The organism is Streptomyces sp. NPDC001351, assembly GCF_042896045.1.
In the GTDB taxonomy this organism is placed as follows: Bacteria; Actinomycetota; Actinomycetes; order Streptomycetales; family Streptomycetaceae; genus Streptomyces.
Genome location: NZ_JBIAWS010000020.1, coordinates 89,973 through 179,919 on the forward strand (window position 1 = coordinate 89,973; position 89,947 = coordinate 179,919).

Sequence of the window (89,947 nt, forward strand, 5' to 3'; positions counted from 1 at the left end):
GACGCTCGGAACGTTGACGCTGCCGAGTCGTTGAGCACGGTTCCCGGTCTGCCTGTGTCTCGTGACGCCTGGCATGGCCCGGCCGACCCGGTAGGGCCGCGTCGGTTCTACGCTGAAGCCGGTCCGTCTTGGCGGTGTTCCCCAGTACCGCCGTGACGGCCCTGGTACGCCCCAGCTCATGCGATGCCGTCGCCCGAGAGCATCGTCGTGCGGGGACGCGACCGTGACATGTGGAAGATCCGAACAGTGAAAGGATTGCCGTGGTGACGGCGAAAACCGGTGACATCGAGAAGGCGGCCGGTGTGCTGCGCGCCGGAGGGCTCGTGGCCTTCCCGACCGAGACCGTCTACGGCCTGGGCGCCAACGCCGAGGACCCCGCCGCCGTCGCGCGCATCTTCCAGGTCAAGGGGCGCCCGCCCTCCCACCCGCTGATCGTCCACCTCGGCGACGCGCAGCACCTGGACGACTGGGTCCAGGACGTGCCCGCGACGGCCCGTCTGCTGGCCGAACGCTTCTGGCCCGGGCCCCTCACGCTGGTTCTGCGTCGTGGTCCCAGGGTGCCCCTCGAAGCGACCGGTGGCCTGGAGACGGTGGCCGTGCGCGTGCCCGACCACCCCGTCGCCCTCGCGCTGCTGTCAGCCTTCGGCGGCGGTGTCACGGCCCCGTCCGCCAACCGCTTCGGCCATGTCAGCCCCACCGCAGCGTCCCACGTCCGTGCGGAGCTCGGGGATGCCGTCGACTTCGTGCTGGACGGCGGCCCCTGCGAGGTCGGCGTCGAGTCGACCATCGTGGACGCCACCGGCGAGATGCCGAGCATCCTGCGGCCCGGCGGGGTGACCCGCGAGGACCTCGAAGCGGTGCTGGGGCGCCCGCCGGCGGTCCACTCGACGAGCCGTGTCCGGGTGCCCGGCCAGCATCCGTCCCACTACGCGCCGCGTGCCCGGGTCGTCCTCGTCGAGCCCGAGAAGGTCGTCGCCGAGGCGGAGACGGCGCAGGAGCTGGGGCACCAGGTCGGGGTCTTCCTCCCTCCCTCCATCGCCCATACTCCGGTGAAGGCGCACGCCGTGGTAGCCCTGCCCGCCTCGATGGCCGCCTACGCACGCGGCCTGTACGGGTTCCTGCGCGAACTCGACCAGCGGGGATGCGACCTCATCGTCGCCTCCTTGCCGGTGGAGGAGGGTCTGGGACTGGCGATCGCCAACCGGCTCCGCCGCGCCGCAGGACCCCGGACCACCGAGTGACCGGCAACGACGTCGGCGCCCATGGAGCATGGGTAGTGCCCGCCCGAGGGAACGGTCCTGATCCGGCTCACGGCCGCGGACCTCGAGCAGCTGCTCGGACGGCGACGCCGACGTCCTACGGGACGAGACGGGCGGGCGGCTCTACGGCTGCACGCCGCCGACGGCCATCGTCACTACCTGATGTGCCGTGACTGCGGCCGCAGCCGCCCGGTGGACTCCGAGGTCGTCGAGGAGTGGGCGGGCCGCATCGCCGCAGCGCGATGATCCGCAACTCGGTCTTCTCCCTGGCCTCGCGCACCGCGCGCTCGCGTGCGGAGAACTGCCGGGCGACGGCGGTGGCCGAGGAGACCTCGATGGCGGAGTCGAGGCCGACGCCGATCAGCGCGGTGAACGAGGTCAGGGCCCCGGCCGTCAGGGCGACGGCCGCCTCGACGACGCTGTCGCTGATCGTCGCGGCGACCAGCAGCCGTATCCGTCTGTCAAGCACGCCGCGCCTGGTCGGGTCAGATCCGGGGGACAGGGATATCTCTCCGCTCATGGGCAGCAGCACCCCTTGTCGTCGGCGTCGGCGCAGGTCCGGTCGCCGCCGACGGCGGCCACAGCGGTGCGCAGGTCGTCCAGGGCGCGGCCGAGGCGTTTGTCGGCAAGCTCGTAGCAGGTGCGGCGGCCGTCGGGGACGGCGACGACGAGACCGCAGTCACGCGGGCCGGAAACGACACGTCCCGCACGCGGACGGCTTCCGCGTGCGGGACCGAGTGCTCAGCTCGCGCCGGGCGGGCGGTCAGCTGGTCGTCAGGGCGGTGTCGTCCACGACGAAGCTGGTCTGGAGGGAGGAGTCCTCCACGCCGTTGAACTTCAGGGTGACCGTCTGGCCCGCCAGCGAGGACAGGTCGAAGGTCTTCTGTGCGTAGCCGGAGTTGTGGTTGAGGTTCGAGTATGTCGCCAGGGTGGTCGAACCGGCGGTCACCGTCAGCTTGTCGTAGGCGGTGCTGGTGGTGGTCTCCGAGGTGTCGATGTGCAGGTAGAAGGTGAGCGTGGCCTTGCAGCCGGCCGGGATCGTCACCGACTGGGACAGTGTGTCGGTGTGGGAGGAGCCGTAGCCGTCCAGCCAGGCGTAGTACGAGCCGCCGTGGGCCGCCTCACCTGAGTCGTTGGTGATGACACCGCTGGTGGCGCTCCACCCCGTACTGCCCGACTCGAAGCCGGGGTTGGACAGCAGCTGGGACGAGGTGCAGCCGCCGCCCCCGCCGGAGCCGACGGTCCAGGTGAAGGAGGTCGAGCCGGAGGCGCCGGTGGAGTCCTTCGCGGTGACGGTGACCTGGAAGGTGCCGGCGGTGGACGCCGTGCCGGAGATCAGGCCGGTCGAGCTGCTGATGGACAGGCCGGTCGGCAGACCGCTCGCGCTATAGGTGAGAGCCGCGCCCCCGCTGTCGGTGGCCTTGATCTGCAGGCTGACCGAGCTTCCGGTGGTGGTGGACTGGCTGCCCGGGTTGGTGACGGTCACCGTGTTGCCGGTGCTGGAGCCGGAGGTGAAGGCGGCGGTGCCGTTCGGAGTTCCCCAGCCGGTCGGGCCGTCGTAGCCGGTGCCCGCGGTGCAGAAGTACGACGGGGAGCAGCTGCCGTTGTTGCCGCTGGTCACGTCGTACAGGTTGCCGGTGTGGGAGTACGGGTACTTCGCCGGGTAGTCGCTCGCGCCCGGGGTGCCCGCGAGGGCGTAGACGGAGGCGATGATCGGCGAGCTGGCGCTGGTGCCGCCGTAGACCGCCCAGCCGGAGCCACCGTAGGTGTCGTAGACCGCCACACCGGTGGCCGGGTCGGCGACGGCGGAGACGTCGGCCTCCATGCGCTTGGAGCAACCGGTGTCGGTCTGCCAGCTCGGCTTGGGGTCGTAGGCGGAGCAGCCGGAGCCGGTGCCCTCGGTGGAGTTGGTGTGCCACACCGACTCGCTCCAGCCGCGGGAAGTGGAGGCGGTGGTGAGCGCGGTGCCGCCGACGGCGGTCACGTACTGCGAGGTCGCCGGGTATTCGGCGCCGTAGGCGGAGTCACCGGAGGAGACGGTGATCGCGACACCCGGGTGCTTGAAGTACGAGGTGTCGTCGCTGGTCTGGGAGGAGGACTCGGAGCCGCCCCAGCTGTTGGAGACGAACTTGGCGCCGAGTGACACGGCCTCGTTCTCGGCGGTGCCGAGGTCGGCCATGCTCGCGGAGTTGGCCTCGACGAGGATGATGCTGCAGTTCGGGCAGACCGCGCTGACCATGTCGATGTCGAGCATCTCTTCGCCGGCCCAGCCGGTGTCGTTGGTGGGCAGCGAGGTCGTGGAGCCGGTCTGGCTGACCTGCTTGAAGCAGCCGTTGGCCTTGGTGCAGGAGGACAGGCCGTACGTCGAGCGGTAAGTGCCCAGGTCCGACTCGGCGTTGGGGTCGTTGTAGGCGTCGACGATGCCGACGGTCATGCCCGAACCGGCCGTGGTGGGCAGGTTGTAGGCGCTGTGCAGGTTGGCCGGGGAGAGGCCGGAGGGAGCGGCGGCGGCGAGCGCCGAGGCGAGGCGCTGCTTGATGTCCGTGCGACGCTGGGCGAAACAGGACGCCTGACCGGGGGCGGCGGTGGCGCACAGGTGCTGGGTCGGCACCTTCTGGCCCGCCTTGCCGGTGGAGTGGTAGGTCTGCCGCTCGGGGGCGGTCAGCGCCTTGTTGTTCTGCGTGACCTTGGAGGTCTGAGGGTGGGTCGCGGCAGGCTGGGCGCCGGCCGTCGGTGCGGCGGTGAATCCGGCGACGGTCAGGGCGAAGGCGGGGAAGGCTACGGCGACGAGTCTTCGCAGACTCCGTCTCCGCCCGCTGGGATGTGACTCACGCATGGGTTACTGCCTCCGGTTTACGTGGGGTATCGCACTGGATGGGCAGGCCCGTGATTGCGCGTAGCGGCGACAACCGCGCAGTCATGAGCATGACATTCACGCCCACATGGTGAATGGGCGTGACATGACAGGTTGCGGGGAGGAACGTACGCCCAAAATGCGCGGACGGGGAGCGCCCGCAGAAATTTCTTTGCCTCTCCATAGGATTGGATTGGTCACTTCATTGGAGAGCAGCGAGTGGAGCATGCGCCTGCTCACAGGACTGAGTCCACGGCACGGCCGTTCCCGTACCCTGCCTCAGAGCCGTCGCTCATGACCGGCTTCGGAGGGGGCACGCACAACCGCGAGGGAGACGGCATGGGAGCCGCTGACCGGCAGAGCGCCGGGGACTGGAACCGGGTCGGCGACCAACCCCGGCACAGGGGCGATCGTACGAGCGAGTACGGCCGTGACTACGAGTACGGGAACCCTCCCGGGTCGATTCCTCACCCTGGCTACGGCCCCGACGCCGGCATGGTCCACATGCCCTCTCCGGCCGCAGGCCACGGGCACACCTCCGCGACGGGCGACGGGCACGCCACAGTCAATGGCTCCGGACATGGTCCCAGCCCCCGAGTGGACACGGACAGTCACGGACACCCCCACGCCCACGGGCACAGCCACAGCCATGGGCCCGCCGCGCCGGTCTCCCGTCACCTGCGCAAGGTCATCGCGGCCATCCTGATCCCCTTCACCATCGCGGTCGTGGTGGGGCTCGTCGTGCTGTGGCCGGGCGGCGCCCCGCCGCACAAGCGCACCGGAGTGGGATTCGACCGGCAGACACAGCAGGCGACGGTCACCCAGGTCGTCGCGGTGAGCTGCAAGTCGGTGAACGCCTCGGGCGAGACCCCGACCGGGGACACCTCCACCGCCGAAGGCAACTCGGCGCAGCAGGAGGCGAGCGGCAGCTGCCACAAGGCAACCATCCGGGTCGACACAGGCAAGGACAAGGGCCGTACCTTCACCGAGATCGTGCAGCCCGACCAGTCACGCCAACTGCACGAGGGCGAGAAGGTGGTCGCCGCCTACGAGCCCTCCGCGCCGAAGGACCTGCAGTACTCGGTCGCCGACGTCAACCGCCGCTTCCCGATGGGCCTGCTGGCCGGCATCTTCGCGCTCGCCGTCGTGGTGGTCGGCAGGCTGCGCGGCGTCATGGCACTCGTCGCGCTGGCCATCAGCTTCCTGGTGCTGAACTTCTTCATCCTGCCCGCGGTCCTGCAGGGCTCGAACCCGCTCATCGTGGCGGTGATCGGGTCGAGCGCCATCATGCTGATCGCCCTCTACATGTGCCACGGCCTGTCGGCCCGGACCTCCGTGGCGGTGCTCGGCACCCTGGTCTCGCTGGCGCTGATCGGCGTCCTGGGCTCGGGGTTCATCGGCTGGGCCGCATTGACCGGCAACACGGACGACAGCACCGGCCTGATCCATGGCCTGTATCCGAAACTCGACATGAGCGGCCTGCTCCTCGCGGGCGTCATCATCGGCTCCCTCGGCGTGCTCGACGACGTGACAGTGACCCAGACCTCGGCCGTCTGGGAGCTGCACGACGCAAACCCGACCATGGGCTGGCGGGGGCTGTACCGGGCGGGCATCCGCATCGGCCGCGACCACATCGCATCCGTCGTCAACACCCTCGTCCTCGCCTACGCCGGCGCCGCGCTGCCGCTCCTGCTCCTCTTCTCCATCGCACAGAGCGGCGTGGGCACGGTCGCCAACAGCGAACTGGTGGCGGAGGAGATCGTACGCACACTCGTGGGCTCGATCGGCCTGGTCGCCTCGGTGCCGGTCACGACGCTGCTCGCGGCACTGGTCGTCGCGGCCGACCGTCCCGGTACGCGCGCGCAAACGGCGGCAGCGGGCGCGGTGGCGGTTGGCGGAGCGGCTGCGGGCCGCGGCCGCGGCGGGCGCCGACGGAAGCGTTGAGGACGAACCCAGTCGCACCCTTCCGGCCCGCTCCCACGTGCCCAAGCCGCCTGCTCGTCAACCGCTCAAAGGCCCCTCCCGCGCCTCGAAGTCACCAGCGGGCCCTTGCGCGCCCTTGACTCCACCGCAGCCCCGGAGCGCATACGCCCAGGTCAGTAGCTGTCCGGCTACGCAAGCGCGCTCTCCAGTCCGCGGGCTGCGACGATCTGCGCGCTGCCGTCAGCCAGCCGGTAGCACAGGCCCACCACGGCGGCCCGGCCGGCGGCGACCTTCTCGGCCAGCGACCGGGAGCGGTCCAGCAGCAGGTCGACGGTGTGCCTTATGTGCTCCGCGAGGATCTCCTCCGGCTCCACCCGTCCGGCGGCCCGCGCCGCCAGCACGCTGGGAGTCACCCGCTCCACGACATCACGGACGTATCCGGCCGGTGTCATGCCGTCCTCCAGGGCGGCACACGCCGCGCCCACCGCGCCGCACGAGTCGTGACCGAGCACCACCACCAGCGGGCAACCAAGCACGTCCACCCCGTATTCGATGCTTCCCAGCACCTCCGCACCCACGACGTGGCCCGCGGTGCGCACCACGAACAGGTCGCCAAGGCCGCGGTCGAAGATGATCTCGGCGGCCAGCCGGGAGTCGGAACACCCGAACAGCACGGCGAAGGGCTGCTGGGAGGGGGCGATCTCGGCGCGGCGGGTGGCGTCCTGGTTCGGGTGCTCGGGGGCACCGGCGACGAAGCGCTGATTACCGGCCAGGAGCAGCTCGAAGGCGTCGCGGGGTGTCGGCGTCTTGATCTCGGTCATGACGGCAGCCTACGATCCGGCGCCACTCGTCGCGCCGCGCGGCCCCGCCCGAGCTCACCAGGCCGGGCCACACACGGTCGGTCATGGCCCTGCGGGGACGCCGTCGGCGAATTCGGCGACGGCCGCCGCGCGGCCTCGCCTCGGCGGATGACGGCCGGAACGGCGCGTGGACGCGAGCGTGAGGTGACCGGGATGACGTCAGGCCGGAAGCACGGGTCGCGGGCAGGCCAGCGCTGCCAGGCGGCCCAGCCGCAGCAGGCGTCGGTGGCCCTCCGGTGCCGAGGGGGCGGCCAGGACTTCGCCCAGCGGCGAGTCGCCGGTCAGCAGCAGGCCCATGCCGCGATCCTGCCGGCACACCCAGTACGAGCGGTCGCAGCGGCCGAGCCGACAGCGGCAACGAGCGTCAATCTCAGGGGACTTTCGACGGCCAGGCAACCTGAGTCCGCTTTTCAACCTTTTCACAGATGGCACACAAGAACCTCCTTTCGTGCCTGCAAGACGTGCACGACTCGTCCCGACCAGACGCAGAAAGAGCACTTCATGAACAGACACCACCCCACCGTCTTACGGCGTTCGGCGATCATCGCCGCCGCCGCCCTTACCGTCGGCGCCGCCGGAACTCTCGCCGCGCCCGGCGCGGGAGCGGCGACGCCGACGGGCACGCCGAAACTCCAACTGATCGCCGCCTCCCCCTCGGTGACCGTCGACCGCTACGAAGGCGAGCCGGGGGTCTACCTGGACCTCGGCACCTACATCACGGTCGACGGGGGACCGCTCGAGATGCGGGTGACGCGCACGTCCTACAACGACCCCGTCGTCGCGACACAGGTGATCCACTCCGGCGGCCGGACGGTGACCAGGACCCTGCCGGCCGGTCTGCTGAAGGACTTCTCGGGCCTGCCGGACTTCCTGAACGTCAGCATCAGCGACGCATCGGGCGCGAAGGTGGCCGACACCACGCAGGCGTTCTGCCCGAACACCCGGGCGGGCCGGATCCGGCCCGATGCCCCGGCCACTTCGAAGTATCCCGACGGCTGTTCCGAGAACCCGTTCACGCTCGGTGGGGTATGGGGTGTCGAGAAGGGCTGGGCGGCGGCCACGTCGCCAGGCTTCCGCGGGAACAACACCGTCGACCTGTCGGCCGGTGTCTACACCGCGAAGGTGTCGGTGGCGAAGAAGTACCGCGACCTGTTCGGAATGGCGGACACGACCCAGACCATCAAGGTGACGGTCCGCCAGAACTCCGGCGGGGGCCAGGGCCTGGCCGGCGTCAGGCGCGGGCAGAAGGACGCGTCGAAGGTCCTGAAGCCTGCCGCCCAACGCCCGGCCGGCAGGGCGACCGTTCCCGCCGACGTGCCCAAACCCGACCTGCGCGCCCTCCCCGCGTACGGCATCGCCATCACCGACGGTGGCGAGGGCGGAGCGGGCGCCGCCCCCGGCAAGGACTACCTCGCCTTCAGCGCCACCGTATGGAACGGTGGCCCCTCGCCGCTGGTCGTGGACGGGTTCCGCAAGCCGGGCGCGGAGAAGATGGACGCGTACCAGTACTTCTACGACGCCAAGGGCAAGCAGGTCGGGTACACGCCCACCGGCACCATGGAGTGGGACCCGCGGGAGGGCCACCAGCACTGGCACTTCAGCGACTTCGCCAGCTACCGGCTGCTCGGCGCGGACAAGAGGGAGATCGTGCGCAGCGGCAAGGAGGCGTTCTGCCTGGCCAACACCGACGCCATCGACTACACGGTGAAGAACGCCAACTGGCACCCGTACAACACCGACCTCGCCACCGCCTGCGGTGAGGAGACCGCCGTCTCGGTGCGCGAGGTGCTGGACGTCGGCAACGGCGACACCTACAGCCAGTACCGGCCCGGTCAGTCCTTCGACGTCTCGGACCTGCCGAACGGCACGTACTACATCCAGGTCATCGCCAACCCCGACAACCGGCTCAAGGAGCAGAGCACGGCCAACAACGTCACGTATCGCAAGGTCATCCTCGGCGGCACGCCGGGGGCTCGCACGGTGACCGTGCCGAAGTACGGCCTCGTCGACGCTCCCTGACCACCGGCGGGCGGAGGCACGCGCCTCCGCCGGTTGGCAGCAGCCCGAGCGGGGACAGGCAGCCGCGCGCGCTCGTGTTCGGCGCTCTGAGGCCATACGCCGGACGGTGGTCCCCGGCGGGCCGCCACGTGAACAGGTCCGCCTGAAAAGCGTTCGCCGCCCGTCGTCCGGCGGAGCTAGCCTCACTGATCATGGGAGAACGAGCGCAGTACGTGGTGGTCGAGAACGGCGCCTGGCAGCGGTACTACTCGCACTGGGCCGCCAGCCGGGTGGTCGACGATCTGCTGCCCGGTCCGGTCGCGGCGACACGCTGCTTCCGTGCCAACCGGGAGATCGACGAGTGGCTCGACGACGTGTGGTGCGAGGGCGCCGCACTCGTCGACCACGACCGCCGGATCCTGTTGTGGTTCGCCTTCGCCGACAGCTGGGCCGACCACATCGCCGCCCGCGCCGTACTGGCCCGGACATGGCCCGGCTGGGACGTCCGATTCGCACATGACGGCATGGGCGATCTCACCCACCACCTGGGCCTCGGCAGAGACCTGACCCGTGCACCGGGCTGGTTCGAGACCTTCGAGCCGACCGGGTTCACGGCCACCGAATACACCGAGCCCTGTGCCGTCGCCTCCCTGCGCCTGCCCGACGGAAGCGTTCGCGCCTGGGGCAGCGACTGGGAGCCCCTCGCGCACCTCGCCGGCGGACCCGGCCTGATCGACCTGCTCGTCCCTTCGCCGGCCTCACCTGCGCTCACCGACATGCCGTACGGCGGCGTCCATTTCGACCCGCGGGCCCGGACCGTCTCGCTGTGGGCCGTGCAGAGTGTGGCCGGCATCCACGACTGGCCGTTGCCGGGCTGGGAGGACTGGGTCCTGGACTTCCGCGGCGACGACCACACCCAGCAAGCCGCGCTGCTCCCCGCCGACTTCCCCTTCCCTCAGCCCCCACTCGCGCCCGCGCTGCGCAGACTAGGCAACGGCCTCAGCACCCCGCCGCCCGACCACGGCGCGCTCCTTGCCCGCGCCACGGCTGCGCCCGGTCCGGAGGGCACCGTCCCCGTGGTGAACCCGGCCGCGCTGGTGCCGCACGAACCGGCCGATCCCACCCCGGCCGAACTGGCCGCACTGTGCACGGTGCTTGATGCACTGGTCGCGGAAGCGGAGGCCGACTGACCAAGTCTCACTGGGGACTTCCCCCTTGCCCTGCGGCAGGGTTGGCGCCGGCCAGGGCTTCCACGGCTGCCGCGACCTCATGGGGGCTGGAGATCATGGTCAGGTGGCGGGCTCCAGGGATGAGGGTGGGCGGCGGGGCGCCGATGCGCCGGGCGGTCTGCTGCGGGGTCTGCCTGCTGAATACGTCGTCCTCGGCGCCGAACACGACCGACTTGGGGATGCCGACGGCCGCGAGTCGCGCCACCTGGCCCGCGGGGAGGCCGGGCACGCCCTCGCCGAGCATGCTCCACAGGGCGGCCTCCGCGCCCCGCACCCGCAGCGGCCGACGCCACTGATCCAGACCGGCGGCGTTGAGAGGTGGGCAGGCCGGTCCGCACTGGGCGTCGTAGAAGGAGCGGATCAGCCAGTCGGCCCCGAGACCAAGGCGCAACAGGCTGGTGCGGTAGGGATCGATCAGCAGGTGTCTGAAGGCCGGCGGTGGGCCGGCGCCGGTGTTCAGGGCATCCCCGTCGAGCAGCATCACGCTCCCGATCCGGCCCGGTGCGCGCAGTGCGGCCTCCGTGACGACTGCGGCTCCGCTGGAATGGCCCACCAGCAGGGGGCGCTCCCCCGGCCCATCGAGGTGCATGGCGCTGAGGAAGCCCAGCAGCTGCTCTGTGAAGTGGCTGACGGTGTACGGGCCCCGGCGTTCGCTGTAGCCGTCTCCTGTCAGGTCCAGTGCGTAGACCCGGTGGTCGCGCGCGAGGAGCGGTGCCAGTCGTGACCAGGTGTCCACCTGCTCGAAGGCTCCATGGACGAGCACAACAGGCGAACCGGTCGTGCCCCAGGTCTGGTAACGGGTACGGACATCGGCCGCCTGAACGTATCGCAGCCCTCTTGGCGGCGCGGCACGTCCTGCGGTGAAGGCGTTGTAGGCCAACGAGGCCGTGGTGACGACTGCGAGCAACACGGCGCAGGCGAGCGCCACACGTCTCAGCCACCGCCTGAGCCGCGGACGGCGCACCGCGGGCGTGCGCGGCGCGGCGTCGGAATCCGGCGGCGCGGGCTCGGTCCGCCCGGCCGGAGAGTCGGCGTCCACTCGAGTTCCCATTCTGTTTTCAGGCCGGCAACCCCGACGGCCGGCACGGTCACGGACGACGCGGACACGCCGAACAGGCAAAGGCCCATCGTCCTGCCCCACAGCATCGCCCTGCCCGGAACCGGGATCATCCACCGGGAGTCGTCATCGCGCGTACTCCCGTGGGTGTAAGAACCCGCCCGGGCGAGGCCCGGTGCCCCAGCCCGTTCCGGTTCCACTGGTGGAGACGTGGGAGGGCCGGTCCGGAACATCTGTTCCGGACCGGCCCTCCCACGCGGCGTCAGCTTGCGGCGGGGACGGGGTCGCGGGTGGGTGCGGGCGTCTCCTTCGCCCCGGGCTCGGCGGGCACCGCAGAAGGCGCGGGGGCAGGGGTATACGGGATCTCGCCGCGCAGGACGGCCTTGGCGCGGTCCTCGTCGAGCTCGCCCTCCCAGCGGGCGACGGCCAGGGTGGCGACGCCGTTGCCGACCAGGCTGGTCAGGGCGCGGGCTTCGGACATGAACCGGTCGATGCCGAAGATCAGCGCGAGGGCGGCTACCGGGACGTGCGGGACGGCGCTGAGGGTGGCGGCCAGGGCGATGAAGCCGGAGCCGGTGACGCCCGCGGCGCCCTTGGAGATGAGCAGCATGACGGCGAGCATGGTCAGCTGCTGGGTGAGGCTGAGGTCGATGCCGAGGGCCTGGGCGAGGAAGACCGAGCCCATGGTCAGGTAGATGGCGGTGCCGTCGAGGTTGAAGGAGTATCCGGCGGGCAGCGTGATGCCGACGACCGGTTTCGAGGCGCCCACGTGCTGGAGCTTGGCCATCATGCGCGGCAGGACGGGCTCGGTGGAGGAGGTGCCCAGGACGATCAGCAGCTCTTCCTTGATGTAGCGCAGGAAGGGCAGGAGCCGCAGTCCGTTCAGGCGCATCACCGTCCCGAGGACCACCAGGACGAAGAAGAGCGCGGTCAGCCAGAACGAGCCGACCAGCAGGGCCAGATGGCGCAGGGTGCCCAGACCGTAGTTGCCGATGGTGAAGGCCATGGAACCGAACGCGCCGACGGGGGCGAGCCGCATGATCCAGCGGATGAGGGTGAACAGGACCGTGGAGAACTTCTCGATGCCCCGGGCGATGCCCAGGCCGGCCTCGCCACTGGCGTGCAGCCCGAAGCCGAACAGTACGGACACCAGCAGCACCGGCAGGATCTCATTGCCGGTCAGGGCGCCGACCAGGGTGGCAGGGATGATAGCGAGGACGAACTCGGCGAAGCCCTCGTGGGCCGCGGTCGCCTCGGGTGGCAGCCCCTTGGCGGACAGGGTCGAGAGGTCGATGTGCAGACCGCTGCCCGGCTTGACGATGTTGACGACGACCAGGCCGGTCACCATGGCGACGGTGGTCAGCACCTCGAAGTAGACCAGAGCCTTCAGACTCACGCGGCCGACCGCGCGGGCGTTGCCCATGGAGGCGATGCCGTGGACGACCGTACAGAAGATGATGGGCGCGATGAGCATCTTCACCAGCGCGATGAAGCCGTCACCGAGCGGCTTGAGGTCAGCGCCGAGCGACGGCCACAGCCCGCCCACGGCGGCGCCGAGGAGGACGCCGATCAGGCACTGGACGTAGAGGTGGGACAGCATGCGGCGGATGCGGCCGGGTGGTGCGGTGACGGTACCCGGGGCAGCGTCGTTGCGGCTCATGCGGGGCGTCCTTCCAGGACGGGAACGAGGAGTTCGGCTCGGGCGATACGGCGGGCGGCGCGGTGCAGCAGCACCGTGGGGGACAGGCCATCCGGTGCGGGGACGGCTCGGGTGGTGACCACGCCGGCGGGGGTGCCCAGACGCAGCGTGCCGTCGGCGGTCTGCCGGGCGACGCGGTGGGCGAGGGTGCCGGGGGTGGCGGCGGCCGTGGCCAGAGCCACGGCGGAGGTCAGGCCGATCGCCGGGTGCGGCGCGTGCATGGAGACCATGCGCACGGCCAGGTCGTACTCGTCCTGGTTGACGAGTATTCCCTGTGTCGTGCGGTAGGGGGCGGGCCGGGCGACGATGCCCACCTTCGGCACCGCATGACTGACCGGGTCACCCTCGTGGGCCAGGCCCATGGCCAGCGCTGCCTGGCGGCGCAACAGGGTCAGAGCGGGTACGGCGGTGGCGAACGCGGTGAGGGATTCGGTGCCGTCCAGGCCGAACGCCTTGGCCTCGAACAGCGCGGCCGGCGCGCCTGCGTCCACGAGGGACGCCTCAACGGGGCCGTCCGGGCCGGTCAGTTCGTCCAGTGCCCGGCCGGTCGGCAGGGCACGTCCGGTCGTCGAGCCCGCCGGGTCCTGGAAACCGAGCAGGACCGGTACGCCCGGTGCCGAGGTACCCGGCACCCTGGCCGTGCCCTGCTCCGGGGCCACGCCCGCAGGGGTCGGGATGGTGCCCGTGAGGCGGGCCCCGGTGTTGACATTGAGCATGCGGACGGTGGTGCTGTCCGGCGCGATCGGCACGAGATCGTGGTGGACGGCGTACAGCGCCACGGCGGTGGCGCAGTTGCCGCAGTTGCTGGCCCACTCCACGCGCTCGTCGCCGATCCCGACCTGTGCGAAGGCGTACTCGACGTCCACGCCGGGCCGGTTCGACGCCTGTACGACGGCGGCCTTGGAGGTGGTGGAGGAGGCGCCGCCCACGCCGTCGATCTGGCGGGGGTCGGCGGCGTTGAAGGCGGCGAGCAGCACGGCATCGACGTCCACGCCCGTGGCGACCACGTCGCGGTGGTCGAAGATCCAGCACTTGCTGGTTCCTCCGCGGATCATCTCGCCCTGCAGACGCAGCACAACCGACTCCTCACAGACGTGGAAAGGGAAGTCCACCGACGGCCTCGCCGTGCGTGGTGTCCTCCACGGTGGGTTACGCCAGCGTGAAGTACAATCTCGGAAATCTGCATGGCTATTAAGCTGAAGTGAACGCTGGAGGTGACGACATGCTCGATGTCCGGCGCATCCTGCTGTTCACGGAGGTCGCCCGGCGCGGCTCGGTGACCGCGACGGCCCGCGCCCTCAACTACACACCGTCAGCGGTGTCGCAGCAGATCAGCCGCCTGGAAACGGAGGCAGGCCAGCCCCTGCTGGAACGACACGCCCGAGGTGTCACCCTCACCGACGCCGGACGGGCGCTGGCCGAAAGAGGGCAACGGATCGAACGCGAACTGCAAGCCGCGGAGAACGAACTCGCCGACTATGCGGGCCTGCGCGCAGGCACCCTGCGCATCGGCACCTTCCCCACCGTCGGCGCCTCGCTCCTCCCGCAGGCCGTGATCGCCTTCCGGGACGCCCACCCCGACGTACGGCTGACCGTCCGCAGCGCCCGCATCGCCGGACTCTGGACGATGCTGGAGAACCGGGAGATCGAGATGTCGCTGATGTGGGACTACGACTGGAGCCGAATCGACCGGGAGGACATCGTCGTCACCCCACTCCTCGATGACCCGCCGGCCCTTCTCGTCAGCGACGACCATCCACTCGCCGGCCGCGACGCCGCCTCACTCGCCGACTTCTCCGACGACCCCTGGATCACCCGCGCCGACCATCACCCGGTGGCCGAAGCCCTCGTCCGCGGCTGCCGCGCCGTCGGCTTCGAGCCGCACATCGCCTACGAGGCCCACGACTACCAGGAAGCCCAGGCCATGGTGGCCGCGGGCATCGGCGTCGCCCTCGCCCCCACCCTGGCCCTGGAGGGCATCCGACCCGGCGTCCACGTCCTGCCCCTCCAGCCGCCGGCCCCCATCCGCCGCATCCTCCTGGTCCGCATGGCCGACCACTCCCCCACCCCCGCAGCCCTGACCTTCGCCGAACTCCTCCGCGACGCCGCCGCGGCCCGGATCGTCTGACGCCGAACACCCGGTCCCGAGTCGGCCATGACGGTCGGCAAGCCGCGCATCAGACCTGATGTGCCGAACAAGGCCGCCGCGACCGACGCCCCGACGCCCGGCAGGCAGGAGCCTGACCGGGACGAAGCCTGGCCGCGGCTGGGCGAAGAAGCCCCGAGTCCCACCGGCCGAGCCTGGACTACGAGGAAGGCCCGGGGCCGCTGAGCGCTGTCACTTGTTCCCGGGGGCCCGATCCGCAGCAGCGGCGCCCCCTGCGGCCGCCGAGAGTGCCTCGGCCGTCGCCGCGTCGGCGGGCAGAAACGCCTCGAGCTTCAGCTCGGCAAGGGTGACGTCGACGGCGGTGGCAAAAGTGGTCACGGTCGTGATCAGGTGCAGCTCACCGTACGAAGACCGCAGATGGAGCGGAACTGCGAAACCCAGCAGCCCGGCGGACGGATCCAGATCAGGAACGTACGCGGCGAGTTCGACGCGCAGCTCCTCCAGGTGGCCGAGGCGGGCAAGGATGTGGCGCGCCCACTCGGCGAGATTGCCGATGCGGGGAGCGAGGCCGTCGGGGTGCAGCGCGAGGCGGTAGATGTTCGTGCCCGGGCCGACCAGCTCGGGGCAAACCCCCTCGGTGATCCGATCGAATGCGCTGTTCGCGGCGATCATGTCACCGCCGCGGTCCACCACCAGCGCCGGATACGGCAGATGCCCCCGCAGGATGTGATCGATCGCCGTGCGCACCGGAGCCAGCACCGGATCGTCGAGTGCGCTCTCCGGGTACGCGGGCGCGTACCCAGCGGCCAGCAACAGCTCGTTGCGCTCCCGCAGGGGCAGTTCCAGCGACTCGGCCAGACGTACGACCATTTTCCGGCCGGGGACGGACCTGCCCGATTCGATGAAACTGAGATGACGCTGCGTGGTGCCCGCCCGAAGCGCCAGGTCGAGTTGGCTGAGATGACGGCGGGTACGACATTCACGAAGCGCACGGGGGAAGTCCACGGGCCAGTTGTAACGGCGACGACGGGTCCCTGACCATTCCCCGCAGGGAATTGTCGCCTCTCACCCCGGTCGCCGAACATCGCCGCCATGGACATCGGCGTACTGCTTCCGACCGGAACCGCCCAGTGGGGCCCGGCCGACGACCCTCGCGAGCTCATCGCCTTCGGCCGCCAGGCCGAACGCCTGGGCTTCTCCTCGCTCTTCGTCAACGACTCCCTGATCAGCCCGCGCATCGAGGCGCTCACGATGTTGGCCGCGCTCGCCCCCACGACCGAGACCGTGACGCTGGGTACGGCTGCGCTGATGCCGTTCCTGCGGCGGCCGATCCAGGCCGCGCAGTCTCTTGGATCGATCGACGTACTGTCCGGTGGCCGGCTTACCGTGACCGTCGGCGCAGGCTTCCCCGGCCGCTTCGGACGGCCCCTCTACACGCTGTCCGAACTGCCGTGGGAAAGGCGCTTCGCCCGCCTGGACGAGACTGTCGCGCTGTGGCGGGCCCTGTGGGACGGCGCCGACTCCTTCCACGGCGAGATCCTCCGGTTCGATGACATCCCACCCACGACCAGACCGTCCCAGGCCGGTGGCCCGCCCCTCTGGCTCGGCGGCGCGACACCCGCAGCACTGTCCCGCACCGGACGGATGTACGACGGCTGGCTGCCCTACCCGCCCGATCCCGCCGACTATGCATCCGGTCTTCGCCATGTCCGCCAAGCAGCCGCCGACGCCGGACGCGCAGCCGGGGACATCACCCCCGCGTTGTTCGTCTCCATATGGATGGATGACCACACCGAGAAGGGCCGTCGAGCACTGGACGCCTACGCACGAGCCACATACGGCATGCCGCTCAACGAGTTGGAGAGGATCCAGGCCGTTGTCACCGGCTCCGCGCACCACGTGCTCGAGCGCCTGGGTCAATACGTCGCGGCCGGCGTCCGGCACATCGTCGCCCGACTCGGCGCGCTGGACCTGCACTCCCAGCGCGACCAACTGGAACAGCTCGCAGACCTGATCCCCGCCATCCGGAAGACAGCGGATCACGCAGCAGCCCCGGAAGCCTCCGAACCCGGGGTCCAAAGGCGTACTTGCCTTCGGACCCCAGGTTCCTACCCGCGCGGCTTCAGAGCATGATGAGCAGACGTGTCTTGGGCTTGAGCTTCCTGTTCACCGAACGGCTCTGCACATACACCTCCAGCTTGGGATTGTTCCCCGCCTTCACGGACACGGTCCCCTGGATATCCGTGCCGAACAGCAGGCTGCGCGCCGCCTCGCCCGTATAGGCGCGGTCGGTGTCCTTCTCGACCACGATGACTTCCTTGTTCAGCTGAACTTGAGCCCGGGCGCCCAACTGGTAGTAACACGAACCGCGTTCGTACGACACACCTGGATGCGAGTTGACGAACGGGCGGATCTCGACCTCCTGGTCGACCTTAAGGAGCCGGTATTTGTTCGCCGGAATCGGTTCGAGGTTCGCCCGGACCTCGTCCAGTGATATGTCCTGGCCCACGGCGAACAGGTTCTTCGTGCCGCGCACACCTTGCTCTCGCCCCCGAAGGAAACTGGTGGCGGCGGCGCGCACGGTTCCGATCGCCTCCTCGACACCCTTCTGGGAATCCGCGTCCCAGATGGCGATGTTCCCGGCCGGGAAACCGTAGTTCTGGGCGGTCCGCTTGGCCAGGGAGTTCGGAACGAGGATCGCGGACGTCCAGTGGCCTGGGAGCCCGCCCATCTTCGCCGTGATTTTGTCGAGCCAGGGGCCGAGAATGGTCATGTCGCCGTCGTGCCGCCTGTCGCCCCCGGAGGCGTTCTCCTCGCCGTCCGTCACCACGATCTGGAGGAAGCTGTGTTCGCCGTATTCCTCCCAGATATGACCCAGGTCGTCCAGGGACTTGAGCGAAGCCTCAATGAGAGCCGTAGCGCCATTGTTGACGCGGTACAACCCCCGCATGGACGGCAGATGCTTCACGTCCATGTCCCAGACCAGGTTCTCCACCTTGTGATCGAAGGAGTAAAGGCTGATCCGGGTCTCGTGGCCGAGGCTGTCCGATTCGGCTTTCAGTCCCGCCACGAACTCGTCCACGACGCGGATGAGTTGACTCTCGTGCGGACGCATGGAACCCGAACAGTCCACCACCAGCGCGACGTGGTTCACCTTGTGCTGGATCTTGTTTGCGGACATGCTTCTGCTCCCCCTCCGAGCTGCCCCGATTGATGTTTTCACTCTATGGGGAGGCACTGACAACGGCGTTTCACGCAGACCCGGGACCCCGGCACTCCTGTGCCGCAACGCGGCGGAGGGCGCGCCGGACTGACGGGGAGTCAGTCCAGTGATCGGACTGTCCAACAGGGCACCGCCGAAGGGAGCGGCCCCTTCGCCCGCGTGGCGGTCCCAGGCGCCGCCCTGTCGTTCATGGGCGTCCGCCTCGCCGTCACCACAGGTACGCACCCTTCGCCCCTGTCCCGGCGGCTTCCTGGTGGCATCCCATGACGGGTCGTCAGTACCGGTCAGGCGCTGCGAATTTCAGCCGTCACTGCCATCGCAACCGTGTGCTCCCGCCCCATTGTGTTGCGTCTTGCGTGGCTCTACTGTTCGACTTTGCCTGAGTCTGTTTGATGCTGATCGCTCAGGCGGTATGGAGGCCGCAGTGCGAAGTGATCGGTTCGGTTCAGAGGCTGCGAGACCCGGCCGCGGTCGGTGGTGGAGGGCGGTCCTTGCGACGGCCGCGACCATCGCCCTGGCAGCGGGCATGACCGCCCCCGCGGCGGCGCAGGACAGGGGTGGCCGGGCCCCCGCCGCCGCACCTGCCGCAAGTCCACCGACGCACACGGTGAAACTCGACGGCTATTCGTTCCTGGTCGACGGCAAGCGCACCTATCTCTGGTCCGGCGAGTTCCACTACTTCCGGCTCCCGAGTCCGGATCTGTGGCGCGACATCTTCCAGAAGATGAAGGCCGCCGGATTCAATTCCACCTCGCTGTACTTCGACTGGGGATACCACTCCCCGAAGCCGGGTGTGTACGACTTCAGTGGGGTGCGTGACGTCGACAAGCTGCTCGACATGGCGCAGGATGCCGGGCTCTACGTGATCGCTCGCCCGGCGCCGTACATCAACGCGGAGGTCGACAGCGGCGGGCTGCCCGGCTGGATGACCACCAAGGCCGGACACAACCGCAGTGACGACCCTCAGTTCCTGAAGTACGCGGACGAGTGGCTGACGCAGATCGACCGGATCATCGCCCGGCATCAACTCACCAACGGCACCGGGTCGGTCATCGCCTACCAGGTCGAGAACGAGTACTACAACGGCTCGGCCGCCGGCCGCTCCTACATGCAGCACCTGGAGGACAAGGCCCGCGCCGACGGCATCACCGTTCCGCTGACCGGCAACAACAACGGCACCTTCAACTCCGGTGCGGGAGCCCTGGACGTCGACGGCCCGGACTCGTACCCGCAGGGATTCAACTGCTCCAATCCCTCGAAGTGGAACGGCGTCCCCGACATCAGTTACGACCATCCGGACGGCAAGCCGCTGTACTCGCCCGAGTTCCAGGGCGGCGCCTTCGACCCCTGGGGCGGGCCGGGCTACGACAAGTGCGCCCAGCTGATCAACGACCAGTTCGCCAACGTGTTCTACAAGCAGAACATAGCCGTCGGCGCGACCGCCCAGAGCTTCTACATGACCTACGGCGGCACCAACTGGGGCTGGCTGGGCATGCCGGAGAACTACACGTCCTACGACTACGGCGCCGCGATCCGCGAGAACCGCCAGCTCGATCCGAAGTACTACGAGGACAAGCTCATCGGGTACTTCACGCAGTCGGTCGCCCCGCTGACCAAGACCGAGGCGATCAGGGCCACACCCCCGGACGACTCCGCGGTCGTCGACACGGCCCGGATGAACCCCGACACCAAGACGCAGTTCCACGTCCTGCGGCACGGCAGCTCGACGTCCACGGCGGTCGACAAGACCCACATCTCACTGGACTTCAACGCCCAGCCCTCCGCGGACACCACCTACACCTGGGACGATCCCGACTCCGCGCTGCAGTACAGCGGTTCGTGGTCGCACGTGGCCAACCAGAGCTATACCGGGGGCGACTACAAGCACACGGAGTCGTTCTCCAACAAGGCCGGCGACTCGCTCACCGTCCCCTTCGACGGCACCGCGATCCGCTGGATCGGCTCGAAGACCAACAACCACGGCAACGCCGACGTCTATCTCGACGGCACCAAGGTGGCGACGGTCGACGACTCCGGCGGCGAGAGCCAGGCGGTCATCTTCCAGAAGACCGGCCTGACCGCAGGGTCGCACACGCTGAAGATCGTCGTCGCCGGGAACCACAGCTCGGGATCCACGGACAACTACGTGGCCATCGACGCCATCGACGTGCCGACGGGTACCGCCGCCGCGGAACCGACCTACCCGGTCGTGCCCCAGCAGCCGGGCACCGCGATCACCCTCGACGGGCGCGACTCCCATGTGATCACGGCCAACTACCGGCTCGGCGACGCGCAGTTGCAGTACTCGACCTCGGAGATCATGACCAGCGCGGCCATCGGGAACCGGGATGTCGCCGTGCTCTACGGCGACCCGGGCAGCGACGGAGAGACCGTGCTGCGCTACTCCTCCGAGCCCACCGTGACCACCAGCGGCGGCACGGCCACCACCACCTGGGACAAGGACACCGGTGACCTGCGGCTGAACTACACGCACAAAGGGCTGCTCCGCATCAGCATCAGCGGCGGCGGACAGCCCCCGCTCCTGCTGCTCGTCGGCGACAAGGCCACCGCCCACACCTTCTGGCGTCAGGACACGGCGACCGGCCCGGTCCTCGTCCGCGGCACCCACCTGCTGCGCACGGCCACCAGCCTGGACGGCGGGCGCACCCTGGCGCTCACCGGCGACAACGCCGACGACAAGAACATCGAGGTGTTCACCGCTGCCGACCACGTCACCTGGAACGGCGGGACACTGAAGACCCAGGCCACCGGCACGGGCAGCCGCACCGGGACGATTCCCGTGGCCGCACCGGTACACCTGCCGGCCCTGACGAGCTGGAAGCACGCCGACGAGTCCCCCGAAGCGGCCGCCGCCTTCGACGACACCAGTTGGCAGGTGGCCGACAAGACCACCACCAACAGCGTCTCCGGCGTCAACTCGCTGCCGGTGCTCTACGCGGACGACTACGGCTTCCACACCGGAAACACCTGGTACCGCGGCCGCTTCCACGCGACCGGCAAGGAGACCGGCATCCACCTGGTCTCGGACTCCGGCGGAGACGCGCAGGCCTTCTCCGCCTGGCTGAACGGCACCTTCCTGAGCAGCTCCACCACAGGCAGCGCCGACTTCACCTTCCCCGCCGGTTCGGTGAAGTCGAAGGGCGACAACGTCATCTCCGTGCTCACCGTGAACATGGGACACGAGGAGGACTACAACTCGTCCAACGGCAACAAGACCGCGCGCGGACTGACCAGCGCCTCCCTCGTCGGGGCGCCGCTGACCTCCGTCACCTGGCGGCTGCAGGGCGTACGAGGCGGCGAAGACCTGCAGGACACCGTGCGCGGCCCGCTCTCGACGGGCGGCCTGTACGGCGAGCGCGCCGGCTGGTCCCTGCCCGGCTACCCGGACGACAAGTGGAACCGGGTGTCCCTGCCGACGACCGACACCCGTCCCGGGGTCTCCTGGTACCGGACCGACGCGACACTGGACCTACCGCGCGGGCAGGACACCTCGCTCGGGCTGACGTTCACCGACGACCCGTCCCGCAAGTACCGCGCCACGATCTTCGTGAACGGCTGGCAGGTCGGCAACTACGTCAACTACCTCGGCCCGCAGCACACTTTCCCGGTTCCCAACGGGATCCTCAACCCGACCGGCCGCAACAGCATCGCCATCGCCGTGTGGAACCTGGACGGCAGCACCGGCGGGCTGGGCAAGGTCTCGCTCACCGACTACGGCAGCTACGCCTCGTCCCTGCGCGTGGCGCAGAACGACAGCCCCCGTTACGACCCCAAGAAGTACGCCATGCCCGAGCGTCCGGGGGCGGATGTCGCCCTGGACGTGCCGGACACCGCTCAGCCGGGCCAGGCCTTCACGGCCGAGGCCACGGTGCGGGTGCCGAAGGACCGGCCGTCCGCCTCCCAGCTGACGGCCTCGCTCTCCGCACCCGACGGCTGGAGCGTGAGCTCCCCGAGCCCGGCCTCGGTCAAGCGCGTACCGCCCGGCGGATCGGCCACCTTCACCTGGAAGGTCCAGCCGCCGGCCGGGACGCTGCCGTCCGCCTCGGCGCTCACGGCGACGGTGCACTACCAGCAGAGCGGACGGCAGGCCGTGGGCGATGACGAGCGCATCGTTGGCGGAATCCCGCCCGCCCCGCCGGCCGGCAAGAGCGCGGTGAGCGATCTGCCGTTCCTGTCGTCCACCAACGGCTGGGGCCCGGTGGAGCGCGACAGCAGCGTCGGCGAACAGGCGGCCGGGGACGGCCGTCCGATCACCGTCGACGGGGTCCGCTACGCCAAGGGCCTGGGCACCAACTCGGTCAGCGATGTCCAGCTCTATCTCGCCGGACACTGCTCGCGGTTGACGGCGGACGTCGGCGTCGACGACGAGACAGGAGGTGCGGGAACGGTCACGTTCTCCGTGATCGCCGACGGCAAGACCTTGGTGAGCACTCCGACGATCCACGGCAAACAGGCCGCGGTGCCCGTCGACGTCGACGTCAGCGGTGCCCAAGTGATCGACCTCCAGGTCGGTGACGCCGGTGACGGAAACGGCAACGACCACGGCGACTGGGCTACGCCGACACTGACGTGCGGCTAGCGTAAAGGGCCGCTTCCCGGGCGGATGCCCGGGAAGCGGCCCTGCATCATGAGTGCCGTCAGGGCCCTTACTGGCCGAAGCCGTAGGCGAACAGGTGGTCGGCGCCCGTCGCACCCGTCACCGGCAGCGTGATCGACGCCACCTGCTTGGACGCATCAAGCGGGACCTTCGTGGCGAAGGCGTAGGTCTTGACGCTGTCCCGCCCTCCGCTCGCGGTGTTGCGGTACGACGTCGTGACGGCCGTCGTATCCCCCGCAATCGGCTTGCCGGCCCCGCCGTTCAGTGTCCAGTCCGAGAAGCCGACCGTCGCCTTCGAGGTGGTGCCGTCGGTGTAGGTGACGGTCACCGTTCCCGAGATGCCGTCGCTCGGCGCGTTGGTCGCCGCGCCGAGCAGGCCCAGCGACGCACCCGAGGTACCGGCCGGCATCGGGATCGTCTGGCCGGCCATCTCCAGGTTGTCCAGCTGACCGGATGTCACCGTCGGCCAGGTGTAGGAGATGCCGTCGACCGTGACGGTCGAGCCGCTCGTGGCACCCGCCGCCGACAGCGCGTTCTGCGAGAACGCCCAGCCGTCGTTGTCGAAGCCGCCCGAGAAGGTGGCGCCGTCGGGATAGATGCCCTCGTTGGTGTTGTACGGCCACAGCGCACCGGCCTTGGCCACGGCCACACGGAGGCTTGCGCCGCTCAGCGTCGCGCCGGTGCTGTGGTCGCTCAGCGCAAAGGTGACCGGGTAGGTCCCCTCGCTCGTCCCGGCCGTCACGTGGATCTTCGCCTCGGCGCTGCCCGAGGCGGGCACGGTCAGCGATCCGGACGTCGTGTCCAACGTGACGGCGGAGGGCGCCGTGGCCGTCCAGTCGACCGTGACGGCCTTGCTGCCGAGGTTGGTCAGGTCGAGGGTGCCGTCACCGGCCGCGCCGGGCTGGAGCACCAGGCCGTCGCTGGAGGGGCCGGTCGCGGCCAGCACCCGGCTGCCGCCCGTGGTGTCCGACGGCGGTGCCGCCGACGGGTCGGACGCCCAGGAGGTGTTGGGCTGGGTGGCGAGCGTGAAGTCGATGCTCCCCGCACCCTTGAACTGCCCGTACGTCAGCCAGGAGGTCTTCCATTCCTTGCCCTTGACGTCGAGCGACTGCACGTACGGCGCGTCGGGCGCGGCCTGCGGTGCGTTGATCCGCACCGTCCTGCCTCCGGCGAGGGTCGCCTGGGCCACGGGGAACGCCGGGCTGCCGAGCGCCAGGGTGTCCGTGCCCGGGGTCTCGGGGTACATGCCGAGTTCGGACCAGACGTACCAGGAGCTCATCGCGCCGAGGTCGTCGTTGCCGAACGAGCCCACCGGAGCGTTGAAGTACAGCTTCTGCTGGGCTTCGCGGACAGCCGCCTGGGTCTTCCACGGCTGGCCCGTGTAGTCGTACTCCCAGGGGATCTCCACGCTGGGCTCGTTGCTCAGGTCGGCGTTGGTGTTGCCGGGGTCGGTGATGTTGTCGAGGAGGCCGTCCAGGAACGACGAGTAGGCCTTGGCTCCGCCGCGAGCCTGGATGAGCTGCTGCAGGTTGAACGGGACCATGGGGGTGTACTGGGCGGAGGTGCCCTCCACGAAGCCGTTGGAGGTGCCGGGGGTGAAACCGCCCGCGAACTGGCCGTCCTTGTTCTTGGCCTGCAGGTAGCCGGTCTGCGGGTTGAAGACGTTCATCCAGTCCTGGGCCCGGGTGGCGAACTTCTGGTAGACGTCCGTCTTGCCCAGGGACTTCGCGAACGCGGCCAGCGCGTAGTCGGCGGAGTCGTACTCCAGCTGTGTGGAGACCGGGCCGTAGAAGTTGCAGCAGCCGTAGTCGTTCTCGTCCAGCGGAAGATAGCCCTTCGCGTCCCGTACGGCCTCGCCCGGGCGGTCGTTGTTGGGGACGGTGGCCTCGTGCTGGAGAGCGGCGAGCGCCTTGTCGGTGTCGAAGTTGGTCGCGCCGAAGGCGTACGCGTCGGTGATGATGCCGGCGGCCGGGTCGCCGACCATCACATAGCTCTCGCCGTTGTTCGAGGCCCACTTGGGCAGCAGGCCGGTCTGGTCGTAGCCGTTGAGCATCGAGGTGACGACGTCACTGGCGACCTTGGGCTCGACCATCGCCATCAGCTGGGTCTGGGAGCGGTAGGTGTCCCAGCCCGAGTAGTTGGCGTACTGGGCCCGCTGGCCCTTGGCCAGCCTGTGGACCTGGTTGTCCATGCCCATGTACTGGCCATTGGCGTCGGAGAAGACGTTCGGGTGCAGCAGCGCGTGGTAGAGCGCGGTGTAGAACTGCGTCTGCTGGTCGGTGGTGCCGCCGCCGATCTGGAGCTTGTTGAGCACCGCGTTCCAGGCCTGATGGTTGGCCTGCTCGACGGCGCCCAGGTCCCAGGTGTCGATCTCGGTGGCGAGGTTGTCCGCCGCGTTGGCGTCGTTCGTGTACGAGATGCCGACTTTCGCGCTCACCGTGGGGTCGATGGAGGTGTCGAATGTCAGGTACATGCCGTTCGCGCCGGTCGTGGGGGGCTGGGCCGCCCGGGTCGAGGCCGACGACCGGGGTGCGGTACCGGCGCTCGGTGCCGGGGACGGCGTGCCGGAGGCCTTGGCGCTGCTCCCGTGGATGGTGGGGGCCGGCTTCGCCGGGACGGTGAAGTGCCTCTCCTTCAGCGGGGCCGACGGGGAGGTCTGCGGGGTCTGCCGGACCTTGCCCGCCTTCAGCGATGTCGCGTCGGGGTTGATGGTGGAGCCGACCCAGGTGCCGCTCTCAGTGAACGGCTGGTCGAACTGGATGTCGAAGTGCAGCGTGTATCTGTTCTTGGCGCCGCAGAAGTGACCGCTGTCGATCGCGCCGCTGATCTCCCGGTCGTTCACCACCTGGACCCGGGTGCCGTCCACCTGCGTGGCGCCGCCGCTGAGCTTGAACAGGAGGTTCGCCTGTTGGCCCGCGGGGAAGGTGAAGCGGCCGAGGCCCGCGCGGGTGGTGTCGGTCAACTCCGTCTTGACGCCGTTCGCGTCGGTGACCTTGTAGGAGCCGATGCCCGCCTGCTCGTCGCTGTGGCTGAAGCCGACGGACGTATCGCCGAGGCTGCCCGACAGCACGCCGGTCACCGGCAGGATGGGCAGGTCGCCCGCCACGGGGCAGCCGGGGCCCGAGACGTGGGTGAGACTGAAGCCTGAGATCTTGGTGTCGTTGTACTCGTAGCCGCCCCCGTCGGGGCGGTGGGGCGTCGTGTCGGGGCCCCACTGCACCATGCCGGCCGGCATGTCGGGACCAGGGAAGGTGTCCACGGCACCGGAGGTGCCGATCAGGGGGTTGACCAGGGACGCGGGATCCTTCACGAAGGCCGGCGTCGCGGTGCTCGCGGCATCGGCGCTGCCCACTGCCGTGAGCGGCAGGGCGACCATGCCCAGCACGCAGACCGTCGCCAGGCGCTGACGACGTCTCTTTCGATCGCGTGGCGCAGCTGAACGTCGGGGTCTCACCATCGGTTGCCTCCGCAGCAGTTCGTGCTTCGCACTTCAGGTCCCGGCGCTCCGATTACGAGGCAGCGCCGACGGCAGATAACGTTGTCGGGCGCTTTCGGCGCGACCTGACAACGTTGCCATCCACGAGTGTCGAGTGAAACGCTTGAGCTAATGGGATGTCAACGAGGCCAACCGGACTTTCTGAGGGAGGAGTTCACTGATGGTCACGCCGCCGGGAGCGGCGTACACCCGGACTGTGCTTTGGCCCGCGGAGTCCGAACGCATCCGTGTCGGGCGGTTGCGCCGTCACCGTCATGCAGGCTTGGTGTCCACGGCGTAGACCTCCTTGACCTTCACCTCGGTGACACCGCGGCCCTCCGGGAAGACCGCGCGCCAGTCGCCGATGACGTGCAGCTCGTCGGTGCCCATCGCGCGGACCACCATCAGGCCCTGGTCGTAGGCGCGGTGAGCTTTCCACCACAGGTTCGCGAAGGCCTGCGAGCGGATGAGGTGCATCCAGTCGGTGCGGTACAGCTCCCGGTTGTAGTTCGACTCCCCCAGCGTCGAGACGAACTTCGAGTACATCGCCTTGACGTACTCCAGCGTCACGTCGTCGGCTTCGGCGATCGCCCGGTCCCGGGCGTCCTTGAGGGCGACACGGAACTTCTCCAGCAGGCCTTCGGTGGCCCCGGAGGTCCACGATTCGTGGATCTCCGGCGGGTCGCACAGCCCGTACTTCGGCCCCGAGATCCGCAGCAGGAGGCGCAGCGTCGGTTCGGTCACCCACAGCGGTCCCGGCTCGTCCCGGCTGCCGATCGGGTTGGGCAGGTGGGCGTCGTGGTCCCAGTCGGGCGGAGTGATCAGGTGGACGCCGGCGCGGCGCGGGTGGTGGTGGTTGCCGGTGGAGTGCTCCAGCTGGCCGAGCGGCAGATGGGTCTTGAGCGCGCTCAGATAGGCGCCGTTGACGTCGAGCGCGGTGACCTCGTGGACGCCCGGGGGCAGTTCGGGCCGCGCCCACTTGGGGCGGGCCTCCCAGATCTGGTCCGCGCCGCGGGCGGACTGCTTGCGCAGGACCTCGGGCAGCCACGGGTGCGCCACGATGTCGTAGCGGCCGCCCTTGCGGGTGTGGTCCAGCAGCGCCATCGCGTCCGGGATCGCCCGCTTCACCAGCGCCTTGGTCGCCGCTTCCACGTCACCGGAGTGCTCGGCGAGCGCGGCCGTGACCGCGGAGCCGATGAGGTCCGGGGCGTGGGTGGTCTGCATGCGGCGGCCGACAGGTACGACGCGGACACCGCGTCCCGCGTGCTCCTGCCGGCCCGGGGATTGTGCACGCGAGGATTCCATGCGCGCGGCAGGCATCCCCGCCGCCGCGGGCTCGTTCGTCTCCGGCGGCGCGGCGGCGTGGCACTCGGCGGGGTCCAGGTGCTGGGGGAAGCCCGCGACCTGGTGGCGGGCGGGCTGTCCGCACAGCACACACGGCTGGGGGGTGGTGAGCACATCGACGTCGTCGTCCTGGCCGGCTGCCTGCTCGGCATCCGCGCGAGCCTCGTCCTCCGGCTCCTGGAGCGGGACCTCCTCGGCCGCGCTGGTTGCCTCGGCGGCCAGTTTCGTCCTCGCTCCCTCGAGGAAGTACGCGTACTTCTCGCGCACTTCGCCGCTCGGATCCCGTCCGGACTCCCAGCCGCCCACCGTGGACGGGCTCACCCCCAGTGCCTGTGCGAGCTGGGCGCGCGAGACGTTCAGCTCCTCGCGCAGGCCACGGCGCTCCTCGACCGAAGGCAGCGCCACTTCCTTCCTGGCACCGGCGAGCAGCGCGTCGATCGCGCCGAAGTCCGTCATCACACGCCTCCTTCGACGGCTGCAGGACGTTGAGTGCCGGCCGGGCGGCCGGGAACGCGGCGGCGCGCGGCAGGCAGTGCCTCCGTGGCCCGGGTGGGTCCCGCCAGAAGTTCGAGGACGTCGATGCCGTAGTGCGCGGCGACCGCCTCGCAGTCGGTCAGACTCCAGGCGGCGGTGCCCGACTGACGCCGACTCACCTGGGCCTGACTCACGCCCAGCGCGGCGGCCAGCTCGGTCTGCGACTCACCGGCCGCGTGCAGAAGCGCCGCCACCGCCGATCGCACCCGATCTTCAAGGCTCATACCCATGATGCAGACTCTATCGCGCAGACCTCATGAAGCATACGCATATCGCATTACTGGAGTGTTCCGGCGCGCCTGAGGCATGGCCCGCCGCCAGGGCGACTTCTCGCGAGGGACGTATGACGAGCGGGCCCGCGGCATGGCGAGACGGCGCAGTAGGGCGGGTACGTGGGGCGGGCCGACGTCCGTATCTGGTCGAGTGTCGCGTCGCGGCCGCACTGGACGCGCCGACCTGATCAGTGGCAGGGGAGGGCAGGAGAACCGCGCCCATCGCGGATCCATGCGAACCTGCCGAAGTACGGCAACGCATCCGTCGGCTCACAGCGCCGCGAGCACGAAGGTCAGCAACGCCAGGGACCGGGTGGCGCTGCCGCGAGTGGAGTTGTGGCTACTGGGCTTCGGTAAGCCCCTCCAACAGGGTGCGGATGGTTTCGGCATCGCCCCCTGGCGGGATCGGGGCGGTGTATTCCGGGTTCACCTCGACCATGGCAACGGCGTCGGCGTCGGCCGGGAGCAGGCCGAGGAACCAGACGATGGTCTCAGCCCAGAACTCCGGATCCCCATCGCTGAGGATCAGGTTGCTGCGGTCGTAGTAGCTGGCGGTACGGGTCATGCCGTCCAGGTCCATCTGAAAGTCGAGGTAGTCCTCGTTGGAGACCGGGGCGTGGTGCGCGGAGATCTCGGCCTGCGGCCAACGCTCCGTCAGCCGAGCAGCGAACTGGTCCAGCGTCAGCGGCCACGTCCGGGGCTTGGGGGCGGCGACGAAGATGGTGGTCATCATCGGGGCTTCTCCTCGGTTCCCGCTACGGGAGGTAGCGGACATTGTTCGTGATGTGATGCGAGGCGCACAAGTACTGCCAGTACTTAGTGCCCGCACGCCCGCCGGCTTGTCGGACGTCGCCGGGGCGCAGGGTGGAGACGCGTCCGCTCAGCCGTCCCAGGTCCAGTCGGCGCTTCTCCAGGGGTGGCAGAGGCAGTTCACGCGACAGCAGGCCGCCATTGGCGTGGGGGTTGGCACCCAATCGGCGCCCGCCCTCGGGGATGCAGGCGAGAACCTCGTCACGCGGGGCGCCGTACTCGTCGAACAGCGTCTCCGGCCGGTAGGAGCGCATCCACTGCTCCAGCTGGCGCAGATGCTCGGGACTGTCCCGTACGGCGGACAGCGGAACCTGGTGGGCCCGCCATGTGCCCTCCACGGGCAGGCCGTCGACCGACGCCGGGCCGGTCCAGCCCTCGGGGGTGCGCAGCACGATCACCGGCCAGTGCGGCCGCTGCGCGACACCGTCCTCACGGGCGCTGCTCTGGATGAACGCGATGCGCTCCAACGCGTCGTCCATCGCGGCGGCCATCGCCCGGTGCACGGCCATCGGGTCGTCGCCGGTGACGTGAATGGGGGCGTGTCCGTAGCCGCGCAGCAGTTCATCGAGTTCGTGCTCGGGCAGGCGGGACAGCACGGTCGGGTTGGCGATCTTGTAGCCGTTGAGGTGCAGGATCGGCAGGACCGCGCCGTCGTTGACGGGGGCGAGGAACTTGTTGGAGTGCCAGGACGCGGCAAGCGGCCCGGTCTCCGCTTCACCGTCGCCGATCACACAGGCCACCAGCAGGTTCGGGTCGTCGAGGGCGGCACCGTAGGCGTGCGAAAGCGAGTAGCCAAGCTCGCCGCCTTCGTGGATGGAACCGGGGGTCTCAGGCGCGACATGGCTCGGCACCCCGCCGGGGAAGGAGAACTGCCTGAACAGCCGCTCCATACCGGCCGCGTCCCGCGTGATGTCCGGGTAGGTCTCGGTGTACGAGCCCTCCAGCCAGGAGTTGGCCAACACGGCCGGACCGCCGTGACCAGGGCCCCAGATGCACAAGGCGTCCAGGTTGCGGGCCTTGATGACGCGGTTGAGGTGAGTGTGGACCAGGTTCAGGCCGGGCGACGTGCCCCAGTGGCCCAGCCAGCCGCGGTTTGACGTACTCGGGGCGGAGCGGCTCGGTCAGCAGCGGGTTCGCCATGAGGTAGATCTGGCCGACGGACGGATAGTTCGCAGCGCGCCAGGTGGGCGTCCAACGACCCCAGCTCGTCCTACTCCAGCTGGGCGGGCGCCTGCTGCATGTCGACGGACATCGGGGATCCTCTCCGAGTCGGGGCAGGGGTTCGGGTTCCGTGCGGGCCGGACTACATGCCCCACCTTCTGCCGCGCTGCCTGATACTCAACAGGGCCGTTCGGGCCACCCCCTGCAGCTGGAGCCCTTCGTGACGATCAAGCCCCCACTGAGGCAGAAATGCTCGCTTGCCCCGGAGGAGGCCGAAAGGTGACGACGAAACGGACGCTGAGTGAAAGTACGGCGAAACGCTTGGGCCCTGGAGGGGGCCAAACAGCGCACACACTGGGAGAGTTGCGGACGGCCGCCGCCTGTAGTCGGCGATGGACGACGGCCTCCCGGACGCGAGGGGCTGCACTCTCCTCCTGGTGCGACTTCCCCGCGCGGGATCGTCCTCACGGCCTGGGACGTGCGGGAGTTCGTGCCGACTCGAAACCGCCGCAAGGACGAGGGCCGGGGCCTGCGGATCGTTCGCTGCGGGAGGCGAGCCTGGTTTTTCGGACGGGTCACCAGCGGCAGGAGGAGCAAACCTGGACCGCCTACCCATCCTCAACTGCGGTGGGACCGGCTACAAGTCAGGCCAGCGCGGCCTTGAGCACGCCGATGGCCGTCTTCGGGTCGGCGAGGGCGTGGTAGATGCCGGGGATGTCGTGGTCGAGTCCGAGGAGGCCGTAGACGGCGTGCATGGCGCCGCGGACGGAGTACTCGACCGTGAAGACGACGTCCTCGGGGATCTCCGTGAACTGGCCGAGGAAGGCGAAGTTCGCCGCGCCGCGTGGGATGACCAGCGGCCGGTCGTGGACCGTACGCGGAGCGAACTGGCTGGTGATGTACGGCAACATGACCGGGATCACGGTCGTCGTCGCCGCGACCTGCTCCTCGATGTCCCACAGGCCGAGGTGGTTGAGCAGTTCGGTGAGGATCTCCCGGCCGGTGGCTTCGGCCATCGTCTTGCCGACGAAGTCGCCCTCGTTGTCGACGAAGAGGCCGTAGCCCCAAAGGGTGTAGACGTCCTCGGGCTGTCCCTCGAAGTGTGGCGCGTGCGGTACGACGATGGACATGAGCCAGTTGGAGTCCTTGAACGTCATGAGCGCGCCGGTACCGGGGAGGTTGCCGGACATCTCCTCGATGCGGTGCAGAAGCAGCGGGCTGCGCATGGTGAGGGTGAAGGACTCCCACTTGGCCTCGTCCACGTTGCCGTAGAAGGCGGCCGGGCGCCCGAAGTCGTCCGCCTTGGCCGCGACGGTCTCCCACAGCCGCCAGCCGCCGTCGCGCTTGTCCCGGATCAGCTCGGGAGCGGTGTCGTCACTGCCATAGGCGGCGTCGGCGGTCATCGAGCCAAGGGTGAGGAACGCGTAGTCGGTGTCCTCGAGGTCGTACGCGTCCAGTTGTCCGGCGCGGTCGAGGTGGAGGCGTCGCACCCGCCGAGTCCCGTCCTTCTCGGTGGTGAAGTCGACGTCGGTGACCCGCACGCCGTGCTCGAAGCGCACGCCGCGCTCCTCCAGCCAGGTCTGCAGCGGGCGGATGATGGAGTCGTACTGGTTGAGCCGAGTGCGCCGCACGCCCGCCAAGGTGTGCATGCGCGGGAACTCCTGCATGAAGCGCAGGAAGTAGCGCCTGAGCTCGATGGCGCTGTGCCAGTTCTGGAAGGCGAACGTGGTGCGCCACATCGCCCAGAAGTTGGTCTCGAAGAAGTGCGGGGAGAAGAAGTCCTCGATCCGGCGCGCCCCGATCACCGCCTCCGGGAGCACAAGCAGCCGGGTCAGCTCCAGGCGGTCCCGAGTGTCGAGGCCGTAGTCGGAGGCGTCGAGGGTCTCTGCGCCCTTGCCGATCAGGCGGGCCTTGGCGTCGGTAGGCCATTTGGCGCTGAACTCACGGATCTCCTCGCGCACCGACACGGTCTCGTCGGTGAGGGTGGGGATCGTCTCCAGGAGGTTCCAGAGGCACGTGTACGCCTCATCCTCCAACATGCGGCCGCCCCGAGTGACGTATCCGGTGGGCTCACCGCTGCCGTCCATGGAGCCGCCTGCGAGCGGGAGTTCTTCAAGGATGTGGATGTTCTCGCCAGGGAAGGCGCCGTCGCGGATCAGGAAAGCGGCGGCTGCCAGCGAGGCAATGCCGCCACCGACGAGATAGGCCCGGGACTGCTGCGGAGCGTCGGTCATGACGTCCCTCCTTCTGCCGCCACCGTCACGGGCGGCCAACTGTGTTCAAGAGCTGTGCAGCGACGCGACGCCCGAGCCTTGGGCGGCAGCGGGGTGCGCACGGCACAGCGCCGGCGGAACGTGGCCGACGCCTGAAGCCGTCAGTCAACTCGTGGAGAACCCGTGCAAGCAGGGGCCGGATGTCCCTGTTCACTCGCCAACCGACCCTCGGGCTCGGCCGGCACCCTGCAGTACGAAGCGGTGTCCGCCGTGAAGGCCACGTGCCGGTCTGGTGTGTCAGACGGGTCGCGGACGGGACGATCGATGGCGGCGGATGGCTTCCGCGGAGCTCTGCAGCCCCTGGTGAGACGGTTGGGTGAGCGTCGTGAACGGTGTTCCCTGTGTCGAAGCGGCAGTGGCCGGCGATGGTTTCGGTTGCGCGGGTCGACGGGGCGATGGACTATCTCACGCAGCCCTGGCTCCGTGAACGGCTGCACGGAGTGATCGCGGACGCCGGCCGGTTCGTCATCTTGGAGCTGACCGAGGTGTCGTTCTGTGATTCAGCGGGGCTGAATGTGTTGCTCTGGGCCCGAAATGCAACCGAAGCCCACAACGTGGTGCTGGTATTGGCGTGCGTCCCGTCGTCTCTGCGGCGATATTGATCATGGTCGGCCCGCCTGCTCGCCGAGAAGGTCGCCGCCGGCCAGGCCGCGATGGTGGGCCTGTGCTACCGCCTGGCAGACGGCAGCGCGTAGCACGTCGCCTCTCACGACCTCGACGCAGCGGTCCCCGTTGCACCTCCACCGCGCCGAATATCGACCCACGCCTGACCCCTGTGAGCCGCAGCGCCGCCCTCGGTCTCGCAGATGACGCCGATGACCTTCTCTTCCTCGTCAACGACCGGCAGTCCGCTGATCCTGTGGTGAGCGAGCAGCCCGTGCTACTTCCTTGAAGGAGCTGCCGTACGAGGCGCGGACGACGTCCGTGGTCATCACGGAGCCGACCTTGTTGTGCTTCATTCCTGGTTCCTCCTCAGCGGAGCCGGCGCAGATAGGGGTCCTGAGGCGTGCGGGGCACCAGCCGCACCCGAGCGTCGAGCACGGAGACGTCGGCCGTGGTCGCGAGCACGGGGTTGAAGTCGACCTCGGCGAGCTGGGGCAGGTCGGCCGCCATGCGGGACAGGCGCGAAAGCAGCTGCTCCAGGCCTTCGAGGTCGGCCGCCCCGCTGCCTCGGGCGCCGAACAGCAGCGGGGCGCAGCGCGGAGCGGTGATCAGGTCGTGCACGTCGTGGTCGGTGAGTGGGGCAAGTCGTGCGGCGTGGTCGCCGAGGACTTCGGTGGCGGTGCCGCCGAGCCCGAAGAGCACGAGCGGGCCGAAGACCTCGTCCTGGACGACGCCTGCGAAGAGTTCGGTGCCGCGTGCGGCGAGCGGCTGTACGACCACCCCGTTCAGCAGCCCCGCGAACCGGATCTCGAAGTCCCGGAAAGCCGCCCGGACTTGGGCATCGCCCTGGAGGTCGAGGTGCACGGCATTCTGCTCGCTCTTGTGCACCAGACCCGGCCAATGGGCCTTCATCACCACCCGGCCGTCCGGACCGCGCAGCCGCTGGGCCGCAAGTACGGCCTCGTCCTCGGTCTCCGCCCACGCCCACGGGATCTGCGGGATGCCGTAGCAGGCCAGCAGGTCGGCGCAGGTACCCGGGTCGAGCCAGCCGCTGTCCGGATGCGCGGCCAGGAAGGTGTCGGTGACCTCCTGGGCACGGGCGGTGTCTACGCCGTCGAGCTCCGGAATGGTGCCTACGGGCCGGGCGAGCCAGGCCGCGCGGCGTGCGGCGTGGGCCAGCGCCCGTGCCGCCGCCTGCGGTTCGGCGTACGAGGGGATCGTGCCGGCGTCTGCGGCGGACAGCAGCTTGACCGGCAGGTCCTGTTCGAGGCGTACGGCGGCGATCGGCTTGGCCCGGTGTGCGGGGGCGTTGGTGAGGACCCGGATCAGGTCGTCGCCGGTTGCGGCGGCGACTGCCGTGGGCACAAGGGCCACAAGGACTGCGTCGATGCCAGGATGGTGCATCAGCCGGTCCAGGCAGTCGGCGAGCTGTTCCTCGGTGACGGCGGCGGTGGCGTCGACGGGGTTGCCGACTGCGGCGCCCTGCGGGAGCACGGTGAGCAGGTCGTCGATCACCTCCGGCGGGAGCGACGGCAGGGCGAGTCCAGCCTCCGTGCAGGCGTCGGCGGCGAGGACCCCGGCACCGCCCGCGTTGGTGACGATCGCGATGCGGGTGCCGGCGGGCAGCGTCTGGGAGTGCAACAGGGCGGCGGTCTCCAAGAGTTCGCCGACCGAGCCGGTGGCGGTGATGCCGGCCTGGGTGAACAGTGCCTGCCGGGTCATGGTGGGGGTGGCGGCAGCCGCGGTGTGGGAGGCGGCGGCCCGGCGTCCGGCGGCGGTGCGCCCCGCGTCGACGGTCAGCACCGGCATGCGCCGGGTGACGCGACGGGCGGTGCGGGAGAAGGCGCGTGGACTGCCGAAGGACTCCAGGTGCAGCAAGGCGAGGCTGGTGCGGCCGTCACTCTCCCACCACTGCAGCATGTCGTTGCCGCTGACGTCGTACTTGTCACCGAGGGAGGCGAAGGACGAGACGCCGATGCCCAGCCGGGAGAGCCCGTCGAGGAGGGCGATGCCGACGCCGCCGGACTGGACGGCGACGCCCGCAGTACCGGGAAGCGGGTGGTCGGCGGCGAACGTGGAGTCCAGACACAGGTCGGGGTCGGTGTTGGAGATGCCGAGGCAGTTGGGTCCCACCAGGCGCATGCCGTAGGTGCGGCACGCGCCCAGCAGTGCCTGCGCCTGGTCGGCGTCGAGACCGGAAGTGACGACGAGCAGTGCCCGGGTACCAGCCTTGCCGCACTCCTCGGCGGTAGCCGGAACCGCTGCGGCGGGGACGGCCACCACTGCCAGGTCGGGGGTCTTGGGCAGCGCGCTCACGGACGGGTACGACGGCACGCCGAGGATGTGGTTCACGCTCGGGTTCACGGCGAACAGACGACGGGTATAGCCGCCCCCCTTCAGGTGATGCAGGATCGCCCGGCCGATCGAACCCGGCTTGCGTCCGGCGCCGACGACGGCGACCACCTTGGGGCACAGCAGCGGCTCGAGGCTGGCCACGTCGGCCGACCGGCCGCGAGCCTCCACAGCCGACAGATAGGCGTCGTCCGAGTCCAGTTGTATGGTGCAACACACCTCAGGCCCTCGAACCGGCGGGCCGTACGCAGGCCGAGGTCGGCGAAGAGCCGCAGGATCTCCCGGTTCTCGCTGAGCGCGTCTGCGGTGAAGGTGGTGATGCCCTCCGCCCGGGCCGCGGACACCAGATGCTCGACGAGCAGTGTGCCCACTCCGCGGTGGTGCAGGCCGTCGCAGACGGCGATGGAGACTTCGGCTTCGTCCTTCTCCCCCGCCGTGTCGTACTCGGCGAGCCCGATCACCTGACCATGCGTCTCGGCCAAGAGGGCCCGGTAGCCGGGGTGCGCGGGAGCACAGGCCCGGTCGGCGGACAGGGCTGCGGACCGCGGGCTCACCGAGAAGAACCGAAGGCGGAGATTCTCCGGGGACATCTCCTCGTAGAGCCCTCGCACCTGGTCGTGGTCGGCCGGCGTCACGGGGCGGATGCACACGGTGGTGCCATCTGCAAGCAGGGCGTGAACCGTGGGGCGGTTGAGCACGGGGTGCGACATCAGGGATCTCCTCCAGGCCTTTTGATGGTTCGAGCATCAGCCGGAACATGAGGCGATCCCATGGGCTGCGCGGAGGTCCTTCGAGGGCCGGTCGGCCCTTATTTCCCGGGGGCCGTATCCGTGTCTCGCCGCACTGGCACTGAAGTGATTGGACGGACATCGCCACGGAACGGTCACGGCGGCCGTCGCGTGCGTACAAGTTCGGGCACCGGGGACCGACTACACGACTTGTTGAGGCAGAGCGGCGTGATTTGCGTTCGGATGACCTGTCTCAACATGAGCGGGGGCGCAAGGACAAGAATGAACGACTTGATGGAAACGGCACCACCTGATCCCGCCTGCACGGCGGCACCTGGCACGTGCCGACGCAGCGCCGCGGTCCACGTGGGAGTTCCGGGCGCCGCCGAGGAGAGGTTCAGGGGGCTGCTGGAAGCAGCGCCGGACGCCATGGTCATCGTCGACGACACCGGCACCATCCGCCTCGTCAACGCCCAGACCGAAGCCCTCTTCGGCTACCAGCGCGAAGAACTCCTCGGCCACCCCGTCGAACTCCTCGTCCCCGGCCGCTTCCGCACCCACCACACCGCACACCGCAACGGCTACGCCCACAACCAGCAAGTACGCCCCATGGGCGCCGGACTCGACCTCTACGGACTACGCAAAGACGGCACCGAGTTCCCCGTCGAAATCAGCCTCAGCCCCCTCGAAACCACCGACGGCCTCCTCGTCTCCGCCGCCGTACGCGACGTCAGCGAACGCAAAGCCGCCGAGGAGAGGTTCAGGGGGCTGCTGGAAGCAGCGCCGGACGCCATGGTCATCGTCGACGACACCGGCACCATCCGCCTCGTCAACGCCCAGACCGAAGCCCTCTTCGGCTACCAGCGCGAAGAACTCCTCGGCCACCCCGTCGAACTCCTCGTCCCCGGCCGCTTCCGCACCCACCACACCGCACACCGCAACGGCTACGCCCACAACCAGCAAGTACGCCCCATGGGCGCCGGACTCGACCTCTACGGACTACGCAAAGACGGCACCGAGTTCCCCGTCGAAATCAGCCTCAGCCCCCTCGAAACCACCGACGGCCTCCTCGTCTCCGCCGCCGTACGCGACGTCAGTGAACGCAAAGCCGCCGAAGAGCGCATCAACGAGCTCGCCGCTCTCGTGGAATCCTCACAGGACGCGATCCTCGCGAAGACCCTCGACGGCCGCATCACCTACTGGAATGCCGCGGCGCAGCGCCTGTACGGGTTCACGGCGGACGAGGTCCTGGGCCGGCACGTGTCCGTGCTGGCACCGTCCACGAGGAGGCACGAAATCACCGCGCTCCTGGAGAGGCTGCGCGACGGGGAGAAGGTCGAGCACTTCGAGACGTTACGGCTCACCCGCTCCGGAGAGCTGCTGGACGTCGACGTCACCCTGTGGCCGACCCGGGCATCGGACGGCGCGGTCGTCGGGGCGTGCGCGATCGTCCGCGACATCAGCGACCGCAAGCGCGCCGAGGCGGAGCTGACGGAGCTGTACGAGCAGCAGCGGCACATTGCCCTGACCCTGCAGCGCAGTCTGATGGGCACGCCGCCCGCCATCCCCGGCCTCGCCACCGCCAGCCGCTACCGGCCCGCGACACAGGGAGCAGGAGTCGGGGGCGACTGGTTCGACCTGATCCCGCTGGGTGCCGGCCGGGTAGGCGTGCTGATCGGCGATGTGATGGGCCGAGGTCTCGAGGCCGCTGCCGTCATGGGCCAACTACGGTCTGCAGCACACGCGTTGGCCAAGACGGGCTTGCAGCCGCGCCAGTTGATGCAGGCGATGGACACCGTCGTCGCCGATCTCGACGTCCCCGACCAGCTGGTCACCTGCTGTTATCTGGTCCTCGCCGCCGACACCGGCGAGGTGACCGTGTGTTCCGCCGGCCATCTGCCGGTTCTCGTCGCCGTCGCCGGTGCACCCACCCGTACGCTTCCGGCGCCCGTGAACGCCCCTCTCGGTGTCGGTGGCGTGATCTACGAGCAGCGCGGCAGCACCATGGAGCCGGGCGCGACCCTCGTGCTCTACACCGACGGTCTGATCGAAACTCCCGGCACCGACATCGAGGACAAGCTCACCCAGCTCGTCGCCACCCTGGACGGGCTCCCGACCACGGTGCCCGACCTGGAGGCCGCGGCCGACCATGTCCTGTCGACGCTGCTGCCCGACGCGGACGGCCACGACGACGTCACGTTGCTGCTGACGCAACTGCCCGCAGCTCCGCTCGCCACGGCGGCCACGGATCTGCCCGGCACGCCGGAGTCGGTCCCGGCGGGCCGCGACTTCCTCAGCAAGGCGCTGAGCACTTGGGACTGCCCGGGCGCGGCGGACGACGCGCTCCTGCTGCTCTCCGAGATCCTCACCAATGCGGTGCAGCACGCCCAGGGCCCCATCGGGGTCCATGCGTGCCGCACGGACACCGACCTCACCGTGGAGATCAGCGACCGCAGCCCCCACCTGCCCCAGCCGCGTCTCGCGGCGGAGGACGAGGAGTCCGGGCGTGGCCTGCTGCTCGTCCGTTCCCTCGCCGACGACTGGGGCGTGCGTCCCACGGACGAGGGCAAGACGACGTGGTTCAGCCTCAAGGTATGAGCACGTGCCGCCGGCCGAGGCCTGCCGTACTCCCTCCGGCCATCAGTCTTCGGCGACCAGCGCGGTGAGGTCCAGCAGTCGGTTGGTGTAGCCCCACTCGTTGTCGTACCAGCCGAAGACCTTGGCGAGGGTGCCGTTGGCCTGGGTGAGCGCGGCGTCGAAGACGCAGGAGGCCGGGTCGCCGATGACGTCGCGGGAGACGATGGGCGCGGTCGAGACACGCAGGATGCCGTTCAGCGGGCCCTCGGCCGCCGCGGCGAAAGCGGCGTTGATCTCGTCCGCTGTGGCCTCGCGGTTCAGCACCACCGTGAGGTCGGTGAGCGATCCGTCCTCCACGGGCACCCGGACGGCGATCCCGTCCAGCGCGCCGGCCAGCTCCGGAAGTACGAGGCCGACAGCGCGGGCGGCGCCCGTGCTGGTCGGGATGATACTCAAGGCCGCCGAGCGGGCCCGGCGCAGGTCCCTGTGCGGGCCGTCGAGCAGGGACTGGTCGTTGGTGTAGCCGTGGACGGTGGTCAGCAGGCCGCGGTCGATGCCGAAGTTGTCGTCGAGCACCTTGACCATCGGTGCGAGGCAGTTGGTGGTGCAGGAGGCGGCGGAGATGATCTGGTCGCGGTGCCGGTCGTAGGTGTGGTCGTTGACGCCCATCACGATGGTGGCGTCGACGCCCTTGCCGGGCGCCGACAGGAGCACGGTGTGGGCGCCTGCCTTCAGGTGCAGGGCCGCGGTGTCGCGGTCGCGGAAGCGGCCGGTGGACTCGATGACGATGTCGGCTCCGTAGTCGGACCAGTGCAGGGCGGCGGGGTCGCGTTCGGCGGTGATGTCGATACGGCGGCCGTCGACGGTGAGGGAGCTGTCGTCGTGGACGACCTGGCGGCCGATGTGCCCGAACGTCGAGTCGTACTCCAAGAGGTGGGCGAGGGTGGCGGGCGCGGCGATGTCGTTGATCGCAACGACTTGGAGGTCCTGGGTGCCCGCCTCGGCGCGGTCGAGGGCTGCCCGGAGATAGGTGCGGCCGATGCGGCCGAAGCCGTTGATGCCGACGCGTACGGTCATGGTGAGGAGCTCCTGCAGTCGGGGGCCTACCGTGGGCGGGAGTGACACAGTGAGTCGTCGGTGGTGAAGGCGCGGCATGGCCGGTAGGAACGTGGCAAAGCTGCCGCGCGAGGTCCCCGGGAGAGAACTGCCGGACCCACAGGCCGACTTGGTGAAGGTGTAGACGTGGGTTCGGGTGGAAGGCGCCTGGGTTCTGGAACTGCCCCAGCGGCCGCCGTCGACGGGATACGAGCGCCCGCCGCGTGATCTGCAGACGTACGTTCCCGATCACGCGGCGAGCCTGTGAGCCGGCGACAGCCTTTACGCCTTCTGAGGGACGACGGCGACAGGGCAGACGGCGTGGTGCAGCACCGCGTGGGCGACGCGGCCGAGCTGGAGGCCGTCGTGGCCCTCACGTCGCCGGGCCCCGACGACGAGCAGGTCGGCGACCAGGGGCAGTTCCATCGTGCTCACCTTCCCGTGTCCAGATCGAAGACGATCCGGGCCTTGATGTCGCCGCGCAGCACGGCGTCGATGGACTCGTTGACGGAGGCGAGCGGGCGGGTCTCGTAGATGACCTTGGTGCGGCCGGCCGCGTGGAGCTGGAGGACCTCGGCGAGGTCCTGCCGGGTGCCGACGATGGAGCCGATGACGGATGTGCCGTTGAGGACGGTGTCGAAGATCGGCACCTGGATCGTGCCGTGCGCGGGCAGGGCCACCATGACGAGCTTTCCGCCGCGCCGCAGGCCGGAGCCCACGGCCTCGAACGCGGCCGGGTCCACCGCGAGGGCGATCGCGGCGTGGGCGCCGCCGTGCTTCTTCAGCTCTTTGCCGACGTCCTGCTTGCGGGCGTCGATGACGAGGTCGGCGCCGAGTTCCGCGGCCAGTTCGAGCTTCTCGTCGGTGACGTCCACGGCCGCGACGGTGGCGCCGGCGATCTTCGCGTACTGGACGGCGAGGTGGCCGAGGCCACCGATGCCGGAGATCGCGACGAGCTGGGCCGGCTGAACGCCTGCGACCTTGAGCGCCTTGTACGTGGTGACGCCGGCGCAGGTCAGCGGGGCGGCCTCGAAGGCGCTGACGCCCTCCGGCACCGGCTGTGCGAAGTCGGCCCAGGCCAGCATCTTCTCGGCGTGTCCGCCGTCGCAGCCGTACCCGGTGTTGATCTGCTGCTCGCACAGCGTCTCCCAGCCGGACAGGCAGTGTTCGCACCGTCCGCAGGCCTTGCCGAGCCACGGCACGGCGACCCTGTCCCCCACGCTCAGGTGGGTGACGCCGTCGCCGAGCTTCTCGACGAGGCCGACGCCTTCGTGGCCGGGCACGAACGGCGGGGTGGGCCTGACGGGCCAGTCGCCGTGGGCGGCGTGGATGTCGGTGTGGCACAGCCCGGAGGCCTCGACGCGGACGCGGACCTGGCCGGGGCCCGGCTCGGGGTCGGGGTGCTCCTCGATGACCAGGGGCTCACCGAAGGCTCGTACGACCGCTGCCTTCATGATCTGTTCTCTCTTCTGGAGGGGGGCCGTCAGTCGTGGGCGACGACGGCGACGGGGGCGGTGGAGTGGTGCAGCACGGCGTGGGTGACGGTGCCGATGTGGGCGCCGGCGGAGGAGCGACGGACGCGGCGGCCGACGACGACCAGGGAAGCCTCGCGGGAGGCCTCGATCAACAGGAGCGAGGGGCTGCCGTAGTGCGACTGCTCGACGACCTCGACGTCGGGGTACTTCTGCCGCCAGGGGCGCAGCACCTCGGTCAGCATCACGGCGTCCCCCTTCGCCATCTCCCGCTCGACCGCGGGCTCCAGGGCCATGCCGTACGCGTAGTAGGGCGGCGGGTTCCAGGCGTGTACGACCCGCAGCGGCACCGAGCGGCGCGCGGCGGCCTCGAAGGCGAACCCGAGCAGCGTCTCGTCGGGGCCGGCGACGTCGAGCCCGAGGACGACGGGACGGAACGCTGTGGCCGCGGAGGGGATGCCTGCCTCGTCCATCTCGTGTTCGTCCGCGGCCTGCTCGCCGGCGCGGACCAGGACGACGGGACGCTCGGTGTGCGCCACGACCGCGAGACCGACCGAGCCGACCAGGAAGCCGCCGATCCCGCCCAGGCCACGTGATCCGAGGACGAGCATGTCAGCGTCCTTGGCCGCGTCGACCAGGGCTTCGGCGGGGCGTCCGGTGAGCTGATCCGTGCTCACCTCGACGCCTGGGTGGCGCAACCTCAGACCGTCGGCGGACTCGCGGGGGATCCTCTCGGTCCAGTGCTGGTGCGTTTCGGCACCGAGGAGCGGGGCCTGGGCCATAGGCGCTGGCACAGGTTCCCAGACCTGGACGAGCTTCACCGGCAGGCCGCGCAGTTTCGCCTCGCGGGCCGCCCATTCCGCGGCAGCGCGGCTCTCGGAAGAGCCGTCGAGGCCCACGATGATGGTGCGGGACATGTTCTCCACCTCCTGAATCGGGAACCCGAGGGGACCCGATTCCAGCGTCGTGTTCGGGGGTTCTCCAGGGCAGGGCCGCTGGTCCTTCAGCCGGGACCATCGGCCTCGAAACACAGGCCAGTGGGACGGACCGGGCGAGGTCCGTCCCACCACGGACGGGGTCAGCGCAGCCAGGTGTGGTCGCGGACGATCGACAGCCCCGCCCACCACCGGCCAAGGCCCCAGGTGGCGCCCGCGCCCGCTGCCGCCACGGCGATCAGCGCGACGGCGTAGATCACGTGGTAGTCGGCGAACGGGTTGGTCGACATGCTCGGCGCGCCGTTGGACAGGTGCCTGGCCGGCGGCCACTCGGCGAGCCACATCAACGCCATCATCGCCGCGCCCGCCACCGCAGCCGGACGCAGCGCCACGCCGGCCATGACCGCCGCGCCGATGCCGAGAAGGCCCAGCATGAACAGCCAGTCCGCCCACCCGTCACCGGCCCAGGAGTGGAACGTCGACTCCATCGGTCCGGCAGCGACGGAACTGAGGAAGCCCTTCGTCGGCGACCCGCCGTCGATCCAGCCCTTCCCGGAGGCGGTCGCATAGCCCAGGCCGAAGGCCTTGTCCAGGAACGCCCACAGGAAGACGAACCCGGTCAGGATGCGCAGGGAGGCGAGGGCGTAGAGCTGCGCGGTGTGCGTGCCGAGACGTGCCGACACGGCGGACTGGAAGCCAGAGCCGGTCCGGGGCCAACGGAGAACGGCGGACAGGTGGAGGCCCGGGCGCCGATGAGAGTGCTCGTGCACGGCCATGGTGGTGATCCCTTCGGGGATGTGTGAACCGTCGTGTCGTTGACGTCTCTCACCCTCGTCCGGCGCCTGACGCCACACCCGATGCCGAAGGTCTCCATCAGTTGGGCTGAACGTCCCTGCCTCCAAGGCGCGTTGGGCTGGAGGTGCCAGAACCGGGCAGGTGGAGCGCCGGGCGGGTTTCGCGGATGATCGTGCAGCCATGGGGTGCTGGGCCCAGACGGAGAGGGGCGGAACATGGCTGAGGACTCGGGTGAACGACTGGTGCGGTGGCGTCCGGCTCGTGCCGGGCGTCAACGTCCTGATCGGTTACCGGCGTTCGTGGCTGAAAGGCGACCTGCTGGCCGGCGTGACTGTGGCGGCGTACCTCGTGCCGCAGGTGATGGCGTACGCGGGTGTCGCCGGGCTGCTGACCCCCCTGATGACGGCCGCAGTCATGGGCCCGGCGGACCAAGGGACCGGTCCTGGAGGCGCGGCTCGGAGGCGAGCCGCTTCGCTGTCACCCGACCGTGAGGTCCGGCCGGATCAGCGTGCCAGACCTGCCGTGGACGATCTCGTACGCCGCGTCCAGGGCGCCGATCGCGGCCAGGCCGCCGGTGTGCTCGACGAAGCGGGCAGCCGCCTCGGTCTTGGGGCCCATCGAGCCGGCCGGGAAACCGCCGTGCCGCAGGTCCTGGGGGGTGGCGTCGAGCAGCGGATGCTGGTCGGAGGTGCCGTAGCCCTCGTAGACGTAGGGGACGTCGGTGAGGATGAGCAGGAAGTCGGCTTTGATGTCCTCGGCGAGCATGGCCGCGGTGAGGTCCTTGTCGATGACGGCTTCCACGCCGGTCAGTGCGCCGGTGTCGCGGTCGGCGGTGACGGGGACCCCGCCCCCGCCGGCGCAGATCACCAGCGTCCCGCTGCTGAGCAGTTCGTGGATGGTGTCGGTCTCCAGGATGCGTTCGGGTGCGGGTGAGGCGACGACGCGCCGCCAGCCGGTGGTGTCCCGGGCGATGCGCCAGCCCCGCTTGCGGGCCAGCTTCTCGGCCGACTGGCGGGAGTACACCTGACCGACGAACTTCGTCGGCCGGTCGAACGCGGGATCGTCGACCCGGACCAGGGTGTGCGTGACGAGGGCGGCGATCCGATGCCCGGGCAGAGCGTCGTGCATGGCACGGGCGAGCAGCGAGCCGATCATGCCCTCGGTCTGGGCACCGAGCAGATCCAGCGGGTAGGGGTCGCTGAGCGCGGGGTCGGCCGCGCTCTCCATGGCGAGCAGGCCGATCTGCGGGCCGTTGCCGTGGGTGATGACCAGCTCGTGTTCATGGGCGAGGGTGGCCAGGGCGGTGGCGACCCGGTCGACGTTGGTCTGCTGGACGGTCGCGTCGGGGCGTTCACCGCGGTGCAGGAGGGCGTTGCCACCCAGGGCGACGACGATGCGCATGGCTCAGTCCTCCAGGGTGGCGACGAGCACGGCCTTGATGGTGTGCAACCGGTTCTCCGCCTGGTCGAAGACGATCGAGGCGGGCGAGGAGAAGACCTCGTCGGTGACCTCGAGGCCGTTCAGGCCGTAGGCCTCGCACAGCTCCTGGCCCAGCCGGGTGCGATGGTCGTGGAGAGACGGCAGGCAGTGCATGAACTTCACGTCCGGGTTGCCGGTGAAGGCGAGCGTCTTGTCGTTGACCTGGTACGGCAGCAGCAGCTCGATCCTCTCCCGCCAGGTGTCCGCGGGCTCTCCCATGGAGACCCAGACGTCCGTGTGCAGGAAGTCGGCGCCGCGTACGGCGGTCTCGACGTCCTCGGTGAGGGTGATCCGCGCCCCGCTCCGGTCGGCCAGGTCGTGGCATGCAGCGACCAGCGTGGCTTCCGGCCACAGCGCCTTGGGCGCGGCGATGCGCACGTCCATGCCGAGCAGGGCGCCCATCGACAGCAGCGAGTTGCCCATGTTGTTGCGGGCGTCTCCCAGGTAGCAGTAGCTGACGTCCGTGAGCGGCTTGGCGCTGTGTTCCCGCATCGTGAGCATGTCGCACAGGCTCTGGGTGGGGTGGGCGCTGTCGGTCAGGCCGTTGTATACGGGGACGCCGGCCTGGGCGGCGAGTTCGGTGACGATCGACTGGGCGGAGCCCCGGTACTCGATTCCGTCGAACATGCGGCCCAGCACGCGGGCGGTGTCGGCGACGGACTCCTTGTGGCCGACGTGGGTGTCTCCGGGGCCGAGGTAAGTGGTGCGGGCGCCCTGGTCGGCGGCGGCCACCTCGAAGGCGCAGCGGGTGCGGGTGGAGGTCTTCTCGAAGATCAAAGCGATGTGCTTGCCGGTCAGCCGTGCCTGTTCCCCGCCGGCGCGCTTGGCCGCCTTGAGGTCGTGGGCGAGATCGAGGAGGTGGTGTATCTCGCGGGCGGTGAAGTCGAGTTCGCTCAGGTAGGAGCGGCCTCGCAGGTCGATGGTCATGGTGTTGTCCTCGTGGGCTCAGACGATCGGGGCGCGTTCGATGGGGCAGCTCATGCAACGGGGCCCGCCTCGGCCTCGGCCGAGTTCGGCCCCGGCGATGGTGACGATCTCGATGCCGTGCTTGCGCAGATAGGTGTTGGTGGTGACGTTGCGCTCGTAGCCGACGACCACGCCCGGCGCGACGGCGAGGAAGTTGCTGCCGTCGTCCCACTGCTCGCGCTCGGCGTTGCGGATGTCCTGGGGTGCGGAGAGCATGCGTACCTTGTCCAGGTCGAGGGCATCGGCGAGCGCGGTCGCGAGATCGGAGTTCGTGGTGACGTCGAACCCGGTCTCGCGGCTGTCACTGGGCCGCAAGGTCCACGAGCGCAGGGAGTCGGCGAGGCCGGGGTAGATGACGAACGTGTCGCGGTCGACCATGGTCAGCACGGTGTCCAGGTGCATGTACGCACGGGCCGCGGGCAGTTGGACCGCGATGAGCTGGCTCGCCGTACCGGCTGCGAAAAGCCGTGCGGCCAGGTTCTCCACGGCCTGGGCGGTGGTCCGCTCCCCCATGCCGACCATGACTGCGCCGTTGCCGAGGATGTGGACGTCCCCGCCCTCAAGAGTGCCGACGGCCCCGTCCAGAAGGGGTGCGGGCGCGACGCCGGCGAACATCGGGTGGAACCGGTAGATGGCCTCGGCGTGCAGGGACTCGCGGCGCCGGGCGGGCTTGGCCATCGGGTTGACCGACAACCGGTCGTACATCCAGCAGGAGTTGTCGCGTGGGAAGAGGTGGTTGGGCAGCGGGGCGAGGGCGAAGTCGTCGGCGCCGAGCGCGTTCCACACCAGGCTGTGCGGGCTGGCGAGCGGCAGGTCGCTCTTGAGGAGGCCGCCGATCAGATAGCCGGCGAGCGTCTCACCGTCCAGCTCGGCGCACAGCTCGCGCACCGGGTCCATGAGGGCCGGGCCCACGGTGCCGGGAGTGACGACCCGATGCAGAAGCCAGTCACGCGCCTCCGGGACGTCCAGAGTCTGCGCCAGCAGACCGGCGAAGTAGTGGACCCGGGCGCCGTGGTCGCGCAGGACCTGGGCGAAGGCGTCGTGCTCCTCGCGGGCCCGCTTGGCCCACAGGATGTCGTCGAAGAGCAGGGCGTCGACGTTGCGCGGGGTGAGGCGGGAGAGTTCGAGGCCGGGGCGGTGCAGGATCACCTGGCGCAGCGGGCCTACCTCGGAGTCGACGTGGAAGGTGTTCATCGCGGAGGTTCCTCTGGGCTCGGGCGGTCAGTCGTGGTTGCGGAGGTCGTTCCGCTTCCGGGACCCGCCGATGCGGCTGGTACGGAGCCCCCGGGAGAGCCGCTGGGGCGGCGGGGGAGTTTCAGGTGCCCGCTCCTGCTGGACCGGGAGCGTCGCGGTCTCGGGCGCCGCGGCCTCGCCGAACGTGTCCTGGCCCCGCTTCAGCCAGACGTACACCGGCACACCGAGCAGCAGGACGAACAGGCCGTAGTAGACGGTCTGGTAACCGCTCCCCTGGATCGACCAGTACGAGAAGGCAAGGGCGAGCCCGGCGACGGCGATGTCACGGGCGAGCCTGCGAGGGCTGAGGCTGTCCCGGCCGCGCACCAGCAGCCAGTACAGCTGGGCGGCGGCGGAGAAGAGGTACGGGATCACGGCGGTCAGCACGCTGAGCAGCACGATCTTGGTGAAGACGTCGTCGAAGCGCGTGTAGCTGAACGCGGTGATCAGCGAGGCCAGCACCGTCGAGGCGACGATGCCGAAGGCGGGAACGCCGCCCTCGCCACGCAGCCGCGCGAAGGCCCTCGGGAAGAGCCCGTCGCGGGCGGCCGCGTACGGCATCTCCGCGCACAGCATGGTCCAGCCGTTGAGGGCGCCGATGCCGGAGATGATCGCCGCGACGGCGACGGTGTCGCCGGCCCAGCTGCCGCCGAAGATGTTGTTCGCGGCGTCGGTGAAGGGCGCGGTGGATGCGCCCAGCTTGCCGTGGGAGACGGTGCCGAAGACGGCGAGGGTGCCGAGGATGTAGATGACGGCGCAGATGAGCGTCCCGTAGACGGTGGCGCGCGGGACGTTGCGCCCGGGTTCGCGGACCCGGCCGGCGACGATCGAGGCCGCTTCCAGGCCGAGGTAGCTGAACAGGGCGATGGCGCCCGCGGCCGAGATCGCGCCCAGCGCCGACTGGCCGCTGGCGTTGAACGGGCCGAAGTTGTGGGCGTCGATGAACAGCAACCCGACAGTGGCCATGAAGACCAGCGGGACGAACTTCAGCACGGTCGTGATCACCTGGAACGCGCCCATGTTCCGGACACCGGTGAGGTTGATCGCGGCCGGAATCCACAGCCCGACCAGTGCGAGAAGCACCGAGACCCACTTGTGGTGCCCCGTGTTCACGAACACCTCGACATAGCCGACCCAGGCCACCACGATGGCCGCGTTGCCGGCCCAGGCCGTGATCCAGTACGACCACGCGTTGAGGAACCCGGCGAACTCACCGAAGGCCTCGCGGGCGTACACATATGGGCCGCCACTGTCCGGAACCCGCTTCGACAGAGCACCGAAGGTCATCGCCAGCGCGAGCGCGCCGAGCGTCACGGCGACGAACGCGACGAGGGAGATCGGCCCGTATGGGGCGAGGGCGGAAGGCAGCGCGAAGACTCCGGTGCCGATGATGCTGCCGATCACGAGCGCGGAGGCGGCGGGAAGACCGAGCGACGTCGTGGGCGTCGTCCCCTTTCCGCCTCCTGTGGTTCTGGGCATGACTGAGGCTCCTTACGACCGGTGTGGGTGAGTCCATCCGCGACTGATCTTTCTGCCCCTCGGCCGGACGCAGTCAGTGGCCACACGGCCCACGAGCGACCCCGATGGTCCCGCCGCTGTGGACCTGGCCAGCCCAACTCGTCCCCTTCCCGTTGCGCTTGGGCACAGGACACGGGTCGTTCGGTCCACGGAATGGTCCACCCAGCCCCATCGTCAGCACTGTGTCGGGCCCGACAATCGAGGGCAGGAGCTGCGGCCGGGCCCGCGACACGGCGTGTCGACCGGTCGACGGTGCCATGTCCCTACGGCTCGTTCGAGACGGGGTCGTTCTCCCGCACGCCCCAAGAGCCGCAAGGGCTTCCGCGCGAGTCTCGTGTTGGGGAGGCACGATCCTCGCGCCACGGCCGCCGCCCCCGTCGGCACGGGGGCGGCGGCCGTCTTCACTGCGATCTGCATCGGGGCCGAATGGCCCTGCTCCAGACCTGATGGCCCCTCGCCCGGGCCGAGCAGGCGCCACACGCTGGAGGTATCCGTCCGTACACGGCGACCGGGAGACCGGCCATGAACACCCCGAGCATGCTGCGCGCGCTGCCCACCCAGCACCGGCAACGGCTCATGTGTCTCGCACGGGAGGTGTCCTTCCCGCAGGGGGCGCGCATCTTCAACGAAGGTGCGCACGCGGACCGGTTCTGGATCATCCGCACCGGCTCCATCGAACTCGACACCCACGTACCCGGCCGACGCCGCGCCATCATCGAAACCCTCGGCCACAACGAACTCGTCGGCCTGTCCTGGCTGTTCGCGCCACACGTGTGGCACCTGGGCGCCACAGCGGCGACACCGGTACGGGCCTACGAGTTCGACGCCACGGCCGTGCGCTCCCTCTGCCAGGACGACCCGGCACTCGGCCATGCCGTCACCCCGTGGGGCCGGCGACGTACTGGCCCACCGCCTCCGCGCCACGAGGACCCGGCTGCTGGACCTCTACGCCCCCTACGGCGCCGGCAGCGCCGTGTGAGCGGGCCCCCGACGAAGGAGTCACCATGCCCAGTAGCCCGCACATCGTCAGCGACGTCATGTCCCACACGGTCGCCGCCGTCGGCCGCCGGGCCGCCTTCAAGGAGATCGTGCAGCTCATGCAGGACTGGAAGGTCAGCGCCCTGCCCGTCCTCGAAGGTGAGGGTCGCGTGGTCGGCGTCGTCTCCGAGGCCGACCTGCTGCCCAAGGAGGAGTTCCGCGACAGCGACCCCGACCGGGACACACAGCTGCACCGTCTGGACGACCTGGCCAAGGCCGGCGGCCTCACCGCCGAGGACCTCATGACCTCCCCCGCCCTCACCGTCCGCGGGGACGCCACACTCGCCCAGGCCGCACGAACCATGGCACACACCAAGGTCAAGCGCCTGCCCGTCGTCGACGACGTTGGCATGCTGCAGGGCATCGTCAGCCGCGCGGACCTGCTCAAGGTCTTCCTGCGGGAGGATGAGGACATCGCTGAGGAGGTACGGCGAGAGGTCGTGGCGAACCTCTTCCCTGAGCCGGTGTCAGCTGTGCGAGTGGAAGTAGGCAACGGCGTCGTGAAACTCATCGGCCACGCCCGGAACACATCCCTGGTTCCGGTAGCCGCCCGTCTGGTCCGTGCCGTCGAGGGCGTGGTCGACGTGGAGTTCGAGCTGACGCGCTCCGAAGCCGCGGCACAGTCAACCGCCACTCCTGCGGACGGCGGCGAGCAGCGCAACTCATTCTGATTGATCAGTACAACAGGCCCTGGAAAGCGGAGGGTTACCCCGTGACGTGGAACTCGTTCCCGCCGGCGTCGAGGAACTCGCCGGGTTCCCAGTCGCGTTGGGTGACCTCCAACCGCAGCCTGTTCCGCGCTTCCTTCGGCGCCGCCGGCGGCCCCATCACCAGCGAGACCGTACTGGCGGGACTCTGGCGCAACCGGACACCCCAGTCGTGGGACTCGACCGCGTGCCAGTCGGCCTGGTACTGCCAGAAGGCCCACTGTGCGTAGCGGTCCTCCTCCGCCACGTCGAGGCAGATCGCGACGAGGCCGGAGTCGGCAAGCACACCGGGGTGACCAGGACGCAGCACGCAAAACTCGTTGCCCTCCGGGTCGGCCAGCACGTCCCATGGGACGTCCCCCTGGCCAATGTCGACCTGCGTCGCACCGAGTGTGAGCAGGCGCGCCACCTCGGCCTCCCAGTCGGGCCCCCCGGCCAGGTCGAGATGGAGTCGGTTCTTGTGCGCCATCTTCGGCTTCGCGGTCGGCACGACCCGCAGTTGCAGGCCGCCCGTCTGGCCCCGCGTCGCATCCAACCAGAAGCGGTCCATACGCACGACATCCAGTGCGTCGATCACGATCCCAGTCAGCATCCCATTCCCCCAAGCCGTCAAACCGGTCCCGTGCTCATTGTGGCCGCCGCTGTCGGCGCCAGCCCTGGAGCCCCAGGTCGGGAGCACGCATCCCGGATACCCCGCCGACCAAGATCTCCGAACACAGGACCAGCAGCGCAACTCACTCTGAAACGATCAGTAAGGGAGGCGGCGGTTCAGGTAACACCAACAAGCTCTCTGCGAGGCCCCGTCGTACGGCTGGCGCGCCGAAGGCGCGACTCTACAACCCGCCCCATACATGGAGAGATGACGCCAACTACCGATCTCGAGGTTGGTGGACGGGCTGCCACCGGCTTCCAGGCCAATCTCGACGCAGTGTGCCGGAGGCGCCCGGCGATTCGTTCGTACGCATAACCCGTCAGTCCCCGGTTCAGTGCCCTTCCTGCCGCTTCCGGTCTTGGGCCTGGGTGGCGATGACGGCGGCCTGGATGCGGCGCTCCACGCCGAGCTTGGCCAGCAGACGGGAGATGTGGTTCTTCACCGTCTTCTCGGCAAGGTAGAGCCGCTGGCCGATCTGTCGGTTGGTCAGTCCTTCGCCGATCAGGGCCAGGATCTCCCGCTCCCGCTCCGTCAGGCCTTGCAGTCCGTCCGGCTGCTCTTCCTCCTTCTGGCCACCACGCAACCGGGCCATCAGCTGGGTGGTGGCACTTGCGTCGAGGAGGGACTGGCCGGCTGCCACGGTGCGTACGGCGGACACCAGGTCCGAGCCCTGGATCTGCTTCAGGACGTATCCGGATGCGCCCGCCATGATCGAGTCGAGCAGGGCCTCCTCGTCGTCGAAGGAGGTCAGCATGAGGCAGGCGAGTTCGGGCATGCGTGAGCGGAGTTCCCGGCACACGGTCACGCCGTCGCCGTCGGGCAGGCGGACGTCGAGCACCGCCACCTGCGGGCGCACCGCTGGAACCCGCACCAGCGCCTGCTCCATCGTGCCGGCCTCGCCGATCACGTCGATGTCCGGCTCGTCGTTCAGCAGGTCGCGCACCCCGCGCCGTACGACCTCGTGGTCGTCCAGCAGAAAGACCCGGATCGGGTTGTCGGCGCCGGACTGCTCGCTGTCCGCCATCAATCTGCTCCCTGTTTCTGCGTTGTGCACCGATGTCCGCTCGTGGACGGAATCGGCCCTCCGTACCGAGATCCTTTCTCGTATCCGGGCCGAAGGGCCAGGGCCGGTCGGCCCTGTTGTCCACCCACCGTGTCCCGCGGCCATGACCTACCGCTGCCGCCGAAGGGTGAAACGGCCGAACTCCTCCGCGCTCAAGACCCATAACCCTGCGCGCGGCGGAAGCCGGACGGTGCGACTGCGCTGCCCGAATCCTCTTCACGCCATCCCACAGGGTGAAGGTCCTGTGGCCCCACTACAGAGGCCTGAGAGCCCTGGGCCAGGACCCGTACTCGCTGAAGTCTGGAGCCGCTGCGAAACGATCAGAAGGAGCGGAGAACATGACTGCCAAGGACACCGGCACCCAGGCGACCGGCGCCGACGCCGTAGAGGTGCGCGTAGAGGGCGACGTGAGTGAGGAAGCAGTCGCATACGTCCGGGAGAAGGTCAACGCGGTCCTCGGCCGGCCCGGGCTTTCAGTCGCAAGCGGTGCGGTGAGGGTCGCCAAGGCGGTGGCGCACCACACCGAAAGGCCCTGGACCGCCGGCGCCGAGTTCATCGTGGGGAACACCCACGTGGTCGTGCACGCTCAGGAGGCGACGGCACACGAACTCGCGGACCGGCTTCAGGACCGGTTGCGCAGCCAGATGAACCGTGTTCTCCACCGCAAGGAGGAGGCTCGCAGGTCGGCGACTCCTCCTCCGTGGCGCGGCGGTCGCGCCGACAACGGCCGGGAACAAAGCCTTTCGTGATTCTCCGCCGCGAGGCGGTCAATCTCCTTCGCCTACAGGTGATTCGTGCACCTCGGCGAGGGAACTCCGGCCTGGCCGGTCCGGTGCCGGTCAGCCCCCGGAAGGGACCATCGGCACCTGGGAGCGGTGATCAGTCAGGACGAGAGTGAAGGCGTGAGCGGCACCGATCCCCCGCGGTGCCGCTCACGTCCGCACACCGTCGGCCACCCCCGACGGCTCTCGTCAACGGAGGCGCTCCCCAATGACCCGTCATGAGGCCGGAACCCAGGCAACGGCAACTGCCGACGCGCCGTCCGACATCGCCATCGCCGTGGATCGACTGGTCACGAACGGGCTCAAGGCACTCGCCGACTACGACTCCCTCACCCAGGATCAGGTCGATCACATCGTCAAGAAGGCGTCGGTCGCCGCCCTGGACCAGCACACGACGCTGGCCCGTCTCGCCGTGGAGGAGACCGGGCGCGGGGTCTTCGAGGACAAGGCGGCCAAGAACATGTTCGCCTGCGAGCACGTCACACACAGTATGGGTCCGATGAGGACCGTCGGTGTCATCGCCCGCGACGACATCGAGGACATGATCGAGGTGGCCGAGCCGGTCGGCGTGGTCTGCGCGATCGCACCCGTCACGAACCCGACCTCCACCACCGTCTTCAAGGCCCTGATGGCGCTGAAGACGCGCAACCCGATCGTGTTCGCCTTCCATCCCTCGGCCCAGCGGTGCAGCGCGGAGGCGGCCCGGATCATACGGGACGCGGCCGTCGCCGCCGGTGCTCCGGAGCACTGCGTGCAGTGGATCGAGACCCCGTCGGTGGAGGCGACCGGCATCCTGATGCGCCACCCGGGCATCTCGCTGATCCTCGCCACCGGCGGCAACGCGATGGTCCGGGCCGCCTACTCGGCGGGCAAGCCCGCACTGGGGGTCGGTGCGGGCAACGTCCCGGCGTACGTGCACAAGAGCGCGAAACTGCGCCGGGCCGTCAACGACCTGGTGCTGTCCAAGTCATTCGACAACGGCATGATCTGCGCCTCCGAACAGGCCGTCATCCTGGACGACGAGATCTACGACGCGGCCCTCGCCGAGTTCCGCACTCTGCACGCCCACCTGGCGACCGCCGAGGAGAAGGCCAAGCTGGAAGCCTTCCTGTTCCCGACCGGCCGCGCCACCGCGGGCTGCGAGCCCAAGGTCAACGCCGATGGCGTCGGCCAGAGCCCGGCATGGATCGCCGAACAGGCCGGCTTCACCGTCCCGGTCGACACCTCACTGATCCTGGTCGAGGCCGACGGGGTGGGCCCGGACGAACCGCTGACCCGCGAGAAGCTCTGCCCGGTGCTCGCCGTGCTGCGCGCCGGCTCCGAGCAGCAGGGCTTCGACCTCGCCGCCGACATGGTCGCCTTCCACGGCCGAGGCCACACCGCCGTCATCCACACCGAGGACCCGTTGCTGGCGGAGGCGTACGGCCGGCGCATGAAGACCGTACGGATCATCGTCAACGCCCCCTCGGCGCAGGGTGCCATCGGCGGCATCTACAACAGCCTGCTGCCGTCGCTCACCCTGGGCTGCGGCTCCTGGGGCCACACCTCAGTGTCCAACAACGTCTCCGCCGCCCAGCTGCTGAACATCAAGCGGGTCAGCGCGCGCCGCAACAATCTGCAGTGGTTCAAGGTCCCGCCGAAGATCTACTTCGAGCCGCAGTCCCTGCGCTACCTGTCCTCCATGCCGGACGTCCACCGCGTCACTGTTGTCACCGACGCCACCATGACCCGCCTCGGCTTCGTCGACCGCGTCAGCCGTGTCCTGCAGCGCCGCCATGAGCCGGTCACTCTCCAGATCATGGACAACGTCGAGCCGGAGCCGAGCATCGACTCCGTGCAGCGCGGCGCCCAGCTCATGCGGGACTTCCGGCCGGACACCATCATCGCGCTCGGCGGCGGCTCGCCCATGGACGCGGCCAAGGTGATGTGGCTGCTGTACGAGCACCCGGACATCGACTTCGCCGACATGCGGCAGAAGTTCTCCGACATCCGCAAGCGCGCCTTCCGCTTCCCGGTCCTCGGCACGCGGGCCCGGCTGGTGTGTGTGCCCACCACGTCCGGCACCGGCGCGGAAGTCACGCCCTTCGCAGTGATCTCCGACCCGGCCACCGGCAAGAAGTATCCGCTCGCCGACTACGCGCTCACCCCGAGCGTGGCCATCGTCGACCCGCTGCTGACCGCGGACCTGCCCCCGGCGCTGGCGGCCGACAGCGGCTTCGACGCGCTCACCCACGCGATCGAGGCGTATGTGTCCGTCTACGCCAACGACTTCACCGACGGTTTGGCCCTCCACGCGATCCGGCTGATCTTCGACAACATCGAGGCGGCGGTGAACGACCGCAGCGGTCGTCCTGAGGCGCGGGAGAAGATGCACAACGCCGGCACGATCGCCGGCATGGCCTTCGGCAACGCCTTCCTCGGCATCGTCCACGCCATGTCGCACACGCTGGGCGCCACCTTCCACATCGCACACGGCCGCACCAACGCGGTCCTGCTGCCCCACGTGATCCGCTACAACGGCACCGTCCCGGCGAAGCTCACAGGCTGGCCCAAGTACGAGAACTACCGTGCCCCGGAACGCTTCCAGGACATCGCCCGAAGCCTCGGCCTTCCTGCGTCCACCGCTCAGGAGGGCGTGGAGTCGCTGGCCGACGCGGTGGAGCGGCTGCGCGACGCCGTGGGCATCGAGCCGTCGTTCCAGGCCCTCGGCGTCGATGAGCGCGCGTTCCTGGACGCGCTGCCGCAACAGGCGATGAACGCCTATGAGGACCAGTGCGCGCCGGCGAACCCGCGCATGCCGATGCTCGACGACATGCAGGAGATCATGCGTACTGCCTACTCCTGGCGCGCGCAGGGCCGACGCGACGCGGACAAGGGACGAACGGCCCTGGCGTGAGGAGTTCCGGTGGCGTTCCAATGATCTGATCACGCCTGGCCGTGGTTCCCAACCGGGTTCCACGGACAGGCAGTCACTCATGTCGTGGAGGGTCGTCGCACATGCGGTACCGGCGCACCGGCCACGACCGCGGCGACAGGCGGTGCAGTCGCCTCGCCGCCGCCTCTGCCGAAGGCACACAGCAGTGAGCAACGAACCCGCACGGAAGCCGCCCATGACCATCAACGCCGCTCAGTCCCTCCCTGCCGGACCGCGCCGGAGTACCGAGCTGGACAGTGACGAAGCCCTGCGACTGCTGGGCAGCGTCTCCCTCGGCAGGATCGTCTTCACTCGTCACGCGCTGCCGACCGTCCGCCCGGTCAATCACGTCCTGGACCGCGGTGACATCATCATTCGCACCCACGAGGGCGCCGCCCTGACCGCACACGCAGGGCAGGCCGACGGCCGAGGCGTCGTGGTGGCATACGAGGCCGACTCCATAGCCCCGGACACCCACCTCGGCTGGAGCGTCGTGGTCACCGGCTACGCCCACCTGGTGACCGACCCTGACGAGCTGGCCCGCTACCAGGAGCTGCTCACTCCCTGGGTCAATCACACTATGGACTATGCAGTGCGTATCCACCCCGATCTGATCACCGCGGTCCGGCTCACGGCAGACCAGGAGTGCGACCCCGTCTGATGGTGGTCCAGTCGGAAAAGGGCTCGGCCGCGCCGACTCCGGCCGCGGACCACGCGCAGCGTCGCCGCGCGCTGCGAGGCGGCTTCGAAGGCGAATCCGATCACAGTGTCGTTCGGAGCCGAGAGTTGAGGCCCAGGAGGTCGCGGAACGGTACGGCCCCTGCCCCGGAGGGGCCGGGCTGGTGTTCGTCCTCGGGGCGCAGGGCGCCCCGGACGAGGACGACAGGCCGTCGGCTGCCGGCCACGACCGCTTGGGCGACCGACCCGACCAGGAACCCCGCTACGCCACCCAGGCCGCGAGAGCCCAGCACCAGCAGGTCAGCTTCCTCGGCCGCAGCGAGCAGGGCGGGGACGGGCTCCTCAACGAGACGGTCGGTGGTGATCCGCAGGCCGGGGTGGCGCAGCGCGATCGTCGCCTCGGCCTCGCGAAGCATGCGGTCCGCCAAACCCCTCTCCTCCTCCGGGCTCAAGGGCGGCTGAGGTACTCCGCCCTGGGACGCGTACCTGGACGGTTGCCGCCCAAGGGCGTGGACGAGGCATCTCGGCCTCCTTCAAGGTCACGAACTCAGTCTTGAGGCGGGGCACTTGAGAAGGGAGAGGTCTCAGGTCCCTGTGCGCAGGCCGTCTGGCCCACCCCGGGGTGAACATGCGAAGAAAGCCTGCCGGCTCACAACGCCCGCAGTCCGTGCTCCCGGAACTGTTCCCGCACCCGTTCCGTCAGCTCCGGATCGGGCCCGGGCGTGTCGCGCAGCGGGAAGTCGATACCCAGCGCGTCGTACTTGTGGGCGCCGAGCTTGTGGAAGGGCAGGACGTCGACCCGGTCGACGTTGCGCAGCCCGGCCAGAAAAGCGCCGAGGCCGTCCACAGCGGACGGGTCGTCGGTCCAGCCGGGGACGAGGACGTAGCGGATGTACACGGGGACTCCCAGCCGGTCCAAGCGAGTGGCGAAGCCGAGCGTGGGGGCCAGACGGGCACCCGTGAGCTTGCGGTGGGCGGTGGCGTCGAACGACTTGATGTCCAGCAGCACCAGGTCGGTGTCGGCGAGGAGTTCGTCGGAGGCACGCGCGCCCAGGAAGCCGGAGGTGTCCAGCGCCGTGTGCAGTCCGGCCTCCTTGCAGCGGCGCAGGATTTCGCCGGTGAAGGCGGCCTGGAGCAGCGGCTCCCCGCCGGTGACGGTCACCCCGCCGCCCGCCGTGGTGACGAACCCCCGGTACTTCTCGATCTCCGCCATCACCTCGTCGACCGTCGCCTCCCGGCCGTCGCGCATGTGCCAGGTGTCGGGGTTGGCGCAGTACAGGCAGCGCAGCGGGCAGCCGCTGACGAACAGGACGAACCGGGTCCCGGGGCCGTCCACACCAGTGGACAGGTCCCAGGAGTGCACCCGACCGGTCACCGCCGGTGCCGTCGTGACGTTCACAGCGCCCCGTGGAAGGTGCGGCTGATCACGTCGAGCTGCTGCTCGCGCGTGAGGCGGACGAAGTTGACGGCGTACCCGGAGACCCGGATCGTCAGCTCGGGGTACTTCTCGGGGTGTTCCATGGCGTCCTCGAGCGTCGCCCGGTTCAGGACGTTGACGTTCATGTGGAAACCACCGAAGGTCATGTACCCGTCGAGGATGCCGACCAGGTTGACGGCGCGCTCCGTGGGATTGTGGCCGAGCCCCTCGGGCGTGATGGTCGTGGTCAGAGAGATGCCGTCGCATGCCTGCTCGTACGGCAGCTTCGCCACCGACAGGGCCGATGCGACGACTCCGTGCCGGTCCCGGCCGTTCATGGGGTTGGCGCCGGGTGCGAAGGGCTGTCCAGCACGTCGGCCGTCGGGGGTGTTACCTGTGTGCTTGCCGTAGACGACGTTCGAGGTGATCGTCAAGACCGACTGGGTGTGCTCGGCACCGCGGTAGGTGGGATATTGGCGCACCTTGGCCATGAAGGACTCCACCAGATCGACGGCGATGCTGTCGGCGCGGTCGTCGTTGTTGCCGTACGCCGGGAAGTCGCCCTCGGTTCGGAAGTCGACGGCGAGTCCGCTGGCGTCCCGGAACACCTTCACCCGCGCGTACTTCACGGCGGACAGGCTGTCCGCGGCCACCGACAGACCGGCGATCCCACAGGCCATGAAGCGGTGCACGGGGTAGTCGTGCAGCGCCATCTCCAGGCGTTCGTAGGCGTACTTGTCGTGCATGTAGTGGATGACGTTGAGCGCGTTGACGTAGGTCCGGGCCAGCCAGTCCAGGACGTGGTCGTAGGCCGCCGACAGCTCGTCGTAGTCCAGGTGCTCACCGGTCAGCGGGGGCGCCGCGGGCGCGACCTGTTCGCCGGTCATCTCGTCGCGGCCGCCGTTGACCGCGTAGAGCAGCGCCTTGGCGAGATTGACCCGTGCGCCGAAGAACTGCATCTGTTTCCCGACCGCCATGGCGGACACGCAGCAGGCGATGGCGGTGTCGTCTCCGGTCCGGGGGCACAGCAGGTCGTCGGACTCGTACTGGACGGCGCTGGTGTCGATGGAGACCCGGGCGCAGAACTCCTTGAAGGCGTCGGGCAGCCGGGGCGACCAGAGCACGGTCAGGTTGGGTTCGGGGGCGGGGCCGAGGTTGTAGAGGGTCTGCAGGAAGCGGAAGGAGGTGCGGGTGACCAGGGTGCGTCCGTCGGCGCCCATGCCGCCGATGGACTCCGTCACCCAGGTCGGGTCTCCGGAGAAGAGGGCGTCGTACTCGGGGGTGCGCAGGAACCGCACGATCCTCAGCTTGATCACGAAGTCGTCGATGAGTTCCTGGGCGCGGGTCTCGTCGATGGACCCGTCCGTCAGGTCCCGCTGGAGGTAGACGTCGAGGAAGGTGGAGGTGCGGCCCAGGGACATCGCGGCGCCGTTCTGTTCCTTCACGGCGGCCAGATAGCCGAGGTAGAGCCACTGGACGGCCTCATGGGCGGTGGCGGCGGGACGGGAGACGTCACAGCCGTATGCCGCCGCCATCCGCGTCAGCTCACCCAACGCCCGCATCTGCTCGGCGAGTTCCTCCCGGTCACGGATGACCTCGGTGGAGGACGCGCAGGCGTCGAGCAGGGCACGCTCCTCCCGCTTGGCCTCGATCAGACGGTCTGTGCCGTACAGCGCCACGCGCCGGTAGTCGCCGATGATCCGGCCTCGTCCGTAGGCGTCGGGCAGTCCGGTGATGACGCCGGCCTTGCGGGCGGCGCGCATCTCCGGGGTGTAGACGTCGAAGACGCCGTCGTTGTGGGTCTTGCGGTAGGTGCCGAAGACCTTGGTCACGAAGGGGTCGGGCTCGTATCCGTACGCCCTGAGGCCGTTCTCGACCATCCGGAGACCGCCGTTCGGCATGATCGCGCGCTTGAGCGGGGCGTCGGTCTGCAGGCCGACGATCAGTTCACGGTCCCGGTCGATGTAGCCGGGGGCGTGCGAGGTGATCGTCGAGGGGGTGGCGGTGTCCACGTCGAGGATGCCCTTGCGCCGCTCCTCGGGGAACAGCGCGCTGACCTTGTGCCACACGGCGAGCGTGCGCTCGGTCGGACCGGTAAGGAACTCCGGGCCGCCTTCGTACGGCGTGTAGTTGGCCTGGATGAAGTCGCGTACGTCGATCCGGTCGCGCCAGTGCCGGCCGCCGAAGCCACGCCAGGCATCGGCGGGAGCGTCCACGTCTGGACGGGTTGCCACGGTCATCACTGCCTCCGCATCGTTTCGCGACACCGCACACGAACGGTTCCGTGGGCGGCTCCGCTGACGATGCTCCTCGTGTGCCCCTGCTCGGGGCAGGGCCTGCGGGAACCCGTCGCCGCGCCGTCCGGCCCCGCGCCGTTGGGCCTTTCGGTCCAGGTCGCGGGCGGTGATGCCCAGCGGTCAGGCGGAGAGGTACAGGCCATACATCGTGCGGCCGGCGACGAGTTCACGGCCGGTGACCAGTTCAGACTCGATGCGCACGAAGACCTCTTCGGGGGAGGGAGCCCAGGAGCGCGGGCCGATCAGTTCCAGGCGGGCCGCCTCGGCCGGATCCCTCACGATCTCGGCCCGGCCGGTGAGGACGACGCTCCAACCGCAGTGCGTCTCCACGTCGGCCGCGTCCGCCTCGAAGGCGACGACCGCGCCGTCGACCGCGCGGACCAGCTCGGAGGTCGCCGAGGTCCGCAGTAGCACCGCTCCGTCCGCGTCCAGGCCGAAGTTGACCGGCACGACTGCGGGCAGCGCCTGGCGCGTGTAGACGATACGGCCGATGGGAGCCGTCGCCAGCAGGCGCAGGCACTCGTGACGACCGAGTTCGCGGACACCATCGTTCGCGTACATGAGTCAGCCCCGCCTTTCGCCCGGTGAAGGGGATCACAGTCCATGCTGAGCCCGCCGGCGGCTACGGGTGAGGGCCACGGGTCCCGTGCGGACCGGAGAGCGGCCGAGGAAACACGCCGCCGAAGGCGGGCCGTACGGCCCTTCCGGCACGCCCGTCGGCCCGGATTTCATCCGACCATGGTCGAAACCCTCGTCATGTCCGCACCCCGCCACACCGAGCATGCCGTCGACGGGACGACCGTCGTGGAGCTGCACGGTGAGATCGACATCCTCACGGCGCCGTCCCTCGGGGCGCGCCTGGACGATGTGACGGCCGTCCTCCACGACCTCATGGTGGACCTTCGCGCCGTGTCCTTCATCGACTGCGCCGGGCTGGGGGTGCTCTGCCGGGCGCGGAACAGAGCCATGGAACAACACGGCCGGCTACGTCTCATCACGGACAGCAATCGGTTCCTTCGCGTACTGAGCGGTGCGGGGCTGAAGGGCGTGTTCGAGATCTACGACCGTCTGCCCGAAGCTCTGACTGCTGCGCCTGGCGGGATCCTCGCCGCCGCAACAGGCTGACAAGACCGTAGGCGAGCAGTCCGCAGACCACAGGGAGATGAAGGCCCAGCGCCAGGCCGTCGGGGTGACCGTATCCCCAGGATCACGGCCACTCAGGCGGCCCGGCCATTCAGCGCCATCCCGCCTGATCTGATGCACGTCGCGGAGTGGTCGGGCCCTCAGGTCCGTACCCGAGGCGGATCAAAATCTGCGCATGCCGGGTGCGGTCCGGTACGGGGCTCAGGTCGTGGCGCAGGCCGGGCCACTCCATCGGCTGGTGCAGCAGGGAGGAACGCACACCGTGCGCCGTGGCCACCAACAGCACGTGCTCCAGCGCCTGCCCGGCGCGCAGCCAGTCGCTGCGACGGTCGTGCCCGGTGGTCAGCAGGGCTACCACAGGCAGCGACTCGAATGCCGTGCGGAAGCGGACTGCCGGTGAAGGGGAACCTGCTGCTGTGCCTGCGCCAGATCATCGGGTGGAGATCGGGACGGTGCCCTGCGGTCTGCCGCTGGGCCGATCCGGACAGTCGCAGGGTGGCCGGCACGCCCGGGTCCTCGGGATCCGGCAGCAGGCGTACGACGGGTGCCCAGCCGAAGTGGGCCGTCGCGGCGCGGAGGTTGAAGACAGCGGCACCGACAGACAGATGCAGCGCCCGACCCACAGGATCGGCATGGCGCAGGCCGCGCTCAGGCGCGGCGCGAACCTCCAGCGCGACGGTCTCAGGGTCGAGCAGGAAGCGCCACGGCTGGGTGTTGTACATCGAGGGAGCGGCCACGGCAGCCGAGATGCAGGACTCCAGGATCGCAGCATCGAGCGGCACGGTTCGCATGATGGCCTCCTCCCGTACGAAGTCGGACAGTTACGCGTGTCCTACGAGCGTGAGAGCACCACAGCAGAACGGTGAGGGGCCGATGGTCTCCTTGCCAGGCCCGTTCAGGGCACGCCCGACCACTGCGCACGGGCAGAGAACTACGGCGTCTCGACGACGCTTGCGTGCTCTGTGCCGAACGGTCGTGCACCAGCATGGACTTGGCCCGATCGGCCCTCCCCTCCCGCCTGATCGGCCCAAGTCATGAAAGTGCTGCGGCTGTCACCTTCGTCTGTGTGACGGAGGAGGTGCGGAGAGATGCGCGAGGACAGGCCCGCAAACAGCAAGCGCAGGCGGACGAAGGCGCCGCTGTGGCGGTGGCGAAACAACCCCATTCGGCGACGCGACGACGTCCTCGAGGCATGGCTCGTGCTGGCCATGTGGGTGCTCTTCGCTGTGGGCGGCACGGTGGCCGGTCTGGTGACGGCCCATGCAGCCAACCAGGTCTTCACCCAGCAGCGGGCCGAACAGATCCCCACTCGCGCCGTTCTCCTTGATGATGTCCCGCGCACCGCGGCCTCGGGGACAGACAGGGACCTGGCCTTGGCAAGGGTCCGCTGGACAACCTCGGACGGCACCACGCACAGCGGCATGACGCTCTTGACCACCGGAAGGAACGCCGGCTCCACGGTCAGGATCTGGACCGACACGCAAGGGAAACTGAGTACGCAGCCGCCGACGCCCGCCAAGGCAGCCGTCGAGGCCGGACTCCTTGGAACCTCCGCCGCCCTCGCCCTGAGCGGCGTGGTGTTCGGGATCGGGAGCGCCGGGCGGTGGTGCCTCGACCGTCGGCGCATCCAGCAGTGGGACAGGGAATGGACCCTGGTCGGGCCGCAGTGGGGCCACAAGACCAGTTGACCCGCAAACCCGGGCACGTGAGTCGAGGATGGCCTCGTCGAGTTCGGCCAAGGCCTGGCGTGCCAGCCGGAGGCGTCGTGTGCATCCCCGCGGGCGACCGGCTTCGGGCTCGGCCATGAGGTGCAACACCAGGGCTTCTTTGAGAGGGAGGCCACGGCTCGGCTCTGCAAGCTCTACCACCGGTGCGTTGGTGGACTGCACCGCGGCCGTTCATCGCCGTCGGCTCGCAGGTCGTTCGGCGAGCGGCCGCAGGCGGTGCGCCTCGTCGAACAGGGCGCGTTCGGCGAGGCGTACGGCGAGGAGCGCGGCCAGTGCCGCGGCGGCGAGCAGCATGTACATCACGACGATCTGGTAGCGGATCGCGGTGAAGGGGTCGACTCCGGCGAGGATGAGGCCGGTCATGGCGCCGGGCAGGCTGATGATGCCGACGGTTTTGGTGGAGTCTAGGGCTGGGATCAGGGCCGTGCGGACGATGGTGCGCTGGTGCGGGGCGAAGGCGTCGGCGGCGGAGAGGCCGAGGCTGAGGCGGGCTTCGATGGCGGGGCGGGCGGCACGGACCTCGTCGTGGAGGCGGGTGAGGGCGAGGGCGGTGGCCTGCATGGCGCCGGAGACGACCATGCCGCCGACGGGGATGACCACGCGGGCCTGGGTGGCGATCACGCCCAGTGCGAGCAGGGTGCCCATGGTCGCCGCCGTGCCGACGGTGATCGCGGCGGTCGCGGTGGGGAGGGCTTTGGGCAGGTCCCGGGTGCGACGGGCGGCGACCTGGCCTGCGATGAGGACCATGAGGGCGAGCCAGCCGATGGCACCCGCCAGCCCTGTGTGGCGGAAGGCCAGCAGCAACAGGGCGCCGACCGCGGCGAGTTGAAGTGCCGCGCGGGCGGCGGCGACGGCGACGTCTCGGGCCAGGTGGAGGCGTCCGTGCCAGGCCACGGCGATGGTGAGGGCGATGAGCGCGGCGGAGGCGGCGACGCCCGCCCACGTGGGGACGGCGGGGTTCACGCGGACTCCTTCAGGTAGGCGACCCGGTGGGCCTGGCCCTGGTCGACGAGGCGGCCCTCGTCGAGGACGAGTACGTGGTCGGAGACGCGGCGGGCCTGGGCGATGTTGTGGCTGACCAGGACCACGGTCAGGCCGTCGGTGACCAGTTCGCGTACGGCATCCTCGACGGCCGCGGTGCTGACGGCGTCGAGGGCGGAGGTGGGTTCGTCCAGAAGCAGCGCCCCGGGGGTGACGGCCAGGGCTCTGGCCAGGCAGACGCGTTGGGCCTCGCCTCCGGAGAGGTTCGTGGTGGAGCGGTCGAGGTAGGCGGCGGGCAGGTGGGCACGGTCGAGGAGAGCGGCTGCTTCGTGGCGGTCGAGGTCGGGACGGCCGACGCGCAGGTCGTCCAGGACGGTGTCGGTGAGCAGGACGGGCTGCTGGCCGACGAGGGTCACGTGGCGGCGCAGGGTGAGGACGTTCCAGGCGGGGAGGGGGCGGCCCTGGAAGGTGACGGTTCCGGTCGTGGGTTCTTCGAGGCGGTTGAGCAGGCGCAGGAGGGTGCTCTTGCCCGCGCCGCTCGGTCCGACCAGGGCGGTGCAGGGCCGACCCCAGCCGATGACGACGTAACCCAGAAACCGTTGCGGCCGTGATGAACGCGAGCAACGCCACCCCCGTATCCATCACGAGCCACTTGCCACCCCCGACCCAGGACAAGCCCTGTGACCAGTCCCGAGCAGCGCCTCGCGCGACCGCCCGTGCTGCGGTGGCAGTTGCTGCTCGTACTGGGGCTGCTCGCGGGGCTGTTGGGCATGCACGCCCTGGCACCGGGCGGCCTCGCCCCGGATCGCGTCCACCACCGTCCCCTGGCAACTCCCGTTGCGATGGACGACGGTGACTGCTCCGGCGACCGTTGCGGCGGATGCCTCGTCCAGCACGCCGACTCGACCTGTGTGTCGGCGGCCGTCGGCGGCGGGCCGGAACTGCCCACGCCCGCACCCGATCCGGTCGCCTTCGCCGGGCAGGCCGACGTCGCGTGCCCGCACCCGGCCGCAGCTCCGGACGGCACCCGCGCGCCACCTTCTCTGGCCGAACTCCAACTCCTGCGGATCTAGAGCCTGCCGGCACACCGCGCCGTCCACCGGCGCGGTGCTCGCGCACGCCCGGAATCCCTCTTCTCACCGCAGGAGTTCGAACATGTCCGCAACCCCCCGCACCCTCACCCGCCGCGCCGCGCTGATCGCGGCCACCGCGACAGCCGCGCTCGTCCTCAGCGCCTGCGGCGGCAGCAACGACAGCGGCAGCGCAGCGTCTTCCGGCACATCCGCGTCGTCCTCTACGGGTGCCGACACCACCGCCGACACGTACAACGCGGAGGACGTCGCCTTCGCCCAGGGCATGATCCCGCACCACCAGCAGGCCGTTCAGATGGCGCGGCTCGCCGCCGACCGGGCCTCATCCGCCCAGGTCAAGGAGCTCGCCGCACGGATCGAGAAGGCACAGGACCCGGAGATCACGACCATGTCCGGCTGGCTGAAGTCCTGGGGCAAGGACATGCCGATGTCCGGCAGCTCCATGTCCTCCATGCCCGGCATGGGCCAGTCCGGCATGCCCGGCATGATGAGCGGCGCCCACATGGCCGGGCTGAAGAAGCTGTCCGGCAAGGAGTTCGACACCATGTTCCTGACCATGATGATCGAGCACCACAAGGGCGCCGTCGAGATGGCCACCACCGAGAAGAACAAGGGCAAGTACGGCGCCGCCACCTCCCTGGCCGACAGCATCATCACCACGCAGAACGCCGAGATCACGCAGATGAACAAGATGCTCGGCAAGGGCTGAGCAGACCGTGCGGGGGCCGGGCCTGGCACCGGCCCCCTGCCGCTGCAGGGCCGTGCCGAGCGCCTACTCGGTTCGGCCCTTCCTCGTCACCGACCTCGCCGTCCGTGAGGGCATCAAGGGGCGGCGCAGCGAGGAATACGGCTGCCGCCCCGCAGAGCCTCGGCGGGTCAGCCCCACCCCGCCACCCCGCACCGGAAGCCGTCCTGTGTAAGCCGACGGCCGAGGCAGGCCCCTGTCAGGGCCTGTGATCAGCGCCTCGGTGGGACCGGTCGCCGACAGGCAGGGGCCGGACGGCCCTGGGACGGGCCGTCCGCGTGGCAGGAGGCTGGCCACAAGACCAGCCCAGCGGGCGACCGCGTTGCGGCGGTCGCGGACGGGATCACCGGCCGCAGAGGTGAGGATCATGACCCGTAGGCGTGCACGGGCCGCCGCTGTCGCGGCTCTGGCCCTGGCGGGCACCGTGGCCATCGGTGCCTGCGATACGACCGGTACCACCTCCGGCAACGCCAGAACCGCCAGCCGCACCCCCACCGCGTCGGCCAGTCGCGCGCCCACCACTCCCGCCCCCGGGGCGAGCAGCGCCCCGACCACGGGCCCGACCAGCGGATGGGGACCGGACATGTGGAGCGGCCGGAACTCCGGCATGATGGGCGGCAGCTCGGGGTCATGGAGCCCCGGCATGATGGGCAGCAACATGATGGGCGACTGGTGGCTGGCGGGCAACCACCGGGTGCAGACCCTCGGCCAGGCCCGCCAGCGGGCGACGGTGTTCGCCGACCGCCTCGGCCTGCGGGTCGGCGAGGTCATGCAGTTCTCCCGTGACTTCTACGCCGAGGTGGAGACCACGAGTGGCCGGACGGCCACCGAAGTCCTGGTCAACCCGGCCGACGGCGCCGTACAGATCGAGTACGGGCCCGCGATGATGTGGAACACCGCCTACGGCATGCACTACGGCGGCCGGAACCAGGCCCGGGTGTCGGCCGCGCAGGCCCAGGACATCGCCCGGCAGTGGCTCCGCGACCATGGCACCACGCTGACCGCAGGCACCCCGGAGTCCGACCCCGGCTACTACACCCTGCACACCATGCAGTCCGGGAAGATCACCGGGATGCTGTCGGTCAACGCCTCCACCGGCCAGGTCTGGGACCACACCTGGCACGGCACCTACATCGCCACCAGCCGGCGGTGACCACACCGGCCATCTGTAGTGCCCCGCACACAACCACAACTGCCGGACCACGCGGACGCCACCCACATCGGCGCTGTGCAGCCGCCACCGAACCCTGATTCTGTGTGCTCCTGCAACGACGTATTCCCGAGCAAGGTGCGCTTCCGAATGCCGACCGCCCTCGGCCACCGAGAGGCGTTTCCCGCGCCTGCGAGCCGACGGCGTGCCCTTAGACGCATCGTTCGACCAGCTCGCGCAGGAGCGGAGGGTGCGCCGTCATCATGGTTGCTTCCCCTTCCGTCTCGCCCGCATGGGCTACCCCCATGCCCCTTACGGTCGCAGCCGCCGGTGAGCGCCGCATCCTGGCGCCGGTCACCTACTGTCATGACAGAAGGCCCCTGGTCTCTCCCTCGGCGACCAGGAGTTATCGAGGTCAGCCAGCAAGATCCAGAGTTGAGCGACTCAGCTTGCGCGGCTGCCTCACGAGGCGGAGACCGGGCCTGTCAGCCGACTGGGGTCGGTGGCGCTACGGGCCTAGGAACTGACGGACCATCTGTATCAGCAGTCGCTGCAGCACGGAAACGTTCCCCACTTCCTCCGCCAGCGCGACGGAGCTGCGCGAGTTCTGCCTCTGTGCGCAGCTTCTGGCCCATCCGTGACAATTCCGGCGACGGGCGGCCGAAAGCCAGAGCGTTGGCAGTGTCTGTCGTGGGCGACACCGGCCCTACAATTGAAGAGTTCTTCAATTGGTTAGTTGCCGTTGTCTCTACATGATCTGCTGCCCGGAGGTCTCAGTGAACGAAGTCGCCGACGCGCTGCTGGCGCGGGTACGCGCGGCTCGGGCAGGTCTGGCGGCTGCCGTGAGTGCCGGGGATGCATACGAGGTGGCGGTGGCCGAGGACGAACTGGACGACGCGGTGCGGCTGGCGCGACGGCACGGACTGGACGTCGAGGCGACCGGGGTGGACGAGGGGTGATCGGGATGCCGATTCCGCTGTATGAGGCAAAGGCCGAGTTCTTCCGAATGCTCGGCCACCCGGTGCGCATACGGGTGCTGGAGCTCTTGCAGGACGGTCCGAAACCGGTGCGCGAGCTGCTCGCCGACATCGAGGTCGAGCCGTCGAGTCTGTCGCAGCAACTGGCCGTGCTGCGCCGCTCGGGCATCGTGACGGCGACGCGCACCGGTTCGACGGTGGTGTACGAGCTGGCCGGGGGTGACGTGGCCGAGCTCCTCGCCGCGGCGCGGCGGATCCTGGCCACGCTGCTGACCGGACGCCAGGACATGCTCGACGAACTGCGCGCGACGGAAGTGACCCGTTGACCGGCAGCGGAGGATTTCGCATGCCGTGGCGGGGCGGCAGACCGGCTGCGGCTCACGAACATGTGCGGCCCGCGGCGCAGCGGCACATCGCCTCATTCAGGCTGGAGCCCCAGGCGGTGCGGCGGGCCCGCGAGTCGGTCGCCGAACACCTTCCCGCCGCAGGCGTCGCGCCGGGCTCCGCGTTCGCGGATGCGGTGCTGCTGGTGACCAGCGAGCTGGTCGTGAATGTGCTGCGGCATGCCCCTCGCTCGCCGGTGGTGGACGTGGGGATCACGGTCGGGGCCGGGCATCTGGTCGTCAGAGTCGCCGACGCCGAGCCACAGCTGCCGGATCTCAGCGCCGAGGGGATGGGCGCGGGGCTGCGGATGGTGGCCGAGCTGGCCGCCGACTACAACGGCGACGTCAGCGCGGAGCCCGGCGTCGACCACGACGGCAAGGTCATCCTCGTGCGGTTCAGCGTGCCCTCGCAGGGCCACGGGCAGCAGTGGACATCACAAAAGAGCAGGGAGACGACACGGTGACCGACCAGGCATCCGGGCAGTCCACGGGCAAACAGCCGAAGACCAAAGACAGGGAGTGGCGAATCGAGCGCGGCGTCGCGATCCGGGCGGGCTTCTACATCTTCGGCACGCATCTGTTCGCCGGCTTCGTGTGGCTGCTCTTCTACTTGGGTCAACACGCGCACAGGTGACCCGGCGACGGCGTGCGCGGTCTGGGCCAAGGGCCCATCAGCCCTGGTGTCGACCCCGCCGGCCCATGGACCGTCTCCCTTGCAGTCAGGGAAGATCGACTGCCCCTCCTATGGGCGGCTGGACAGGGCGGCCAGGGGACCATGCCCGGGCCAGATTGAAGACTTCTTCAATTGGACAGCCGCCACCACCGATACACACTCGACCGGCCGGAGGCTGCGGAACCGCACCTGGGCGGGTTCGGCGCGGAGAAAGGACTGCCTGAAGTGATCGCTGTTGTGGGACATCCCGACCTCACCGCACCCACGCTGGCGATGCTGGAGGAAGAGCTCTACTGGCGGCTGTCCGAGTTCGCCCGGGCGGGCAGAGCTGGGCTGGTACGTGCCGGGCGGGGGCTGCCCGTCGCCTTCGGCAGGGCCGCTCGCGCCGCGGGGGTGGCGCTGGTGACCGTGCTGCCCTCCAGGAACGGCGTGCCCGAGGTGCTGGAGTCGTGCGACCGCAGGGCGGCCGGCGAGCTGTTGCTGCTCTCCGAACAGGTGCGGCTGCTGGAGTACGACCCGTCCGACCGCGATGCCTGCGTCGGTGCGGACGAAAGCGTGCTGGGCTCCTGCGCCCGGCTCCTGGCCGTGTGGGACGGCTCCCCCTCCACCAGCCGGGACTCCACAGCCCATCTCGTGGCCTTCGCCCGCACCAGCGGCATAGATGTCGAGGTCCTGTGGCCCGAGGGAGCCGGCCGCATGGCATCGGACGAGGAAGCGTCATGACCCCGACGCCACAGGACCGCGCCTCTCCCGTGCGCAAGGTCGAGCTGAGCCGACGCTTGAGGGGCTCGGCTGCAGAAGTGTCGGCGAGTTTTAGGAACGCCGCATAGTCAGGCGACTGTCGGCCATGCGGTGTGAGGGCTCCCGCTCGCAGACCCCCAGAGACCTGGGCGGGGGCTCTCTCGCCCCGGGGCCGGAGCGGACTGCTCATGAGGACCGCTCCTTGAAAATACGATTGCTGGCCACCAGGCACGCTGGCACGATTCACGCGTGATCACTGCTGAGACGCCGGACTGCCTGATCGTGACGGGGATGCCCGGGGCCGGGAAGTCGACGGTGACCAGGCTCGTCGCCGAGCGTCTGCCGCGCTCCGCCCGGCTCGACGGCGACTTCATCAACAGGCTGATCGTCAGCGGTCGTGTCTGGGCCCTTGGTGAACCGGCCGACGAGGCAGCGCGGCAGGTGGAGCTGTGCAACCGCAATCTATGCATGCTGGCGAACAATTTTGCCGACGCCGGCTTCGCGCCCGTGATCGACTGGGTGATCCCCGAACGCAGGCAGCTGGACTTCTTCGTCTCGCTCCTTCCGGCCAGGAAAGTTCTGTTCGTCGTCCTCGCACCGGGTATTGAGGCATGCCGACACCGCAACACTCTGCGTGATCCACGGGAGCGGTTCGACTTCGACGGCTATGAAGATCTCGATGCCGACATGAAGCGTGAGCTCGGCGATGTCGGCTGGTGGTTCGACACGGCCGCCCTCACTCCCGAGGAGACCGCCGACCGCATCATCCGGGAAGCTCGCCATCGCGCGATGGTGAACTGACTGCAAGTTCCCCGGCACTGTTCAGGTCACGGCGGCTTGTTCTGCCCTGGCCCGGGACTGGGCGAGGCGGTAGGAGTCTCTGCCGGTCTCGATGATGGTGTCGTTGAAGGTCAGCCGGTCGACGATTCCGGACACGACACAGCCACCGACTCCGAGGTGCTGGCCACGATGCGCAACACCCCGGCCTCCGGGCTCACTTGCTCCATCAGCACCCTGTCCAGGTGCGGCAAGTGCGCCTGACACGCCGTCAGCGGAACCTCACACTCGACAAGTACCGTGCGCTGGTGACAGACCGTCACCGGCGGCGGGGAGCGTGATCGACTTCACGGAATTTTTGGATGCGCGAGTTCAGTCGACGCCGACAGGCTGACCGGCACCTGTGCCCTGCTGCTGGCGCTGTATGGCCGACGAGGGGCGGCGGATGGCCGGTTTCCGACCGGCGTGAGCCAGAGTGCCTGTGAGCTGTGCGTTTTATGCCGTGCCTCGGCAGGCCACGATGTGGTGGTTTCGCACGGAGGCACTGGTTCCGCTCAGGTGTGTCGGGGCTGAATGGATGCGAGGCCGGAGCCGGCAGACGACGCGTTCCGCCTGACTTCGCGCGCTCTCGACGCATCGCCCTATCCGGGGGGACTTCTTGGTGGACCAGCTGGCATTACGGCCGTACCGCCTGGCCGTTGCACCGACCGCGCGGGGCGTGTCCATTGTGGCCCGGGTGTACGGGTATCCACCGGACCACAACGCCGGCTCGGAGTGGATGCTCCACTCGATGCTGCGCCCCCTGGCCGAGCGCGGTCACAAGGTGGAGGTGTGGCTGTCCCACCCCGGCAAGAGCGAGAAGACCTATGAGATCGACGGAGTACGGGTCATCCCTTTCCAGGAAGGCATCGACTTCGCCGCCCAGGCGCATACAGCCGATGTGTTGGTCTCCCACTACGAGAACGTGCCCCTGGTGGCCGGCCTCGCCCGGGACCGTCTCATCCCGCTGGCCGTGATCTGCCACGACAACTTCGCCGCCAGCTTCCACAATGCGGCGGGTGCTGATCTCGTCGTCTACAACAGTGAGTGGATCCGGCGGGACGGCGAGATCTTCTACGCCCGCTACCCACAAGAGTTCCTGCCCCGGCAGAGCATCATCGTGCGCCCGCCGGTGATGGTGCAGGAGTACCGCACGCAGCCCGGCGACTGCGCCACCCTGGTCAATCTCAACGCCGACAAGGGCGGCGAGCTGTTCTGGCAGATCGCCGCCTGGACTCCGCAGTGGAAGTTCCTCGGCGTCCAAGGGGCTTACGGGCAGCAGATCATGCCGCCACCCCGGCTGCCCAACTGCGAGGTCCTCGACTCGGTTCCCGGACAGCAGATGCGCGAGCACGTCTACAGCCGCTCCCGCGTGATGCTCATGCCGAGCCTGTACGAGTCCTGGGGCCGAGTGGGGGTGGAGGCGTTCGCCTCGGGCATCCCGGTCATCGCTCACCCCACCCCCGGACTCGTTGAATCGTTGGGCGAAGCCGGCATCTTCGCCTACCGCGACGACCTCAACGCCTGGATCGACGCCCTCGTATCCCTCCAGGACCCCGAAAACTGGGCCCGCGCCTCCCACCGGGCCAAAGCCCGCTCCATCGAACTGAGCGCCACTCCCGACCTCGACCTGTGGTGCGACGCCATCGAATCACTGACAACCGCGCACACCCCGAACCGCCTCCGCCGGCGTGCCATCGGCACGCTCGTCGACGCCACCGAAATGCGCCGCAGCACGCGGGACAGCGGTGCAGCCTGCGAGGGAGAACCGCATCCGTGTCCCTGTGCGTCACGGTGCTGCTCAATACAGGCCAACCACGATTGATTCCGTCCGCTGCGAAAGGACGGCAGACCATGGCCCAGGAAACCCTCGTCCCCTCCCCCATCCGGATCTCGCAGTCCAGCCTCCTGCCGCCGTTCCGCAGAACACAAGCCCACCTCTCGCTCCCTGCGCACACATCCGGCGCTTCAACTACTAGGGCAACGCGGAGAACTTCACCGTTCCGGCGGGCGTCACGACGATCAATGCCCGCGGCTGGGGCGCCGGGAGCGCGGTACCCAACCTAGGGCGCAGGGCGGCTTGGCCACGGGGGCATCGCCCTGGTGCGGACGGACATCGGCCTTTCATCGTTCCCTCACGACCCGAGCCGGAAGTGAGCCGGGTCTTCCACTCAAAGGAGAATGGCATGAGCACATCAGTGTTGGCAGCACTGCCGGTCGACGCTCAGACGTCGGACCCGGAATGGACGAATATCAAAACCCTCGGGTATGCGAACCGGTTCTCGGTGTGGGACTCCGAGTTCCGGTACGACGGCCGCATCCGCGTCCCCATGGGCATCAAGATCACAAAGGTCGAGTACGCCTACTTCGGCCAGGACGACAAGTCCTACATCACTGCTGTCGAGGTGCCGCGTGGCCGCATGGGCATCGACCAGCAGTACGAGGTGATCGACCTGACGTTCCTCGAGGACTCCGACGTCATCACCTTCACCCTGCGCGGTGACCTCAACGTCGACTCCGCACCGGAGCGGGGTCAGTACAGCCGCACATACCAGCTCGGCGTCAAGATCAGCCTCAGCGACGGCACGGCCCGCACCACGCACGTGGAGGTGGAGGTCCTCTGGCCCCTCTACGACCCGGACAACGGACGGATCGGGCGCCCCTTCGTCCGCCTGCCCTACGACACGGCTTGGGGCGGAACTCCCAACAGCCAGGCCGGCTTCGGCTACGTGTCGGACAACGGCTACATCGCCGACAAGTTCATCATCGACCTGGTCAACCCCCGGCAGGGCAAGGAGAACGTGCCCGGCAACAACAGCGACCACGTCTACTACCAGCTGGTGCATGAGGACGGCACGCCGTCCCACCTCACGCCCACCCCCGTCAAGTTCAACGTCAAGGGCCACGCGGACGCCGGAACCGGCAACAAGCGCATCCTCGACGCCGTCAACCTGCAGGATGAGGGCGACAAACCGGGGTACTACCGATTCCTGGTCTGGCCGCAGTCCACCAGTACCGCCGACGGCAAGACAAGCACCCTGAGCTGGAATCCGAACAAGCCGGAAGACGCCTTCCAGCTTGGCAGCGTCTACTTCCGCTACACCGCTACCCGCAGCGCCAGCTTTTCCGTCGCCCCGGGCGGACCGCCGGACGTCAGGCTGACCGCCGGCGGCCCCGTCGGCTACCCCGGTGTGCGTCTCGAGACCAACGAAGGACCGGTCCCCGTGCAGACCGTCCGGGTCAGCCTGCCCGAAGGGATGGGACTGCAGTTCGTGGAGGAAGGCAACCCCGGCTACCAGCTGACCGTGCTGGACTCCGACGGAGCACTGAAGAACTTCGTCGGACAACTGTCCCAGGACGGCCAGAGTGTCACCTTCTCCAAGGTCAACCTGGCACTGGCGGGCAAGTCCTCCAAGTCCACCGCCTGGGTTGCCGTCAAGGCCATCGACCCGAACACCACGGGCCGCACGTCTTTGACGTTCCAGGTGGGAAGCGAGACGAGCCAAAGCACCCCCATCGAGGTCCGTTCCCGCTGACATTCAAGGCCGCGCCGGCGCCCCCGACGGGGTGCGGGCGCGGCGAGCAGCAAAACCCATGGCCCGCTGAGCGGAGCGCATGGGCTCGGCACCATCGACTCACGCGGCGCCGGCCGTCAGCAGTGTGCTGGTCGCCGCCAACGGAGCCTGCGCCGCGACATCGGTGCGGGGCCGGGCTGGCGGCCATCTGGTCGGGCTGTGTCTGGAACTGTGAAACCACGAGGCCATGCGAGGCCATCGTCAGGGCCGCCCGCTGCTCGCTATCCAGCTGACGTCCGACCTGGAGTGTTCCGGGCAGAACCCCGGTCTGTTTCCTCGGGTACGGGCAGTGGTTGCCGCCACCGCGTGGACGCGTCGGCCTCCGGTGCGCTCCGCCGGAGGCTGTCGGCCAGGTCCCCGCCGGCGTGGTCGGAGCGGGCGGCGACAGCGAGAAGGCGGTAGGGGGCGGACGGCCACAGCTCGACGCGTACCACGGGTCTGCCGGGCCGTACCGCGACGAAGTCCTTCCCGCCCTGGTGACGGCGGGTGTCGAGACACAGGGCACCGGGGATGCACCTGCCGTGCTCCTGGGTGGCGCGCAGGGCACGCCACCAGTCCGGTTCTACGGTCACCCGGCGCACCGCCGCCAGCGGCACACGCACATCACGGCGGCGTACGGCGGCCTTCTCCCACCAGGCCAGCCGTACGACCAGGTCGTCACCCTTGACGAGCATGCGCGCCACCGGTCGTGCGCCTCCCCGAACAGGACTCGGGACCACAAGAGTCATCGGAAATGTGCCCTGCAACAGAATATCTGGCCAGGTACCCAAATAGGCGATCACATTTTAGGGCATTGCAGGCGGAGTGTAACGCGGCTGAGGCAGCCATACACAGAAGAAAAAAGGCCCTGCAACACCCTCGCCTGCAAATTCGGTATGCGCAGCGATTGCACCGGCACGACATCTCGCGAGCTCGGAATTCGGCAGCCCCTCCGAAAAGGTCCCACTACCGATCTACGAGAACCTGGTGCGCGAGCACGGTGACGCCGTCACGGAAGCACATCTGGCGGCAGAGCACACCCAACATCAGGCGGTGCAACGAACGGCGGACAGCACGGGTAACGGCCGGTCATTCCTTCGGGCACTCGGACCGAAGCCGGTGCCGGCGATCAGCCGGAGCGCCGCGGGTCGCCGCCGTGGCGATGGGTCCGGTGCAGACGGGACCACGCCGGCATCGGGGGCACCGCAGACCGTCAGACTCGGGCAAGCAGGGTCCGGACAGCCTGGTCGGGCAGGACGAGGACATCCGGGTGGCCGAGGTCGATGACCAGGTACAGCTCGGGTCCGGGCCAGATGGCAGCGAGCCGGCCCAACGACACCAGCCGGTAGGCCAGGGCCTTCGGCAGCGTGGCACCAAGCCGCTCCTCGTTCTGCGAGTTGTCGCCATCCCACCACCGGTCCAGCGGCTACTGGAGATCACCGGAACGACTGGGCCACTGACCCCCGGTCCTGACCCTGAGCGGCCAGGGACGACGCCGACCTGACCTTATTCGCGATCGCGCTTACGGCGTCGCGGCCACCACGGCCGTCACCAAGATCAAGGTGGAGGCAACCGCCACTATCGACGCACGGAACCAGAGGCCGGCAGCGAAGCGAGGCCCATCAGTCTGATCTTGGTTGGGCTGTAGGCACCTACAGCCGTGGTGCTGCAACACGGGAGAGTCCAGCCAGTGGGCGCCCAGCAGCCCTTGGATCGAACCAGCCTCGTCACACCCGTGTCCCCGAGCCGGTGGCGGCTCGGGGACACGGGTGTGACGGCGTCCGAGGCGGCGTCACTCTGTCTCGGCGCTCTCCTTCGAACGGAAGCGCCGGAAGAGCACCTCGCCCCAGAGGTGGGGTACACACACGCCTCCAGCAGTGAGGAGCGCGGGCATGAGCGGCATGCCGTTGAGGAAAACGGCGAGAACGAAGCCGACGCCCCCCAGAGTGCCGCTGGTGATCTTTGCGGCCAGTCGGCTCTCGATCTTGTTGAGCCGGTTTCCGAGGACCAGGGCAAGGACTCCGACGCCGGCGTACACCAGCGCACAGGTTGTGCTGTCCGAGATGCCGTAGTGCTCCAGGAGTGTGCGCGCAATGTTGGCCAGGGTGAAGAAGATCCCGTAGCCGTCCCATGACGGGCGGGCGAGGTCGAGTTCGGCCTCCTGCCCTGCCAGTTTGATCTTCCGCAGCGGTAGCACGTAGGTCTCCGCCAGCGTACGGTTTCCTTTAGAGGGCATGTCAGACCACCTCATTGCAGCTCTGATATGCGGTCGACGCTTGTTCACAGCAAGTCGTCGATCTTTACCTTGCCGACCCCTCCCGGTCCCAACGGGAGGGGTCGCTGGCGTTCAGCGTCCTTCAGGGGAGCGGGATACGCAAGTGCCTGCAACTGCCCTTTCCGCAGGTCAGAGGCTTGTTTGTGGGCTCATCTTGCGCGGGGTACAACTAGCAAGCGGCTTCCCTGCAACCAATCGGGGCCCTCACCGCAATTCCGCTGCTAAGTTCAAACAATGGGGCGGCGCAAAGAAACCAAGATCACGAATATCGAGAAGCCCGATGAGCTGCTCGGTTACGCGACGGTGGCCACAGTGGAACGTATTTCGCTGCACAGGGTCACACAGGAAGACCTCGCGGACATCATGGGTGGTAAAGACCCGGGAAACTTATCCCGCAAACTGCATCGCCCGGACATCGAGCTGCTGAGGGAACTGGACAAGATCACCGCGACGCTGGATCCCGCGGTGGGCCGCACCGGTGGAGTCTCGGCCCTCGCTGTACGGCTACGACGTATGCGGCAGCCCAAGGACCTGACCGCCCAGCATCCGCCGAGCTGGACCACCGCCTTGCTGTCCCGGTCGGCGGAGGACGAGTTCGACGTCCTGATGCAGGGCTCCGCCCTGCTGTCGATGCTGGAGATCCCCGGTCAAGCCAGCCGCATCTGCGATCGGCACAGCCGTGAGCTGAAAGAGGTGGTGGCCCGCCTCATCGTCATCGGCGCCTCGCCGCCCACACCACGGAACATCGATGCGCTCATCCTTCTGGGAAGCATCGCCGGCTACGCCTTCGATGTGGTCAAGAACCTGCTTCAGAACGCCCTGGAGTCAATGCCACTGGGTTTTCGGGTGTGGCGCGCCGTGACGGCGGTCCTGGTGCTGAACCAGGACGGTGCGCGGGCCACAGCCGAGCTGAAGGAATGGGTCAGGGCTCAGCTGCGAGCGTCTGCGGCGCTGCGGGCGAAGAGCCTGTTCCCTGCCCGCTCGCTCGATCTGGAAGCCGCCATCGCCATACCTCGGGAATGGTCACCACCGGGCAGCGGCGACTGGGTGGCGGACGTGCTGAAAACGAGGATCGAGGACCCGCACGCCACGATCCGCGAGCGCGGTACGGCCGCCCTGGGCCTGTGGGAGCGAGCCGTCGACGGTCCCTACCAGGGCCAAACGGAAACGTATCTACGGAAGCTGACCGACGACTTCCGGGAGGAGGCCCGCGCGACCGGTGACGTAGCCCATGGCCTGCGCTGGGTGGCCGACACCTTGGAACACACGCTGGACACGGGCCAAGCGGTGTGTAACAGCTGGCCGGAGAGCGACGAGCCGTGCCTGCGCGTGGTCCGGGACGCCGTGGCGTCTTTGGACCACGACACCGACGACGCCAGCATGCTCATCCCCAAGGGAAGTCTGGACGCCAGCAAGACTCTCCTGGAACACGCGATCCTGCAGAACGCCGGGGTGTACCGCCGCCACGCGATCGATGCCCTGCTGGCCGGCGGATGGACCCTGCCCGTCACCCGCGCCCTGGAGCAGGTCCTCATCCACTCCGAAGCCGAGCCGTGGCTGCGCTGTCGCGCGCTGTTCGCACTGGGATTCCTGCAGGAACGGGACATCGGTGTCGAGCGCATACTCCGTGAAGCCTACGAGCGGGCCTACCAGGCCCTGATGGCCGACAAATCCCGGGGCGCGGCCTCCGAGATGCACGCCGTGCTGTTCGCCATCGGTGACTGCTTCGGAGTGCCCGAGGAAGGAGCAGCCGCACCTGCCCGCCGGCTCCGCGCTGAACTCGCCCCCACCCTCGGCAGTCTTCTTGCCGTGTCTCGCACGAACCCGACGGTCCATCGGGTGGCGCGCGCGGCCGCGTACATGGTGACCGTCACTGCCCAGTCAGGCGACGGCTCGTCCTATGACCTGCTGGGGCAGTTGCTCGACCACCAGGACCAGGCGACCAAGGATCTGTGCAACTGGGCACGCGACAACCGTTTCGAAAAGAACGGGGCCGTCGTGCGCCCGTTGCACAAGGCGCCCTTGCTCCGCAGGAGCTGAGGCGGGAGGGAGGCAAAGGGGGTGTACCGGATCGATCCGCGAAAAATGATCGCCGTCACATGACTGAAGATCGCAGCCAAGGAGCGTCACGGAGTCCAGTCGTTTCCGAAGCTCGATCGCCGGTTACGGAAGGTCACATTCGGTGCGGTACGGCTCTGTTCTGCCGGCGGTGGAGGTCGCGCAGCAGGGAAATCTCGGCGCCGTGATGGATCAGCTCCCGGTTGACGTGCAGGACCCTGTTCTCCATGGGAAACTGCTCGGGACCCACCGCGGGCGGATTCTCCAGGGCGGCGTCCGAGAGTTCGCGGACCCCCGCGTTCCATCGCCCGTCCATCTCATCGAGCTGTTTCAGCGCCATGTCGGCGGTCCCCGCGTAGGGGAAGGTCCCGGAGTCGACGTCCTGGCCGCCGAAGTACCATCCGACCCGATAGCCCAGGCACGAGACGATGATGTGCGCCAGCCGCCAGGCAATGGTGGTCACCGGCGCCGGCACCGGGTCAGGGGACGCGAAGTCCATCTTCCACTCCCCTGAACCCACCGACATCGGTGCGGCCGACGTACCTGGCAGATGACGAAGACTCACTGATCGAACCTAGAGGTCGTTGCCCGCGTAGGAGAGGTTGAAGCTCTTGTTGGTCAGCGGGAAGTCCGGGACGATTGTGTCGGCCAACGCGACTGGCAGGGCGGGCCAGTTGAAGAAGGACGGGTCGACCGGCTTGACGCGGGCCAGGGTGCCGTCGGAGGCGAGTTCGATGCGGGTGGTGATAGTGCCGCGCCAGCCCTCCACAATGCCCACGCCGGTACGTGGCGCCGCTCCGGACGGCGACGGAGGCGCGAGCATGGCCATGGGGGCCGACAGCCCCTCGGAGAAGTGCTCGATCAGGGCCAGCGAGACGTCGATCTCCTCGGCACGGACCAGGAAGCGGGCCAGGACGTCGCCGCTCTCGTGGACGGGCACGGTGAGCCTTGTGTCGTCGTACGGCGTGAAGGGGTGGGTGATCCGGGCGTCGGCGCCGAGGCCGCTGGCGCGGGCGACGTAGCCGAGGCAGCCGATCGTGCGGGCTGCCTCGGTGTTCAGGATCGCGGTGCCGGTGAAGCGGTCGTGGACGGTGGAATGACCGAGGGCCAGGTCGGCGATCTCGTGGATGTCCTCGCCGATCGCCTTCAGACGCACGAGGTCGGGCAGGGCGTGCAGTGCCGCGCCGCCGGGGACGACGCCGCCGCGCAGCAGCCGGTGTCCGGTGACTTCTTTGTTGAGGCGCAGGAGTTGTTCGCGCACCCGTTGGGCGTGTGCGTTGAGGATGCCGTGGCCGACGTCGTTGCAGAGCATGCCGAGGTCGTTGCAGAGCATGCCGAGGTCGGCGATGTGGTTGTGGATCCGCTCCAGTTCCAGGAGCATCGCGCGGGCCCGCTGGGCCTCGTCCGGGACTTCGGTGCCGGTGGCCTCCTCGACGGCCAGGCAGTACGCGAGGGCGTGGCCGACGGCGGTGTCGCCGCTGATGCGTTCGGCCAGAGGGAGTCCGGCGGCCACCGAGCGCCCCTGGAACAGCTTCTCCACCCCTCTGTGGACGAACCAGAGGCGGGCTTTGAGCTTGAGGATGGTCTCGCCGAGGACGGAGAAGCGGAAGTGGCCGGGCTCGATCAGTCCGGCGTGGACCGGCCCGACCGGGATCTCGTAGATGCCGTCGCCTTCGACCTCCAGGAAGGGGTACGGCCCTTCCTGCTCGCCGAAGGCCGGCGGTGGTCCGGCCTTGGGACGCATGGGGTACCAGCCGCGCGGCCAGTGGAAGTGCCGGACGAGGCGGCGCGGGAGCGGGTGGCCCTGGGGGACGATGCCGTACAGGTCGCGCATCTCGCGCTCGAATCGGCCTGCGGGGAAGGAGAGATGGGCGAGGGTGGGAACGACCTCGGGCTGGTTCGGTGCGAGGCGGATGTGGAGTTCGGTGCGGGTGTCGGGCGGGCCGGCGACGAACAGATAGACCACGCGGAGCCCGTGCTCGTCGTGGTGGGCGGCGACCAGCGCGAGCCGGTGGCCACCCGTCAGCAACTCCTCGGCGCGCTGCGGTAGTTCGGTGACGTCGATGTCGTGCGTGGTGCGCATCGCTTCAGCCTCCGATCGCCTGGGCGGCGGCGTGCAACAGGTCGGTGAGCGGGCCCAGGGCCACGCCCAGGCCGGCGCAGGCGGCCAAGCCCAGTAGCAAGGGCCACACACCGGACGGGCTTTCCCCGGCCGGTGTTCCCGGTCCGAGCAGCATGCGGGCGGTCCGCGCGGCGAGAGCGGCGAAGGCGACCAGCACGAGCAGCAGGGCCACCGCCAGGACCCAGCCCAAGCGCCCTCCGGCGGCGAAGCCGGCCCGGGCGATGCCCAGCTCGGAGGCGAAGAGGCTGAAGGGCGGGAAGGCCATCAGCGCCACCACCGCAAGCCCGAACGCCCCCGCGAGCGGCGGCGCCTGGGCAAGCAGCCCGCGCACTCGCCCGATCCGCGCCGTACCCGTGATCTGCAGGATCCGGCCCGAAGCGCAGAAAGCGACCGACTTGGCCAGCCCGTGCCCGGCGATGTGCAACAGCGCGGCGGACAACGCGAGGGGGCTGCCGATCGCCGCGGCCAGCGCGATCAGGCTCATGTGCTCCATGGACGAGTAGGCCAGCATCCGCTTGTAGTCGCGCTGGGCGAGTAGCAGCCCGGCCGCGAGGGCGAGGGTGAGCAGGGCGATCCCTGCCAGCAGAACGCGGGTGAAGCCGACGCCGAGGGCGGCGTCGGCGATGACCCGGTAGCGCAGGATCGCGGCGAAGGCGACCGACAGCAGGACTCCGGACATCAGCGCGGACACCGGTGCGGGGGCCTGGCTGTGGGCGTCCGGCAGCCAGGCGTGCAGGGGGATCAGACCGGCCTTGGCGCCGAAGCCGAGCACGATCAGGGTGATGCCGAGCCGGGTGACCGCCGGGTCGAGGCGGTCGGCGCGGGCGACGAGGGTGGGCCAGTCCAGCGCCCACGCCTCCGCGATCCCGGCCTGCCGGGCCGCGTAGTAGATGAGCACGGTGCCGAGGAAGGCGAGCGCGATGCCGGCCGAGCAGATCACCACGTACTTCCAGGCCGCCTCCACCGACGTACGGGTGCGGCGGTGGCCGACCAGGAAGGCGGTGACGATGGTGGTGGCTTCGATGGCGACCCACAGCACGCCGAGGTTGGCGGTCACCACCGCCAGGCACATCGCGGCCAGGAACGCCTGGACGAGGACGTGGTAGCGCCACACCGTCCGCTCGCTCGCCCGCCCGGCATCCCGCTCTCCACTCAGATACGCGGGTGCCGAGCCGCAGGCGATCAGTGCGACTGCGCCGACCACCAGCAGCATCCATGCGGTCAGCGCGTCCGCGCGCAGGAGGCCGGAGTACGCCCGCCGGGATCCGCCGCTGTCGACGTCCGCCGCGAACAGGCTCCCGCACGTGAGGATGACGGCGGGTGAGACGAGCCCGGCCCAGTCCCGCACATGCTGCTTGGGGACCTCGTCGGGCTCGGGCATCTCCGCCACCAGGACCGGTCCCTGTGCGGACACTCGCTGCCGAGCCTCGATGAGCTCCGCGGCGAAAGCCTTGGCGGTCGGGCGGGTGCGCGGTGCGGCCAGTGCGTACGCGCCGGCCACTGCCAGCGGCACGGCGGCGGGTGCGGTGAGGAGGAACGCGGAAGCGGTCGGGCTCATCAGTCGTGCAGCTCCCGCAGGTCGTCGATGTCGGTGGTGCCGAACGCCTCCCGCATCCGGGTGGTGAGGATCTGCAGCACCAGCACCGCCAGCAACACGTCGAAGGAGACACCGAGTTCGACGATCAGTGGTACCCCGGAGGTGGCCAGGAACGCGGTGGCGGTGATGCCGTTGTCGAGCAGCAGGAAGCCGACTACCTGGGCGAGCGCCCGCCTGCGGGTCACCAGCACGAAGAAGCCGATCAGGACGACGGCGAGGCCGACCGGGAGGGCGCGGGTGGCCGGCGTCGGGTGCAGTGCGGTCAGCGGGCGGGCCACCGCGTAGGCCAACAGCGTCAGCAGGGACGCGGTCAGCAGGGAGGCGGCGACGTTGACGAGGGGCTGCGTCTCCCGCGTCTCCGCGCCCCCGTCGGCGTAGCGCTGCCGGTCCTGGGTGAGCGCGGCCAGGGCGCGGCGCATGAGATACGGCAGGACACCGGCTCTGAGGGCTCCGATACCGATCCCGACGGCGACCAGGTCCCAGCGTTCCTCGTGCGCGCCGAGCAGGACGGCGATCGCGGCGAGGGCGACACCCTGCAGGGCGAAGACGCGGACGATCGAGGCCAGTTCGCGCATCCACAGCACGATCACGGCGGCCAGCAGGAAGGCCCCGCAGGCCAGATCGAGGAGCTGGGTATAGAGGCCGCCGCTCATGACACACCGCTCAGGAAGTACGAGGCCGCCACCGCGAGCAGGGCCAGCAGGAAGGAGCCGGCGAGCAGTTCGGGCACCCTGAACAGCCGCACCTTGGCCCAGAACACCTCGGCCGCCGCGAGCACCGCGCCCAGCAGGCAGATCTTCGCCGCGAACAGCACCAGCGCCACGACGAGGGCCGCCCAGGAGGCGCTGGTGGCGATGCCCCACGGCACGAACAGCGAGGACAGCAGGCCGAGCAGCAGGGTGAGCCGCATCTGGGCGCCGAGTTCGACCAGCGCCAGGTCGGGACCTGCGTACTCCAGCACCATCGCCTCGTGGATCATGGTCAGTTCGAGGTGGGTGGAGGGATTGTCCACCGGGATCCGGCCGGTTTCCGCGAGCACCGCGACCGCGAGGGCGGCGGTGGCCAGCAGGCCGGCCGGGGAGGCGAGGCGGGACGGTTCGTGGGCGGCGCCGGAGACGATGGCCGGGATGTTGGTCGTTCCGGCCGGTATCGACAGGGCGAACACCGACAGCAGGATGGTCGGCTCGACGAGTGCGGCGACCGTCATCTCCCGGGATGCGCCCATCCCGCCGAACGCGGTGCCGGTGTCCAGGCCGGCCAGGGCGAGGGCCAAGGTGCCCAGCGCGATCAAGGCGACCACCAGAATGAGGTCCGCGTGCGAGCTGACCGGGGTGTGGGTGGACAGCAGCGGTACGAGAGCGGCGGCCACGACGGTGGTGGCGACCAGCAGCGCGGGTGCCGCACGGAACGCCGGGCCGGTCCCCACCGGGGTGATGGGCTCCTTGCGGAGCAGCTTGCGCGCGTCCCGCCAGGGCTGGAGCACTCCGGCGCCGGCCCGGCCCTCCAGGCGGGCCCGCACCTGTCGCATCCACCCGGTCACCACGGGCGCCCCGGCACCGACCACGACAACCTGGCCGGCCACGGCCGCGTATCCGACAGCAGTACTCATCTGTTCGCTCTCACCAGCCCACCGCCAACGCCAACAGCAGGACGACCAGGCCGACGAAGCCGTAGCCGAGATAGAGGTGGACACTGCCGCCCGCCAGTCTGCGGGTGGCCTGCCCCACACCGGCCAGAGCCCGCAGCACCGGTTCGTACAGCCGGTGTTCGATCCGGTCGGGCACCCGGCGCTGGAAGCGCACTCGCTCCACCAGGTACCCCGACTCGCGCACCGGCGTGACGTTCAGGTCCTGCTCGGGGGCGAGGACGTCGTCGAAGACACGCTGCAACGGTTCGGCGAACGAGGTCGCCGTGTAGGCCATGCGCGGGGTCGGTGCGCCGCCCCCGCAGTCCCACAGCCGGGCGTTCAGCCGGCGCCGACGGCGCCCGTACAGCCGGGGCAGACCGGCAGCCAGCATGAGCGCGGCGGTGAGGGCGGCCACCACCCACACCGGCGACAGGGACGCGGAGATGTCCGCGAGCCGCACTCGCACCCTTCCGCCCGACACCGCACCGGCGCCCGGCAGCCCGACCGCGTTCACGGCCCGGTCCAGGCCGTCGCCCAGCAACCCCGGCACCAGCGCAAGCGTCACACACGCGGCGGCCAGCAGCCCCATCCCGGCGATCATCAGAGGCGGCGCCTCCCGCGCCGACGCCGCCTCGTCGCCGCGCGGCCGGGCGAAGAAGCCCACTCCGAGCGCCTTCACGAACGCGGCCGCGGCAATCCCCGCCGACAGGGCGATCAGCGCCACCGACAGGGGCAGGACGACCGCCACCGCGACGCCCGGCACCTGCAGGCCGTGGATCAGGGACTGCAGCAGCAGCCACTCGCTGATGAACCCGTTGCCCGGAGGCAGCGCCACCGCTCCGAGGGCGGCCAGCGCGAACAGTCCGGCGGTGGCCGGCATCCGGGAGCGCAGGCCGCCCAGCCGGTCGAGGTCGCGCAGGCCGGTCGCCCTCAGCACGGATCCGGCCGCGCAGAACAACAGGGCCTTGAAGGCAGCGTGGTTGACCACGTGCAGCAGAGCGGCGGCCAGTGCCAGCGCGGCCAGCGGCCGGCTGCCGTAGGACGTGAACAGCCCGGACGCCCCGACTCCGATCAGGACCAGGCCCATGTTCTCGCTGGTCGAATACGCCAGCAGCCGCTTCAGGTCGGAGGCCATCGCCGCCTGCAGGATCCCGTACACCGCGCTGGCCCCACCGACCGCCATCACACCCAGCCACCACCACGCCGGACCGCCGCCGAGCAGGTCGAGGCCGGTGCGGACCAGGCCGTAGACGCCGAGGTTGACCATGGCCGCACTCATCAACGCCGAGACGGGACTGGGCGCTTCGGGATGCGCCCGCGGCAGCCAGGCGTGCAGCGGCACCGCGCCCGCCTTCGACATGAACGCCAGCCCGACCAGCACGAACACCAGCCCACGCACCGTCGGCGAGATTCCCTGGGCCCCCGCCCGCAGAGCTGCGAAGGTCTCCCCTCCGGCCTGCGCGGCGAACAACGCCAGGCCGGCGAGCAGCAGCATCAGCCCGAGGTGCGTCATGACGGCGTACCAGACGCCGGCCTGCCGCACCGAGGCGCGTTCCCGGTGCTCGGCGAGGACCAGCAGCAGCGAGGCGAGCGCCATCAGCTCCCACAGCGCCAAGAAGGTGGACACCGACGCGGCGACCGGTACGAGGATCAGCGTGAGCGCGAACAGCGGCAATACCGCCTGCGCGGTGCGCGAGCCGAGCCCGTGCGAGCCGTGCCCGCCGACGTAGCCGATGCCGTACACGGCGACCGCGACCACGACGGCCCCGGCCACCGCCATGAACAGACCCGCCAGCGCATCCACCGCCACATGCGCCCCGGCCAGCGGCAGCAGTCCCGGGAAGGTGTCTGTCCAGCGGCTTCCTCCCAGTGCGGCCACACCCGCGGTGCCACCCGCCACGCCCACGCCCGCCGTCAGCACCCCTACGACCGGGATACGGACCCGGTACGGCAACCCGAACCCGGCCAACGTGCCCGCGCCGCCCAGGGTGGTGGCCGTCGCGAGGGCGACCGGAATCGTGCTCACCGCCCGGTCACTCTCCGCAACGCCGCCACGATCTCGTCCGGCTCCGGCGGGCACCCGGGCACGGCCAGATCCACCGGTACGACATCGGCGACGGCGCCCTCGATGCCGTACCCGCCTGCGAACTCACCGCAGTTGATCGCGCAGTCCCCCACCGCGACCACCAGCCGGGGCTCGCCCATCGCCGCGACCGTGCGCCGCAGCGGCTCGGCCATGTTGCGGGTCACGGGCCCAGTCACCAGGGCGACGTCCGCGTGCCGGGGCGAGGCCACCAGCCGCGCCCCGTACCGCTCGGCGTCGTAGACCGGGTTGAAGGCCGCAGCGATCTCGATCTCGCAGCCGTTGCAGGAGCCCGCGTCCACGCACCGCACCTGCACCGACCCGCCGAACTCACGTGCCTTCTCCGGCACGTCGCCCTCGGGGCGCGGCGGTGCGGGCTCGGCCACCCGCCCCGTGTCGCGGATCTTGCGCAACAGGCCCATCAACCCTCCCTGACGCGGTGAGGACTTTCCGTAGGTGACCAACGAGCCATCCTGCGGCTGGAGTTACGACCGTTTTCCGGTGCTTTACCTCGGCGCCACAGCCGTGCCGGTCGGGGAGGCGGCCGTCTCCCGTTGCCACAGAGCGCTGTCAACTCCGGGGAGACGGCCGCCGCTCATGGGCCGTCGCTACGACGGCGGCTTTCCTTCCACCTGCGCGGCCTGCAGATCGGCGAGCAGTTCGGCCTGCCCGGCCAGCACGCCCGACAGGATCGTGCGGGCCACCCGGAGCAGCTCGGCGACGTGCGGGCTGGTCAGCGAGTAGTACACGGTCGAGCCCTCCTTGCGGGTCTTGACCAGGTTCGCCCGCCGCAGCACGGCCAGCTGTTGCGAGAGGTGCGCAGGCTCGATACCCACCTCGGGCAGCATCTCCGCCACTGCGTGCTCGCGTTCGCTCAGCAGCTCCAGGACCCGGATGCGGGCGGGGTGGCCGAGGGTTTTGAAGAACTCAGCCTTCAGCTGGTACAGCGGCGTACTCACCTGGCCGTCTCCTCGCTCATGCAGCAGCACAGCCCCACCGGCCGGGCCTCGGCGCATCGCATCCACCCTCTCCCACCCTTCGGGCGGGGAGACCCCCACCTCGCTTCGCTCGTCAAGGACATGCGGCTCATCCTCGCGTGTGGCACCGGCCGGACCGAACCCGCACCCGAGGACAGAACCGCCGAATCCAGTGGTGACGACCTCAGGAATTGCTAACATTAGCAATTCCTGAGGTCGTGTGAGGGAGGTTTGCGTGCGGATCACACCGCTGCGCGGCATCGGCGTCCCCTGGCTCAAGTGCCCCGCCTGCCGCCTCAAGTGCCGCCCCACTGCCGTGGGCCCGGACGGCTCCTGCCCGCGTTGCGGCCATGCCCACATGCTCAAGCTGTCCTTCGGCGGCAGATCCGCTCAGCCGCCACCGGATGGCCCTCGCGACTGACCCCGCACCGCAGCCGGTTCCGGAAAGGGAGAGCAATGGGAGACTGGGCTGCCCAGTCCGGCGGCGGAATCCGCTTCGAATGGGGTCCTGCCGGTGCGCGCCGACTCGCCTCCAAGGTCGCCTGCCTGGTCGTGGTCGACGTGCTGTCGTTCACCACGGCGGTGAGCGTCGCGGTCCGGCAGGGCACCCGCGTGCTTCCGTTCTGGCCGCCGGACGGGCCTGCCGCCACGACCGAGCGGGCCGCAGCCGAGAAGGCCGCCGCCGTCTACGCGCGGCAGTCGGGTGCGCGGCTCGCCGTCGGGCGTCGCGCCGTCACCCCCGCCACCCCGTGGTCGCTCTCCCCTGCCCACCTGCGGACCGCACCGTTCGCCGCACGCCTGGTACTGCCCTCCCCGAACGGCGCCGCCATCGCCGCTGCCGCGCCGCCCGAGGTACGGGTGGTCGCCGCCTGCCTGCGCAACATCACCGCCGTCAGCAGCTGGCTCACCTCCCGCGGCTACGGCACCCCCGAACACCCCGTCGCCGTGATCGCCGCCGGCGAATCGTGGCCGGACGGCAGCCTGCGCCCCGCTCTGGAGGACCTGCTCGGTGCCGGCGCCCTCATCTCCGACCTGCACACGCAGGGTGTGGGTCCGCTCTCCGCTGATGCGGGCGCTGCGAGGGCGAGTTACGAAGGCACGGCCGACCTTGTCCATGCGGTCGCCGCCGGCGCCTCCGGGCGGGAGCTGGCCGTGATGGGGTTCGCCGAGGACGTCGCCATCGCCACCGAGGAGGACGCCTGCGCCGTCGTGCCCGTACGGGATCACGACGGTGCCTTCGCCCCAGGCTGAGCAAACCTGCGGGCTACTCTCCGGCCTGGTCACGGCCGGTGGGCCACCCCGTCGTACGCCACTCGTGACGCTCCTCGGCGGGCCCTTCATCGGCGGCCTCGCCTGTGCGATGCGCGGCGAGCGCCGCAGCCAGATCGGCATGCACAGGGATGTCCGGACAGTCGCCGACGGGGACAAGGGAGCCGTCGGCGGGGATCGCAGCCAGCTCCAGCCTGCGACCCTCCGCAGCGAGGCGACGCGCCGCCTCCGTAATTGCCAGCTGCCCCTCGGCCGACCAGCTGCGCAGTTCGCTGAGGTCGACGACGACCGGACCGGTGCCGCGGGCAACGACCCAGCCGATCGCACCGGCGAAACGACGGGCCGCGTCCGGACCCAGGTAGCCGGCAACGGAGAGGACGCCGAGGTCCTGCTCGATCGTGTAACGCCAGTCGATGGTCATGAAAGTGAACTTCCTTGTCCGGGTTGCCCGTTGAGGTCTGCTCCACGGTCAGAGCGGGAGGGTGATCCAGATGCTCTTGCCCTTGCCGTCGGCGTCACCTCGGACCCTGGCGTTGCCGCCCAATCCGAGGGTGAGCTCCATGACGGTGGCCAGACCGCCTGCTTCCGTTTCCGTGACGGACGCGTGCAGCAACGGCTGGTAGGGGTGACGGTCGTGGACGGCGAAGGCCAGGCAGTCCGGACCCGCCGCGTAGATCACGGTCATCGTCGGGGAGAGCACGGCGGCATGCCGGACGCTGTTGGTGACCAGCTCGCTCAGGATCAACAGGGCCGGGTCCACCGTGGGGTGGCGCAAGCTCACCCCCCACTCGATCAACGCCTGCTCGGCCGTCTGGCGGGCTAACCGTACGGCCGCCGGTTCCGTGGGCAGGGTGAGGACATGCCGGTAGGGCAGGGCATCGAGCCGCGTGGACATCACTCACGCCTCCGCGCGGGCGAGGCGGAAACCGGTGACCGTCTGCGGGTGGATACGGAGGATCGTGTCGTGCGGGCCGTGCGTCCAGCCGGTGAGCGTACGGCGGTAGTGAGCGGCCTCATCCCGGTCTGCGATCACGTCGGCGGGGCCTGTCACGGCCACCGTCCATCCGGTGCTGGTCACGGCGACGATCTCGTCCACGTGGTAGGTCGCCGTCGCCGGCACGGCGGTCGCCTGCATCGGGGTGCGCACGACCAGGCGGCCGTACTCCCAAATGTGCCGAGCAGGTCGTACGACGGGCTGCTCCCGCTGGACGAACACCAGCCGTCCCAGGCTGCTGCTCTCCACCAGCCAAAGCGCCTCCGCGCCGGAGACCTCGACCATGCGCAGGGGGGCGGGAGTGGTGCTCATCGGACTGGTTCCTCACTGACGTCTGTCGCCTTCGGACTCGTCGTATGCGTCTTCTGTGCGGGGACGGCAGGAAGTACGCCGACCGTCTCCAGATGCTCGCGGGCGGCGCGGATCGCCTCGGGGGTGGTGGCGTACTCTCGCCCCTCGTGCCGTAGCGGCTCCAGCGCGCCGACCGAGTCGAGGACCTGGCGCTGGCCGGCGCGGATCCCGGAGGCGAGGACGACGATGCCACGGCGGCGCAGCTTTTCCACGGCGTCCTTGAGCACGAGGGCGCCGGTGGCGTCCATCGTCGACACCCGGGACATCCGCAGGATCACCACCCGGACGTCGGCGACGTCGGTCAGTTCCAGCAGGAAGCGGTGGGCGGCGGCGAAGAAGAGCGGTCCGTCGATGCGGTAGGCGACGATGTGCTCGGCCAGCAGCGTGTGCTCCTCGGCGCTGTGGTCGCCCCGGTCGAGCGGCACCTGGTCGAAGCGGGCCTGCTTGGCGACGGCGCGCAGGGCGAGGGCACCTGCCACGACGAGGCCGATGATCACGGCGTAGACGAGATCCAGGGCCAAGGTCGCCACGGCGGTCAGGACGAGTATCAGCGCATCGGACCGGGTCGCCTTCACCATGGCCTTGAGCGAGCCGACCTCGACCATGCGGATCGCGG

General features: G+C 69.5%; 70 protein-coding genes and 12 pseudogenes. 31 read left to right on the forward strand and 51 right to left on the reverse strand.

The features are described from left to right. The first annotated feature begins 263 nt into the window (after positions 1 to 263). On the forward strand, positions 264 to 1,241 hold the full coding sequence (locus ACFY1U_RS45545; protein ID WP_390699969.1) for an L-threonylcarbamoyladenylate synthase: 978 nt from the start codon (positions 264 to 266) through the stop codon (positions 1,239 to 1,241). A 253-nt stretch (positions 1,242 to 1,494) separates the two neighbouring features. Here the strand turns inward: ACFY1U_RS45545 and ACFY1U_RS45550 are convergent. The 3 genes and pseudogenes from ACFY1U_RS45550 to ACFY1U_RS45560 form a co-directional block, all read right to left on the reverse strand. Further along, positions 1,495 to 1,779: pseudogene (locus tag ACFY1U_RS45550) on the reverse strand (cation transporter); the annotation flags it as partial. After that, positions 1,776 to 1,946: pseudogene (locus ACFY1U_RS45555) on the reverse strand (transcriptional regulator); the annotation flags it as partial. The pseudogenes ACFY1U_RS45555 and ACFY1U_RS45550, both read right to left, overlap by 4 nt. A gap of 76 nt (positions 1,947 to 2,022) precedes the next feature. Continuing rightward, on the reverse strand, positions 2,023 to 4,095 hold the full coding sequence (locus ACFY1U_RS45560; RefSeq protein WP_390699970.1) for a putative Ig domain-containing protein: 2,073 nt from the start codon (positions 4,093 to 4,095) through the stop codon (positions 2,023 to 2,025). 513 nt (positions 4,096 to 4,608) lie between these two features. On the opposite strand from ACFY1U_RS45560, the gene ACFY1U_RS45565 reads away from it, so the two are divergent. Further along, on the forward strand, positions 4,609 to 6,057 hold the full coding sequence (locus ACFY1U_RS45565) for a YibE/F family protein (protein ID WP_390700043.1): 1,449 nt from the start codon (positions 4,609 to 4,611) through the stop codon (positions 6,055 to 6,057). Positions 6,058 to 6,224: 167 nt separating this feature from the next. Here the strand turns inward: ACFY1U_RS45565 and ACFY1U_RS45570 are convergent, their stop codons facing one another. Beyond that, complete coding sequence (locus ACFY1U_RS45570; RefSeq protein WP_390699971.1) at positions 6,225 to 6,857, reverse strand: carbonic anhydrase; 633 nt, start codon at positions 6,855 to 6,857, stop codon at positions 6,225 to 6,227. 198 nt (positions 6,858 to 7,055) lie between these two features. Beyond that, positions 7,056 to 7,193, reverse strand: coding sequence for a hypothetical protein (locus ACFY1U_RS45575; RefSeq protein WP_390699972.1), 138 nt, complete (start codon positions 7,191 to 7,193; stop codon positions 7,056 to 7,058). A 204-nt stretch (positions 7,194 to 7,397) separates the two neighbouring features. Here ACFY1U_RS45575 and ACFY1U_RS45580 point away from each other — a divergent pair, with 204 nt between their 5' ends. Then, on the forward strand, positions 7,398 to 8,915 hold the full coding sequence (locus ACFY1U_RS45580) for a lysyl oxidase family protein (protein WP_390699973.1): 1,518 nt from the start codon (positions 7,398 to 7,400) through the stop codon (positions 8,913 to 8,915). Between the two features lie 191 nt (positions 8,916 to 9,106). Next, a complete protein-coding gene (locus ACFY1U_RS45585) occupies positions 9,107 to 10,084 on the forward strand; it encodes a hypothetical protein (RefSeq protein WP_390699974.1) in 978 nt (325 codons plus the stop codon). Between the two features lie 7 nt (positions 10,085 to 10,091). On the opposite strand, the gene ACFY1U_RS45590 is transcribed toward ACFY1U_RS45585, so the two are convergent. The 3 genes from ACFY1U_RS45590 to ACFY1U_RS45600 all read right to left on the reverse strand — a co-directional run bounded on the left by ACFY1U_RS45590 (position 10,092) and on the right by ACFY1U_RS45600 (position 13,955). After that, positions 10,092 to 11,162, reverse strand: a complete 1,071-nt coding sequence (locus ACFY1U_RS45590) for an alpha/beta fold hydrolase (protein ID WP_390699975.1) — start codon at positions 11,160 to 11,162, stop codon at positions 10,092 to 10,094. A 280-nt stretch (positions 11,163 to 11,442) separates the two neighbouring features. Then, positions 11,443 to 12,840 carry a C4-dicarboxylate transporter DctA gene (gene dctA / locus ACFY1U_RS45595; protein ID WP_390699976.1) on the reverse strand — a complete coding sequence of 466 codons (1,398 nt, stop codon included), beginning with the start codon at positions 12,838 to 12,840 and terminating at the stop codon, positions 11,443 to 11,445. Next, positions 12,837 to 13,955, reverse strand: a complete 1,119-nt coding sequence (locus ACFY1U_RS45600) for a PrpF domain-containing protein (RefSeq protein ID WP_390699977.1) — start codon at positions 13,953 to 13,955, stop codon at positions 12,837 to 12,839. Before ACFY1U_RS45600 ends, dctA begins: the two co-directional genes overlap by 4 nt. A 146-nt stretch (positions 13,956 to 14,101) precedes the next feature. Between ACFY1U_RS45600 and ACFY1U_RS45605 the strand changes: the two genes are divergently transcribed. Further along, entirely contained in the window at positions 14,102 to 15,007 is a 906-nt protein-coding gene (locus ACFY1U_RS45605; protein WP_390699978.1) for a LysR family transcriptional regulator, read from the forward strand. A 210-nt stretch (positions 15,008 to 15,217) separates the two neighbouring features. On the opposite strand, the gene ACFY1U_RS45610 is transcribed toward ACFY1U_RS45605, so the two are convergent. Beyond that, positions 15,218 to 15,991, reverse strand: coding sequence for a helix-turn-helix domain-containing protein (locus ACFY1U_RS45610; RefSeq protein ID WP_390699979.1), 774 nt, complete (start codon positions 15,989 to 15,991; stop codon positions 15,218 to 15,220). Positions 15,992 to 16,078: 87 nt separating this feature from the next. Between ACFY1U_RS45610 and ACFY1U_RS45615 the strand changes: the two genes are divergently transcribed. Beyond that, positions 16,079 to 17,119 carry an LLM class flavin-dependent oxidoreductase gene (locus ACFY1U_RS45615; RefSeq protein ID WP_390699980.1) on the forward strand — a complete coding sequence of 347 codons (1,041 nt, stop codon included), beginning with the start codon at positions 16,079 to 16,081 and terminating at the stop codon, positions 17,117 to 17,119. Here ACFY1U_RS45615 and ACFY1U_RS45620 read toward each other — a convergent pair. Then, positions 17,109 to 18,167 carry a VWA domain-containing protein gene (locus tag ACFY1U_RS45620; protein ID WP_390699981.1) on the reverse strand — a complete coding sequence of 353 codons (1,059 nt, stop codon included), beginning with the start codon at positions 18,165 to 18,167 and terminating at the stop codon, positions 17,109 to 17,111. The genes ACFY1U_RS45615 and ACFY1U_RS45620 overlap by 11 nt on opposite strands. Positions 18,168 to 18,735: 568 nt before the next feature. Between ACFY1U_RS45620 and ACFY1U_RS45625 the strand changes: the two genes are divergently transcribed. Next, the gene (locus tag ACFY1U_RS45625) at positions 18,736 to 22,809 is read left to right on the forward strand and encodes a beta-galactosidase (protein WP_390699982.1); all 4,074 of its coding nucleotides are present in this window, start codon (positions 18,736 to 18,738) and stop codon (positions 22,807 to 22,809) included. Positions 22,810 to 22,876: 67 nt separating this feature from the next. Here the strand turns inward: ACFY1U_RS45625 and ACFY1U_RS45630 are convergent, their stop codons facing one another. The 6 genes and pseudogenes from ACFY1U_RS45630 to ACFY1U_RS45655 all read right to left on the reverse strand — a co-directional run bounded on the left by ACFY1U_RS45630 (position 22,877) and on the right by ACFY1U_RS45655 (position 32,657). Continuing rightward, positions 22,877 to 26,203 carry a lectin gene (locus ACFY1U_RS45630; RefSeq protein ID WP_390699983.1) on the reverse strand — a complete coding sequence of 1,109 codons (3,327 nt, stop codon included), beginning with the start codon at positions 26,201 to 26,203 and terminating at the stop codon, positions 22,877 to 22,879. A gap of 372 nt (positions 26,204 to 26,575) precedes the next feature. Continuing rightward, positions 26,576 to 28,102: a helix-turn-helix domain-containing protein gene (locus tag ACFY1U_RS45635; protein ID WP_390699984.1), complete on the reverse strand. Its 1,527-nt coding sequence runs from the start codon at positions 28,100 to 28,102 to the stop codon at positions 26,576 to 26,578. After that, a complete protein-coding gene (locus ACFY1U_RS45640) occupies positions 28,102 to 28,410 on the reverse strand; it encodes a helix-turn-helix domain-containing protein (protein ID WP_390699985.1) in 309 nt (102 codons plus the stop codon). The genes ACFY1U_RS45635 and ACFY1U_RS45640 overlap by 1 nt, the downstream gene beginning before the upstream one ends. A 382-nt stretch (positions 28,411 to 28,792) precedes the next feature. Next, on the reverse strand, positions 28,793 to 29,185 hold the full coding sequence (locus tag ACFY1U_RS45645) for a hypothetical protein (RefSeq protein ID WP_390699986.1): 393 nt from the start codon (positions 29,183 to 29,185) through the stop codon (positions 28,793 to 28,795). Between the two features lie 172 nt (positions 29,186 to 29,357). Beyond that, positions 29,358 to 30,466, reverse strand: a pseudogene (locus ACFY1U_RS45650) (phosphoketolase); the annotation flags it as partial. A 601-nt stretch (positions 30,467 to 31,067) separates the two neighbouring features. Continuing rightward, a complete protein-coding gene (locus ACFY1U_RS45655; protein WP_390699987.1) occupies positions 31,068 to 32,657 on the reverse strand; it encodes an oleate hydratase in 1,590 nt (529 codons plus the stop codon). A 380-nt stretch (positions 32,658 to 33,037) separates the two neighbouring features. Here ACFY1U_RS45655 and ACFY1U_RS45660 point away from each other — a divergent pair, with 380 nt between their 5' ends. Beyond that, positions 33,038 to 33,298, forward strand: a complete 261-nt coding sequence (locus ACFY1U_RS45660; RefSeq protein ID WP_390699988.1) for an STAS domain-containing protein — start codon at positions 33,038 to 33,040, stop codon at positions 33,296 to 33,298. 191 nt (positions 33,299 to 33,489) lie between these two features. On the opposite strand, the pseudogene ACFY1U_RS45665 reads toward ACFY1U_RS45660, so the two are convergent. Both ACFY1U_RS45665 and ACFY1U_RS45670 read right to left on the reverse strand, forming a co-directional pair. After that, positions 33,490 to 33,655 (reverse strand): annotated as a pseudogene (locus tag ACFY1U_RS45665) (CBS domain-containing protein); the annotation flags it as partial. 13 nt (positions 33,656 to 33,668) lie between these two features. Then, positions 33,669 to 36,361, reverse strand: a pseudogene (locus ACFY1U_RS45670) (GNAT family N-acetyltransferase). A 300-nt stretch (positions 36,362 to 36,661) separates the two neighbouring features. On the opposite strand from ACFY1U_RS45670, the gene ACFY1U_RS45675 reads away from it, so the two are divergent. Continuing rightward, positions 36,662 to 38,977 carry a PAS domain S-box protein gene (locus tag ACFY1U_RS45675; protein ID WP_390699989.1) on the forward strand — a complete coding sequence of 772 codons (2,316 nt, stop codon included), beginning with the start codon at positions 36,662 to 36,664 and terminating at the stop codon, positions 38,975 to 38,977. 42 nt (positions 38,978 to 39,019) lie between these two features. On the opposite strand, the gene gap is transcribed toward ACFY1U_RS45675, so the two are convergent. Further along, a complete protein-coding gene (gene gap, locus ACFY1U_RS45680) occupies positions 39,020 to 40,033 on the reverse strand; it encodes a type I glyceraldehyde-3-phosphate dehydrogenase (protein ID WP_390699990.1) in 1,014 nt (337 codons plus the stop codon). Positions 40,034 to 40,223: 190 nt separating this feature from the next. Between gap and ACFY1U_RS45685 the strand changes: the two are divergent. Then, positions 40,224 to 40,319 (forward strand): annotated as a pseudogene (locus ACFY1U_RS45685) (polyphosphate kinase 2); the annotation flags it as partial. 14 nt (positions 40,320 to 40,333) lie between these two features. Here ACFY1U_RS45685 and ACFY1U_RS45690 read toward each other — a convergent pair. The 4 genes and pseudogenes from ACFY1U_RS45690 to ACFY1U_RS45705 form a co-directional block, all read right to left on the reverse strand. Next, positions 40,334 to 40,462: pseudogene (locus tag ACFY1U_RS45690) on the reverse strand (universal stress protein); the annotation flags it as partial. Between the two features lie 20 nt (positions 40,463 to 40,482). Next, positions 40,483 to 41,505, reverse strand: a complete 1,023-nt coding sequence (locus tag ACFY1U_RS45695) for a zinc-dependent alcohol dehydrogenase (RefSeq protein WP_390699991.1) — start codon at positions 41,503 to 41,505, stop codon at positions 40,483 to 40,485. Positions 41,506 to 41,534: 29 nt separating this feature from the next. Continuing rightward, the gene (locus ACFY1U_RS45700) at positions 41,535 to 42,440 is read right to left on the reverse strand and encodes a universal stress protein (protein ID WP_390699992.1); all 906 of its coding nucleotides are present in this window, start codon (positions 42,438 to 42,440) and stop codon (positions 41,535 to 41,537) included. A 161-nt stretch (positions 42,441 to 42,601) separates the two neighbouring features. Beyond that, entirely contained in the window at positions 42,602 to 43,234 is a 633-nt protein-coding gene (locus ACFY1U_RS45705; RefSeq protein ID WP_390699993.1) for a hypothetical protein, read from the reverse strand. A 250-nt stretch (positions 43,235 to 43,484) separates the two neighbouring features. On the opposite strand from ACFY1U_RS45705, the pseudogene ACFY1U_RS45710 reads away from it, so the two are divergent. Further along, positions 43,485 to 43,640: pseudogene (locus ACFY1U_RS45710) on the forward strand (SulP family inorganic anion transporter); the annotation flags it as partial. Between the two features lie 90 nt (positions 43,641 to 43,730). On the opposite strand, the gene ACFY1U_RS45715 reads toward ACFY1U_RS45710, so the two are convergent. From ACFY1U_RS45715 to ACFY1U_RS45730, 4 genes are read right to left on the reverse strand one after another with little or no spacing between them, the layout of a single operon-like run. After that, the gene (locus ACFY1U_RS45715) at positions 43,731 to 44,654 is read right to left on the reverse strand and encodes a carbamate kinase (protein ID WP_390699994.1); all 924 of its coding nucleotides are present in this window, start codon (positions 44,652 to 44,654) and stop codon (positions 43,731 to 43,733) included. A gap of 3 nt (positions 44,655 to 44,657) precedes the next feature. Then, complete coding sequence (gene argF / locus ACFY1U_RS45720; RefSeq protein ID WP_390699995.1) at positions 44,658 to 45,659, reverse strand: ornithine carbamoyltransferase; 1,002 nt, start codon at positions 45,657 to 45,659, stop codon at positions 44,658 to 44,660. A gap of 18 nt (positions 45,660 to 45,677) precedes the next feature. Further along, positions 45,678 to 46,892, reverse strand: a complete 1,215-nt coding sequence (locus ACFY1U_RS45725; protein ID WP_390699996.1) for an arginine deiminase — start codon at positions 46,890 to 46,892, stop codon at positions 45,678 to 45,680. A gap of 27 nt (positions 46,893 to 46,919) precedes the next feature. Next, entirely contained in the window at positions 46,920 to 48,410 is a 1,491-nt protein-coding gene (locus ACFY1U_RS45730) for an APC family permease (RefSeq protein WP_390699997.1), read from the reverse strand. Between the two features lie 561 nt (positions 48,411 to 48,971). On the opposite strand from ACFY1U_RS45730, the pseudogene ACFY1U_RS45735 reads away from it, so the two are divergent. Together ACFY1U_RS45735 and ACFY1U_RS45740 are read left to right on the forward strand one after the other, a co-directional pair. Beyond that, a pseudogene (locus ACFY1U_RS45735) lies at positions 48,972 to 49,428 on the forward strand (Crp/Fnr family transcriptional regulator). Between the two features lie 25 nt (positions 49,429 to 49,453). Then, entirely contained in the window at positions 49,454 to 50,158 is a 705-nt protein-coding gene (locus ACFY1U_RS45740; RefSeq protein ID WP_390699998.1) for a CBS domain-containing protein, read from the forward strand. Between the two features lie 34 nt (positions 50,159 to 50,192). Here the strand turns inward: ACFY1U_RS45740 and ACFY1U_RS45745 are convergent, their stop codons facing one another. Both ACFY1U_RS45745 and ACFY1U_RS45750 read right to left on the reverse strand, forming a co-directional pair. Continuing rightward, positions 50,193 to 50,771, reverse strand: a complete 579-nt coding sequence (locus ACFY1U_RS45745) for a VOC family protein (protein WP_390699999.1) — start codon at positions 50,769 to 50,771, stop codon at positions 50,193 to 50,195. A 406-nt stretch (positions 50,772 to 51,177) separates the two neighbouring features. After that, complete coding sequence (locus tag ACFY1U_RS45750; RefSeq protein ID WP_390700000.1) at positions 51,178 to 51,870, reverse strand: response regulator; 693 nt, start codon at positions 51,868 to 51,870, stop codon at positions 51,178 to 51,180. Positions 51,871 to 52,247: 377 nt separating this feature from the next. On the opposite strand from ACFY1U_RS45750, the gene ACFY1U_RS45755 reads away from it, so the two are divergent. The 3 genes from ACFY1U_RS45755 to ACFY1U_RS45765 all read left to right on the forward strand — a co-directional run bounded on the left by ACFY1U_RS45755 (position 52,248) and on the right by ACFY1U_RS45765 (position 56,266). Beyond that, complete coding sequence (locus tag ACFY1U_RS45755; RefSeq protein ID WP_390700001.1) at positions 52,248 to 52,658, forward strand: hypothetical protein; 411 nt, start codon at positions 52,248 to 52,250, stop codon at positions 52,656 to 52,658. A gap of 241 nt (positions 52,659 to 52,899) precedes the next feature. Continuing rightward, a complete protein-coding gene (adhE, locus tag ACFY1U_RS45760; protein WP_390700002.1) occupies positions 52,900 to 55,587 on the forward strand; it encodes a bifunctional acetaldehyde-CoA/alcohol dehydrogenase in 2,688 nt (895 codons plus the stop codon). A 214-nt stretch (positions 55,588 to 55,801) separates the two neighbouring features. Beyond that, positions 55,802 to 56,266 carry a pyridoxamine 5'-phosphate oxidase family protein gene (locus ACFY1U_RS45765; protein WP_390700003.1) on the forward strand — a complete coding sequence of 155 codons (465 nt, stop codon included), beginning with the start codon at positions 55,802 to 55,804 and terminating at the stop codon, positions 56,264 to 56,266. A gap of 100 nt (positions 56,267 to 56,366) precedes the next feature. Here ACFY1U_RS45765 and ACFY1U_RS45770 read toward each other — a convergent pair whose 3' ends face one another. The 4 genes from ACFY1U_RS45770 to ACFY1U_RS45785 all read right to left on the reverse strand — a co-directional run bounded on the left by ACFY1U_RS45770 (position 56,367) and on the right by ACFY1U_RS45785 (position 60,558). Next, positions 56,367 to 56,711: a universal stress protein gene (locus ACFY1U_RS45770; RefSeq protein ID WP_390700004.1), complete on the reverse strand. Its 345-nt coding sequence runs from the start codon at positions 56,709 to 56,711 to the stop codon at positions 56,367 to 56,369. A gap of 221 nt (positions 56,712 to 56,932) precedes the next feature. Continuing rightward, positions 56,933 to 57,682 (reverse strand): pyruvate formate-lyase-activating protein, encoded by a 750-nt coding sequence (pflA, locus tag ACFY1U_RS45775; RefSeq protein WP_390700005.1) that lies wholly within the window; start codon positions 57,680 to 57,682, stop codon positions 56,933 to 56,935. After that, positions 57,679 to 59,940: a formate C-acetyltransferase gene (pflB, locus tag ACFY1U_RS45780; RefSeq protein WP_390700006.1), complete on the reverse strand. Its 2,262-nt coding sequence runs from the start codon at positions 59,938 to 59,940 to the stop codon at positions 57,679 to 57,681. The genes pflA and pflB overlap by 4 nt, the downstream gene beginning before the upstream one ends. Before the next feature lie 177 nt (positions 59,941 to 60,117). Then, complete coding sequence (locus ACFY1U_RS45785; protein WP_390700007.1) at positions 60,118 to 60,558, reverse strand: pyridoxamine 5'-phosphate oxidase family protein; 441 nt, start codon at positions 60,556 to 60,558, stop codon at positions 60,118 to 60,120. A gap of 177 nt (positions 60,559 to 60,735) precedes the next feature. On the opposite strand from ACFY1U_RS45785, the gene ACFY1U_RS45790 reads away from it, so the two are divergent. Then, entirely contained in the window at positions 60,736 to 61,122 is a 387-nt protein-coding gene (locus tag ACFY1U_RS45790) for an STAS domain-containing protein (protein ID WP_390700008.1), read from the forward strand. Positions 61,123 to 61,231: 109 nt separating this feature from the next. Here the strand turns inward: ACFY1U_RS45790 and ACFY1U_RS45795 are convergent. Further along, positions 61,232 to 61,931 (reverse strand): annotated as a pseudogene (locus tag ACFY1U_RS45795) (hypothetical protein). A gap of 297 nt (positions 61,932 to 62,228) precedes the next feature. Here ACFY1U_RS45795 and ACFY1U_RS45800 point away from each other — a divergent pair. Continuing rightward, entirely contained in the window at positions 62,229 to 62,828 is a 600-nt protein-coding gene (locus ACFY1U_RS45800) for a hypothetical protein (RefSeq protein WP_390700009.1), read from the forward strand. 210 nt (positions 62,829 to 63,038) lie between these two features. On the opposite strand, the gene ACFY1U_RS45805 is transcribed toward ACFY1U_RS45800, so the two are convergent. After that, positions 63,039 to 63,830 carry an ABC transporter permease gene (locus ACFY1U_RS45805; protein WP_390700010.1) on the reverse strand — a complete coding sequence of 264 codons (792 nt, stop codon included), beginning with the start codon at positions 63,828 to 63,830 and terminating at the stop codon, positions 63,039 to 63,041. Further along, on the reverse strand, positions 63,827 to 64,486 hold the full coding sequence (locus tag ACFY1U_RS45810) for an ATP-binding cassette domain-containing protein (protein ID WP_390700044.1): 660 nt from the start codon (positions 64,484 to 64,486) through the stop codon (positions 63,827 to 63,829). The genes ACFY1U_RS45805 and ACFY1U_RS45810 overlap by 4 nt, the downstream gene beginning before the upstream one ends. A gap of 42 nt (positions 64,487 to 64,528) precedes the next feature. Between ACFY1U_RS45810 and ACFY1U_RS45815 the strand changes: the two genes are divergently transcribed. From ACFY1U_RS45815 to ACFY1U_RS45855, 9 genes are all read left to right on the forward strand, one after another. Continuing rightward, the gene (locus ACFY1U_RS45815) at positions 64,529 to 64,921 is read left to right on the forward strand and encodes a DUF6153 family protein (RefSeq protein ID WP_390700011.1); all 393 of its coding nucleotides are present in this window, start codon (positions 64,529 to 64,531) and stop codon (positions 64,919 to 64,921) included. Positions 64,922 to 65,003: 82 nt separating this feature from the next. Continuing rightward, positions 65,004 to 65,648 carry a DUF305 domain-containing protein gene (locus tag ACFY1U_RS45820; protein ID WP_390700012.1) on the forward strand — a complete coding sequence of 215 codons (645 nt, stop codon included), beginning with the start codon at positions 65,004 to 65,006 and terminating at the stop codon, positions 65,646 to 65,648. A gap of 403 nt (positions 65,649 to 66,051) precedes the next feature. Next, positions 66,052 to 66,837, forward strand: a complete 786-nt coding sequence (locus ACFY1U_RS45825; protein ID WP_390700013.1) for a hypothetical protein — start codon at positions 66,052 to 66,054, stop codon at positions 66,835 to 66,837. Between the two features lie 773 nt (positions 66,838 to 67,610). Further along, the gene (locus tag ACFY1U_RS45830; RefSeq protein ID WP_390700014.1) at positions 67,611 to 67,793 is read left to right on the forward strand and encodes a hypothetical protein; all 183 of its coding nucleotides are present in this window, start codon (positions 67,611 to 67,613) and stop codon (positions 67,791 to 67,793) included. A 5-nt stretch (positions 67,794 to 67,798) separates the two neighbouring features. After that, positions 67,799 to 68,137, forward strand: a complete 339-nt coding sequence (locus ACFY1U_RS45835; protein ID WP_390700015.1) for an ArsR/SmtB family transcription factor — start codon at positions 67,799 to 67,801, stop codon at positions 68,135 to 68,137. Positions 68,138 to 68,157: 20 nt separating this feature from the next. Next, positions 68,158 to 68,658 carry an ATP-binding protein gene (locus ACFY1U_RS45840; protein ID WP_390700016.1) on the forward strand — a complete coding sequence of 167 codons (501 nt, stop codon included), beginning with the start codon at positions 68,158 to 68,160 and terminating at the stop codon, positions 68,656 to 68,658. After that, on the forward strand, positions 68,655 to 68,828 hold the full coding sequence (locus ACFY1U_RS45845; RefSeq protein WP_390700017.1) for a DUF6126 family protein: 174 nt from the start codon (positions 68,655 to 68,657) through the stop codon (positions 68,826 to 68,828). The genes ACFY1U_RS45840 and ACFY1U_RS45845 overlap by 4 nt, the downstream gene beginning before the upstream one ends. Positions 68,829 to 69,092: 264 nt before the next feature. Next, on the forward strand, positions 69,093 to 69,590 hold the full coding sequence (locus tag ACFY1U_RS45850; protein WP_390700018.1) for a hypothetical protein: 498 nt from the start codon (positions 69,093 to 69,095) through the stop codon (positions 69,588 to 69,590). Positions 69,591 to 69,857: 267 nt separating this feature from the next. Then, the gene (locus tag ACFY1U_RS45855) at positions 69,858 to 70,409 is read left to right on the forward strand and encodes an AAA family ATPase (RefSeq protein ID WP_390700019.1); all 552 of its coding nucleotides are present in this window, start codon (positions 69,858 to 69,860) and stop codon (positions 70,407 to 70,409) included. A gap of 21 nt (positions 70,410 to 70,430) precedes the next feature. On the opposite strand, the pseudogene ACFY1U_RS45860 reads toward ACFY1U_RS45855, so the two are convergent. Beyond that, positions 70,431 to 70,541 (reverse strand): annotated as a pseudogene (locus tag ACFY1U_RS45860) (AAA family ATPase); the annotation flags it as partial. 562 nt (positions 70,542 to 71,103) lie between these two features. Here ACFY1U_RS45860 and ACFY1U_RS45865 point away from each other — a divergent pair. Further along, positions 71,104 to 72,249, forward strand: coding sequence for a glycosyltransferase family 4 protein (locus tag ACFY1U_RS45865; RefSeq protein ID WP_390700020.1), 1,146 nt, complete (start codon positions 71,104 to 71,106; stop codon positions 72,247 to 72,249). A 361-nt stretch (positions 72,250 to 72,610) separates the two neighbouring features. Further along, positions 72,611 to 73,960: a hypothetical protein gene (locus tag ACFY1U_RS45870; RefSeq protein WP_390700021.1), complete on the forward strand. Its 1,350-nt coding sequence runs from the start codon at positions 72,611 to 72,613 to the stop codon at positions 73,958 to 73,960. Positions 73,961 to 74,220: 260 nt separating this feature from the next. Here ACFY1U_RS45870 and ACFY1U_RS45875 read toward each other — a convergent pair whose 3' ends face one another. Beyond that, complete coding sequence (locus ACFY1U_RS45875; RefSeq protein WP_390700022.1) at positions 74,221 to 74,682, reverse strand: hypothetical protein; 462 nt, start codon at positions 74,680 to 74,682, stop codon at positions 74,221 to 74,223. A 1,088-nt stretch (positions 74,683 to 75,770) separates the two neighbouring features. Beyond that, positions 75,771 to 76,214 (reverse strand): hypothetical protein, encoded by a 444-nt coding sequence (locus ACFY1U_RS45880; protein ID WP_390700023.1) that lies wholly within the window; start codon positions 76,212 to 76,214, stop codon positions 75,771 to 75,773. Between the two features lie 273 nt (positions 76,215 to 76,487). Between ACFY1U_RS45880 and ACFY1U_RS45885 the strand changes: the two genes are divergently transcribed. Continuing rightward, the gene (locus tag ACFY1U_RS45885) at positions 76,488 to 78,293 is read left to right on the forward strand and encodes a hypothetical protein (RefSeq protein WP_390700024.1); all 1,806 of its coding nucleotides are present in this window, start codon (positions 76,488 to 76,490) and stop codon (positions 78,291 to 78,293) included. A 133-nt stretch (positions 78,294 to 78,426) separates the two neighbouring features. On the opposite strand, the pseudogene ACFY1U_RS45890 reads toward ACFY1U_RS45885, so the two are convergent. The 8 genes and pseudogenes from ACFY1U_RS45890 to ACFY1U_RS45925 form a co-directional block, all read right to left on the reverse strand. Beyond that, a pseudogene (locus ACFY1U_RS45890) lies at positions 78,427 to 78,855 on the reverse strand (DinB family protein); the annotation flags it as partial. 30 nt (positions 78,856 to 78,885) lie between these two features. Continuing rightward, positions 78,886 to 80,394, reverse strand: a complete 1,509-nt coding sequence (locus ACFY1U_RS45895; RefSeq protein ID WP_390700025.1) for an NADH-quinone oxidoreductase subunit C — start codon at positions 80,392 to 80,394, stop codon at positions 78,886 to 78,888. Between the two features lie 4 nt (positions 80,395 to 80,398). Continuing rightward, a complete protein-coding gene (locus tag ACFY1U_RS45900; protein ID WP_390700026.1) occupies positions 80,399 to 81,991 on the reverse strand; it encodes a proton-conducting transporter membrane subunit in 1,593 nt (530 codons plus the stop codon). Next, positions 81,991 to 82,683 carry a hypothetical protein gene (locus ACFY1U_RS45905; protein ID WP_390700027.1) on the reverse strand — a complete coding sequence of 231 codons (693 nt, stop codon included), beginning with the start codon at positions 82,681 to 82,683 and terminating at the stop codon, positions 81,991 to 81,993. The genes ACFY1U_RS45900 and ACFY1U_RS45905 overlap by 1 nt, the downstream gene beginning before the upstream one ends. Next, a complete protein-coding gene (locus ACFY1U_RS45910; protein ID WP_390700028.1) occupies positions 82,680 to 83,639 on the reverse strand; it encodes a respiratory chain complex I subunit 1 family protein in 960 nt (319 codons plus the stop codon). Before ACFY1U_RS45910 ends, ACFY1U_RS45905 begins: the two co-directional genes overlap by 4 nt. A 10-nt stretch (positions 83,640 to 83,649) precedes the next feature. Continuing rightward, complete coding sequence (locus ACFY1U_RS45915; RefSeq protein WP_390700029.1) at positions 83,650 to 85,683, reverse strand: proton-conducting transporter membrane subunit; 2,034 nt, start codon at positions 85,681 to 85,683, stop codon at positions 83,650 to 83,652. Next, the gene (locus tag ACFY1U_RS45920; RefSeq protein ID WP_390700030.1) at positions 85,680 to 86,162 is read right to left on the reverse strand and encodes an NADH-quinone oxidoreductase subunit B family protein; all 483 of its coding nucleotides are present in this window, start codon (positions 86,160 to 86,162) and stop codon (positions 85,680 to 85,682) included. The genes ACFY1U_RS45915 and ACFY1U_RS45920 overlap by 4 nt, the downstream gene beginning before the upstream one ends. A 186-nt stretch (positions 86,163 to 86,348) precedes the next feature. Beyond that, positions 86,349 to 86,699 carry a metalloregulator ArsR/SmtB family transcription factor gene (locus tag ACFY1U_RS45925; RefSeq protein ID WP_275770284.1) on the reverse strand — a complete coding sequence of 117 codons (351 nt, stop codon included), beginning with the start codon at positions 86,697 to 86,699 and terminating at the stop codon, positions 86,349 to 86,351. A gap of 474 nt (positions 86,700 to 87,173) precedes the next feature. On the opposite strand from ACFY1U_RS45925, the gene ACFY1U_RS45930 reads away from it, so the two are divergent. After that, a complete protein-coding gene (locus ACFY1U_RS45930) occupies positions 87,174 to 87,968 on the forward strand; it encodes a 2-phosphosulfolactate phosphatase (protein WP_390700031.1) in 795 nt (264 codons plus the stop codon). Between the two features lie 13 nt (positions 87,969 to 87,981). Here the strand turns inward: ACFY1U_RS45930 and ACFY1U_RS45935 are convergent, their stop codons facing one another. The 4 genes from ACFY1U_RS45935 to ACFY1U_RS45950 all read right to left on the reverse strand — a co-directional run. Then, positions 87,982 to 88,407, reverse strand: a complete 426-nt coding sequence (locus ACFY1U_RS45935; RefSeq protein ID WP_390700032.1) for an STAS domain-containing protein — start codon at positions 88,405 to 88,407, stop codon at positions 87,982 to 87,984. 48 nt (positions 88,408 to 88,455) lie between these two features. After that, entirely contained in the window at positions 88,456 to 88,881 is a 426-nt protein-coding gene (locus ACFY1U_RS45940; RefSeq protein WP_390700033.1) for an ATP-binding protein, read from the reverse strand. 3 nt (positions 88,882 to 88,884) lie between these two features. Next, on the reverse strand, positions 88,885 to 89,292 hold the full coding sequence (locus ACFY1U_RS45945; RefSeq protein ID WP_390700034.1) for a pyridoxamine 5'-phosphate oxidase family protein: 408 nt from the start codon (positions 89,290 to 89,292) through the stop codon (positions 88,885 to 88,887). Continuing rightward, a partial coding sequence (locus tag ACFY1U_RS45950) for an STAS domain-containing protein (protein ID WP_390700035.1) occupies positions 89,289 to 89,947 on the reverse strand: 659 nt, incomplete at its 5' end. The genes ACFY1U_RS45945 and ACFY1U_RS45950, both read right to left, overlap by 4 nt.

Bases quoted from the DNA above. Each gene is read 5' to 3' on its own strand.
- ACFY1U_RS45900 (WP_390700026.1), bottom strand. From the start codon at position 81,991: ATGAGCCCGACCGCTTCCGCGTTCCTCCTCACCGCACCCGCCGCCGTG.
- ACFY1U_RS45640 (WP_390699985.1), bottom strand. From the start codon at position 28,410: ATGGGTATGAGCCTTGAAGATCGGGTGCGATCGGCGGTGGCGGCGCTT.
- ACFY1U_RS45730 (WP_390699997.1), bottom strand. From the start codon at position 48,410: ATGCCCAGAACCACAGGAGGCGGAAAGGGGACGACGCCCACGACGTCG.
- ACFY1U_RS45825 (WP_390700013.1), top strand. From the start codon at position 66,052: ATGACCCGTAGGCGTGCACGGGCCGCCGCTGTCGCGGCTCTGGCCCTG.
- ACFY1U_RS45715 (WP_390699994.1), bottom strand. From the start codon at position 44,654: ATGCGCATCGTCGTCGCCCTGGGTGGCAACGCCCTCCTGCACCGCGGT.
- ACFY1U_RS45930 (WP_390700031.1), top strand. From the start codon at position 87,174: ATGGGAGACTGGGCTGCCCAGTCCGGCGGCGGAATCCGCTTCGAATGG.
- ACFY1U_RS45870 (WP_390700021.1), top strand. From the start codon at position 72,611: ATGAGCACATCAGTGTTGGCAGCACTGCCGGTCGACGCTCAGACGTCG.
- ACFY1U_RS45885 (WP_390700024.1), top strand. From the start codon at position 76,488: ATGGGGCGGCGCAAAGAAACCAAGATCACGAATATCGAGAAGCCCGAT.
- ACFY1U_RS45740 (WP_390699998.1), top strand. From the start codon at position 49,454: ATGCCCAGTAGCCCGCACATCGTCAGCGACGTCATGTCCCACACGGTC.
- ACFY1U_RS45790 (WP_390700008.1), top strand. From the start codon at position 60,736: ATGGTCGAAACCCTCGTCATGTCCGCACCCCGCCACACCGAGCATGCC.
- ACFY1U_RS45570 (WP_390699971.1), bottom strand. From the start codon at position 6,857: ATGACCGAGATCAAGACGCCGACACCCCGCGACGCCTTCGAGCTGCTC.
- ACFY1U_RS45935 (WP_390700032.1), bottom strand. From the start codon at position 88,407: ATGACCATCGACTGGCGTTACACGATCGAGCAGGACCTCGGCGTCCTC.
- ACFY1U_RS45675 (WP_390699989.1), top strand. From the start codon at position 36,662: ATGAACGACTTGATGGAAACGGCACCACCTGATCCCGCCTGCACGGCG.
- ACFY1U_RS45575 (WP_390699972.1), bottom strand. From the start codon at position 7,193: ATGGGCCTGCTGCTGACCGGCGACTCGCCGCTGGGCGAAGTCCTGGCC.
- argF (WP_390699995.1), bottom strand. From the start codon at position 45,659: ATGACCATCGACCTGCGAGGCCGCTCCTACCTGAGCGAACTCGACTTC.
- adhE (WP_390700002.1), top strand. From the start codon at position 52,900: ATGACCCGTCATGAGGCCGGAACCCAGGCAACGGCAACTGCCGACGCG.
- ACFY1U_RS45945 (WP_390700034.1), bottom strand. From the start codon at position 89,292: ATGAGCACCACTCCCGCCCCCCTGCGCATGGTCGAGGTCTCCGGCGCG.
- ACFY1U_RS45800 (WP_390700009.1), top strand. From the start codon at position 62,229: ATGCGCGAGGACAGGCCCGCAAACAGCAAGCGCAGGCGGACGAAGGCG.
- ACFY1U_RS45625 (WP_390699982.1), top strand. From the start codon at position 18,736: ATGACCGCCCCCGCGGCGGCGCAGGACAGGGGTGGCCGGGCCCCCGCC.
- ACFY1U_RS45645 (WP_390699986.1), bottom strand. From the start codon at position 29,185: ATGATGACCACCATCTTCGTCGCCGCCCCCAAGCCCCGGACGTGGCCG.
- ACFY1U_RS45580 (WP_390699973.1), top strand. From the start codon at position 7,398: ATGAACAGACACCACCCCACCGTCTTACGGCGTTCGGCGATCATCGCC.
- ACFY1U_RS45655 (WP_390699987.1), bottom strand. From the start codon at position 32,657: ATGACCGACGCTCCGCAGCAGTCCCGGGCCTATCTCGTCGGTGGCGGC.
- gap (WP_390699990.1), bottom strand. From the start codon at position 40,033: ATGACCGTACGCGTCGGCATCAACGGCTTCGGCCGCATCGGCCGCACC.
- ACFY1U_RS45695 (WP_390699991.1), bottom strand. From the start codon at position 41,505: ATGAAGGCAGCGGTCGTACGAGCCTTCGGTGAGCCCCTGGTCATCGAG.
- ACFY1U_RS45605 (WP_390699978.1), top strand. From the start codon at position 14,102: ATGCTCGATGTCCGGCGCATCCTGCTGTTCACGGAGGTCGCCCGGCGC.
- ACFY1U_RS45755 (WP_390700001.1), top strand. From the start codon at position 52,248: ATGACTGCCAAGGACACCGGCACCCAGGCGACCGGCGCCGACGCCGTA.
- ACFY1U_RS45565 (WP_390700043.1), top strand. From the start codon at position 4,609: ATGGTCCACATGCCCTCTCCGGCCGCAGGCCACGGGCACACCTCCGCG.
- ACFY1U_RS45615 (WP_390699980.1), top strand. From the start codon at position 16,079: ATGGACATCGGCGTACTGCTTCCGACCGGAACCGCCCAGTGGGGCCCG.
- ACFY1U_RS45560 (WP_390699970.1), bottom strand. From the start codon at position 4,095: ATGCGTGAGTCACATCCCAGCGGGCGGAGACGGAGTCTGCGAAGACTC.
- ACFY1U_RS45820 (WP_390700012.1), top strand. From the start codon at position 65,004: ATGTCCGCAACCCCCCGCACCCTCACCCGCCGCGCCGCGCTGATCGCG.
- ACFY1U_RS45765 (WP_390700003.1), top strand. From the start codon at position 55,802: ATGACCATCAACGCCGCTCAGTCCCTCCCTGCCGGACCGCGCCGGAGT.
- ACFY1U_RS45620 (WP_390699981.1), bottom strand. From the start codon at position 18,167: ATGTCCGCAAACAAGATCCAGCACAAGGTGAACCACGTCGCGCTGGTG.
- ACFY1U_RS45630 (WP_390699983.1), bottom strand. From the start codon at position 26,203: ATGGTCGCCCTGCCGCTCACGGCAGTGGGCAGCGCCGATGCCGCGAGC.
- ACFY1U_RS45840 (WP_390700016.1), top strand. From the start codon at position 68,158: ATGCCGTGGCGGGGCGGCAGACCGGCTGCGGCTCACGAACATGTGCGG.
- ACFY1U_RS45750 (WP_390700000.1), bottom strand. From the start codon at position 51,870: ATGGCGGACAGCGAGCAGTCCGGCGCCGACAACCCGATCCGGGTCTTT.
- ACFY1U_RS45895 (WP_390700025.1), bottom strand. From the start codon at position 80,394: ATGCGCACCACGCACGACATCGACGTCACCGAACTACCGCAGCGCGCC.
- ACFY1U_RS45725 (WP_390699996.1), bottom strand. From the start codon at position 46,892: ATGAACACCTTCCACGTCGACTCCGAGGTAGGCCCGCTGCGCCAGGTG.
- ACFY1U_RS45905 (WP_390700027.1), bottom strand. From the start codon at position 82,683: ATGAGCGGCGGCCTCTATACCCAGCTCCTCGATCTGGCCTGCGGGGCC.
- ACFY1U_RS45835 (WP_390700015.1), top strand. From the start codon at position 67,799: ATGCCGATTCCGCTGTATGAGGCAAAGGCCGAGTTCTTCCGAATGCTC.
- ACFY1U_RS45920 (WP_390700030.1), bottom strand. From the start codon at position 86,162: ATGGGCCTGTTGCGCAAGATCCGCGACACGGGGCGGGTGGCCGAGCCC.
- ACFY1U_RS45585 (WP_390699974.1), top strand. From the start codon at position 9,107: ATGGGAGAACGAGCGCAGTACGTGGTGGTCGAGAACGGCGCCTGGCAG.
- ACFY1U_RS45700 (WP_390699992.1), bottom strand. From the start codon at position 42,440: ATGTCCCGCACCATCATCGTGGGCCTCGACGGCTCTTCCGAGAGCCGC.
- ACFY1U_RS45785 (WP_390700007.1), bottom strand. From the start codon at position 60,558: ATGTACGCGAACGATGGTGTCCGCGAACTCGGTCGTCACGAGTGCCTG.
- ACFY1U_RS45880 (WP_390700023.1), bottom strand. From the start codon at position 76,214: ATGCCCTCTAAAGGAAACCGTACGCTGGCGGAGACCTACGTGCTACCG.
- ACFY1U_RS45705 (WP_390699993.1), bottom strand. From the start codon at position 43,234: ATGGCCGTGCACGAGCACTCTCATCGGCGCCCGGGCCTCCACCTGTCC.
- ACFY1U_RS45910 (WP_390700028.1), bottom strand. From the start codon at position 83,639: ATGAGTACTGCTGTCGGATACGCGGCCGTGGCCGGCCAGGTTGTCGTG.
- ACFY1U_RS45635 (WP_390699984.1), bottom strand. From the start codon at position 28,102: ATGACGGACTTCGGCGCGATCGACGCGCTGCTCGCCGGTGCCAGGAAG.
- dctA (WP_390699976.1), bottom strand. From the start codon at position 12,840: ATGAGCCGCAACGACGCTGCCCCGGGTACCGTCACCGCACCACCCGGC.
- ACFY1U_RS45940 (WP_390700033.1), bottom strand. From the start codon at position 88,881: ATGTCCACGCGGCTCGATGCCCTGCCCTACCGGCATGTCCTCACCCTG.
- pflB (WP_390700006.1), bottom strand. From the start codon at position 59,940: ATGACCGTGGCAACCCGTCCAGACGTGGACGCTCCCGCCGATGCCTGG.